Genomic DNA, 82,858 nt, shown 5'->3' with positions numbered 1-82,858 from the left:
CAACTTTGCTTTTCCACTTTTTAAGGCATCACCAGTAACGCTAGTTTCACCCCACATTTCTTCCATTCCTTTTTTATCCTTCTCTTGAGAATTTATGTCTAAAACACTAATTAAGATTAGTAAAACGGAAACTATAAAACATCTATTCTTTAACATATACGTACTATTATTAATTTTAAAACTTTTAGAAGTCTTTTCCATACTTTCAATATTTATGGCATTGATATAGTCTTGAGAGTCATTTAAAGTCATCTACCTAATGATCCTCAAAAATTATTATTAAAACTTATATCTCATCGTTAATTTCCAAATAGGATTTCTACTATAGTAAGCTGAAAAATTTCGAGTATCACCTCCTTGAAACCTGCGAATATCCTCACCTGTAAGGTTAGATACTCCTGCACTAAGTTGTAATTTTTTATTTAACAAACTCTTTCTAAGGGTAATCCCAAGGGTTGTGCTTCCTTCAGTATAGTGTGGTTCATCTGCACGTGTATTTCCACCGATAGCGCCTAAATTACTAAGGTAATCACCTCTATAAGCTGCCGTAAACCTTAAAGAAAAACCAGATCGCTCATAATACAAAGTTCCATTGGCATTATGCTTAGCTGTACCAGGAAAACCATCAGCTTGCTCCCCTAAATCTCCATCAAATTCACTCTCTACGTAAGAATAATTGGCTTTTATACCAAAATCTTTTGCAAAACCAGGTAAAAAAGAAAGGTGTTGATTAAGTCCCACTTCAAAACCATAAATTTGACCATCAGTAATATTTATTGGTGTGGTTATATCAAATAACAAACCAGTTAAATCATCAGTATTACCTGTGCCATCAGGCAATGCTATTCCTAATAATTCTTCTCCTGGATATGTTTGATCTGGTGTTACTGCTTTTACTATGTAATTTTTAAGGTCTTTATAAAAAGCACTAAAAATAAAAGCACCTCCGTTATTGGTATAAACCTCCAAAGTGGTATCATACATCCATGCTGTATACGGTTTTAAGTCAGGGTTACCAGAAACAATAGTTCCTCTTAATCCCGAATTAGCTAAGTCTGCTGCATCTACAGGATTAATATTGGTTAGAAAAGTAATCTCATTGTTTGGAATTAGATCAACAAACTTTGGTCTTGAAACTCCTCTATAAGCACTTAATCTCAACTTCACATTTCTTTTTAATGATAAATTAGCATTAAAGCTAGGTAATACATCCCACCTTGACGTTTCTACTTGATAGTAAAAATTCTCTGTTGAAAACTCATCAAGATCATCACCAGTATCTGCATCTTCAAATTGTACCCCACTAAATCCTCTTGATTTATTTTGTGTTCTTACAGCTCTAACTCCAAAATTAAAACTTACAGGTAGCTTAAAAATCGCTGTTTTAATGTCCATTTGTGTATAAAAATCGGTACTAGATTCATTAGCACCATAAGATCTTCTAGCATCAAAACCTAAATTATTTTCTTCTGCCTCTACGTCTTTTAAATCTATATCAAAATCAAAAATACTTCCTCCATCGATGTCAGCATACCCGGGTAATAAATCTAATACAGCTTGCCCAGGGACTTTAACCCATCCATTTTCCAAACCAGCAACATTGCCTTCATTAAAACCTACGCCTGTAATCTCTCCTAAAAGATCACTGTAAGCACCACTCGCATTTAGTTCCGCTACAATACCACCATATAGACCACTTAATTGATCACTATCAGTATGTGAGGAAGTTGTTTGTCTAGCTTCAAAATCAGTTTCCGCATACCTAGTTCCAAAGGTTATTTTTGCATTTTTATCTAACTCATATTCAAAATCAATTTTTGTAGCATAATTATACCCTTTAGTTTTAATAAGTCTGCGTGAAACTCTATTAAGGTCGAAAGAAGCTGGATCAAAGGCCTCTGCAGGTAATCCATAATCAGGACGTTCCCCTCTTAAATCAATATCTAAACTTGTTTGATCATATCCTCCGTTACGTCCTTCAACTCTGTGAGTTATTTGTGTCAAATTTTGAAAAAAATCTAAATCTGAATACGAAATATCTGAAATGATTTTTAATTTATTTATTGGTTTAAATGTTGTGTTTAAACCAACTATATTATTCGTTGAGTGATTATCGTAAAATTGATTTGCATTCGTAATGGTAGTCCTAGCATTGTCCTCTGAAGAAGGACTAATATACGTTAATATATTTCCATTAAAATCAAGATCTCCTTCATCAAAAATATGGTTTCCTCCCACCAATTGAGTACCTCCTGTACTACCCAAACCTATCTGAAATTGCTGTCTATCCGAGTTAGCTTCTACGGTTGTTCGGGTATAATCTAATACCATATCTATTTCTTTTATTGGTCTCCATTGTATTGCTGCAGATGTTGCAAAACGCACTTCATTTTTTCTTAACAATGAATTATTAATGGTTCTTCCCACAATTACATCAGAATACTCTGTCCCATTTTCATCCGTAAGAGTAATCCCCTGTGTAATTCCTCTTAATGAGGTTTCATCTTTTATATTGTCTTCATCAGCATAAATAACTGAAACAGCAATACCCAGTTTATCATTTATTTTCGTTCCATAAACACCTGAAAACCTTTGACCAAAATCAAGATCTTCAATCGGTGTATTAGATGCACCTCTTACACTTATACTGGCAAAATAATTCTTCTTTCTATATCTTGCGTCTAACGGTCTTATAGTTTGAAAATCTACAGAACCTCCAAGATTCGTTGTAACTTCTTTAGCCTGCGTTGTCTTATGAATTCTTGCTCCCGAAATAATTTCGGTAGGGATAACATTTAAATTAAACTTTCTAAAATCAGACTTACCTTCGTTACCTGCAGATAAAGGTGTACGACCATTCACTGTTACTCCAACAAATTGCGGCCCTATACCTCTAATAGAAACTCTGTCTCCAGACACCCCATCAACATCTCTTTCTATTTGTACTCCTGCAACTCTTTGCAAAGCATCTGCTGCGTTGGTGTCTGAAAAATCCCCAATATCTTCTGGTGTAATAGCTTCTATTACAGTAACAGCATCCCTTTTAGCTCTTACTTCAGCTAAATGCGAAGCACGTATTCCTACATTAATAACAACTTCATCTAATGACTCGGAATCGGTTATCATCTTAACATTGATAAGATTCTTTTCTGTAGTAGAATATTCTACAGTCTTAAAACCTAAATAATAAAATACTAATACAGCATCAGGATTCTTTAGCTCTATAGTATAGTCTCCATCCATATTGGACATCGCACCATTTTTAGTGCCTTTTTCTATAACACTTGCTCCTGGTAATGGGATATTGTTTTCATCTGTAATTTTACCGGTTACAACTTGCTCTTGAGCAAAACCAATAAAGCATTGTAAAAGCAGCAAAAACAGAAGCCCTTTTGAATTATTTTTTTTCATGAATTGATGAGTAATTTCGTAAGATTACAAATATGTATCAAATAAGATCAATCAGCTTGCTCTGTTCGCTTTATAATTTTCTCTTTTCAACCACCCCTCTTTAATACTATACGCTCTCAGGGCATTTGAATTTTTACAGCAACAAAATGACGGAATAGAGAAGCGTTACTTAATAAGTAAATAGTTACTTTGTGTACTTGATAAATAATAACGTATGTTCATAAAGAAACGCTCTACCCTTCTTTTTTTTCTACTAAGTACTTGCTTTGTTTTTAGTCAAACGAAGCAGGCAAAAAAAACAATTGATGCCAACTGGGAGGCAATGGCAGAAAACTACAAAGCGCCAAAATGGTTCCAAGATGGTAAAATTGGTGTTTGGATGCATTGGGGAATTCCGTCTTCAATAGACGAAAACAGAGTTGAAGATGGATCACACTACGGTAGACGCATGTATGGCGATAAAGATTATGATGCTAGGAATGAACCAGACAGACTTAGAACGGTAAAATTAACGCAATGGCATACGGAACACTATGGGCCTCCTTCAGAATTTGGTTACGAAAAATTTATAGCAGACTTTAAAGCTGAAAATTTTGATGCTAATGCCATTGTAAAATTTGTTAAAGAAAATGGGGCGCGTTTTATAATGCCTGTGGCCACACATCACGATAATTTTGACATGTATGATTCCTTCTTTCCTTGGAATTCGGTTAAAATGGGCCCAAAGAAAGATATCCTAAGAGAATGGAAAGATGCCGCTTACAAACATGATTTAAAATTTGGAGTATCTACTCACTTATATTGGTCTCCTCGCTTTTTTAGAACCGCTCGGAAATTTCAGAAAAAAGGCACACCAGAATGGGAATTCTTTAATATGGATTATGACACTAAAGAATTTGCGAGTCAAGATAGTTGGAACGAACATTGGTACAAGCGGTCTTGGGATTTAATAGAGAAATACGATCCAGATATGTTTAATAACGATTCGCCTTATCCAACTATAAAAACAGGAAAAGGATTGGGTGTTAAACTATTTTCAGAGTATTTAAATAAGGATTTAAAAGAGAATAACAGCAAACAAACCACTGTCTTATCCTTTAAAAATGCTAAAGAGAATAAAGCTGCATTTACGTATAACTTAGAACGCGGAATGTTTGGGGAACAACAAGAGCATCCATGGATATGGGCAACCGATTTATCTGGTAGCTGGTTTTACAGAAAAGATGCTTTCACTAAAATGTCATTAGATGTTTTAATTGGTAATGCTATTGATGCCATTAGTAAAAATGGTATTGTAATGATTAATTTGGCGCTAAAAGGCGATGGTACGATTCCTGAAAATCAAATAAAAATGCTTAATGACTTTGGTGCCTTTGTAAAAATGAATCAAGACGGTATTTACAATACCAGACCTTGGAAAACTTTTGGGGAAGGTCCTTTAGAAATTGTGACAAAACGCGCTGGTGAGAATTTAAAGGAATTCTCAGAAAAAGACATTCGTTTTACCACAAAAGATGGAAATCTCTACGCTTTTCTATTAGCACCACCAACAGAAGATATTTTGATTAAGGTGTTAAAGCAAGATGGACTTTTACAAAAAAATATAAAAGAGATACAGTTGTTAGGTAGCGATGAAATCATCAGCTGGAACCGAAACAAAGAGGGTTTGGCTATTACATATGATTTTAAAAACATTCCAAATCAATCTGCTATTTGCTTTAAAATAATTACAGAATAGCTAAAAATACAATTAAATTAACGAGAGGTAACAATGCATTTTAAATCGTCCATAGTATTAGTTTTATTAGCCGTTTCTTTATGTGCGTGTTCAGTACAAAAACAGGAAACAGCTTTGGTCAAACAAAAATTACCAGAGTTTTCATGGGATAAAATGCCTTTATATATGCATCTGCGTAAATCTGAAGCATTTACAAAAGAGGAGCTAACCTACCTTTCAAAATTTCCTCTTACAACCTTTGAAAAAACAACGGGAAGTAAAGCGTATGGATCCACGGAAAAAGGCACAATCAAGGCTGCCAAAGCTGTAAAAAAAATAAATCCTGATGCCAAAATATTATACTACAAAAATGTTATTGTGAACTGGGGAGGTTATAATGAAGATGAAGAATTTTTATATAAACATCCCGAAGCTATATTAGTTAACACTAAAGGACAAAAAGCGTTGATGCCAAACGGTAGAACAGGCTTCTTTGATATCTCTGAAGACTATGTTCGTGAATATTGGTTAAACCATGTAAAAAAAGTTACCGAAAGCCCATTTATTGATGGGGTGTTTTTAGATGCGAATATTAAAGTTTTAGTCCCTATGTTTTTTAACAATCGTGTTGGAGAAGAAAAACGAGAAGCAATTAAAACGGGCTATATATCCATGATGGCAGATTTAGACGCTCAAATAGGAAAAGACAACTTATTAATTGCAAATATTCTTCGTGTGCGACCAGAATTTGAAGATTCAGGTAGAGAATATTTAAAATTCTTTGATGGTTCTTACATAGAAGGCTTTGAACATGAAAGTTTTGGCATGACTTATGAAGATTATCTAGCAAAAGGTATTGAGGCTGTTCAAAAATCAGCAAGAGAAGGCAGTGTTATAGCAATGTCTCTTGGTATTGGTAAAGGATTAGAAAATGCTGAAGCAGGTATTGATGACGCTAGAAAAAAAGTAACCATAAATGAAAATTTTACAAAACGCTTAGATTATCTATTGGCTATTTTTCTAGTCTGTGCTGAAAAACACAGTTATGTTTACCCACATGATGGTTATGATATTCAAAAATCTGCGGTTTGGCTTAAAACGTTTCCGCAGTATGAGAAAAACCTAGGAGCACCAAAAGGCTATGCCGTACGTGAAGGCTACATTTACACAAGGTCTTTTGAATATTTAGACGTTACCTTAGATATACAAAACAAAACAGCCCAATTGGATTGGAAATAAACTAACCCTTAATTTTTTATAAATAAAAAATGAAATCACTTTTAACAGCACTTGCAATTTTATTATTCTTTTCTAATTATGGAATTAGTCAAGAAAAAAAGGATTTAATAAAACCAAATGTCATCATTTTTTATGTTGACGATTTAGGTTGGCAAGATACCGAATTAAACAATTTAGACGAACCAAGTCCATGGGAAACGCCTAACATATCCAAATTAGCAAAAGATGGAATAACCTTTACCAATGCATATTCTCCGGCACCTACTTGTGCACCTTCGAGAGCGGCATTGCTTTCTGGTTTACACCCAACTAAAACAGGAGTTACCCATGTTAGCGGAGGCGCTATACCTGCACCCGCTGGACGTTCAGATTATATGGCACCCTTTTTTCCGAAAGGATTAATGCCTGAAAACTTTACCATTGCAGAAGCTTTAAAAATGAACGGTTATAAAACGGGGCATGTTGGAAAATGGCATGTAGGAACTCTTGATATTCAAGAATCAACAAATCAGGGTTTCGATTTTGCTTACGAATCTAGAGGTGCACACCAAGGGCCTAAAAAACCAGACAACCGCCTCACTGAATTTGCAACGCATCAAAAAAATGATCCATATCAATTGAGTGATGAAAAATATCCGCCTTTCACAAAAGCATCACCTAATGGCATTTCCTATCCAAAAGATATGGTGACAGAAAAAGCATTGGAGTTTATTAAATCTAACAAAGAAGAGCCATTCTTTCTATATTTAGCGCATTGGCTAGTACATGCTCCTATTCATACCAAAAATAAAGAATTACTACAATATTACAGTGATAAATTAGGAATAGACTTCCCTAAGGAAGATATTCCTATAAAAACAGAAGGGCAAACCAACCCGTTTTATGGCGCTATGGTAACGACTTTGGATTGGAGTTTAGGACGTGTGGTCGATTTATTAAAGAAAACAGACGATCCCAGAAATCCTGGTAAAAAATTATATGAAACGACCTATATTATTTTTTCTTCTGATAACGGAGGTGTAGAAAAAGCCAATGGAGATATCGTTACAGACAACTTTCCTTTAGATGAAGGTAAAAAATATGCTCAAGAAGGTGGCATTAGAGTGCCTATGGTTATTTCTGGTCCAGATATTCCAAAAGCAAAGACAAAAGATGTACTGATTAATCAATTGGACTTTTTTCCAACCATTTTAAATCTTACAGAAAGTAAAATACCTGCTAAATACAGTTCAAATTTAGATGGATTAGATATCTCAAATGTGTTGTTAAGCAATGAAAGTGTTGTGAAAAATAACAAAGGAGAAACTAGAGAAGCGTTATGGTGGCATTTCCCACATAATCAAGATCACCAAATGCAATCTGCCATAAGACGTGGAGATTATAAATTATATAAAAACCATATTGAAGGTAATTATGAATTATACCGTTTGTATAACGATGGAAAACGAGCCGATTTAGAAGAAATGCATGATATTGCAGACAAATCACCAGAAGTCGTAAAAGATTTATCTTCAAGATTAGAAAAATATCTAAAAGATTACAATGCGCAATATCCTTACAAAAGCCCTTCAAAATTTAAAAGTGAAGGAAATAATGGTACTGTAGCATCGATTCCAGTAATTGTTAGCGATGCCTTTGACACGAATTCCCGTAAAGTATCTATAACCTTAGAAAAAGGAAAAACTAAGGTGATTGAACCTTATGCCTTGGTAAAAATAGCAACCAAGCTTAAAAAGAAAAAGAACGGAAAGACAGGCAAATATGGAAAACATGATACGACCTACATAAAAATACCTTTAGAATCAGGTAAAAACAATTTAGAATACACGTTTACTGTTCCTGAAGGCGTCATAGAATATGGGGTTATTTTAATAGATGAAAATCGATTTATGGTACAAGGTGAATTTCATAAAATCAACTAAAAACTCAAGCTTTAAATAAATAATGAAAACTAACAACACATTCATAATCCTAGTATTACTAGCTTTTTTTTCTTCGAACGATGTAACTAGTCAGGAAAAAGACAAATTAATAAAACCTAATGTTATCATATTTTATGCTGATGATTTGGGTTGGCAAGATGTACAATTAAACGATTTAGATGAACCTTGTGCTTGGGATACACCAAACATTACAGCGTTAGCAAAAGATGCCATCAACTTTACCAATGGGTATTCGCCAGCACCAACTTGTGCGCCTTCGCGATCTGCACTCTTAAGTGGATTACATCCTGCTAAAACAGGAATCACTAATGTGAGCGGAGGAGGCATTCCTAAGGCTCAGAGAAATGAAAAATATATGAATCCCTATTTTCCTGAAGGATTAATGCCTGAAAACTTTACCATCGCCGAAGCTTTAAAAATGAATGGTTACAAAACAGGACATGTAGGTAAATGGCATGCAGGAGCGCTTGAAATTCAAAAATCCACCAATCAAGGTTTTGATTTTGCACATGAGTCTAGAGGAGCGCATCAAGGACCAAAAAAACCGAATACGCGCTTAACAGCTTTTGCAACTCATGATAAAAATGATGCTTATCGCTTAAGTGAAGAAAAGTATTTCCCTTTCACTAAGGAATCGCCTAAAGGCATTTCATATCCAACAGATCCGGTGACTGAAAATGCCTTAGAATTCATACAAAATAACAAAGAAGAACCCTTCTTTTTATATTTAGCACATTGGATGGTACACTACCCAATTCATACAAAAAATCGTGAATTACTAGACTATTATGTTGATAAATTAGGCGTAAAGCTTCCAGAAGTAGATACTGAATGGACTAAAGAAGGTCAGAATAACCCTTATTTTGGGGCTATGGTCACGACCTTAGATTGGAGTTTAGGTCGTGTGATAGATTTATTAAAGAAGACAGATGACCCTAGAAATCCAGGTAAAAAATTATACGAGACCACTTATATCATTTTTTCTTCAGATAATGGTGGAGCGGAAACTCGTAAAGCAGAGATAATGTCTGACAATGCTCCTTTAGACAAGGGAAAAAAATATTCAGAAGAAGGCGGTATTAGAGTACCGATGCTCATTTCTGGACCAAACATTCCAAAAGGAAAAACACACGATGTTTTAATTAATCAGTTAGATTATTTCCCAACCATTTTAAACCTTACCAATAGTAAAATTCCTGCTGACTATCGTTCAGATTTAGATGGTTTGGATGTTTCAGGTGTCTTATTAAATAATGAAAGTGAGGTTAAAGATAGTAATGGAAAACCTCGAGAAGATTTATGGTGGCATTACCCTTACGGCGACGAGACAAAAAATCAATCTGCTATACGATCTGGCGACTATAAGTTATATAAAAACTTTATCACTGGTAATTATGTATTGCATCGTTTGTATAAAGATGGGAAGCGCTATGATTTAGAAGAACAGAATGATATTGCCAAAGAAGAGCCAGAAATCACGAAAGCCTTAGCTTCAAAATTAGAAAACTATCTGAAAGACTATGATGCCAAATTGCCTTATAAAGCCCCTTCTAAATTTAAAACCGAAGATGGAGTATCAGCTATTCCGGTTATTGTGAATGATGTTTTTGATGCAAAATCTCGTCAAGTTGCTATTCAATTAGAAAAAGGAAAATCGAATGTGATTGAAAGCTATGCGCTTGTAAAAATCTCAGACAAGGCTAAGGCTAATAAAAAAGGTAAGAAAAGTAAAGTAAAATCTACCTATATCAAAGTCCCTGTTGCAGTTGGAAGCAACAATTTAGAATACACCTTTACAGTTCCAAAGGAAGCAAAAGAATACGGTATTATTTTAATCGATGAGAATCGATTTATGGTAAAAGGCGAATTTCATAAAGTTAAGTAATAAAATGTTGATGATGAAAATAGGAATCATGAAAAATACAGTTACCAACTTTTGTTTGTGTTTCCTATTTTTTTTACAAATGGGCTATGCTCAAGAAAATACTAATACGTTAAAAAATAGTAGGCCCAATATCATCTTTGTAATGACAGATGATCAAGGCATGGGCGATTTGTCGTGCATGGGAAATGAGGTTGTAAAGACTCCAAATATTGATGCTTTCTATGAAAAATCAATACGATTTACAGAATACCATGTAAGTCCTACTTGCGCTCCAACACGCGCTGCTATACTAAGTGGTCGTCATGAATTTAGAGTTGGGGTTACCCATACGATTCTAGAGCGCGAACGCATGGCTTTGGATGTGTACACGCTGCCTCAAGCCTTGCAATCTGCAGGCTACAAAACCGGACTTTTTGGGAAATGGCATTTAGGAGATGCTGAAGACTATCTACCACAAAACAGAGGGTTTAACGAAGTTTTAATGCATGGAGGTGGTGGTATTGGCCAAGTAAGTTTAGGAGATTTCCCACCGAATAAAGACAATGTTTATTTTGATAATGTTTTACTTCACAATAAAACCATTGTAAAAACCAAAGGCTTTTGTACGGATGTGTTTTTCGATGCTGCTCTGGCTTGGACAAAAGAACAGATTATTACAGAAACACCTTTCTTTACGTATCTCTCATTAAATGCGCCACATGCTCCTTTGGTAGCTCCTGAAAACTATAAAAAACGTTTTTTAGAATTAGGCTATGATGAAGGCACTGCCAGTAGATATGGCATGATTGAAAACATCGATGACAACTTCGGAAGATTGATGAACAAACTTGACGAATGGGATGCCTTAGACAATACGCTAGTCATTTTTACCACAGATAATGGGGCCACACATTTAAGAGGCACTTTAAATGGAGAAAAGGTAAAACATTTTAATGCTAATCTTAAAGGTGGAAAAAACTCACCGAACGAAGGTGGCGATCATGTGCCGCTTTTCTTGTATTGGAAAGGTGTTTTAACCGAAGGAAAAGACATTAATCAACTTACCGCACACTTAGATTTATACCCGACCTTTGCGGAATTAACTGGAGCTAAGCTACCAGAAACAATGCAGCCTTTAGAAGGCTTGTCATTAATCCCTTTATTAGAAAATACAGCGACAAATTGGGAAGACCGTTTGCTATTTGTGCATTGCGGGCGCTGGAAAACCGGAATGGTCAACGAAGCCAAATACACTAAAATGGCGGTTAGAAGTCAACAATGGCGTTTTGTAAATAATGAAGAGTTATACGATATTAGTAATGATCCTGAAGAGCGCGAAAATGTGGCTTCAAAACATCCTGATGTGATAGCCAAATTTCAACAACCTTATAACAACTGGTGGTCGGCCTCTACTCCACTTATGATAAACGAAAACAGAAAGCGCGTAAAACAACAACCATTACATACCAAATATTATGAGCAACTAGAAGCCCAAGGGATTCCGAATTGGAGTCCGAATAATGGGATTGCCGAAAAAAAATAAAAAGCTGAAATGTCATGATTTCTAGCGCATCTAAAATGATCTATTTATTTAAAAGAGATATCTTTTAGGTTGAATTAGATATGAGGTTAATCTAAAAGAAATTGCAAATTAGTAACCTTGAAAATTTTTATCTCGTAGCAAAACGATTTGAGATTCTAATGAATTTATCAGGACACAACCATTCTAAAACTATGATTGATACTATGAAAAAAGACCACGGTTTTTCTAAAGACCTCACCTTTCTAAAAAAACATACCGATATTATTGTTTTGCAAGAAGGACAGAGTGCTGTAGTTATTGCACCTCAATTTCAAGGACGTGTTATGACGAGCACTACAAATGTAACTGAAGGCGAAGGTTTTGGGTGGATTAACAAAAAAGTTATTGAAGCTGGTTTTCTTTCAGAAGAAGAACGTGAGGGTCGCTTAGAAAATCAGATTTATGTATTCGGAGGTGAAGAACGTTTTTGGTTAGGTCCTGAAGGAGGTCAGTTTTCGCTCTTTTTTAAACCAGAAGACGATTTTGAATTTTCAAACTGGAAAACTCCTGCAGTAATAGATACAGAGGCTTTTACCTTGGTTTCTCATACTGATCATTCGGCGACGTTTGAACACCATTGTGAACTCATAAATAAAAGTGGAACAATTTTTAAAATGGGTATTGGACGTTCCATTTCTATTTTAAATAAAGCATCCATTGAAAATACCCTGAGAACACCGTTTTCCGAAAACATTGAGTTTGTAGGCTACCAAACCAATAATCAACTTACAAATATTGGTGATCAACCATGGCTACCAGAAACGGGTTTACCCTCTATATGGATTTTAGGAATGTATAACCCCTCACCAGAAACGACTATGATTATTCCTTTTAAAGAGGGAAAAGGAACTGTGTTAGGACAAAAAGTAAATGACACCTATTTTGGTAAGGTGCCTAAAGACTATTTAGAAATAAAAGAGGATGTATTGTATTTTAAGGGAGATGGGACCAAACGGAGTAAAATTGGTGTCAACTCAAAACGCTCAAAAGGAATTGCTGGAAGCTATGATGCATTAGGTAAAGTTTTGACTTTGGTGACTTATAATACACAAGAAGCGCCTCATGGCTATGTGAATTCAGCATGGGAGCACCAAGAAGAACCTTTTGCAGGAGATGTCATAAATGCTTATAATGATGGTTCTCCAGAACCAGGTGTTCCGCCAATGGGACCATTTTATGAGTTAGAAACCTCATCACCAGCGGCAGCATTACAACCAAATGAAACCATGGTTCATATCCAAACTACGATGCATTTAAAAGGCGATGAACACGAATTAAATACCATTGCAAAAGCCACTTTAGGTGTAAGCTTAGATGTTATTATAAAATCGTTATAATCATGAAGGGATTAAAAATCAACACAGTACTTATATGTTCGCTCTTTATAGCCTTAATCGTACAATATAGCTGTACAACAAAAGAAAAAGCTAATGTATCTGAAAACAAGCGTTTCAATCAAACTGATAATTGGATCGTATTAGACAAAACAGATGCAACTAAAGAAGGACATACATTTTCTTGGACTTTTGAGGTAAAAACCCCTTCAGATTATGTACTTCAAATGGTTTCAACTGAAGCATCCTTTAAAAATAATGAATCTGTAAAAATAAAAATAGGTGAACAAGAATTTGAAGCATCCTTATTGAAAAACTACGTTATTAATTCGAATGACATAGTTTCAGAATTCAAAAACATATTCTCAATAAAAAACACAGAAAAACAGACACTTTCTATAACGACTGAAGCCGATTTTAAAAGCTTAAGAATAATTCCACATTATAAAAAACCTATTGGTTCTGGTAAGTATCATCAAGAATGGTTAGCCATGCACCAATCCAAGGAAAAACAAGAAGCATTAAAACGGTTTAAAGAAGCCAAACTCGGCATGTTTATTCATTGGGGATTATATTCACAAGCTGGAGGCCTATGGAAAGGCACTAAAATTAACGATGCTCCATATCCAGGACCAAAAGTAGCAGAATGGTTAATGCATGCGTTTCAAATTCCTAGAGAAGACTACAGAGCATTAGCCAAAAACTTTAACCCAGATAAATCCTTTGCTCAAAATGTAGTAAAATTAGCTAAGGATGTTGGTATGAAATACATCGTCATCACTTCAAAACATCATGATGGCTTTGCCTTGTTTAATTCTAAACATTCTGAATTTGATATGGTTGACGCCACGCCTTACAAAGCAGACATCATAAAAGAACTTTATAACGCTTGTTTAGAAGAAGGTATAGATTTCGGAGTCTACTATTCTCATGGTAATGATTGGATGGATGGCACCGATGGGAATTACAAGAACGTCAAAAAAGTAAACGATTCTTTAGGGATTTATACACACCCAAATGGTAAAAATTTATGGGATCCAAGTGAAAACACACATGAATCATATCTGGAAAACAAAGCCTATCCACAAATAAAAGAATTACTAACCATGTTACCTGAACTGCGTTTAATTTGGTTTGATGGCACAGGTTTTACTACAGAAGCACAAGCCTTTCAGTTTTATAAACTCGTTTATGATAACAATCCGAACGTTTTAGTTAACCGAAGAGTGGGTTATGCATTTGGTGATTATTTAGATGCAGGAGATAATAAGATTCCTTCGGCTTCAGAAACCCTAGAAAAGTATTGGGAAACTTGTGGTACTACGAATAATTCTTGGGGTTATAAATCCTATGATGAAGACTGGAAAAGTCCAAAAGAACTACTCTACTACTTTGTCGATATTCTATCTAAAGGTGGAAACTACCTATTAAATATAGGTCCTGATGGAAAAGGACACGTACCAGAAACTAGTGCAGAAAACCTACGTGAGATGGGAAAATGGATTCATAAAAATGCAGATGCTGTTTACGGAACAACCCGTTGGAAAACACCAAACGAAGGCCAAGAAGAAACATTATTAGATGGCACAGGTCATAGAGCTGCCAAAGGTTTCAAAAGAGATTTTACATCTAAAGATTTTTGGTTTACTGCTAAAGGAAACAAGGTTTACGCTATTTCACTCACCAATACAGAAGGAGAGATTCTAATAAAATCATTAAAAGAAAGTGAAGGAGATATTGAACAAGTAAAACTATTAGGAAGCGAAAAAGCTCTTAGTTGGGATCAAAATGAAAACGGCTTACAAACTACAGTAACAGATATACCTACAGATGCCTTAGGTTATGTTATTGAAGTAACTTTAAAAAACAATTAGAATAATTATGAAAACTAAAACAACTCAAATACTTATAATTAGTAGCTTATTATTAGCTTCACTTTTTATGCTTACCAGTTTTGATAATAACGATACTACAGAAGAACCAAAACCCCAAAAGCCAAATATCATATACATTTTGGCCGATGATTTGGGTATTGGAGATTTAAGTATTTATAACGAAAACAGTAAAATACAAACACCTCATTTAGATCAAATGGGTAAAGAAGGTATGCAGTTTACAGATGCACATACCTCTTCTTCTGTGTGTACACCAACACGATACGGCATCTTAACTGGAAGATACAATTGGCGTACGCCATTAAAAGAATTTGTGACTTGGGGAAATTCACCTAGTTTAATTCAGAAAAACAGATTAACAGTGGCACAGATGCTAAAAAATAAGGGCTATAAAACAGCAAGTATTGGAAAATGGCATTTGGGTTTAAACTGGACAATGAAAAACAACAGCAAAGAGTTTGATCATTTTTCAGAGACATCAGATCGTTTAAATTTTAAGGCTATTGATTATAGTCAACCTTTAAAGTTTGGACCTAATGATATGGGCTTCGATTATTCATATATGATTTCAGCATCCCTAAACATGCCACCTTTTGTGTATATAGAAAATAATAAGGCCACTATGGTACCAACAGGAATTTCGGCTCAAACCAAAAAACAATCACCATATGCCACTTGGATTAGAGGAGATATTGCGGATGATTTTAAACATGAAGACGTACTACCAAATGTTGTAGATAAATCTATTGCTTTCATTAAGGAAAATGCCAATAGAGACCAACCTTTTTTTATGTACATTCCTTTGCCTTCTCCACATAATCCTGTGTTACCAATTGCACCATGGAAAGGTCAAAGCGACATTAAAAGTCCTTATGCCGATTTTGTAATCATGATAGATGATTTAATGGGTCGTATTTTTGAAACATTAAAAGCACAAGGCATTGACGAAAACACATTGGTCATCTTTACTAGCGATAACGGTTTTGCTACTACTAACGATTTAAAAACTTTAAAAAAGGAAAAACACAGTCCAAGTTATATATATAGTGGTTATAAAGGAAGTTATTTAGAAGGAGGTCACAGAGTCCCATTTTTAGTAAAATGGCCAGGAAAAATAAAACCAAATTCGGTTTCAGAGGCCACCATATGTACTACAGATTTTATGGCAACATGTGCAGACATTATCGATTATGATTTTAAGGATAATGAGGCCGAAGATAGTTTTAGCATGATGCCTTTATTAACCAATGAAGGAGATTATTTAAGAGATGCCACTATTCATCATGACAAGTATGGTGTTTTTGCGATTAGAAAAGGAGATTGGAAATTAATTGTATCTCCAAACTCAGGTATTATGGCCTCTGGCGAAACAAAAATACATAAAGATGTTACTGCGGAAGAAATTCTGTACAATTTAAAAAAGGACGTCAAAGAGAGAAATAACGTTGCCGATCAATTTCCTGAAAAAGTTAAGGAATTAAAAGACATACTGATCCAACACATACAAAACGGCAGAAGTACACCTGGAAAAGTTCAAAAAAACGATCCTATTTCAGGAGAATGGCCTCAAGCAAAGTTTGCTTTAAAAAAATAATTTAAGCAACAATAATTATATTAAAAGAACGAATGAACATATTACGATTCCTTTTCATCTTAGCTTTTATAACCTCTTGTAAGGCTCAAACCACTAGCGAAAAACAAGATGTTACGACTAAAAATACAACGCCAAATATTGTATATATTTTGGCCGATGATATGGGATATGGAGACCTGTCGTCATTAAATCCAGAATCCAGAATTCAAACTCCACACATGGATAAAATGTTATCAGAAGGAGTTCATTTTACAGATGCACACACAAATTCTTCTGTCTGTACACCTACACGATATGGTATCATTACAGGACGTTATGCCTGGAGAAGTTCCTTAAAAAAAGGGGTTTTAAACGGTTACAAACCTGCTTTAATAGAAGAAAACAGGCCAACAGTAGCTTCTTATCTTAAAAGTAATGGCTATACCACAGCATGTATTGGAAAATGGCACATAGGTTTAGATATGCAACCAAAAGATGGAGATAAGATTATAAAAGCAAAAGACGGAGTTAGCAATGTCGATTTTAGTAAACCCATAAAAGACCCTAGTTATTTAGGCTTTGACTATTCATATATCATTCCTGCATCATTAGACATCCCTCCTTATTTATATATCGAAAATGGAAAAGCTGTAGAATTACCTACGGAATATACAAACGTAAAAAGAAAGGGTCGCGGTCTTAGTTGGAGGCCAGGGGAAAAAGCACCTAATTTTGTTTTTGATCAAGTCTTAGACAATTTCACAAAAAAATCGATTTCTTTTATTGATGATCAAAAAAATAAAGACCAACCTTTCTTCCTTTATTTTGCATTAACAGCACCTCATACACCTTGGTTACCAATAGGTGATGCTGTTGGTAAATCTGAAGCAGGCGATTATGGTGATTTTGTAACCATGGTAGATGATGCTGTAGGCGCCGTGGTTACTGCATTGGAAGAATCGGGACAACTAGATAACACCTTAATTATTGTGACTTCTGATAACGGCTCTAATTGGACCGAAAGAGATAAAGAAAAATTTGCGCATCGTGCCAATTATATATACCAAGGTCAAAAAGCCGATATTTACGAAGGAGGTCATCGCGTGCCATACATTGCACAGTGGCCAGGTGTCATTCCTGCAGGATTGGAATCGAATCAACTCATGTGTACAACAGATTTGTTTGCGACCTTATCTGGTATATTAAATCAACCTAACGTGGAAAAAGGTGCTGAAGATAGTTATAATCTTTGGCCGGCTTATACCTCTAATATAGAGACATCAATTAGAGAAGCCGTTGTGCATCATTCAATGTTTGGTGTGTTCTCCATTAGAAAAGGCAAGTGGAAATACACTCCCGAATTAGGTTCAGGTGGTTTTACAAAGCCAAGGTCTATAGAACCAAAACCAAACGAAGCTCCCGGGACGTTATATGATATGAGAAACGATCCTGAAGAAAAGAATAATCTCTATAACAAACATCCTGAAGTTGTAGCAGAATTAGAACAACTTTTAGAGACTTATAAAAGCCAAGGGTATAGTAATAAATAAGAATACAGCAGAGTTATGACAAGATTTAGAAAATTTAATTTTAATGTTTCATTAGTAATTCTAGGTATCACATTTCCTTTTTTTAAAGGAATTGCGCAATCAGAAGACCAATCCAACGGAGCGTATCGCGATGTTTACATTAACAAAACTTGGGAAAGATTAGATGAAAACAAAGACGGTCAATTTACAGAGGAGGACAACAAACGCCTATGGAAAAATTTAAATAAATTATTGGACAGTAACGGAGATGCCCTAGTTAGCTTTGAAGAATTTTCGGCTAAAAAGCATATTCCGTATCTAAAGACAGAAGGAAAAAGAAAGTTAAATGTGCTTTATAAAGTTACTGAAGAAGAGGATTTATACTTAGATATTTATTATCCTAAAACGTTAAAGGACGGTGAAAAATTACCCGTAGTGATATACACACATGGAGGTGGCTGGGCAGCAGGTAGCCGACATGGAGCTGCCAATGCTTCTTTTAAAACTGTGCATACAGCACTTTTAGAAAAAGGATTTTGTGTGGTATCCGTGAGTTATAGACTTTGGAAAAAAGACGGAACTACAACCATGCGAGATTGCGTAATAGACAGTAAAGATGCTATGCGTTATTTGTCTAAATACAGTGAAACATTAGGCATTAATGCCAATCGGTTTTTCTCTTTTGGAGATTCTGCTGGTGGTCATATTTCCCAAATGCTATTATTAAGTGCACCAGAAACTTTAAAAGGCGATCCTGATTTGGCTTCTTACAATTATAACATGGTCGCTGGAGTATCTTGGTATGGTCCTTGCGATTTTGAAGATATCAGTTTATTCAATCATGATGATAGCCCCAATTTTAAAGATCGATTTGGTGCTAGAATAACAAAACCAGATACCAAACCTAAAGATAAATTAGCGCTGTATAAGGAAATGAGTCCGATTAATTATTTAGATAAAAATAGCGCTCCGTTATTAATGATCCAAGGCGATAAGGACACCACTATCCCAGTAAAACACGCTTATTATATGGCAGAAAAAGCGAATACAGTTGGCGCACCTGTAACCACATTAATTGTAAAAAACGCAGGTCATAATTGGCGAAAAGTTGGAGCCGACATTAATCCAACACGAGAATCGATAATCAAAACAACAATAGACTATTTTAATTCATATTTAAAATAAACGGAATACAATAAAGATTCCTTTAAAAAATTTTATTTCACAACAATACTAAATTAATATAACCATGAAAAAGCAAAAACTTAATACCCTAAGCTTAATTGTAATACTATTCGGCACCTTTACTTGGTTTGCAAACGCACAAGAAAATGCAAAGAAACCTAATATTGTTCTAATAGTCTGTGATGATTTAGGCTATGGTGATGTACAAAGTTTAGCTCCAGAAACTAGTAAAATTAAAACCCCTCAAATAGATCAATTAAACCAAGAAGGGATGACATTTACCGATGCGCATTCTGGATCATCTGTTTGTACACCTACGCGTTATGGGATTATGACAGGACGTTATAGCTGGCGTACAAAATTACAAAGTGGCGTCGTATCTGGTTTTGCTCCAGATTTAATTAAAGAAGACCGACCAACAATTGGAAATTTTCTTAAAGACCAAGGGTATCATACAGCTATCATTGGAAAATGGCATTTGAATTTTCAATATATAGATCCTGTTTCACAAACAACCATTCGTAAAAAAGGGAGAAACTTACCTCCTGTAGGTGCAACGATACCAGATGGGCCAATTCATAGAGGATTTGATTATTATCATGGTTTTCACCACGCGGGTAGTATGAAAGCAGTTATAGAAAATGACAAAGTAATTAGTCATGATGAAGTAATTAATATGTTACCGCGTTTAACAACTAAATCGGTAGAGTATATTAACCAACAAGCAAAAAACAAAGACGAAAAACCTTTTTTCTTATATGTGCCTTTAGGATCTCCACATACACCAATTGTACCTTCTAAAGAATGGCAAGGAAAAAGTGGACTTGGTAATTATGCTGATTTTGTAATGCAAACAGATGCCACTGTGGGAGCTATAACTGATGCGCTAAAAGCAAACGGATTATCAGACAACACATTGGTGATTTTTACTAGTGACAATGGTGCCTCTAAAGCTGCAAATATCAAAGGGCTTGCAAATAAAGGACATATTGTAAGTGCAGGCTATCGTGGTTCAAAATCCGATTTATGGGACGGCGGCCATCGCATACCATTTATTGTAAAATGGCCGAATAACATAGAACCTAACACCACAAACAATGATTTAATTTGCTTAACCGATATTTTCGCTACGTTTTCCGAAATAACAGATGTTGCTATGCCAAGCAAAAGTGGAGAAGATAGTGTGAGTTTTTTACCAGCATTACATGGGGAAGCTATCAATAGTACTAGAGCTGGCGTTATTCATCATTCCATAAGTGGCCATTTTGGGTATAGATTAGGAAAATGGAAATTGTTATTATCTAAGGGATCAGGAGGTTGGAGTTTCCCAAAAGAAGATGATCCAACATTAGACACTATGCCTGTTGCGCAATTATATGATATGGAAAATGATCCTGCCGAGACTACAAACTTATATACAACACGTCCTGAAGTTGCGGAACAACTTTTAAAGCAATTGGAATTAGATATAAAAACAGGAAGAAGTACTAAAGGAGAATTTTCTGAAAATGATATGGATGATATTATTTTATGGAAAAAAACAGCTGTTAATGGAAGTAAGAAAGCAAAAAATAAAAAGAAAGCAAAAGATTAATAATCTAATTTATTCACCTTAAATATTATATAAAGAAAAAATATCTATTTTTAATGAAAAGCAATTTTGTTATCAACAGCGTATTATCATTTTTTTTATTGTTTTGTTCATGTGCAACAGTTCAACCCCCTTATAAAATAAGTGATGGTAGTACTTTTGAAACGAAACCATTTTATCCCAAATTTAATTGGAAAACAACCCCAATGTATTATATGTTTGGTGACCCAATAAGAGTGTTACACTCAGAAGAAGTCAACCATATTGCAGAACGCACAGATTTTATTTGTATTGAAAAATCGCATGGACAAGGACAATTAGGTGCTGCAGAATTAGGTGCAAAGCATGAGGTAGCAGCTTTTAAAAAGTTAAAGCCAGATATGAAAGTGCTTTTCTATTTTAATTCAGCTTATGCATGGCCATTTACATCTTATAATGAGAATTTTACGCATCAAAACATTAATAATCATCCAAAGCTTAAGGCGTTTTTAATAGAAAACCCTGAAACCAAAGCATTAGAGGAGCGAAAAAACGTTTTTTATTTTGATGTTTTAAATCCTAATTTTCAAGAATGGTGGGTAAATACGGTAGCAGAAGGCGTTGAGTTTTCTGGTGCCGATGGTGCTTTTATAGATCAAATGCATGGTTTTTCATGGTTACGCCAAGATAAAGCCCAAGACGTTCAAGTAGCCATGGGAACTATGATGAAAGCATTAAAAGAAAAATTAGGTCCTGATAAAATATTGCTTGGTAACAATGCAAATGCTAAGCTTGCACAACATGTTTTCCCTTTTATAGATGCCAATATGTTTGAACATTATGGAAATGACTTACTAAGTAAAGAAAAACTATTGAAGGATTGGGAAGATATGCTTAGAATTTCTAAAGCAGGAAAAATGTCTATATTTAGAATTGGTGTAGAGTATGACAGCCTAGCTGTTTCAGACCCTTCATTTTACAAAGGAAAATTTAGAAATGAACGTTTTGCAAAACTTTCTAAAGAGAAATTAGAGTTTTATCACGCTTGCTACTTAATTGGGGCTCAGCCATATTCTTATTTTCAATATGGTTGGGGATGGCAATTGGCTCATGGTTCTTTAATGGATTATCTAGAATTGCAAAAACCATTAGGCGCACCTAAAGGTGCATACCATAGAACCTCAACGACAGGTTGGGAGTTTACGCGCGAATTTGAACATGCTTCCGTTTGGGTTGATACTGAAACTAGACAAGCTAAGATAACTTGGCATTAAAAAAATTATAGTAATAGAATTTCAATTTTAGAAGTAAGTATCTATTTTTATAAAAAAGTAATTTGGTCAAAATTATTTACAAAACTTCTTTTCTACGAATATTAACGCGCATAGTACCTTCTATTGGCTTTTCAGAGACCAATATTAAATAGCCACCTCCGCCAGCACCAGCTAATTTCCATCCCAGTGCTTTGTCTTTATATTTATCAATCTCTGCCTTTATTTTCGGGTCAACCATTGCAGGAAACATTTTAGTTTGTGCTTCAAATGATTCTAAAAATCCTTCAGCAAATTTTTCCAAATCTTCACTTTTAATGGCGTCCCATACCTTATCTGCAGAATCAGAAAGCGATTTTACATTAGTTTCATTTATGTCGGTTTCTTTTAACAGGTCTAGCTCTTGTGCTCTTGGCCAAAGCAGCACCATACAAAGATGATCTTCTAACCATGAAAGCGTAGATTCAGAATGAATGGATTCGAATTTTGTTGGCCAATACCCATTATCATAATGATGCCTAACTACTCCTGGCATACATATGCCTATAGCATCTTGTGCGCCTGAAATTAATGCTGAACCAGGAGTATTTTCAAATTTAAAAAGTATTTCAGCTAATTTTTCTGGTTTATCAAAAGGCAAGTAATGTGGCCATATTTTTTTTGCCGCATTTCTTGTTGATGTTGACATACCACAACGTTCATTATACTCTATGATTGGCTCTAAAGATAAGGTTATAGCCCATCCTGGATGATACTTGGAAACGTATGGCTGGTCTATCCATGTACCTGCTAAGTCTATTCTATATGGTAATGAACAATTCCCTGTCGTTCTAATAGCTGTGGTTGAGCGGGGAGGTAGATCTGCATCAGGAACCCGTTTTAAAATTTTTAATTCAATACCCAAAGAATTACAAAACTCTTCTTTCATAGATGAAAAACCATCTTCATTCACCACAAAGAGATCTGGATTTAATTGTTTCAATTCCTCCTTAAAATCTAAAATTCCTGAGCTACTATTAACGAAAACCTCTTTTACATACTTTATAGAATCAATCATGTAAAGTCTTTCTTGTTCTGACGTAATGGTTTTACGACCCTTTAATTTTTCTATCGTCGCGTCTGAACCTATTCCTACATATAAATCGCCATACGTTGCCGCTTCTTTAAAAAAGGCAACATGCCCACTATGTAGCATATCAAAACATCCTGAAACAAATACTTTTTTAGTCATTCTTTTAATCTATATTATGAGATGTGAATCTAGAAAATAATAGGGTTTTAAAGCACCTAACTATACTAGTCTCCAAATTTCATACATTTTTTGATAAATAAAGATTAATCCTTAAAAAATCTGATTATTGAATTCTGATACACCTTTTAGCAGTCTTCTTATTACATATTATTTGTAATAATACATATACACTTAAGGAATGCTTACCTCAAATACCTTAGTACCATAATCTCTCACCGCAGTAATCTTTACGATTTGGCCAGAATATGTTTTAAGGAACTTCTGTAAATGTGCAATATTTGAAATCTTATGCTTGTTTAATTTTTGAATCACCCAATCCTTATCGAGTCCACCATCTAACCACATTTGTCCTTTTTTAGGATCCAAAGACTTAATATAACAGCCAAAATTATAGCCCCCAGTCGCATCTATTAAATCTGGATCGTCTGCAATATTAATCAACAAAGCGCCATGTATTTCTTTTTCAAGTGCTTTTCTAGATTTGGTAATTTTATCCTGATTGCTACTATCTGCCTTAAATTCACCAGCAATTAAGGTGCTTAACCAACTTGGATATGTAACTGTTTTTACGTTATTAAAGACGGCTTCTGCAGTAAATCCTATTGCAATGCCGTTAGTATTAAAAGTTCTTGCCTTTATTACGGTAGAGTTCTTTATTTTAAATGGTGAAGAATATACTGTTGAATTCCTATTGGGTTCTGAACCATCTGTGGTGAAATAAACCTTTGAACCCTTTTCGGCTCTAATATCTGCTTCTAAACTAACTTCAAGCTCATTTTCAAAATCACCTCCAAAAGGCAAAATACGTGTCATTTGATGACCAAATTCATCCATTGGGAAATTCTTAAAACCTAATTTTAAAGCTGGTGAGTTCTCTTGAATTTGATAATTACCGTTTACTGGATCCACAAAATTAGGATTAGCCACAATAGAACTTAGGTCATACCCTCTCCTATTCCATTCCTCCATATTCATATCTTGTGTCATATTAAAACCTTCAGGATTATTAACATTCCAATACAGGTTTTTATCGTAATTGGTACTCCATTTAACATCGGTTGGTAAAGCAACTTCACGTATAAAGTTATTTGTAGGCGTCGTTTTTCCAGGTAAAGTTCCAGCGATCACAAAAATATTGTTATAAATTTCATCTTCGGAATTTTTTGGCCATACATGCCAACCTAAAGGAACCGCACTTACGGTTATGTTGTTAAAAACCTTTCGTCCCATACCATCTCTTAGTTTAATGGTAGACCCTAAATTTAAATTATTATAAATCTCATAGTAACTAGAGCCATCATCTAAATCAATCGTCCAATTTCCTGCACTAATAGATTTGCGGTAATTAGCGATTCGGTTATTTCGAATAACCACATTGTCAATAGCATCCAGTCGTGTCAATTCCTTTATAAAATGCTCATCCGTTCCTCTACCTCCTTTCCATTGTCGCTCTCGTCCCCAAGAATTAAAAGGCCCATGTTCTCCGGTCTCTCTTACGGTTTCCCATATATCATTAAATTCGATAAGGTGTCCGCCCCAAGTACCATCATTAATACATATGCCTGCACGTGGACAATTATAAATGGTATTGTGAGACGCTGTTATTTTATGACTCATAGAAATGTAAACGCCTGCCACTTGTTTACCAACATCACCAAAATCGTGCATAATGCTATTTTCAACAACGCAATTCTTTGGATAATCTGGGGTTTTAGGACCGGCTTCTAAGTCCATATTTTCACGCATTTCATTCCAATTCTTACCATCCATTAATCTGTCATCCCAAGTTTGATAAAACCGAACAGCTTCCGGCGAACCGACAAAACAAACCGCACTTTCTCCGGTGTGCACAAACCGACAACCCGTTACTTTATTATTACGATTGTAGGCACTCATAAAAACACCATTTCCACCTACATATTCAAAATTACAATCAGCAATCAACAGGTTTTCTGTACCTTCCATAAAAATGGCACCACCTCTATGAATAGCCCAATCTCCGCGGGCAACTGGCTCATAAGACTCCATAAACGTGTAGTTGGTTTGTGTAAAATTGAATCCTTTAAACTGAATATGTTTTACAGGAGCTTCTTTAGTGCCCTTCAACTGAATCATATCTTTTATAACAGGAACTTCAATTTTAACGTTACTTAATTTTACGCCTTGCATCGGATAATAGTAAAGCGTATGGGTTTCTGTATTTAAGAACCATTCCCCAGGAACATCTAGTTCTTCAAAAATATTTTCAACAAAATAGTAAGACGCATGGCTTTTTTTCCCTCCAATACCATGTGTTCTTTGAAGTTGCCAACCACCTTCGTTAAGAAAAATTTTATTTTGTTCTCTATTAATTGATTTAAGTCTGTACTGCATATTTCCCCAGTTATGACTTTGGAAACCATGCACAATTCCTGTTTCTGGATGGCTCCAATTCTTATCTGAAAAAGTTTCAGGATCATAGGAAAACCATGTATCATAACGCTTATCTGTACCACCTGTGACTTGAAGGTATCCTTTCCCGTCTCGAAGTGGATTCTCATAATCATAATTAGGGAATCGTGCTCTAACTTGGCGTTCTTCATTAACAAATAATTGATCCATAGACAATCCTTCAGGAACTTGCGTTTGATAAATACCATTTTTATAGGCTTTCCATTCTAGATGCGCTAAGCGCTGAGAGCCTTTGATAATTACTTTTGCTCCAGGTATAGCTGAAAATATAACGGGATATTTTTCCGTTCCAGAATAATCACTGCCTATTTCAATAGTCTTATTAAGATAATATGCTCCAGAAGAAAACCAGACCGTAACGGCTTCTTTGCCAGCATATTTTTTCACCTCTTGTAAGGCTTTTTCAAAACTTAAATAAGGACTGTTTTTTGTTCCGGAATTAGTGTCTTTTCCTGTAGGAGACACATAAATATCTTTCGCAAAAGCGTTTCCTGTTATAAACAATACGGCAAGAACTATTAAAATATTTTTTATCATCTTATGAAACTTATATTCGGTTTTGATTTTTTATTCCTTAAACGAAACAATTACCTTATCCAGAATAGGTTTAGATTCATTTTCTGTAGTATCCGTCATTTTAACCTCAAATTGAAAACCATATCCTTTAGGTAAGTCAGAAAAATTCAACTGTGCTGGTGTTTTTTCAACTTGTTTAGAAAAACCTTTTATATAATCATACTCTTCCTTTACAACTTGCCAGTTACTCCACGCATTAATTTGTCCGTCATTGGTAGTGTCCACTCCCATGCGCACTTCTACGGTTTCTACCCAAGGACCAGTACTTACATAATCGTTTCTAGTTTGCGTAAGCAAGTAATATTTACCTTCTGCAAACATGATATCTGGATCTGGATGGCCTTGACCTATATTTCCACAAAATTCAAATTGTTTATTAATATCATCAGACGTAAACCAAGCAACACTCATATGTTTACCACCAGTCTTACCTGCTGGATCATAATCTGCGAATAAATAATATTGACCACCAATAGAAATAGAAGCCCAATCTCCAAAAGAATTCTGTTCTGGCTCATGGATTTCGTATTTACCAAAAGCAACGACGTCTCCTTTTTTGATTTTTTGTCTCGGAATATCAACAGGTGACGGTTTTCCAGGATAGTTATCAGGGTCTTCCTTAAACCAATGCGGATGTGCATATTCAGCAAATTTACCAGTTGGTTTGGTACGTTCATCTACAGGAGGGTTTAAAATTTTAAAATCATTAAAACCGTCTTTACTAACTGCATGCGTTGCTAAGGGCGAATCCCAAGCATGCGTAGAAGCATCAATAGGCGACCAATCTTCAGCTATAATATGAAAATTACCATCTAAATCTCTAATGACTGCACAATCAGAACCATCTGAGGGATCTTTAAAAGCCATGCCCATCTTTTTCCCAACAAGACCATCAGTTAAGTTGTCATCAATAAGTAAATGCGGATCTTGATCGTTTGGAAAATCGTAATAAAAATAAAATTTTCCATCAATATATTCTGCAGAAGTTACCCAACGTGAAGACATGTCTGATATAGGTCCATAATGCACCCAGTTTTTCATATCGATACTATGCCAAGCATGATAGCCCTTTAGCGATTTTTTTAATCCTGATGGAGCATCAAATTGATTTTTAAGATGTGTGGTTTTTAGTACCACATCATAACCTTTTAAGATGGTATCCTTACTTTTAAAATCATTCGGTCGTTTATTATTCTTTCGAGTATCATATTTACCAAACATCCAGTAATTTCCATCTCCTAACTGTAATGCGACAGGAGCATCACCTAAGTTTGCTGGTGCTGCAGTAGGGATTTGTTCCCAATTTAACCATTCTGTTGATTGAGAAAACGTAATGGATTTTGCAGCTCTTTTTTTTGTAAACTTTTTCATGGCGCTTTGGAATACAGCTTCCTTTTCAGTAGGAATTACTTTTCCATTGGTGATTTCCAAATTTGATTTTGTAGCTATATTCGCTTGCCAGTCTTCTTGAGACTCAAGGGTCCAAGTATCTTGTGCGTGTAGCATTCCACTTGCTGTCAATAATAAAAATGTAAGTGACAGAAATAAGCCTTTATTTACTTGTGTTCTATGGTTTGTTTTCATGATTTTTTTAGATGAATTATATGATTTATTTTTCAAAAGAAAATGTTTTTGATTCTTGATGTCTCCATACTTTCACGGTATGTTCATGGTTCGCTAATTGCTTCATTTTTTTAATAAAATCTTGTTCATTTGCTATTTTTTCCGAATTTAATTCAAATACGACATCATCCACTTTAAATCCCATTTTAGCCAATTTACTATCCTTAGGAACAGAAACCAATAAAACGCCATAGGTGTCAAACATTCCCGTTGCTGTAAGTTCGGCTTCTGTTTCTAGCGTTTTAAACTTAGCTCCAAATAATCCTTTCATCTTTTGCTCCACATACACATTGGATGCTACCTCTTTTGGTGCATGTATTTGAGGTTTCATCGCTAAACGCTTCAATTTATCTGAAGTAACACCAAAACCAGACATTGGAAAGTTTTTAAATCCAAGTTGTAATGCTGCTGATTTGTTTGAAACTGTAAAATCGCCATGTTGAGGCGCTGTAAAAAGAACATTTCCATAGAGACTTTCTGCATCATCTAATGTTTGCTGCTGTACTCCATAAGCAGGAACAACGTCTTTAGCATCTGGATTGTGAATGAAATTTTTATTACGTATACCTCCCCAAAGCGTTGGATTACTAGATTTGTATACTGTTCCGCCCCATAAAATGTTACTTTCAAAAATATCATGCGTTGGTTTAGGGTATGGTACATTACAGGTGTATCCTCTACCTAAGATTACATTATTAGTAACATTACGATGATAGCCTTCACGTGTTTTAATACCACCTGAAAGACTGATATTATTATAGATTTCATAATTAGTGGAACCATCATCTAAATCGATATCCCAACCATGATCGCATTGCATTCTGTTATTTCTAATTGTAGTTGTTTGATACGCATCCCATAAAGGCATATTCGGATACTTTTCTATATAATTACTAATCATAGGCTTTCCATTTTCATCCATTAAATCTGGTCCTGATGGGCCAGCTCTAAACCAAAAACGATCTCTTCCCCAAGAATTAAATGCGCCATGATCGTGCGTTTCTAGTACAGTTTCAAAACAATCGTTCCATTCTATAATATGACCTCCCCAAGTACCATCACAAATATTTATGGCGGCTCTTGGTGTATGACTAATAGTATTGTGGGCAATTGTAATTCTTGATGACATAGAAATATTGATTCCTGAGGCTTGCTTTTCAAAACGACCACAACGCATCATTAAATTATTTTCAACTATACAATCTGCTGGATATTCTTCAGATTTTGGACCAATTGTAGTGTCTATTTCATCTATTGGTGGTGGAAGATGTTGAAAACTAAATGAAGGATCACGAACCGCAGCAAAGGAACCAACCAAGTTCACATCCGTAGAACCATTATTCTGAAAAAAGTTGCTTTTAATTTCTATATGACGATTATAACTATCAATAAATACAGCGTTTCCTCCCAATTCTTCGAATGAACAATTTTCAACAATAATATTCTCCGTGCCACGTATATGAATAGCACCTCCACGATATACACACCAATCGCTTCTGAGTAAAGGCTCAATGGTTTCTTTTAAGGTTCTTTTTGTTCCCGTAAAGTGAATACCAGAAATCTGAATATGTTTTACCGCCTTAGTTGTTTCGTAGTTTTTAACAATGGTTTCTTTTTGTGCATTACCACTTTTGTGAATAACCATTTCTGCAACAGGTAGTTTATGCTCTCCATAAATCTCAATAAGGTGTTTAATTTGAAGAACGGCTTCAATTTTTGTGTCGTCAAGATTTACATGGGCTTCTGGCATATAATATAACCAACCGTCCTTGGTATTATGATACCATTCTCCCGGAACATCTAATTCTTCAAAAACGTTTTCAATCATGCGATACCCTTTGTGAGGCGGAGCAGATCGGTTGTTTTGCCAACCACCTTCGTAAACCAATTCTCCTTTATCGTTTTTACCCGTCACAAAATAATGCTGACTTCCCCAAAGCCCTCTGTGCATTCCATTTAAGATGGCTCCTTCTGGATTTTCCCATTCTGCGGCCTTTTTAGCATCCCAAGCGTCTGGCGTCGCTCCTGAAAAAGGAACTGTGCCTGCTTTTTTACCACGTACAGAATCATCACCACCTGTAGGTATAAATCCAGCGTTAAAATTTGGATACCTAGCCATATGTTGTCTGGTATGATCTACAAAAAGTTGATCTATAGCATTTAAATCACCAACGTTAGTTCTATAGATGCCATCCTTAAATAATTCCCATTTAGAGGAAATTAATTGCGCTCCAGTAATAACGACCTCTTCATTTTTAGCTGCAGCATACATAACAGGGAATTGCTCACTACCACTATCTTCTGTCGTAATCCTTAGAGGCGTGTTTAATCTATAAGTGCCTTGATGCATGATGATTTGACAGGGTTCTTTTCCTAAACGTCCACTAGCTCTTAATTTTTTCTGAGCAGCTTCAATAGTTAACAAAGGCTTAGATGCCGTTCCTTCATTAGAATCTGAACCATTTGTAGCGACATGGATATCTAGTGCATACATTGGTACAATAGATAAGAATAATAATAAGGTAATTAAGTTTTTCATTCGTTTAGATATTTTTTTATTCCTATTTAAGCTGTAATTTATTTTGCTTTATCTTCTGCATAAATATTGACATCTCTATCATTTTTTTGAATTTCCCCAGGTGTACTTCTTCCTTTGTCAACATAAGATTGAAGTAGTTGGGTTAATTCTTCTACTTTTTCAGGGTATTTATCCTGCAGATTTGTTGTCTCAGCAATATCGTCTGATAGGTTGAATAACTGCACACTAGGTGATCCTTCTGGTGTTTGCCCTGCTCTTGGCGTACTCCAACCACCAGACCCTGGACAAAGTGCTAGTTTCCAATCTCCTTTTCTGATAGAAAAAGAACCATTAATACTATGGCTAATAATGTCTTCTCTATTTGTTTTCTTTGGATCTTTTAACGTTGGTAAAAAAGAAATGGCATCGACACCTGATGTATCATCTAATTTTACACCAGTAATTTCAGAACAAGTAGCAATAAAGTCAGTCATACATGTTAATCTATCTGTTTGTGTTCCTGCTGTTATAACTTCTGGCCAACGAACAATAAGAGGAACGCGATGGCCACCTTCGTAAATATCGGCTTTATTTCCTCTTAGATTTCCACTAGGTGAGTGTCCTTTCTTTTTTAAAGCAGGAATTTTTGCAGCAGGCGAACACCCATTGTCCGTAGAAAATATAACAATGGTGTTTTCGGATAAATTATGTTTATCCAAAGCTTTTAAAACTTCTCCTACAACCCAATCTGTTTCCATTAAAAAATCACCATAAGGTCCTAATTCAGACTTTCCTCTCCATTTTTCACTAGGAACAATAGGCGTATGTGGTGAGGTTAATGGCAAGTATAAAAAGAACGGTTCTTTTTCTTCAGCTCTCTCGTTTATATAATCCACTGATTTTTCTGCAAAAACTTGTAAACATTCACCTGATTTAAAACTTGGAGCAGAAGGCCCTTTTCTAGAACGTATCTTTGGGTCATTCATAACAGAAGGGATTTCTGTCACTTTTTCATTTTCAATATATACATAAGGAGGCATATCTAAAGAAGCTGCAATGCCATAAAAGTAATCAAAGCCATTACTTGTTGGCGTTATAGCAGGTTTAGTATAATCGATATTCCATCCTCCACCTATTTGCCATTTTTCCTTCTTATAATTAGGTAACAGTTCCCAACCGATACCTAAATGCCATTTACCAATCATTGCCGTATGATAATCTGCTTGCTTTAACAAACTTGCTACGGTTGTTTCATCTTTTTTAAGCAACGGTTTTGCAGTCGGTTTATGGATGACCCCTTTAGATAAACTTGTTCTCCAATTATAACGACCGGTTAAAAGTGAATAGCGAGACGGTGTGCAAACGGAAGATGAGGTATGTGCATCTGTAAAACGAATCCCTTCTTCTGCCAAACGATCTAAGTGTGGTGTCGCCGCTTTTCCTGTGGTATGAGAAACATCACCTATTCCCATATCATCGGCAAAAATAAATATGATATTTGGACGACTAGTATCTACTTGTTCTTGTGCTCGTATATGTTGGCTAAAACATAATACAAAAATTGCAATTATAGATTTATACATTTTGATCTGGATTGGATATTGGAATTAATAATGTAAAACTATGCATTAATGCTACAATGTGTTTTCTGTTATCGACCATTTTCTTACTCAATTTAAACTTGAGCAAATCATCGCGCGTCATCATGGACGTTCTTAGGGTCAATTCATTTTTTTTTCCTATACGGATTAGTAACCAAAAGGGTGTCATATTTCATATTTAAAATTTGGTTTACGCACTATATATTTACTGAATGCTGAAATAAAGAAAGTAATTGCAAGATTAGAGAACAACTTTCTTTAGTTAATAAAATATATTTGTTATTCATTATCTAAACAAATATTAGTCCATGTTTCGATTAAAATTAGAAATACGTATTCTTTATCTTTTTATTCTTGTTTCGAGCACCTTATTTTCTCAGAATAATCAGGTCGATTTTAAAGTGGATTATGAATCCTTTTTATCCAAACACGACCTGCTTTGGGATCTTGTTCCAGACAAATGGCAAACCGCGCCTTATTCAGGAAATGGTAATGTTGGCTTTTTATTGTATCAAAGTCCAGAGGAAAACGACAATGTCATCTCATTACATATTGGTAGACATGATTATTACGATCATAGAGAAGCTGAAACAAAGGCGGATGAAATGCTTTGGATTAAACGAAGCCGTTTACCATTAGGTCATTTTAAACTGAGATCTAAAGGAAAGATTACTGGTATTGATATGCGTTTAGATTTATGGGACGCAGAATTAATAGGTACTATCACAACGACTAAAGGAAGTTATAACATTAAAGGGTTTACACATAGCACCACTGATATCATTTATTTTGAAACAGATACAAAAGATGAAGACGTAGAAATCACATGGCATGCTGAAGATCCTATTCCTCCTGTATACGAAGTTTTAAAGAGTGGTGGAGGACCAAAAGGAGGTACATGGGATAAAATGAGGGCTGTAACTTTAGAAATGGCACCCAAACCGACGTTCAGTGAGAAAAACGGTTACAAATTCTGTTACCAACCCTTGTATGATAATAGAGGAGAAACTACTACAGGTTATAAAATAACAGGTAATCCTTCCGGAAAACAACAATTAATAGCGAGTGTACACCATTGTTTTCCTGATCATAACTCACTAGAAATTGTTAATGAAAATTTAGAAACTGCAGAAGTACTTATCCAAAAAGACAACTTTGTATCTACCCATCAAAAATGGTGGCACGACTATTATCCATTAAGTTTTTTAACCATCAATGATGCGGAAAAAGAATCGTTCTATTGGATACAAATGTATAAACTAGGCTCTGCTTCTAGAGGAAACGGACCCATTTTAGATTTAATGGGACCTTGGTATAACCGAACGTTTTGGCCAATGGTTTGGGGCGATTTAAATGTGCAACTCATCTATTGGACGCATTTAACAGCCAATAGAATGTCTATTGGAGAATCTCTACCAAACAACATTGATAAATATGCTAAAAACCTAGAAAACAATGTGCCTGGAAGTTGGAAAAATAGTGCTGCCGTTGCTGCTTTAATGCCGCAAGACCTCATCGCTTTCAACGGAGCAAAAGTGCCAGATATGTTAGCATGGATGTTAAACGATTATTGGTTGCATTGTCAATTTGCAGGCGATGATATTCGTATGCGAGATAAATTGTTTCCTATCTTAAAAAAGACGGTAAATAGTTATTTAAATTATATAAAAGACAATCCTGTAGAAGCCGAAGACGGCAAAATTCATATTAAATACAGTTGGTCGCCAGAATACAAACCTGGTCGTGGTCAAGATATTAACTTTACGCTAGCCCTCATCCGTTGGAGCTGTCAAACCCTAATTGATATTGATGAAAAGCATGAATTAAATGACCCGCTTAAAAAAGAATGGAAACATCTGTTGGATAATTTAGTGGATTTTCAAATCGATGAAAATGGTCTTATGGTTGGAAAAGATAGACCTTTTGCCAATCCGCACAGACACTATTCGCATCTATTAGCCTTTTATCCTTTGATGGTAATCACACCAGAAAAAGAAGAAGATAAAAAACTACTGCGCACGTCTTTAGACCATTGGTTAGATGTGACGTTTAATAGTGGTAAGAAAATCAAAGCCATGCCAGTTACAGGTTATACAGCAACTGGAGCATCTTCTATGTATGCCAATTTAGGCGATGCTGAAAAAGCGTATTATTATTTAGATTTTCTAATTAAGCATAAAAATATTTCGTCTACTACGATGTATTCCGAAGGAAAAATTAATCCGGTTATTGAAAGTCCGCTGTCTTTTGCCACAAGTTTACACGATATGATGTTGCAAAGTTGGGGCGGAAAAATACGCGTATTTCCGGCAAGTCCGAAAAAATGGAAAGATGTTGCTTTTCATGATTTAAGAACACAAGGTGCCTTTTTGATCAGTGCTAAAAAAGTAGAAGGAGTTACCGAATTTGTATCTATAAAAAGTTTAAAAGGAAATGCATGTGTCGTTCATGTAGATTTTGAAAATCCTAAATTTTATATCGATGGGAAGTCCGTTTCTATAAATCAATCTGAAGATGGTTCTTACAAAATTGATTTAAAGCAAAATGAATCGGTTATTATTACTTCCAAAGAAATAAACAAAACAGATTTAAGCATAAAAGAGTTACCTAAATCGGAAGCAGAGCAAAATCTATTCGGCTATGGTGAAAAAACAAAACGACTACCAGGTCATAAATACTACAGTTCTTATTAAATATAAACTCATGAAAAAATCTATTCTATACTGCATTTTTATATGCGCTTCGTTTATAGCATGCAAAGCACAAGAACAACAAAAGAAACCGAATGTCATTTTTATTTTTTCAGATGACCAACGGTATAATTCTCTGAGCATGACAGGCGACCCAATAGCGGAAACACCAAATATCGATCAGTTAGCAAAAGAAGGTGTCTTTTTTAACAACGCCTACATTACAAGTCCTATTTGCGGTCCAAGTAGAGCCAATATCTTTACAGCACAATGGGAACGAAAAAATAAAATTGGGTTTACCTCTGTTTCTAATAATGTGATTTCAGAAAAGTCATATCAAGACAGTTGGCAGTCGCAATTAAAACAAGCTGGATATTCAACTGCTTTTATTGGAAAACACCATACCAAAATTGGAGATAAAAGAAATACACCTTTAAATAAAGATACTGACTTTGCTTATTATGGTAATGGTCATTTGGGGTTTTATCCTGCAAAAAGACACAAACAGTTTGCTAACCTTAAAAACAAAACACAAATAGAAGGGTTCTTAGAAGCGACCAAAGCTTATTTGTCACAAGATGAAACCTATGATTACTTTTATAAAAACGCAGACCCATCTATTAAAAATCAATTGAAGAAAAGAGATCCTAACAAACCCTTTTCGGCATGGATTAATTTAAATCTTCCGCATGCGTCTAGCATTGGTGGTATGGGATCGGAAAACACAGATCCAGAATATTATAAAACAAAATACGATGATGTAAAGCATAAAATGGAATTACCAGATGACTATCCTCAAGATATTAGTTTGCCTAAAGAAGTGTATGCAACATCCGATTTAATGAAATATTATGTCACGTCTAATAAAGGCAAATTATTAAATGAAAAGCTAAAAATGGATCGCGCTAATTATGCTATCGATTTAATGGTAGGGAATTTACGTGCCTTTTTACAAGAAATTGGTGAAGCGGATAATACCATTATTATATTTTGCTCCGACAATGGTCTGTTTTTAGGCGAACATGGATTAGGCGGAAAAACCATTTTGTATGATGAATCTGTACATGTGCCAATGATTGTGTATTCCCCATTTTTCAACGATAAAACAAAAAGCAAAGTAGTTGATGAATTAGTGGTTGGTCAAGATATTCCTGCAACTATTTTAGAAATGTGTGGTGTAGAAACACCGGAATCCTATCAAGGTAAAAGTATGCTTCCACTAATTGCCGGTGAAAATACAGATTGGAGAGAAGACATCTTTTTAGAAAACTTATTTACAGATCAAGGTTACCCTAGACAGGAAGGAGTGCGTAGTAAACAGTTTAAATACATTCGCTCTTTTAGTAAAGAAAATGACCGAAATAAATATGTTCCAAATCAATCTATTGAAACGGATGAACAACCGATTTACGAAGAATTATTTGATATTATCAACGACCCAAAAGAACAGAATAACTTGGTTGGGAATAAAGACTATTTAGAGATTTTAAACGTGTACAGACAAAGATGTAAAACCCTTGTGTCTGAACTAAATTAGTTTTACAATTAAGTAATAATCATCATGAAAAAAGTATTTCTATTAGGAATGGCTTGTTTAGTTATGTCAAGCAGTTTTGCACAAGAAAGACCAAAAAAGCCAAATGTAGTATTAATTTTAACCGATGATTTAGGTTGGCAAGACGTAAAATGCTATGATATTGACGAGCCTTCTCCATTCGAAACTCCAAACATAGACAAATTAGCTAAAGAGGGAGTTTTATTCTGGCAAGCGTATTCTCCTGCAACGACGTGTTCTCCGTCTAGAGGTGCAATCTTATCTGGCCAACATCCAGTGCGTTTAGAAAGAACTAGTGTAAGAGGTGGACATCCACCATTGCCTTTTAATCATGCATCTACCTTAATTAGTCCTTGGATGAGAGGTGCATTAAATATTTCTAAAGTAACGATTGCCGAATCACTTAAATCTAATGGCTATAAAACAGGACATTCAGGAAAATGGCACGTTGGTATTGCTGTAACAGACTATCCTGAACCTAAAGATCAAGGATTCGATTTCTCAAAACATGGTTTTGGCGCTCATAAAAGAATGACCGATCGTACAAAAGGATTTGCAACGACGGATTCTTCAGATCCATTTACACTAGACGAAGATGGTTTTCCTTTTGATGATATCACTCAAGACGGTATTGATTTTATGGACCAAAATAAAAAAGATCCATTTTTTCTTTACTATTGCTCTCGATTAGTACACACGCCTATTCAGACACGAAGTGAAGATTTATTGCGTAAATACTATGAGAAATTAGGTTTAGAGTACCCAAAAAAGAATGATATGTGGGACGAAAAGGGTCAAAAAAATGCCTATTATGCTGCCATGGTAGAAATGATAGATCATTACACTGGTCAACTGATTACATATCTTGAAGAAACAGAAGATCCAAGATGGCCAGGACATATGTTAATCGAAAATACCTATGTTATTTTTACTTCAGATAATGGTGGTATGGAACAACATACAAAAGAAATTATTACAGACAACTATCCTTTAGACAAAGGAAAGATAAATGCAAAAGAAGGTGGTGTAAGAGTACCACTAATCATAACAGGACCAAATATTGCTGCAAATACAGAATCTAATGTTATGGTAAATGGTGTGGATTTCTATCCTACGATATTAAGTTGGACAAACACTCCAAAAGATGCAAATCAAATATTCGATGGTGCTGATTTATCTACATTACTAGATAAAGACCCAACAGATGCTAAATTAGTTTTAGATCCTAAAACCGGAAAACCAAGAAATACGATGATGTGGCACTTTCCAAACAGCGCTATGCAATCTACATTACGAATTGGAGACTTTAAACTTGTACGTGAATATACGGCTACTGAAGAAAAAACAGATTTAGCCTTATATCAATTGTACGAAAATGGTTCTAAACGTGTGGATATTGAAGAATCTCAAAATCTAGCAGAAAAAATGCCAGAGAAAACAAATGAGATGAATCGTCTTTTAACAGAACGATTAGAAAAACTAAATGCAAGATATCCTTATTTAAATCCAACTGGTAAATCTGCGTTACCTAATAAATCTAAAATACCTACTGTTGTTGAGCATGGCATAGATGGTAAAAATGTTTGGTTAAAATATCAAAACAATGGAGCTAAGGTGGTAAAAGCAGAATTAATTTATACAACTAATGGTGGTGTACGTGGTGAAATTTGGTTTCCTGTTTCTATGAATCTTAGAGATGATAATGTTTCTGTAACTTTACCAAAAGGCACAACGCACTATGTTTTTAATTTAATTGACGAAAACAATTACTTAATAGGTTATCCTGATGGTGGCTACCAAAAAACTACTAAAGTATTTGCAACTAAAGCAATTGCCGTTAAATAATTAAAATTATTTCATATTTAAAGAAGCACAATAGGATTTAATTCTATAGTGCTTCTTTTGTTATTTATTCATATTACCTCAACTATATCATTACTAAAACGCAATTCAGAGGCTATTGAAACCACTATGCAAATCTGCTTAATTTAAATAAATGGTCGATTTAAGTCTCGCTTTGGTTAAAGGGTTGAATTAAAATACTATATATAAATAATAGCACTATTCCACTGTATAACGTGAAATTGGTAGTATAGAGCAATGATTTAGTGAATGAGAGAAAATGTAGTTAAGTCTCTAATCTTATTTTTACATGGTCTTCAAACTATGAAAATGATGATTTATTTGGAGGCTATTAAATAAATTAAGCAATTACCGTTATGTCAAAGTTTTTATATATTTTTTTATTTTCAATATCATTTGTACAGATTTCTAATGCACAATTTTTGTGGTTAGAAGATCAAACGAATACGCGTAAAATTGAGTTTACAGCCGAAGAAGATGTACCTACAAATTTAACAGGAAACATTCCAAACCCTAATACTTCAGGAATTAATACACACACTATTGTCTCTAAATTTAATAGAGTTGAAGGTACACAAGATTTTTTGGAATTTAATTTATTCAATTACGTAACAGATTTAACCGATTATACAGTTACGTTTAAAGCCTATATTGATATACCTACTGATGAGCTAACTACAAACAATTCAAAATTAAGAGTGTTTTTTGATAGTTCTGATGAAGGACAACGTGTTTATGAACAATTGAATTTTACAGTTGGACAAGAATGGGAAACGTTTACGTTTCATTTTGAAAATATTGTGGTTCCACATGTTGATGGCTATGACCTTATGACAATAGGTTTTGCTAATGGTAGTATAGAAGAACCAGCCATGACTTATTATATAGATGAGATATACGGATCAACAGATCAAACCGCTACCGTAGGAAATCATCCAGCTGCTTGGTTACAGGGTTCATGGGGAGTTACATTTCCTGTTTTTGGTGGTGAAAGGTTAGATGCAGAAGTTGCTACAGGCCATGACCCATTAGGAGGTGCGCAAGAGGTTGTTGCTGAACTTCCAGCTGCAGGGCACGTTATTACAAACCTTAGTTATTTTGCACACTCTCATTATTTTACAATGAGAGATAATACTAATGTAGATGTAGCTACAGAGATACACGAAAGTTTAGTTCCTACTGCAGAGAATCAACAAATCATGCTGGACGTCTTGCAAACATTTAAAGATGCAGATAAGAAGATTATTTTGTACATATCTTCTAACTATTTAGATAGAGCAAGTGATGAAACGAAAGCGGCTTGGGTAGATTATTATACAGCTAATTTTAATGGAGATGAATATTTAGCTTACAGAGATTTAGTTCAAGGATTTATTCCTGCGATAGCAGAGTATGCTGATGGATATTGGTTTGATACAACAGGAGTACTTCTTGACGATGGAAATTTAGAAGATTTTGTTCAAATGTTTAAAGATGCCGATCCTGGAGCTGCTATGTCAGTGTCTGAGTTTGGTCATAAACATTATATAGATGGCGTATTAGTTGCCGTTGATTCTGATGGAGTTGATGATGAAGATGATAGAGACTATGATGTATCAAACTTTAGAGGAAACAATACTTCTCAAGATTTTACAAGAGGACATGTCTCTGCGTTAGCTGGTGGTGCTCCACCAAATTCTTGGGGATACGAAGAGTTTACATTACCTGCTATGGTTGGTAATCCTTGGTCAATGTATGAAAAAAAACAAGTATTAAAACATGCATGGTTTCCTATTAGAGATAAATGGCATGTTAGTTCCGCAAATTTAATATTTGGAATAGAAGATGCTTACAGATTTACTAAAATTCTAATAGATGCCAATGCTGGTGTTACCTTTGCAACTACAATATCTAATGCTAATGCTGATGAAGGCCATATGATGGCTGATGAAATGCTTATTATGAAAGCAATTAACGATAGACTTCTTTCTAGTCCTGTACCCGATTTTGAACCATATGTAAGACCAGATGGGGCTTATCTAGTCGGTGAAACGCTAAGTACAAATTCATATGAATTTACTAATCAATCAGATGTTAAGTTGTATCCCAACCCAGTAGCTGATCGACTCACAATTTCTAGAACAACTACAGATATAAATAACATAACGGTCCTAAACGTACTAGGAACTAAAGTACTGAATAAAACATGGACTAATGGCACGACGACCACACAATTAGATGTGTCTACTTTAAAATCAGGAATTTACCTTATTAAGCTTTCGAATGGAAATAATTATAGCATCACTCGAAAAATAATAGTATCCAAGTAAAATAAGTATTTGTAACTAATGTAATTTTTGATAAAACTTTTTTAAATAAACTAATTTTATGATGAGAAACACAACACTACTTTTATTATTCAGCATTCTTTTTTTACCACAAATAAATGGTCAAGAGATAATTAAACCAAATATTGTTTTTATTTATGCAGATGATCTAGGCTGGCAGGACACTCAGTTAAATGATGTTGGAGATGTTGTTCCTTGGGAAACACCTAATATGTTAGCATTGGCTGAGGATGGAGCTAATTTTTCACAAGCCTATGCTTCAGCACCAACTTGTGCACCGTCAAGAGGAGGTACAATGAGTGGTAGAATGCCTCTTAAAACCAAAATGACTCATGTCGCAGGAGGGCAAATACCTAAAGTTAAACTTTCAAATAAAACTATAGAGTCATATTATCCTGGTAGATTACAACTAGACGAAGTGACCATAGCTGAAGCATTAAATCCTTTAGGATATGTATCTGGTCATGTTGGTAAATGGCATATGGCAGCTAATCACAATATTTATCCGGAAGCTGTAGACCAAGGGTTTGATTATCAGGACACCGATAGAGGAATTACGAGAAGTATGGGAGACCGATCTGTTGACTTTGCTACAGATGCAGAAGATGATCCTTATCGATTAGACGCAGATGGAAGACCTTATGATGCTGTAACAGAACTAGCATTGGATTTTATGGATGATAACAAAGAGGAACCCTTTTTTCTATACATGGCTCACTGGTTAGTTCACTCACCAATACAAACAAGAGATTTAGCATTACTAGAATATTATTGTGATAAATTAGGAATTCCTGTGCCTACAACAGATGCAAATATTACCACTCCAGGCCAAACAAATCCCTATTATGGAGCGATGATTGCGAGTTTAGATTGGAGTTTAGGGAGAGTAGTAGATTATTTAAAAGAGACTGATGACCCAAGAAATCCAGGGATGAAATTATTTGATACAACGTATATCATATTTGCTTCAGATAATGGAGGTGCAGAAAATCATGGGTCAGAAATTATTACAGATAACTTTCCTTTAGATTTAGGGAAAACACACACCAAAGAAGGCGGTTTGCGTACGCCATTTGTTATAACTGGACCTGGTATTGTGGAAAATCAAGTATATGATAACATAGTTTCTCATTTAGATTTTTATCCTACAATTATGGAGGTTACTGGAGCAGATGCCGTTCTTGATGCAAATGTTCTGAACAATTTAGATGGTGTAAGTTTATTTCCTTTTTTAAGTGGCACTGAAACAGAAATAAAAAATAGTGACAATACTGAAAGAACAGACCTTTTTTGGCATTACCCACATGGACAAGACGAAAGAGCATCTTCAGCTATTAGAAGTGGAAATTATAAATTGTATAAAATCTATGATAACGGAGATTATTATAAAGCCTACCAATTATATAATGACGATGGATCTGACAGTGATATCGAAGAGATGGTGGATGTTATAGATACCATGCCTGTATCGCTTAAAAATGAAATGATCTTAAACCTAGAGACGCTTTTAGCTGAAAACGATACAAGAACACCACATTTTAATCCAGATTATAATGGTGATCCTTTAGTTAATCAAGATATTGTTCCTTCTATAACTTCAACAGTTTATGATGAAAATACAGGTGTAGCCACAGCAACGCTAACTACTAATCCTGGAGATGCAATTATTGAAACGGCTTATTTGCTTTATAGGATAGAAGAAGTAGACACACCAGAAGAAGAGTGGTTTGAACTTCCTGCAACCATAGATGGTAACGTGATTACAGCCGATGTGCCAGAAGTAGCTACAGGAGTTGTGTTTACGTTAATAGATGAAAATAATTTTGTAGTCATATCGGATGCCATATCAATATTTAACCCTTATAAGATAATACTTGCTAACGCTGTTGGAGAACAAGCTTTTAAAGTAGTAGATGAATATGCTGAGTTAATTGGGAATACAACTATAGGTGGTACAGCTTATTTACAAGCAAGGACTGAAGAAGGCGGAGATGGAGCAAAATTTTATGTAAAAGCTCCTGCAGATGTTGAAACTATAACTTGTGATAAAATTACATTAGGAATTATATCTCAATCAGCAGATACTGTAAATGTTGATATTATTATTGATGGAGAAACACAAAGTTTTACATATACAAGTACAAATAATAATACTCCAGAATTATTTGAATTTGATACTCCAGTGACATTTACACAGTCATCTAAAGAAATACAGGTCATCACAACCTCACTTTCTAATTCGGGTGGGTTAACACCAAGAGTAAGATTTGTAGATCTCTTCTTTAATGTTTTAGGAGCTACACAACCACTTAGTGAAATAACGCTTAATACAACGGAAGAAGAACAACAATTTGAACCAGAAAGTACAGATGTATATGCAGAATTGATAGGAAATACCACTACTGGTGGTGCATTTGTACAAATGAGAACAGAAGGCGGAGGCGATGGTTTTAATATCAATGTAAAAGCTACTGAATCTGTATTATGTGAAAAGATAGTATTTAGAGTGCGGTCACTTGCAGGTGATACGGCAAACTTTGATGTTACTATTGGCGGCGAAACTCAAAGTTTTGAATACACAAGTACGAACAGTACAGCTGATTTAAATTATGAATTTGATACGCCAACAACAATAACTGAAGCGGCGCAAACTATGGAGTTTTTAGTAACTAACCTTTCCAATGCTACTATAGATACTACACCAAGATTTAGAGTTTACGCTGTTACATATCATTTAGACTTAAGTAGCTTAGGAGTTGATGAGGTGCTAGATAATAGAGAAGCACTTAAATTATTTCCTAATCCGGTTAAAGGCACTTTTAGTCTTTCAAAATCCGTAGCATCAGGTGTATTGTATAGTGTACATGGCGCTAAAGCATACGAATTTAATAATCAGTATCAAGACATCGATATCTCAGAGCTCAAAACAGGCTTATACTTTTTGCAAGTCATACATGAAGATGGTAGTAAATCGACTTTAAAATTATTGAAGGAATAAGTTCAATTTTATAGAATTAAAAATTGCCCTTTTGCATCGAAGAGATACGTTATCTGATGCGAAAGGGCATTTTTTTTTAGTGTCAATTAACGATTCTAAAGTTGACGAAATAAAATGATAATATGCAATGTATGAATAAAACCAAATATTTAGTGGCAGATAACTTGGATTAAAAACGGTTCAATCGCAACATACATAAATATGCCTTTTTTTTCGCCATAATTACAAGATGAAGACACTATAATTACTGAGGTTTTGAGTTCTCCAGGATCTATTTTACTTCTATTGGTAAACGGCAAATTTAGACAGCACAAAGAATTAGCAACTCGTGTTTTGCGTAATTTACCTAATGCAAAAACATTCGAATTCGACAATTAGTATTAAGACATCGATATCTCAAACCGCAACAACCGACCTATCCTTTTCGCACGTTTTATATGAAGGCGATAGTAAATCGACTTTAAAATTATTGAAGGAATAAGACTGCTTTCTATTGTTTTCTTAGAATTCTAATCGTTTTGTTGCTTTCGGTTACCTAATCGGTAAGTGTAGCTCAAGATCATATAGCGTCCTAAACTTTCTGAGGTGGTTTCTTCAAAAAAGTTAGTCGTGCTTCGTCTTTCGAAATCAACGTTTTTATCAAGAAGATCTATAAAAACCAGTTTAAGACTATTAGGGCCATTTCCAATACTATAGGAAATAGCCATATTCCATATAGGAAGTTGCAAATCTGTAGCAAACTGATTATCTGAAAATACGAAATAATCAAATTGGGTATTAAAATTTAGTTTCTCTGTAAAATCATAATCCATAGCGGAATAGTAATGTTGCTTTCTATAGGTTCTATTGAGGTCTTGCTCTATAGAAAATGACGTATTATTAACGCTATAATTAGTCCCTAGTTTTAAGTCTACAACATTCTTATTCGCGTTTTCTAAAGAGAACCCCATTGAGATATCTTTTGAAACCACATCGTTAAGTTGTAAGTTAATTAATGACGTTGACGTATTATAAAAACTGCTATTGGTTATAGCATAGCGAATTCCTAAGCCTTTTATTTTTTTACTAAAATTAAAATAAGCGGACAATCGTTGTCGCTCTCCACTATTGATATAGCTTCTCGTTTTAACAAAGTCATCGTCTATAGCAATGTTTTGAATAATAGCATCCTTTGAAAACTGGTACTTAATCCTACTTGTAAAGTTTAATGATGATTTGTAATTGAAGATATTAGCAATTAAAGAAATATCGTCCGTCTTTTCTGTTTTTAACTGAGGATTTCCTTTTCTTATGTAAAAAGGATTGAGATCATTGATAACTGTTGAGCTTTCTGAAGTTCGTGGGCTGCGTATTTTTCTATTATAGACCAAACGGTATTTTACACCATTTTGAGGTCTGTATTGCACTATGGAAAACGGATTAACATAAAATTGGTTACTAGTAAAACGATCTTCTGTAATGACACCAAACGATCGATCGAGCTCTTGAAGCTCAATACCAGAAAATATATTCAATTTTTTAGTGCTATAACTATAGCCAAATCGATTTTGCAAACTACTTTCTCTATGATTGTATTTATAGCTAAGGAGTTCATCCTCATCGTCATCAGATGCAAAGGTTTTAAATTGATAAATATCTTCATTTTGATTTAAGACTCTTAAAAAGAATTGAAACTTTAGGTAATGATTTCCGACTATGGGTTCTGTAAATTTAAAATTGAAATTATACAAACCGTTATTAAACGCTTCATCTCTAAGTGCAAAAATGTCTCTATTTGAAGGATTATCGGTGTTAATATTCCTAATTATAAAAGTGGCCTGCTCATTGTCCTTACTTTGCTCGTATATTTTGGTTTTAAACCCAACACTAAAACTACGCCCTATTTTAGCTAATTTTTGAAAGAAATTGATGTCAAAGTCGAGTGACTTTTTAATGGTGGTATTACTATAATTTTGTTTGTTTGAAGTTACTAAATCACCATCTACTGTATAATAAAATCCATCTCTCATTGAATACTGTGTTAGTGCATCCGAATTTAAACGCCCTTTAATAGTAAGGCTGTTACTCCTATTCGATTTGTTTTTATAATTAAAATTAAAATTGTGATTATTTGACTCTTTATTAAACCTATTATCAGCTTCATAATCATAGTTATTAGTATTGGCAAAAGAAATTCTTTTGGAAAAGGATGTGCCACGATTATCCGAAAGATTATAAAAATAGTCCGCATTTAGAGACTCTTTCTCTTTAAACTCATGACCTATATTAATGCCAACAACACCTGTTTTTAAATACCCACTTAAACTTTTTGATTGAGCAGCAGTACTGTTATCATCATCAGACTCATCAGCAATACCATCAGCATTTTCTAAAAATCCCTGAATATTAGAGCCTGTAATATTGATATTATTGTATTTACTAATAACTGCCAACTGTGTTTTTGGCGAAAATTTATTATAGTTAGCATTGCCAAAATAGCGGCTATCTAATCCCATACCTGCGGATACCTTTCCGAAACCTTGATTCTTTTTCGTCTTTTTCAATGTGAAATTAATCACAACCTGTTTGTTACCGTCATCGACTCCTGTCAGTTCTGCCTCATCACTTTTTTTATCAATAATTTCAACTTTTGCAATGGCATCTGCCGATAAATTTTTTAATACAATAGCCGGGTCTCCGCCAAAAAATTCCTTACCATCGACAAATATTTTGGTCACTTCTTCACCTTTTGCAACGACTTTCCCATTAGATTCAACCTCTATACCTGGTAATTTTTTTAAAAGCGTTTCTAGATTATCACTTGGGTTCACTTTAAAAGAATTGGCATTAAAAGCAATTGTGTCTTCTTTAATTTGAATAGGAATTACTGCAGATAGCGTTACGGCATCTAATTCATAAGTATCTTCTTTAAGAATGACATTACCAATATCTATAGGTTGGTTTTTATAATGAATAGTCTCAAAATGCGTTATATACCCTAAATATGAAAATTGTAGTAACAGTGAGTCCTTTGGAGTATCAAAAATTGCAAATTCACCTTTAACATCAGTAAGCGCATAATTGATAAATGTAGAATCCTTTTGTTTTAGAAGCGCTACGGAAACCAGGTCTAAAGGCGCTTTATCTTCATCTAAAACGATCCCTTTAATTGGTGGTTCAGACTGAGCAAATAAACTAATAGACAAGGTCAGAAAAAGTAGTATTAAAAGTTTTGATGTGTTCATTACTAATTAAATCTCTTAGATCTCAAATTAGAGTGCTTATTATGTTTTTTTAAAGCCCTACCTTCGAGATGTGTTTTTATAAAACAAGTAGTATAAATATGCTTTGCAGAGGTTGTAGAAAAGTAAAAAAGTTCCATAGTTAATATAACTAAGGAACTCTTTTTTGATTTAATTTGCTATTTAATCAAATACTTTAATTTTTCACAACTCTTATTGTTTTAGAGCCAAATTGCGTTTTAATGTTAGCAATATAAATTCCTGTTGCTAAATCACTAATATCATAATTAGTTACTTCACTAAACGTCTTTATTAACTGGCCTGTAATATTATAAAGTTCTACGTTATCGATGCGATTATTAGAATCTATTTGAAAACTGTTTTTTGTAGGGTTAGGATAAACATTAATAGAAGCACTATTTAATTCAAATTCATTTGTAGATAATGTAACTCCAGCTGGTCCTTGAAAAGCATCTAAATAATATACATTTCCTGTAGCGAGAAATTCAGCATCTGGTTGATCTATTAATAGGTTTACAGTACTATAAGATACACCTTCTACAAGTGTAACTTCTGTAAAATCAAAGGTGTATTCTTGCCATTGATCATAAACAGTAACATCAATTGTTACGTTCTTTTGGCCTACTGTTTCAATTCCATCTCTCAAAAACAATCTTAACCTTCTACCAGAACTGCCATCTACATTGGTTGATGGTGCATAAGCTCTTATTTTAAAAATAGCAGCTGATTGATTTGCTGAAGTAATTACAGCCGGTAATTGAAACTTTAATTGTGAGTGTACTTCTTCTCCTTTTGTAAATTTGGCAACTAATGGACTGCTGTTCCCTGTAGTAGTTGGTGTCGCTACTGCTGATCCTTGTTCTAAAAACTCACCGCCTAGTACCTCATTAAGTGTTACGCTAAATGTATCTGGGCTATAGTTATGGTACCATTCATTTCCAGCTTCTAAAACAGCTTCTGCATCCAAAGGTGGTTCAGGTACATTCTTATCAGTAACGTTAAATTTATATAATCTGGCTGCAGTAACTGATGGTGCAGTTCCTAAATCTAAATCTGTAATTTCAAATGTAATAGGCGTTGGTGTAGTTGAAAATGTAACAACTCCAGCATAAGTAGCAGATAATACTTGATATGTACCAGTACCACCATCAGTTTCACTATATGTGAATGTTTGTGGTGTTTCAGACCCAACCGTAATTTTTATAGCCAATGTATTTCCTTCTTTTTTTCTAAAATCAAATGAAATAGTACCGTCAATAGTACCTGATGACGTTTGAGCAACAAGGTCAAACGTACCAGCAACATCGTTAGAACCAGCTTCATCAGCCACTATTTGAGTACGATTTGCTGTAGCAGGTGCTTCTGAAATAGTTGCAGCCGTACCAGTAGAAACTGAAGTTACTAAAGGTGAAATCATAGTGAAATCTTGATCTGCTGCATCCACTGTTATAATAGCTTGTGCAAATGCCATAGTGCTGGCAAAAATAAAGGACATGATAAAAAGTAATTGTTTTTTCATAATATGTAGTTTTAATCAGTTCATCAAAGTTAGTTCTGCAAGGTGGTTTTGCTTTGCTTATTTCAATCAAAAACTTTTCTTTCAAAACTATTATAGTTAAATAATGATTTCATTGTATAATCTGTCGGGATATTCACAAAATGAATCTTCAAAAACATAAGCGTTTGACAAATTAATTAGTGATTAAAACTGAGATAACAATATTTTGTGACGTTGCGGGAAAACAAAAAAGTTCCTTCGTTAAATTTAACGAAGGAACTCTTTTTAATCAATTTATAACAACAACGTTTGTTGCTTTAAAAACTTGAATACGAAATTCTTATTCTTTTACAATTCTCATTGTTTTAGAACCTAATTCCGTCTTAATATTTGCAATATAAATACCTGTTGCTAAATCACTAATATCATAATTAGCTTCTTCGCTATATGTTTTTAATAATTGGCCCGCAATATTATAAAGTTCTACACTCTCAATACTGTTATTAGCATCTATTTGAAAGCTGTTTTTTACAGGGTTGGGATAAACTTTAACGCTTGTCTCTTGTGTTTCAAAATCATCTACACTTAAAGATTCATTAGAAAATCTAAGCCAATAGAATCTAATTCTAGCGCTATTAGAAAGGTCTTGTAAAATATTAATATCCAATGTTATCGTTTTAGGAACAGATGTAACAGTAACATTTTGGGAAAATGTTAACGTATCAAATGTCTCAAAGCCATTAATGTTGCTTGCACTAGCGTCAGCAGCTAAAGTAATTGGTGCGTCAGTTGTGCCATCAACAGTCATAGTTACACTCCCAGAGTTACCAAATAATTTTCTTACGTGAAAAACAATTGATGTTTCGAAATCTGCTCCAGAAGAAACTACATCAAAACTAATAGATCCATCAAGAACTTCTGGTATAGTTGCATTAAGATGGGCACCATTTCCGTTTGGTGCAAAAGGTCCTCCAGTTTGAGAATAATCTGTACTTGCTATATTGATCTGCTGTGTTTCAGGATCCAATGGATCAAGCACTGTTGCTTGCCCAAATGTAAGACCTGTAGCCAAAAGCAAAATTGCTGTAAAAAGTAATTGTTTTTTCATAATATATATGGTTTTAAAATTAGTTAGTCAAAATTAGTTATATTATTTTATTTTTCTTTGCTAAATTAACCCAAAAGTATGCTCATTTCCTGCGTAAAAATTAAAAACACCTAAAAAACAATGGTTTATATTTTTTTTCTAGTTAAAGATAACTGTTACCAACTTAATAGCAAACTTAATTATTTGCTACTTAAAGCATAGTTCGAATATTTCTTTTTCTCCTCTTTTAGAGATTTAATCGTAGGCATTTCAGGATAACTAACTAAGAAATTATTCGCATCAATTACATTAATAATATAATGTGTAGTGCCCTTAGGTAGATTAGCTGTTATGGTACCATCCGTATTTATTTTAGCATCGGTTTTAAACCACTCTTCGTAACTATGTCCTCCATTGGTGGTATAAATTAAATCAGCCTTTACCACCTTTGCACCATTGTCTTTGTATTTAAAAGTGACTTGATTATGGTCTTTTGACGTAAATAACACCGTAGGAACAGTTTCTTTATGCTCCATTTCACTTTTGTAAAGTGGATTATAAGACGGATAACTGGCGTTCATTTCTGTTAAAACAGAAGTCAATTGCGCATTCATTTCCTTTGCTTTCTCAGGATTAGACATCGCTAAATTATTTACCTCCTCAATATCTACACGTTCTGCGACTCCATTGTTGGTGGTATATAATTTGTATAACTCAAATTCTGGTGTTCTAGGATTGTTTTTGTAATCATAATTTCTAATGAATTTATAATCACCGACTCGCAACGTACTTTGGTATGAAGCATGTGGGAAATGCCACATCATCGTCGTTCTTTCATTGCCGTTTTTATCAAGTACCAATTTAGAATCGGTAGGATCTTTTAATAACAACGTCGATAAATCTGCACCATCCAAATGTTTGTCTTTTGGTTTCTCAATTCCTAATAAGGATAGGATTGTTGGGTAAAAATCAAGTCCGTTTACAACAACATCAGATTCTACTCCTTTTTTAATGCCTGGACCCGAAATCAATAAAGGGACTCTTGTTCCCCCTTCTTTAGCGTTTATTTTTCCTTTGTCTAATGGATAATTATCGGTCACTATATCCCCGTGAGCATTTTCCATACCCCCATTATCTGAAGTAAAAATGATATAAGTGTTTTCACTTAGTTTATGACCTGGCCAGCGTGGATCATCGGTAGTTTCTAAATAATCAAAAACTTGTCCTACATAATAATCTAACATTTCTACCATGGCCGCATAATAAGGATTGTTCTGCCCTTCTACCTCCCAATGATTGGGGTCTGTTGGAAAAGGCACCCCTAATTTTTCACAATACTTCTCTAAAAGTGCTTTACTTCTCGTGTGAATTGGAGCATGCACAAGAAACGTAGCATAATATAAGAAAAAAGGATCTTGTTTATTTTCTTTTAAGAAATTTAAGGCATCCTGACTGTTTTGATGGTAAGGAAACCCATTCTCATCTAATCGGTAAGGATCGGAAGCATCAGTCGTTGCAAAGTCGGTTAATCGGTGTGGTTTTTGCGGAACTGTTGCACCACGATCGGCGGTAGAAACATCAAAGCCTTGATCTGTAGGTTGCGGAAATGCAAAGTGGTTAATAGCCATATGCCATTTCCCTGTATGGCCTGTAGTATAACCTTTTTCTTGCAATACTCTCGCTAATGTCATTTCGTTTTCTGGCATACGTCCGCTATACCAAGGATCCATAATACGCTGCGTCTCTTTACTAGCATAAACCGTAGGAGGTGCTCCACCAACCACATGTGTCTTTTGAGCTCTTGCCGGATGGTTTCCACTCATTATGGCACATCGACTGGGTGCACAAGTAGGCGCTGGAGAATACGCCTGCCAAAACTGAACTCCTTTTTTTGCTAAGGCATCTAAGTTTGGTGTTTCGTATGGAGATGGTTCATCTATATCGTACACCTTTACGTCTTGCCATCCTAAATCATCCGTAAGTAAGAGTAGAACATTGGGTTCTGGTCTATCGGTGCTCTGAGTATTTTGATGAGTTACTTTTGAATTTTGTGCATTACAGCTAAAACATAAAATTCCAACAATAATACATTTGATATAAGCTTTATATTTCATCTCAGGGTTATTGAATTATTTCTTTGCTCTTAAAAGCGTTATTGACATTTTATTGACTTCAGCGAAATAACAAAATGATACCGTAATAGTGTTACTTATATTACTTAAAACCTTGCTTTAATCCACCAATTTATCATTTTTATTACAATTGGATGTACAGATTACTAACAACATCTTTCCAAACCAACAAAACAATAAAGCTATAACAATCTTATTCCCAGATATTTCTAAATAAATTATTGTGAAGGATTACAGTAAGAAGCTGACTGATTAGAGAAACCACATTAATAGCCTGTCCATTACCTTTATAAAAAATTAAAAAGCATGATTAACAAAATTAAAATAATAATTTTATTTATATTTTTCAGCTTAACTCCAGTTGCAGCACAGCAAGTTTGGTACGAAAATTCAAGTCAAACAAATAACATCCAGTTTTCTAACACGCAACAAGGACTTTTTACTATAGATGAAACAAACCCTGAGACCAATGGCATAAACTCAAATGCAACTGTTTCTAAATTCGAAAGAAATGGGCAAGAAAATTCAAGAATTATTTTTGATTTATCAGTACCTATAACAAATTTGTCCTCATATACGATAGCGTTAAAAGCATACACATCCATACAAACTTCTGATTTGAACACCACAAATAGTAGAATCCGATTGTTTTTAAAAAACTCAACTATTGGAGGTTCAAGCAATCTATACATACAAGCAAATTTTTCTGTAGGGGGAGCTTGGGAGTCTTTTTCTTACGATTTTGATCAAGAAACAATTCCTTCCGATGTTTTAACTGCTGGAGGTTACGATCAAATAATGATTGTATTTGCTTCTGCAGATACTAGCGGATTAACATCAACCTATTATATTGATACTATCTCTGGATATTCTGAACAAACAATACCCCTTGCTACATTTTTATCTGGTTCGTGGGGGGTAAGATTTAATGTTCACGGTGGTATTCGATTAGATAATGATAGTGGAGATGATTGGGTTGCTGGCGCACAAGAAATTGTAGACAATTTACCTGCCGTTGGGCATGTCATTACAAACTTTACGCACCCAGCACATGGCTATTTTTATACGTTAAGAGACAACCCTTATGTAGATATTGCTAATGAAATTCATCCAGGAATGGTGCCGTCTATAGAAAATGAGCAGATTATTCTCGATGTTATTGACGTTTTTAGAAATGCTGGAAAAAAAGTCATTTTATATGTTAATGGAGCAGGACCTGCAGTTATTCAAGGGAATGTTGATGCCACCGAAGCTGGAATTATTACAGGATGGGAAAACTATTACAATACTAGTTTTGGTGGAGATGAAGGTTTGGCTTGGAGAACTTTAGCTAGAGGTTTTTTTGAACGATTTAACGATTTAGTTGATGGCTATTGGGTAGATAATGTATCTAATTTACCGGGAGACTTAAATGCTTTTATCTCCATGATTAGAGAAGTAGACCCAAATGCGGCTATCGCCACCAATATTACCAAGTCTTATGTATTGGATGAGGATGGAGCTCAGATCTACGTAGATTCAGACGCAATTGATGATGAGGACCCTAGAAATTATAGAGTATTCTTCTTAGAAGCTAACGACCCTTATATGGATTTTACAGCTGGCCACCCTACTCCTTTAGCTCAAGGTGCACCACCCAACTCTTGGGCTTATGAAGAGTTTTCTTTTCCTTTAATTACTGAAAATCCTTGGTCTTCTTATGATGGTCGTAAGTTAGCATTAAAACACTATTTTACACCTATCAGACAGCAATGGAGTGTATCTAGCGCCGATTTAGTTTTTGGAACTGAACAAGCCTACCGCTTTGTGAGAACCTTTACGGATGCTGGTGCAACTATGACATGGAGTACCACTATTGCAGATGGTTTTATTTCTGACGATGAAATGGCTATAATGCAAACCATAAACGACAGAATGTTACTGTCACCAAAACCAGACTACGAACCCTATGTTAGACCTGAAGGGGCTTATTTAGTCGGTGAGACCTTAAGTATCGATTCTAATGAGGACTTTAATACACTTGTTTTATTTCCTAATCCTGTACAGCAAAACTTTAGATTATCAAAAGAAATTGGTTCTGCAATTATTTACAATATTACCGGTGAAAAAGTTTTAGAATTTCATAAAAATCAAGCGACCTTTAACGTTTCAAAATTAATAGAAGGAGTCTATTTTCTAAAAGCCTACTCAGAAACTAATGAGATTCAAGTATTTAAATTCATAAAACAATAAAAAATCATTTCTGCTATTGCCTAATCTAAAAGAACATTAATTTTAAAAAAGTATAAACCTCCCTCATATTATGAAAAATAAATTAGTTACAGTTAGAGACGTACGTCGTAAAAAAATCATATTCTATACTATCTTATTCATGTTCTCTTTTTCTTACGCACAAGTTGGTATTGGAAACACAGATCCGAAAGCCACGTTAGATATTACAGCATCTAGTCAAGCAACACCTTCAAATGAAGATGGCATCTTAATTCCTAGAATAGATACCTTCCCTGCAACAGATCCTACTGCTGCGCAAGATGCAATGCTTGTTTACCTAACCACTACGGTTGGTTTAAATTCTAAAGGTTTTTATTACTGGGATCAAGCAACAACAAGTTGGATTCGTTTTTCGAGTATTGAAAAACTAAACGATCTTTCTGATGCAAAATCTGATGTAGATGGCACTAATGATGGTTCTTCTATTTTTATTGGTATAGATGCAGGATTAAATGATGATGCTGATAACAATCAAAATGTTGGCGTTGGTTTTAACGCATTAATGACAAATGTAGATGGTGATGCTAATTCTGCGTTTGGATATGAAGCTTTGAAATTAAGTACAGGTATAAATAACTCTGCTTTCGGATTTAAAGCCCTAACAACAAATTCCACAGGACGAAGAAATTCTGCTTTTGGAAGGGGAGCTTTAGAAGGAAATACGACTGCATTTTTTAATACTGCAATGGGAACACAAGCATTAACTACCAATACAACTGGAGCTAGCAATGTGGCCGTAGGTGAATCCTCTTTGTTTTCTAATGACTCAGGAAATAATAATACGGCAGTTGGCACGCAGGCTTTGTATACTAATACCGGTAACGATAATGTTGCGATAGGTAATTTAGCTTTACGCGATAACACAACTGGAGCTGGAAATACCGCAGTTGGTACAGAAGCTTTAACTAAAGCCACAGTAGATTCTCTGACTGCTGTTGGTTATCATGCTTTATTTAAAAATGAAGCTGGAACATCTAATACAGCAGTTGGTTACGAGGCGCTTAATGAGAACGTTAGTGGAAGTAGAAATTCTGCATTTGGTCATGGTGCGCTTAGATCTAATACAGCAGATTCTTTGACTGCAGTTGGTTATCATGCTTTACACAAAAATACAAGTGGTGTACGTAACACAGCTGTGGGATACAAGGCACTCAATAATGTTGTTACTTCTAATAACAGTTCCGCGTTTGGTCATAATGCACTTAGTGCTAACACATCTGGTAATAATACTGCCTTCGGTTCATTTGCAGGAGATTCGTCTTCAGGAGCGGGTAATGTTATTATCGGTCAAAGAGCTGGTAGCGCATTAGCCGGAACAGAGAATGTACTTATTGGTCGGTTTGCTGGCTATGAATTAGATGGAAATAATAATGTGTTTATCGGAAAAGACACTGGTCGTTTTACATCTGGAAATTCTAACGTTTTTATTGGTGATTCAGCAGGACATGATGCCGCTTTTGCTTCGGTTAGTAATACATTATTAATTCAAAATGAAGATAGTGCAATTCCATTGATTTATGGAGATTTTACCAATGATAGAGTGGGTATTGCCAAAATAGCAACAACACATGCTCTTGAGGTTGAAGGTACAACTGAGGCTACTCAATATAAGCTATCTGCATTAAATACAGCACCTGCTAGTGCTAATGATACTGGAGTTGAAGGTGAAATAAGAGTGACTGCGACACATATTTACGTATGTACAGCTACTGATACTTGGGTAAGAACTGCTTTAGCAACGTGGTAGACACAGGTTTACGTAGCTTTCTAAGTTATAAAACAGATTGTAATGAAATGCCTAAAATCACCTCCCGTAAAGAGATTTTAAAATGCGAATAGGGGTTACACCTTAATTAATTTTTCAGCCTAAAGTGATACAATAAAATTTGAAATGCACACGCCTAAAATAGCGTATAACCACACTACTTTCATTTAGTGGGTTATATATTACCATTAGTTGATGCTTCTATAGTAAATGGATTAAATTAAACATCAGAAAAAAGTAATTACTAATTCAAAATATTATAAATCTAACATTTAAATTATCATTTATAACGACATTCTATATGTCATTAATCCTACAAAAAATACTGTAACGCTTTTATCTAAAAGAAATATTTAGCGTAGTTATTAACCTTTATAATAAGACTATGCTACCAAAAAATATCCTTTAAAAGTATTCATTATCTGAATACTTTTAAAGGATATTAAACTTTTCAATTTCAATAAGAGAGTACTCTTCTATAAACTTGAATGCTTTTAATCTATTGCAAGTGTTGCACCTATTTTATAAATAGGTATGTAGAGTTACCACTTATAAAAGAATTTACTTTTTCTTCTTATTCTTTCTTGATGCCGCCTTTATTTCTTTAGCTCTGTCTTTTCCAAATGCTGTATTAAGAGACTTAGAAAATTCTTTATTACTTTCTTTTCTTTTTTCTTTTATCTCTTCAGAACCTTTTTCATACTTAGCATTAATTTCAAAAGTAGCCTTCACCTGTGCCTCTTTTAATGCTATTAATGTTTCCTTTTCTTCGCTTGTTAGTGTTAACTTACTTTCTACAGCTTCTACATATGCACTAACTTTTTGGTCTATTTTTTTATCTGCATTTTTTTGAGCAAATAATGAACCGCACATTACGATACTAAATACAAGCAATACTATTGTTTTTTTCATAATTTTAAAATTGTTAAGGTTAATTAATTATTATTTACAACAAACTTAATTGATATCTACTTTTACGGCATTCGATGATTCATCATTTTATTGCTGAAAACTATCATTTCTGCCTTTTTGAGTACTCTGAAGGAGATAAACCGTGTAGTTTTTTAAATGAGGTAGAAAAGTAAGAATTAGATTCTATACCGATTTGATACATCACTTCCGCTACATTAAAACCACTATTACTATCTAATAATTCCGCTGCTCTTTGTAATCTAAAATTACGTAAATAGGCGTTTGGAACTTGCCCCGTCAATTGCTTCAACTTTCTATAGAAATGAGAGGAACTTAAACCTGCTTCTGTAGATAACTCTTCAACTCCAAAATTTGAATTAGATAAGTTCTTCTCGATGATCTCGGTGATGTTCTCTAAGAATTCGAGATCCCTTTTAGAGAATCCTAATTCCTTTTTGTCTTTTGGAGGTAAACTATTCTTTGAAAAATAATCCTTAATCTTAACATTATTCTCTATTAGTTTTTTCAGTCGAAGCTCAAGATGCTTTAAAGAAAATGGCTTACTAATATATTCATCAGCCCCAAACTCTAAACCTTTAATTAAATCCACATTATCACCTAAAGCAGTTAATAATAGAACGGGGAGTTGGCAAGTCTCGGGATTAGCTTTGATGCGTTTACATAATTCAAATCCATCCATCTCTGGCATCATCACATCACTTATAATAGTACTAAACTCTGTTTTTTTTATTTCTTCTAACGCTTCTACACCATTATTTGCTATGGTGATGTTATATCTATCCGACAATGCATTATTAAGAAAATCTTGGATATCTAATTCATTTTCAACAACTAGAACATTATGCTGTTTTTCACTTTTCTTAGCAGCATTAGGCTGCTCAATAGTATTAACTTGTAAAGGCACCCAATTCTTTATGAATGATTTTTTTATACCGTTGTCTTCAATATTAACCTCTTCAATAGTTGAAGATGGAATAATAACCGTAAAACGGGTTTCTTTATTCAGTTTACTTTTAACGGAAATACGACCGTTAAATAATTCGACTAAAGATTTACAAAAAGACAAACCAATTCCTCCTCCGCTGACATTTCCATCTTGGTTTCCTAATTGATAAAATCGTTCAAAAATATTATTTAGACTTTCTTTAGGGATACCTTTCCCTGTGTCAACAACATCAATTTTAATATTCTTAATATCATCTTCAAACACAATGGATGCTTCTATACTAATAGTCCCTTGGACCGGTGTATTTTTAAATGCATTAGACAATAAATTAAAAAGTATTCTTTCTAGTTTTTCTACATCAATAACAATCTCTTCATTTGGAGAATTTATTTTGTAATAAAAATTAATGTTCTTTTCTAAGGCATAATTTTCAAAAGCTTCTGTTGTTGGGTATAAGAAGTCCCCTAAAGTAGATTTAGTAAAGTTTAAATTTAAATACCCTTGTTCCGCTTGTCTAAACGTGATTAATTGATCTATTAAACTTAGAAGTCGATGTGTATTCCTCTTAATAATGGCTAAGAATTTTTCACTCTCTGGATTTGTATTATTGTCTATAACTCTATCTAAGGGGCCAGAAATTAAAGTTAAAGGTGTTCTAAACTCATGAGATAAGTTAGTAAAATACTTGAACTTACCTTGGTTAACAACTTCCATTCTGTCTTTATCCAATTGCTCATAGATTAGTTTTTGTTTTAATTTTTCATGTTGAACAAAATAGAAAACAATCCCAACACCAATACCTAAAAATACAAGAACCAATAATGTATAACTCCACCAAGTTTGATACCAAAGGGGTAAAACAACTAATGTTAATGTTTTTGCAGAACCACTCCAAACACCATCTCCATTAGCCGACTTTACTTTTAATGTGTAAGTTCCATCTGACAAATTAGTATAGGTGATACTCGATTTTCCTTCATCTGTTTCTACCCAATCTTTATTAAAGCCATCTAATTTATACGCTATTTTATTTTTTGCAGGAGCAGATGTATGCTCAGCAACCAAATTAAAGGAAATGATACGTTGACTTTTAGAAACTGTTACAGTATCCGTTTCCGAAATGGCTTTTTCAAGAATCGTAATATTATTTAATTTTTCACCAATCTTTATCGGTTTGTTATTTATAAGTAATGACGTTATTAAAACTCTTGGAGGTTGCCTGTTTAAGGCTATTTTTTGTGGATCGAAAATAGTTAAGCCATTTAAGCCCCCAAAATACATATAGCCAGATGCGCCTAACGTATATGCAGATTGTCTAAAATTGTTTTGAATTAGGCCATCACTAACATCAAAGACATTTACTTTGGTTGTATCTGTATTAAACCGCACCAATCCCATATCGGTACTCACCCATAAATTAGCACTGTTCTTCTGTGGTAAAATTCCATAAATAACATCATCCGGTAAGATATTGTTTTTTCTAAAATACTCTATTCTCAATGGGTTACTGTCACTATCTAACACCAATTTATTTAAGCCTCCACCAAATGTACCGATCCAAATATTTTTTTTATCATCTTCATGAAGCGTGAACACACTATTGTAACTTAGTTTACTACTTCCTGTTTTATTAACGTTATACTCTCTTATAACTTTAATATTTCCACCTTCATATTTACATTGCAATAACCCGCTATCAGTACCAAACCATAATTGGCGATTACTATCGTGCAAAAAACTCTGTACCTTACTACCTGTAATATTTAAGGTAGATTTAATATTCATTTTTGGTTGCCTAGATTCATCAATTGCTTGCCACGGATTTTCTATAACTATAATTCTATTTCCTGCTAAAACAATCTCTGTTTCATTAATTTGCGCAATTTTTCGGGTTAAAAACAGCGGTGTCTTATCCCCTTTTGACAAGAATTCAATTGTTTTAAAATCTTTACGTATTGGGCTATAAACAATGACTTTTTTGTCCGTACCAAACCAAATATAATTTCTTTGATCTTGATATATATATCGTATAACATCAGTATTGCCGATGGGTAATTTAAGTTCTAAATCGTCAAACTTAATATTATCTATATTGCTTTCATTAATGGCTTCTATACTTCTAAACAATTTTTTATTATATCCTGAAACCCAAACCTTACCGTTGTTATCTTCTAAAATTGAAGTGATTAAATTATCACCAATAGAAAACTTATCATAAGGGTTATTGGTATAAGAATAAAATGGTTTTTGATAAAGATCCAATTTATTAATTCCTCCTTGTGCAGTACCTAACCAAAGTACATCAAAACTATCTTGGTAAACCGCATTGATTTGATGACTACTGATGCTGTTTTTATTCTTTGAGTCGTAATTAAAATGCTTAAAAGAATTTAGAATTGGGTTGAATTTGTAAAGTCCGTCGCTAGTTGTCCCTATCCATATGGCATTGTTAATATCCTTAAAAAGGCTATTAACGTAGAACTTAGAATCTTCGTTAGGAACGTCTATTTTCTTGACTAAATAATCTGAGTTGGAATCTAAATTAGAACTGTACAATCCTTCTGTTGTACCAATCCAAAAGATATTATCTACTTTTATGATTTCAGTAATCTCTTTTTCTTTAAAAAAGTCAAAATTATTAAAATCTGGAAGTACCGATTTTAAAATTGAACCGTCTGATTGATACGTCACTCTTGTCAACCCTTCAGTTGTACCTAATATAAGCGATGACTTAAGTCCAAAAGTAAATGTGTTAATCTCTAGAGGTTTTCCTTTTAAATCAAGAAGATTCTCCGAGACCTCAAAAACACCATTGCTAACATCTTTTAACTTGCATCGTATTAGATCCTTTGAAGATGTTATCCAAACATAACCGTCATTCTGAGAGGCAATCGTATTGACATCGATATTATAACTAAGGGGCACTGTGAAAAACCGTTCTAACCAAGGCACATATATATTAAGACCAACATTGGTACCTATCCAAAGTATACCATCTTTATCGTTAAATAAATACGTAACATTATTACTAGAAATGGCTCGCTCACCTTTTGATTGGGTGCTGAATGTCTTAAACTCATAGCCATCATAACGAATTAAGCCGTTGGGGGTGGCATACCATAAAAATCCATATTTATCTTGTTCTATGGAATTAACAGTATTCTGATTAAATCCTTCTTTATTAGAAATTCTTTCAAAATTTTGAGAATAAGCTTGTTTAGTAGAGAGTGTAATTACAACACAAAGAAAGCATATAATTCTAAGCATGTTATATATTTAGTTTGACACAAGAATATACGTATTTTAATCTATTGACGAATAAATTCAAGTAATTTTTTTATCATAGAAGGACTTCCACAATAGAATGGAGCGCGCTCATGAATATGAGTAGGCACAATATCTAATGTACTCTTCTCACCATCAGTAGCAATACCATCTGCTTGCTCTGTTAAAAATGCCATAGGATTACATTCGTAAAGTAATCTTAGTTTTCCATCAGTATTGACGGTACTATTAGGATATAAGTAAATACCACCATTTATCATGTTTCTATGAAAATCAGAAACTAATGACCCAATATAACGCTGTGAGTAAGGTCTATCTCCGTCGACCTCCTGACAGTATTTTATATATTTTTTTACCGCTTCTGGAAAATGACTATAATTTCCTTGATTAACAGAATAAATAGAACCATTTTTAGGAAATTTCATATCAGGGTGTGACAAATAAAAAGATCCAATAGCTGGGTTAAGTGTAAAACCATTAACGCCGTCGCCAGTGGTGTAAACAATCATAGTAGATGTACCATACACAATATAGCCAGCACCAACTTGGTTTCTACCGGGTTGTAAAAAATCTTTTTCTTCTACAGGAGTTCCAGGAGGAGTTAATCGTCTATAAATTGAAAAAATGGTTCCGACCGACACATTTACATCAATATTTGATGAGCCATCTAATGGATCCATAAGTACAACATACTTACCATTCGATTCTTTATCGCGTCCTTCAACAGTTATAAATTCATCATTTTCTTCAGATACAATACCACAAACAATATTTCTATTTTTTAAAGATTGAATAAATGTTTTATTGGCAAAAACATCTAATTTTTGCTGATGCTCACCTTGTACATTAACATCACCAGAATCGCCAAAAAGATCTACTAAACCCGCTTTATTCACCTCATGATTAACCACCTTTGCAGCTAAACGTAAGGCATTTAAAAGACTAGATAATTCTCCACTAGAAAAGGGAAAAGAAGCCTGGTTTTTAATAATAAATTCTCCTAAAGTCGGTTTTTGATGACTCATAATAATCTTTTATTTTTTTTTAGATATATGATTTCATCATCAATGCAGCACCTAAAGCACTTTCATTTTTACAATCAGAAATTTTTATTTCAATATCATTTTTTAATAGCTTTAAGAAGGCTATAAATATGAGGTTTTTATTAAATCCTCCAGAAATGTATACATCTTTAATATCTGAATCTTTATCAGAAATTAAATTAATACCTTGAATAACTTTTTTACTAATTTCAAAAACCAATTGGTAATAGGCAGCTTCGTAATTACTGTAATTAGTTAATAAATAAGGATGTGCTTCAAAGTCACTATCAATACCTTCCGCTAAAAATACGCGTGCATTTGTATCCATAAGCTCACTGCACAACGTTTCATTTAATTCTAACTGTAAATGAGTGTCGATGTCCACTTTAAAATAGGTGCTTAAAGCAGCGATATACACTTCATGAATTTTTCCAAGAAACTGCATAGACGATTTTACTTGCTGTTTCTGAGGAGTCATAAAACACAAGCAATTATTTTTTAACTGGTGTTGTGTTAAGGTTTCCTTACTAAAAGGATTCATGGCTATAATCCAAGTGCCTGTAGACAGTAATATAAATTCGTTATCTTTTTCTGTTTCTAACAATGGAATAATAGACGCTGAACTATCATGCAGCCCCGTACCTATCGCTATTTCTTCTCCATTAAAAGTGCTAACTATAGCTTTTTTACCATTTTGTGGTGTAGGCAAATTTAATTTATAATCAGACACCCATTGATGATATTGCATCGCATCAAAATCCCAAGTTGCTGTGTGTGCACCTACAGACGTAAAGTCTGCGGTAATTTGTTTGGTGAAAAGATAACTTAAGTATTGAGGGTAATGTAAAATCGTCTCTACCTTATTCCAAAATTCTGGTTTTTCTTTTTGTAATTTTAATATTTGAAGTCCGGTATTTAGCATACCATAAGCCGGAGATGCCGTCTTTCTAGAAAATTCTTCCTGACCTCCATTAGCATCATAAAACTCATGATACGTGTCTAAGCTTAATGGTTTTAAATAATTATATAACGGTGTAATTCTTTGGCCTTGTGCATCCAAGTAAATAAGACTAGCTCCATGCGTAGAGAAGTTAATCGCTTTTATAGCATAGTCTCCTTCAGCTTGTATGCTTTTTATTTCATTTTGAATCCAATTTTCAATCGATTCTATATCATCACAAGGATAGTCATCTTCATCAACAACCTCATCAAATCGGGTTGAGTTTCGGTATACAACGTCAAACTCTTCATTAAATAAGAGTATTTTTTTATTCGTTTTCCCTATATCTATTACAGCAATTACATTCACCATCACAGTTCAAAAATTAAAAAAAGGGTGTTTAGTTATTAAGCCAAGCACCCTTTTGAGTTATTCTAATTAGTTTTTAAATCCGTACAACGGACCGTAATTTTCACAAGCTCTATAATCAGCTCCTTCTAAGCCTTCTCCAAAAGCAGACCATGCACTTGGTCTAAAGACGTCGTCTTCATTAACATTATGCATATTAATAGGAATACGTAACATAGCCGCTAAAGAAATTAAATCGGCACCAATATGTCCATGTGAAATCGCTCCGTGGTTGGCTCCCCATTTTGCCATTACAGTATAGACATCTTTAAAGAAACCTGTACCTGTTGTTCTTGGCACAAACCAAGTTGTTGGCCAAGTTGGATTCGTTCGCTCATTCAAAATTTCGTGAACATCCTCTGGTAACTCAACACTCCAGCCTTCTACAATTTGTAAAACTGGCCCAATCCCTTTTACCAAGTTTAATCTACACATTGTCATTGGTAATTCACCTCTAGTTTTAAATTGTGATGAAAAACCACCACCTCTAAAATATTCTGCAATTGCAGCAGGCCACTTTGTATTATCTAAACATTTTTGAACTTCCTCTTCTGTAATATCCCAAAATGGTTTCATTGTAGGATTTCCTTCAGCATCTTCTTGCTGTGCAGTAGCATCTAACGTTGTAGAACCAGAATTGATTAAGTGAATAATGCCATTCTCTGCAATTCCTGTTAATTTCTTACCAGTTACACGCTCTACAGACTCAGGACTCCAGTACGTACGTACATCAGAGAATAACTGAGCTTTGTTAGTTAACAAGTGTCCAAACAACATAGAAATAGCGTTTAAACAATCGTTTTCCGTAGCGAATGTGTACGCTTGACGTATACCATTCCAATCAAAAGATGAGTTTAAAATAGACTCGGTATAATCAGCATTGGGTTGGTAATCTGTCCACTGACGTTGCCCTTGAAAGCCTCCCATAATGGCATTTCTACCTTTAGATTCTTCACCGAATCCCATGTCTTTCAACTTAGGATTTCCGTTCATTAAATCTTTACAGATTAATGTCATTTTCACAACCTTTTCCCATTCAGCATCTTTTACTTCTGCTGATTTTTGAGCTTCAGGACTGTTATAATCTTTTCCTTCTTTACAGTTTTCTTTGGTCCAAGCTAAAGCTTTTTCAAATTCGTCATGGTCATAAATACCTTCATCAATACGTCTTAAAAGCTCTACCGATTCTACAAATTCTGCTCTTACTCCTAAGTAATCTTGTAAAAAGTTAACATCTACCATAGATCCTGCAATACCCATAGAACTGTACCCTATAGACAAATAAGATTTACCTTTCATTTGGGCAACGGCTAAACCTCCTTTTACAAAACGCAATATTTTTTCAGATACATCTTGAGGAATGCTTTGATCTCCTTCATCTTGAACTTCCTTACCATAAATTCCAAAAGCTGGTAATCCTTTTTGAGAATACCCTGCTAATGCCGCTGCTAAATACACAGCACCTGGACGTTCTGTTCCGTTAAACCCCCAAACGGCTTTAGGTGTTAAAGGGTCAGTGTCCATAACTTCAGTTCCATAACACCAGCATGGCGTTACAGTTAATGATACTTCAACTCCTTCTCTTTTAAATTTATCGGCACAAGCTGCTGCATCTGCAACACCACCAATAGTTGTATCTGCAATTACAATTTCTATTTTTTCACCACTAGGAAAACGTAAGGTGTCTTGTATTAATTTGGCTGCTGCTTTAGCCATGTCCATAGTTTGAACTTCTAAAGACTCTCTTACTCCTAATTCACGTCCATCAATCACCGGACGAATGCCTACTTTTGGTAGTCTACCTATTAATCTACTCATGATTATATTTTTTATTATGTGAATTGTTCTAATTCTGTTAATTGATCATTTGAAAGTCCTGCGGGTTGAAAACCTGCTGCCCAACACATCATTAACATTTTAGCTCCTTTATTGGCAACATCTAAAAAGTCCCATGCTTTCATTACATCTGGTGCTGTTGCTGTTGCTCCATGCTTTTCCCATAAGGATACGTTCCTTGTTTTAAACGCTTCCATAGTGACTTCTGCTAAAGCTGCGGTGCTAGATAAAGCATAAGGTGTACAGTGAATTCCTTTAGGAACAAATACTTTTACCTCAGGACACATCATCCAGATTTGTCTGTTTAATTCTTCTTCATTATCAAATAACTCATGATGACTCATACAGATTAACTCTAATGGGTGTGTATGCACAACCGCTAAGTTTTCTGGATGATGAATAGAGTTAAATAAATGGATACTTGCATGAGAAATTAACTCACACGTTGGTCCAAAGTTTTCACGCTTACCTCCCCAAATAACGGAATAGGCTGTAGCGTCTTCATTGATATAAAGAATACAAGATGCTTCTTCAAGCTTATCTACTAAATCTCTTAAATAACAACCCGTACCCGTAATGTAGATTACAAATCCTGCAGCTCCTTTTGGAAATTCAAATGGCACTTCTGTCCCAATGCCTTGCACTTCATCTTTTGTAAAGTAAGATGTTAAGTTCATTGAAATATTTCCTGCGTTTCGCTCTGCCCATTCACGTTGCCATAAATAACCCGCGACTTCGGATACTTTTTTTAATTCTGCTTCTACCTGTACTGGAAGTTTTATCGTTTTCATTTGTTTATGTTTATTATTTTTATTTGTAAAATGCTGCATCCATATTAATCATAACATTTAATATTAATTTTTTAGTTATGGATGGTTCATATCGTTTTAAATAAAATTATTGTAACAAAAATAGAGACAGAATCAACCTTATTAAATATTCAAAATCCGTATTTTTGTATCTAATTCAAACATTAGTGTTTCATGAAGTTTGTCAAAGAAATTGAATTAGGCGATCCATCTGCAAATCATCAAAATTTTATTGACCTGAAATTAAAGATGTTATGCTGCAGATATTGGTTGTTGGATTTATGGGATTGTCATGAAATGGTATTTCCGTTTTGGAGACTATATTGGAATAAAAATACAGGTGGTCAATTAATTCATCAGGATACTATTTTTGAAATGGATCCGAATTATATCTACATTATTCCTCCGTTTACTTCATTTTCATCACTATACACTAAAAACCACATTCACACTGAAGGTATTCATGTTTCAGGAAAACAGTTAAATATTAATCATAACGAAGCGGAATTAGAAAACATGTTCTTAATTCATTTCTTCGCTCACTTTAATTTAGGAGTGCCCTTTGATAGTGTTTATCCTGGCATTTTAAAAATTGAACTTACTGATTATTTAAAGGATCGATTAAACTATTTAACTGGTCGCTTGAAAGTTGAAAACAAAGATTTCAAACTCACCTTTAACTTAAAGTTACAAGCTTTCATTAAAGAAGCACTTACCAATATTGGTCCCGAACTATGGAAAACCATTAATATAGACGAACGTGTACTAAAAGTCATCCGTTACATTGAAGTTAATATTGATAAAAAATTAAGTAACACTAATATGTCATCGCTGGTTAATATGGCACCAAATTCTTTTGCCAGATTATTTAAAGACGAAATGAACGTGACATTGCATCAATTTGTTCAAAACAGAAAAATCGCAAAATCTTGCGAGTTATTTGAACACACCAACAAATCCATCGAAGATGTCGCTTTTAATTTAGGTTTTTCGGATCGTTATCATTTTTCTCGGGTTTTTAAATCGGTTACAGGGTTAACTCCGGCATCATACAAATCCGGTAAATACACCTAAACTTTCAGTTCTATATAATTAAGTCTTCAGTCTTATTATGTGTGTTTTTAGGCTTATGAGGATTTTGAGCAAGCAATTGACAGATTTGAGAAACGCACTCTCCCTTTTTATATCATTCTTTGTAGATATCAATACCAGTCGGTTGTAGGAAAGCAAATTTAAATGGAAATTCATAGAATTTTCAACACCAAAAACTGTTGAAAATATGAACACAGAAACTCTTCTATGTTTAAATTATACATATTATTGATTAATATGGATAAATACTAAATTTACATTATTACATAAGTTTGTTAACCACATTGGTAAATAAGAATTCGGACTATTGTTTATTTATAATAAAAACCTCGAATTTATTAAACATATTACAACATAAACTAAACGTAAACACTCATGAAAGAATTTAATCAATTTATAAACGGAAAGTTTGTAAAATCTACTTCTTCAGAAGTAACTAAAGTACTTAACCCATGTACAGAAGAAGTATTGTCAGAGATACCACATGGTTCTATTGAAGATGCAAATAAAGCTTTAGATGCAGCCAAAGAATCACAATACGCTTGGAAATCTCTAACAGCAATTGAACGTGCTGGCTATTTAAATAAAATGGCTAATGTCATTCGTGAAAATCGTGTGTTTCTAGCTAAGACCTTAGCTGCAGAACAAGCAAAAGTGATAGGTTTAGCCCAAGTAGAAATTGATGTTACAGCCGATTATTTTGATTATTACGCAGGATTTGCAAGACGAATAGAAGGAGAAATTATACAAAGTGATCGTAAAAAAGAACACATCTTTTTACACAAGGCACCTATCGGAGTGGCTGTTGGTATCTTACCTTGGAATTTCCCATTCTTTGTAATGGCAAGAAAAGTGGCAGGATCATTAATTACAGGAAATACGTGTGTCATTAAACCGAGTTGTATTGCACCAAATACGATTATGGAATGGGTAGATTTAATACAAAAAATTGAATTACCTGCTGGAGTATTAAACTTTGTGTGTGGTTCTGGACCAATAGTTGGAAATGCTTTATCTAAAAGCCCAATTACAGGTATTATCAGTTTAACTGGTAGTGTTTTTGCCGGTCAAAAAGTTATGGAAGCTGCTTCTGAAAATATCACGAAAGTATCTTTAGAGTTAGGAGGTAAAGCTCCGGCAATTGTTTGTGCCGATGCAAATTTAGAATTAGCGGTTAATGCCGTCGTCGGTTCTAGAATTATTTATAGTGGACAAGTATGTAATTGTGCAGAACGTGTATATGTTGAAGAATCGATTCACGATCAATTTTTAGACATGGTTACTGCTAAAATGAACGCTTTAAAGGTAGAAGATGCTTTTTCTGAAAACAATCCTGACATGAGTGCATTGGTTTCTAAAGCGCAGCTAGATAAAGTTGCCGAAATGGTTGAATATGCAAAAAAAGAAGGTGCAGAAGTTTTAGTTGGAGGACAAAAATCTAGTCAGTTTGATAAAGGTTATTTCTACCAACCGACATTGTTAACTAATGTAAGACAGGATATGCAAATTATACAAGACGAAGTTTTTGGACCTGTATTACCAGTAATGAAATTTAGTACTTTAGATGAAGCAATTGCACTAGCAAATGATTCTGAATATGGTTTAACGTCTTCTATTTTCTCTGAAAACTTCAATAAAGTAATGCACGCAGCAGAAGAGTTACAATATGGAGAAACTTATATAAACAGAGAGCATTTTGAAGCGATTCAAGGGTTCCACGCAGGATGGAAAAAGTCTGGAATTGGTGGAGCTGATGGAAAGCACGGTATGGAAGAATACCTTCAAACGAAGGTGATCTATGCACAATACAGATAGAAATTAAGATTAGATTATCAAAGCACTATTCATTTTTAGATATTAATTTGAATGGTGCTTTTTTTTCATTGTAACTAAAATACTAAGACTAAATGACGAATTCAACAAAAATACCAGTAGTATCTAAAGAGGTCATAGTACCATTTGTACTTATAACATCTTTGTTTGCTCTTTGGGGTTTTGCTAACGATATTACAAACCCTATGGTAGCAGCATTCGGAACTGTAATGGAAATATCAACGGCAAAAGCCGCTTTAGTCCAATTAGCGTTTTATGGTGGTTACGCTACTATGGCTATTCCTGCTGCACTTTTCGTTAGAAAATACAGTTATAAAAAAGGAATTCTTTTAGGTTTAACGCTTTATGCAATTGGGGCTTTATTATTTTATCCTGCTGCTAAATTTGAAGTTTTCGGATTCTTTTTAGGGTCTTTATATATTTTAACATTCGGATTAGCTTTTTTAGAAACCACTGCAAACCCGTTTATATTATCTATGGGAGATGAACGTACGGCAACGCAACGTTTAAACTTAGCACAGGCTTTCAATCCTATAGGGTCATTATTTGGCATGTTTGTAGCTTCAAAATTTATCTTAATCGCCTTAGATTCTGACATACGAAATGAAGCAGGTGAACTTGTTTTCAACACCTTAAACGAAGCTCAAAAAGCGGTTATTAGAACACACGATTTAGAAATTATTAGAAATCCGTATGTCATTCTTGGCTTTGTTGTTATCGCCATGTTAGTGGTAATATCTATTACTAAAATGCCTAAAAGAGCAGTGAGTGATAATCCAACGAGTGCAGCATCTTCATTTAAAAGACTATTTAAAAACGGAAAATATAAAGAAGGTGTTTTAGCGCAATTGTTTTATGTGGCAGCACAAATTATGTGTTGGACATTTATTATTCAATACGCAGGCCACTTAGGTATACCCAAAGCAGAGGCACAAAACTATAACATCATAGCAATGGCCATCTTTTTATGTAGCCGATTTATTAGCACCTTTTTAATGAAATACGTTAACTCTAGAAAATTACTAATGATTTTTGCGTTATGCGCTATGGGAACGATGTCTGGCGTTATCTTAATCGAAGGTATTGCAGGACTTTATTTACTAGTGGCGACTTCAGCATTTATGTCTTTAATGTTCCCTACCATTTACGGTATTGCATTAGATGGTTTAAGAGCAGACGATACTGCTATTGGTGCAGCTGGTTTAGTAATGGCGATTGTTGGAGGTGCTTTAATGCCAATTTTACAAGGATTAATGATAGATACTGAAAAAATAGGACCTTTTTCTGGTGTTAACTTCTCATTTATTTTGCCTTTTATATGTTTTTGCTTTATCGCAATTTATGGTTATCGAACTTTAAAGATTTATAAATAAGAAAGCGCAATTAAAACTTTAGAAATTTTAATATGGAAATAAAAATAAATCCCAAATATCCTTCAGTAACAGATTTAAGAAAAAGAGCGATGGTTAAAATGCCAAAATTCGCTTTTGAATACTTAGATGGTGGATGTAATGAAGATATCAATTTAGATAAAAACCGTACTGATCTTCAGAAAATTGAATTGATGCCACAATATTTATCAAAATTTGACAGATCTAATTTAAAAACAGAATTGTTTGGTCATACTTACGATGCTCCTTTTGGAATTGCGCCAGTTGGTTTACAAGGGTTAATGTGGCCAAATTCGCCAGAGATTTTAGCGAAATCAGCTTTTAATCATAACATCCCTTTTATATTAAGTACAGTAACCACTTCTAGTATTGAACGTGTTGCAGAATTAACAGAAGGAAAATCTTGGTTTCAACTATATCATCCTGCTGAAGAAAAAGTAAAAAGAGATTTATTAGATAGAGCTGCACATGCAGGAACTGATGTTTTAGTCATTCTAGCAGATGTACCAACATTTGGTTACAGACCTAGAGATGTTAGAAATGGCTTAGCAATGCCACCATCTATGAGTCTAAAAAATATTATTGAAGTTTTTAGAAAACCAGATTGGGCTATTCAAACTTTAATACACGGACAACCTGCTTTTAAAACCATGGAAAAATATATGCCTAAAGGACTCAATTTGAAAAAATTAGGTGAATTTATGGATGTTACTTTTTCTGGTCGTCTAAATGAAGACAGAATAGCTTCTATAAGAGATCAATGGAAAGGGAAATTAGTTATAAAAGGTGTTGTAAATGAAATAGATGCTCAAAAAGCGATTAATTTAGGTGTTGATGGATTAATTGTATCTAATCATGGTGGGAGACAGTTAGATGCTGGTCAATCTTCAATTGTACCCATGACGCATTTGGCAAAAAAGTATAAGAATGAGATCAAAATCATGGTGGATTCTGGTTTACGTGGTGGTCCAGATATTGCAAGAGCAATGGCAAATGGAGCAGAATTTACATTTATGGGACGTAGTTTTATGTATGGTGTTGGAGCATTGGGAAAAGAAGGAGGAGACCATACCATTTCTTTAATGAAACGTGAATTTCAACAAGTCATGGAACAGCTATGTTGTGAAAATGTAGCGGATCTACCAAAACATTTAATTGTAAAGTAATCTTAGCATTAATCGCAATAGATAAGGGCAATATAGAGCACTTTACTACATTAATTATAACAAACAAAGCCTTTCAATAACTTGAAAGGCTTTGTTTGTTTAGTGGGTCATACTGGATTCGAACCAGTGACTTCCACGTTGTCGACGTGACACTCTGAACCAACTGAGTTAATGACCCATAATTTTGTTTTCAAAAACCATTTCGAGCCTTTTGTAAATTAAAATAGGATTACATATCCCTTTACGAAACCACTCCTTCAAACACAATTCCGAATCGCTTGAGCTATTTTAGGAAATTTAACTCCAAAAAAGCAACTCAAACCGTTGCCTTGGTACTTTTTTGGAGCTAAAATCCCGATTTACAAAAGTAAATCGGGATTCTTTTTGATGTGGGCGACAAGGGATTCGAACCCCTGACCCCTTGGGTGTAAACCAAGTGCTCTGAACCAACTGAGCTAGTCGCCCTAATAAATGAAGTAACGTATAAAAAAAGTTCACATTTCTGTGAACTTTGTGGGCGACAAGGGATTCGAACCCCTGACCCCTTGGGTGTAAACCAAGTGCTCTGAACCAACTGAGCTAGTCGCCCTATTTATTAGGACTGCAAATATAGTCTAGTTTTTAATATCTCAAAACATTTTTTAAAAAAAATTTAAATAATTTCTGCAACCACGAAAGTACTTCCCCCTACATAAATCAAATCGGTTACTTTAGCGTTTGATTTAGCGACACTTAAAGCAATTTTAACACTATTATAAACTTCACCTTTTAAACCATTCTTTGCGAAAGTTTTTTTCAAAATTTCAGCATCTAGCCCTCTTTGTACGTTTGGTTTGCAGAAATAATACGTAGCTAGCTCTGGTAATAAAGGAATTATACCTTCTAGATCTTTATCATTAACAACCCCAAAGACAATATGAAGATGATTAAATGACTCTTCTTTTAATTGTTTCATTACAGATGTTAAGCCCTCTTTATTATGAGCGGTATCACAAATAATCTTTGGTTCTGTACCTAAAACTTGCCAACGACCTTGCAAACCCGTATTAGTAGTGACGTTTAAAAGCCCTTTTTGTAAATCCTTTTCAGAAACATTAAATCCGTTACTCTTTAAAACCTTAACAGATTGTAAAACCGTCTTTATATTGTGAACTTGATACGCTCCTTTTAAATCACATTCAATAATTGTATCAACCAATTGATCCGCAAAATAAATATTTGATTGCTTTTCTTCCGCTTTAGTCCTAAAAACACTTTCAGTTTCAGCATGTGTTTCCCCAATAACAATCGGAATACCGTGCTTAATAATGCCTGCTTTCTCAGCTGCAATTTCTTGAAGTGTGTTTCCTAAAAACTGAATATGATCAAAACCAATATTAGTAATTACAGATACTTCGGGCGTAATAATATTTGTAGAATCTAAGCGTCCACCTAATCCTACTTCAATAATGGCAATATCCACTTCTTGATCGGCAAAATAGGCAAATGCCATACCCACAGTCATTTCAAAAAAAGATAGCTGATTTGCCTCTAGAAAGGCTTTATTCTGTTCTATAAACGCAATAACGGATTTTTTAGTAATGACCTTACCATTAATACGGATACGTTCTCTAAAATCCTTTAAATGCGGAGACGTATATAGCCCCACCTTATAACCTGATTCTTGTAAAATTGACGCAAGCATATGGGATGTTGACCCTTTACCATTGGTACCACCAACGTGTATTGATCTAAAACAATCCTCAGGATGGTTTAAATGTTTTGCTAAATTAATGGTGTTTGTTAAATCCTTTTTAAAAGCTGAATTGCCTTTATTTTGATACATTGGAAGTTGTTGAAACATCCAATTCACAGTATCTTGATAATTCATTCTATTGGCCTACATCAAAATTAATACTTACAAAACCAACTTGAGTTGCTGGTGCTTCAGGATCTGCTGGCCACTTATGGGACATCGCTATTTTCTTTGCTGGTTCTAATAAACATGGGTGTGTATTGGTTGTACCTCTAATACCAGGCTCTGCTTTTATCACTTCTCCTTGCTGATTGACTTCAATTCTAACAACCACTAAACCATATTCATTACAATCTTGTTTGAAAATTTGTTTTGATGGCCGTCCTCGACCTCCTAATCCATAACCAATGCCACCTTTTCCCGGTCCTGAGCCACCGAAATAACTTGCTGCATAAGGATCACCATCTAACTGCCCTTTATTTCCGCCTTGCTTATCTGGCCCTTCACCTCCATCGGTATTACCTGAAGCGTTCTTAACTCCACCAATAAGATTGTCTAACTGTTTCTTTTTCTCTGCTTCTTCTGCTCGTTTTTTTGCTTCAGCTTCACGTTTCTCACGTTCTACCTTTTCTATAGCAGCTTTAGCCTCTGCTTTTGCCTTGGCCTCTGCTGCTTTCGCCTTAGCCTCCGCCTCTTTTTGCTTTTTTATGGCAATCGCTTCAGCATTATCTTGTGTCATTACGTCTTCCGCTTTTGACGCAGCTTCTGCTGGTGCAGCTTGTGCTTCTTCTGGTTGAACTTCTTCAACCATATCTTCTTCTACTACTTTTTCTTCAACAGCTTTCTTCGGTTCGCTTAAGGGTTTATTTCCGCTACCAAAATCTGTAGTTCCAAAATTTACTGCCACACCATACTCTTCCGGCGGATCCATATATTGAGGGCCAACAACAAACAATAACAAGAGTAGTATCAAAGCTATAAGTGCCGTGATACTTGCAGAATTACGTTCGTGTTTGGTCTCTAAATATTTCACTTTTATAGTATTACTTTAAACTTTTTAGGTCGTTAAATGGATTTCAAAAAGAAGAGCTCTTAATTCGGTTGAACAGCTAATATGACTTTAAATTTGTTTCGGTTTGCGATATCCATAACCTTTACTACATTTTCTACAGGAACAGATTTTTCTGCTCTTAAGACAATTGTTGGGGCGTCTTGTGAACCTAATATGGATATTAATTGAGTTTCTAAGACACTTTCGCCCACTCGTTTCTGATCAATATAAAAGGTCAAATCTTTTTTAATACTTACTGCTGTAGATTTTTTATTCTCAGTCTTACCACTTGCTTTGGGCAACACAATATCAATAGCATTAGTACTTACCAACGTTGACGCTATCATAAAAAATATTAATAACAGAAATACAATATCGGTCATAGACGCGAAATTGAATTCTGGTGTAACTTTATTTCGTCCTCTAATATTCATAATTAGATTGGTTCGTTTAAGTGATCTAAAAATTCAATCGAATTAGCCTCCATTTGGTAAACAACTTTGTTAGTTCGTCCAACAACGTGATTAAATGCAACATAAGCCACAATACCAACAATAAGTCCACCTACGGTTGTAGTCATAGCCGTATACAATCCACTCGCTAAAACATCCATTTGAATAGTACCTCCAGCGTTTGCTAATTCAAAAATTGAAATAATCATACCAATTACAGTTCCTAAGAAACCAATCATTGGTCCAACACCAGAAATGGTTGCTAATACGCTAACGTTTTTTTCTAGATTATATATTTCTAATCGACCAGCATTTTCGATAGCAGTATTAATATCTTCTAACGGTTTCCCTATTCGAGACAATCCTTTAGCGATTAAACGAGATACAGGTGAATTTTGCTGTGCACATAACATTTGTGCGGAATCAATTTTACCATTACTCACATGATCTTTAATTTGATTCATAAAGTTTGAATCGACTTTTGAAGCTGCTTTTATCGCGAAGATGCGTTCAAAGTAAATATATACAGATACAATTAACAGTAGGAATAAAATGAAAATAATCACCATTCCTGATGTCCCTCCACTTGTAATTAATTCTATTATGGACAAAGTCTTTTCTACTGATTCTCCATCAGTTAAAACTTCTACTTCATCTTGAATAGTACTGAATGCTATCATATTCTAAAAATTGAAATTATTTTTAACTATTTGTATAACGTCTGTTTTGAAACAAAAGTATATGAATTAAAATATAGTTCTAGTAAACATAAACACAATTGCTCCTGCTAAAAAACCTAATAATGCTAACCATGATATTTTTTTAATATACCAAAAGAAATCTATTTTTTCCATTCCCATAGCAACAACTCCGGCTGCAGAGCCTATAATCAACATACTTCCTCCTGTTCCTGCTGAATACGCTATAAAATGCCATAATTCGTTATCGATTGGCTCCGTAAACATCCCTAAACTTGCTGCAACAAGTGGTACGTTATCAATTACCGCAGAACCAACTCCTAATAATAGAACCACTAAATCAGAAACACCACCATGATGTAATTCAGTTCCTAACATTGGCATTGTGTCTTGAAGTGTTCCTGCAAAACCAAACAAAATACCTAAAGACTCTAACGCTGCTACCGCCATTAAAATTCCCAAGAAGAATAATATACTTGGTAATTCAATTTTAGATAGTGAATAATGCACAGGACTGTGGTGCGAATGTGCATCACTTTCAACTGAATCGTGACTAGACATACTAAATTTAGTATTACTATAAATTTCAGCAAAAATAGCAACCACACCAAGTGCCAACATCATACCAACATAAGGTGGTAAATGTGTTACGGTTTTAAAAATTGGAACAGATACAATACCACCAAGTCCTAAATACAACATTATAGCGCTATACTTACTTTTCGGTTTATCATTACCATCTTCTTCTGATTCAATTTTCCCTTTAAAGGCAGGTAATAAGGAAGCAATAAATGTAGGTACTAACATACAAACTAATGATGGTAAAAATAAATACACAAACAAATGTCCTGTTGTCACTTTCTTACCAATCCAAAGCATTGTTGTCGTTACATCACCAATAGGTGACCAAGCCCCACCAGCATTGGCAGCAATGATTATTAAACCAGCGTACCAAATACGAACATCTCTATCGTGAATTAATTTCTGTAAAATTGAGATTAATACAATAGTTGCTGTAAGGTTGTCTATAATAGCAGAAAGGAAGAATGCTAAAAATCCAAATATCCAAAGAATTTTTCGCTTGCTTTTTGTCTTTATAAAGCTTTTAATCGTTGAAAAGCCATCAAAATAATCGATGATCTCAACTATGGTCATTGCCCCTAATAAAAAGACTAGTATTTCTGATGTTTTGCCTAAATGATGAAGTAGGGTTTCTTCCATCATATGCATTTTTTCTTCATGCCCAAGCAAGCCAAAATTATCCATTAAGTTATGCGTAGCAGAATCAAACCATTGTGTAAAATTGTCAATGCCAAGCGAAATTAAAGCCCAACTTATAGCCATCATGACTAAAGCCGGAATTAATTTGTCTATTTTAATATTGTGTTCTAAAGTTATCGCTAAATAGCCAAGAACGAATACAAGTATTATTACTGTTTCCATAGTGTTAATTATAAAAGTAATTAATTATATTAATTGTCTGAGAGCAATCTCAAAAGCAGTTTCGCTAATACCTGTTTTTGTCGGATTATTTTTATGTACTTCTTTTAATGCTTTTCTTATTACGTTAGAGGTGTCTTTAAAAATAGCTTCATCAGTCATTTGCACTTTACGCTCCATAAAGTAGGCAAAAACTCTAGCCATCCCACAGTTTGAAATAAAGTCTGGTATCAGACTGATTTTTTGATCTGTGTATTCCATAATTGAACCAAAGAAAATTTCTTTATCAGCAAAAGGAACATTTGCACCACAGGTTATTACTTCTAAACCTGTATTTATCATTTGATCTATTTGATCTTGAGTCACCAATCTTGAAGCTGCGCAAGGGGCAAAAACCTCTGCTTGTAACGACCAAATTTGTTGATTGATTTCTTCGAACGGAATTAGGTCATCAGCCATAAGAGTGTTGCCATTTTTTGCAAGGTATAAATCGGTGATTTCTTCAAACGAGAAACTATCTTTATTAATTACCCCACCATCTCTATCTATAATACCTACAATTTTAGCTCCCATTTGAGCAAAATAAAATGCTGCTGCTGCCCCAACATTTCCAAAACCTTGCACAATGACACGTTTTCCTTTAATGGAATCTCCATTAATATCATAAAAGTGCTCAGCTGCTGTAGCAACGCCATAGCCTGTAATCATATCAGCCACCGTGTACTTTTTATTAACACTAGGAGAATAACTAGGATTTTCAATCACTTTAATTACTCCATGTCTTAACTGGCCAATTCTATTAATTTTATCCGCTATTGTCGGTTTAAAGTGACCTTCAAAAACACCTTCTTGAGGGTGCCAAACACCACTTTGTTCGGTTATTGGAATCACTTCATGAATTTCATCCACATTTAAATCCCCACCTGTACCGTAATAACTTTTAAGTAACGGTGAAACGGCAGCATACCAGCGTTGTAAAACTCCTTTTTTCCTTGGATCTTGAGGATCAAAGTTAATTCCAGATTTTGCACCACCAATTGCTGGACCAGAGACTGTGAACTTAACCTCCATTGTTTTTGCTAAGGAAAGCACTTCGTTTTTATCCAATCCTTTTCGCATTCGCGTTCCTCCACCAGCTGCACCACCTCTTAATGAGTTAATTACAGTCCAACCTTCAGCTTCTGTTTCTGCGTCATTCCAATGGAACACAATTTCAGGCTCCTTATTTTCGTATGTATGAAGTAAATCTTTTATCAATTTTGATGCATTTATTATCTAATAACAAATATAAAAAACAATCCAAGTGAAAGGTTAATTAAATTCTGTTTTTCGGAATTAAAATTTTTCCTGAAGAATGATTTCGTTTTGCCCCCGTCACGCTTTTTAAGCAATTGATTTCATCCCTCTCTTTGAGAACCCCCAATAATCCAAAAATTAAAGCTTCTTTAAATTCTATAATATCGTTCTGAGGAATTACAATCTCAACTATTGATAAATGGCGTAACCGATCGATTAAAAATCTATTATAGACACCTCCCCCTGTAACTAAAACTTTAGATTTGCTTTCCGATAGAACATCTGAAATTTGAATTGCCACATGTTCTACATAAGTGCTTAATATATCTTCTATTTTAAGTTGATAGGATGCTATCAATGGGAATATATTTAAATTTACCCACTCCAAACCTAAAGATTTTGGTGGTTTCTCTATATAATAAGAAAGGTTATTTAGTCGTAATAATAAGTCTATATTAATTTTCCCTGCAGAAGCCAGTTGTCCTTTATCATCATATTCTAAATTTAGTTTAGCAACATAATGATTCAATACAATATTTACTGGGCAGATATCATATGCAATTCTCACATCTTTGAAGTCATATGATACATTAGCAAAACCACCTAAATTTAGGCAATAATCAAAATCTTTAAACAGTAAACGATCACCAATTGGCACCAAAGGAGCTCCTTGCCCACCTAAAGCTACATCTTCAACTCTATAATCACAAATTATTTTTTCATTTAAAATATCTGCTAATATTTGCTGATTACCTATTTGATACGTCAGTCCTTGCTCTGGTTGATGCAAAGCTGTATGACCATGTGATGCAATAAAATCTATAGTTTCAATTTTATGTTTTTTAATAAACGTTGAAATTACAGTCGCCAAATACTCTGAATATTCCAAGTCAATAGCCTGTAATTGCTCCATAGATTGATTTACGAGTTTAGCCAATAGTATTTTCCATTGTGGTGAATACTTAATAGTTTCGGCATAATGAATTTTAAATCTCCAATGGTGATCTACATTATAAGTTACATAAACTAGATCAATACCATCTAACGAGGTTCCGGACATTACACCAATAACGTTATAATTATATTTTGTCATATGAGTAAAAATAATATTCCTTATTGAAAATACCGCAATAATAAATTATCTTTGCTTCAAATTTTTAAGAAATCAATAATATTTAGTTTATGGACTTTAGCTTAACAGAAGAACATTTAATGATTCGTGATGCAGCACGAGATTTTGCACAAACAGAATTACTTCCTGGTGTTATAGAACGCGATAATGCACAAACTTTTCCTGAAAGCCTAGTGCGCAAGATGGGAGAATTAGGGTTTTTAGGCATTATGGTTGACCCTAAATATGGAGGAAGTGGCATGGATGCTATTTCGTATGTCCTAATTATGGAAGAATTATCTAAAATTGACGCGTCTGCTTCTGTAATGGTTTCTGTAAATAATTCTTTGGTTTGTTATGGATTAGAAGCTTATGGGAATGAAGCTCAAAAAGAAAAATATTTAACAAGATTGGCTACTGGTGAATGTATTGGTGCATTTTGTTTAAGCGAACCTGAAGCTGGTAGTGACGCTACATCTCAAAAAACATCAGCAATTGATAAGGGCGACCATTATGTTTTGAATGGTACAAAAAACTGGATTACTAATGGCGGACGGGCAGAAGTTTACATCGTTATTGCGCAAACAGATAAACATAAAGGGTCTCATGGTATTAATGCCTTTATTTTAGAAAAAGGCATGCCTGGTTTTGATATAGGGCCGAAAGAAGATAAATTAGGAATTAGAGGAAGTGACACCCATACGTTACAGTTTAATGACGTAAAAGTACCTTTAGAAAATAGAATCGGTGAAGATGGTTTCGGGTTTAGATTTGCTATGAAAACATTATCTGGTGGACGAATTGGTATTGCTGCACAGGCTTTAGGAATTGCTGCGGGCGCCTATGAATTAGCTTTAAAATACTCTAAAGAACGTAAAGCGTTTGGTACCGAAATTTGTAACCATCAAGCAATCGCGTTTAAATTAGCAGATATGCACACCGAAATTGAAGCTGCTAGAATGTTGGTAATGCGAGCAGCTTGGGATAAAGATCAAGGTAACAATTACGATATGTCTAGTGCGATGGCAAAACTTTATGCTAGTAAAGTGGCTATGGAACATACGGTGGAAGCTGTTCAAATTCATGGTGGAAATGGGTTTGTAAAAGACTACCATGTAGAACGCTTAATGCGCGATGCAAAAATTACTCAGATTTATGAAGGTACTTCCGAAATTCAGAAGATTGTAATTTCTAGAGGAATTATTAAGGAATAAACTAAAAATAAAATTTACGAAAGGCTTCAAAATACTATTTTGAAGCCTTTTGTATTTTAGCTTAATTCATCTAATACTAAGCGGATTTCACCGTACGAATATTTGTTATCAATTTGATGCTTCAAATCTGAAAGATTTTCAAAGGTCTTTGTCGGAATAATTGTCTTTAATTCCTTATAATGACTCAAAGACATTAAATCCGTAACCTTAATGTCACCTGAAGATATAAAGTTTGCTAAATGTCCAAAAATAGTATTAGAATTCAATTCACGCTCTAACGCTATCTGATCTATTGATTTTCCTGATTTATATAAATCTAAAGATATTTTTTTAGTATCTACTTTTTCTTTTTTAGGTTTTAATTCTTCAAAAACAGTATTATCATTAGAGGTTTCAATATCATTTTCATCACAATACTCTAAGATTACTTTTAAAATATCAGTACCGTATTTATCCACTCTGGTCTTACCCATACCATGAATTTGTCCAAGCTCTGTCTTACTTGTTGGTAGGGTTTCGCACATGGCATAAAGTGATTTCTGTGTAAATATTTGATAATGTATCAAATCTTCTCTATCCGCTATGTTGTTTCTAAGTTCTCGTAATAACTCAAAGAGCTCTACATTGGTTGTACCGTCTATAACAGACTCACGTGTTTTCTTTGGCTTATCCTTAGTTAAGAATACAGACTTTGCTCTTAAAGTTAAAAATTCTTTTGCCTTAAACCCTTCCTGTAATCCTGCGAAATAAGAAAGTTTAACCACTAATAATTCTTCTAAAACATCTAATTGTTTTTCAATATCCTTTTGAATGGCTTTATTATCGGTGGTAAATTTTAATTGTTTTAACGGCACTTGAATCTTAGATTCAGTTTGTTCTTCAAAATAAGCCAATGCTTTTTTAAAACGTTCTTGAGTTACTGAATTAGACTCAGGTATTTCGTTAATTCCAACTAAGGTTTTTAATTGTGATTTAAATCCATTACTAATTTTAAGCAAATGAGTAACACTATCCTTAATAGTAATTAATGGAGCTTCTACCGCACCTTCAACACTCCCTCTATTTTTATAATAAATATCTAATATACGATTGGCAGGATAAATAAATTTGTAAAAATCGAAAATCTCTGAAATCAACTCCAGCTGAAAATTGCGTTTTGATTCTGATAAATCAACATCATTTGGTTGGTTGGATTCTGCATTTTTGTTAAATTCAATAACATTATAATCACTAATTATTTGATTGGATTCTATCTTACTTTTAAGAACTAAACCCTCCAACGATTTACAGCGACTTAATGCTACATAAGTTTGTCCATGTGCAAAAGCACCCTGCGCGTCAATAATTGCCTTTTCAAAGGTTAAACCTTGACTTTTATGAATGGTTATAGACCACGCTAAACGTAATGGAATTTGCGTATAACTACCTATTTTATCTTCTGTTATTGCTTTAGTGTTAGCATCTACAGTATATTTTATGTTTTCCCATGTTTCTAACTTAGTATTAATATTGAAATCATCATCAGGACAATGAACTACGACTTCATCTTTTTCTAATAAGATAACCTTCCCAATTTTCCCATTAAAATAGCGCTTCTCAGGAGAGCTATCGTTTTTGATAAACATTACTTGCGCACCAACTTTAAGGTCTAAGGTTTCCTTATTGGGGAAAGAGTGTTCAGGAAAATTTCCTTCCACTATAGCTTTATAAGAAGTTATCTTCCCTTTTAACTTTTCTAATTCTAATAAATTAGTTTGCCTTGCTTTATTATTATGTGTTGTTAAAGAAATATAACCGTCTTCTTCTTTCGGCTCAAAATTTGGTAAAAATCGCTTATTTAATTCATCTGCAAGAACCGAGCTTAAGTTGTTATTCCTAATTTCGTTTAATATATTAATAAATAAAGGGTTCTCTTGCCTGTAAATATGCTTTAGTTCTATAGTAATGGGATTACAATTTTGATAAGATATGCTACTAAAGAAAAAAGCATTATTATAAAATGGTTGTAACAACCTCCACTCATGATCTTTAATTACTGGAGATAATTGTTGTAGATCACCAATCATTAATAATTGAACGCCACCGAATACCTCATTTCTATTCTTGTATCGTCTTAATGTTTTGTCAATGCCATCGAGTAAATCAGCCCTAACCATACTAATCTCATCAATGACTAATAGGTCTAGAGATTTAATTATATTGATTTTTGTTTTGCTGAACTTTCTTTTGAAACCTGAACTTGTTAAGTCATCATTAGGTAAAATAGGACCAAATGGCATTTGGAAAAAAGAATGAATGGTAACCCCTTTTGCATTAATCGCTGCAACACCAGTTGGAGCTACAATTACCATTCGTTTATTAGATTGCATTTTTAGTTTATGCAAGAACGTAGTTTTACCAGTACCTGCTTTACCTGTTAAAAATATATTCCTATTGGTATTAATAACAAAGTTCCAAGCTAAATCTAATTCTATATTTTCTTTAATCATATTTAATTAAAATGAGAGTGAAGTTACTAAAAAACGATTAAAGTTAAGTCCCCTTATAAATCAAAAGCAAAAAACCCTTACTAAATTAATAGTAAGGGTTTTCAAAAAAGGCGGCGACCTACTCTTCC

The 82,858-nt window shown here is 34.3% G+C and carries 50 protein-coding genes and 3 tRNA genes; 24 read left to right on the top strand and 29 right to left on the bottom strand.

What is annotated here, in order from left to right; all coding sequences use genetic code 11:
• Together HM986_RS16775 and HM986_RS16770 are read right to left on the bottom strand one after the other, a co-directional pair.
• The coding region (locus HM986_RS16775) for a hypothetical protein (protein ID WP_179336197.1) at positions 1-252 on the bottom strand (252 nt) is incomplete at its 3' end.
• Positions 253-279: 27 nt separating this feature from the next.
• The gene (locus HM986_RS16770) at positions 280-3,411 is read right to left on the bottom strand and encodes a TonB-dependent receptor (RefSeq protein ID WP_179336196.1); all 3,132 of its coding nucleotides are present in this window, start codon (positions 3,409-3,411) and stop codon (positions 280-282) included.
• Positions 3,412-3,625: 214 nt separating this feature from the next.
• Here HM986_RS16770 and HM986_RS16765 point away from each other — a divergent pair, with 214 nt between their 5' ends.
• The 12 genes from HM986_RS16765 to HM986_RS16710 all read left to right on the top strand — a co-directional run bounded on the left by HM986_RS16765 (position 3,626) and on the right by HM986_RS16710 (position 22,116).
• Complete coding sequence (locus tag HM986_RS16765; protein WP_179336195.1) at positions 3,626-5,149, top strand: alpha-L-fucosidase; 1,524 nt, start codon at positions 3,626-3,628, stop codon at positions 5,147-5,149.
• A gap of 33 nt (positions 5,150-5,182) precedes the next feature.
• Positions 5,183-6,367 carry a putative glycoside hydrolase gene (locus HM986_RS16760; RefSeq protein ID WP_179336194.1) on the top strand — a complete coding sequence of 395 codons (1,185 nt, stop codon included), beginning with the start codon at positions 5,183-5,185 and terminating at the stop codon, positions 6,365-6,367.
• Between the two features lie 29 nt (positions 6,368-6,396).
• On the top strand, positions 6,397-8,289 hold the full coding sequence (locus HM986_RS16755) for a sulfatase (RefSeq protein WP_179336193.1): 1,893 nt from the start codon (positions 6,397-6,399) through the stop codon (positions 8,287-8,289).
• 22 nt (positions 8,290-8,311) lie between these two features.
• A complete protein-coding gene (locus HM986_RS16750) occupies positions 8,312-10,195 on the top strand; it encodes a sulfatase (protein WP_179336192.1) in 1,884 nt (627 codons plus the stop codon).
• 28 nt (positions 10,196-10,223) lie between these two features.
• Positions 10,224-11,717, top strand: a complete 1,494-nt coding sequence (locus HM986_RS16745; protein WP_179336191.1) for an arylsulfatase — start codon at positions 10,224-10,226, stop codon at positions 11,715-11,717.
• 158 nt (positions 11,718-11,875) lie between these two features.
• A complete protein-coding gene (locus tag HM986_RS16740) occupies positions 11,876-13,093 on the top strand; it encodes a DUF6786 family protein (RefSeq protein WP_218841460.1) in 1,218 nt (405 codons plus the stop codon).
• A 2-nt stretch (positions 13,094-13,095) separates the two neighbouring features.
• The gene (locus tag HM986_RS16735; protein ID WP_179336190.1) at positions 13,096-14,964 is read left to right on the top strand and encodes an alpha-L-fucosidase; all 1,869 of its coding nucleotides are present in this window, start codon (positions 13,096-13,098) and stop codon (positions 14,962-14,964) included.
• Positions 14,965-14,971: 7 nt separating this feature from the next.
• The gene (locus HM986_RS16730) at positions 14,972-16,579 is read left to right on the top strand and encodes a sulfatase family protein (RefSeq protein ID WP_218841459.1); all 1,608 of its coding nucleotides are present in this window, start codon (positions 14,972-14,974) and stop codon (positions 16,577-16,579) included.
• A gap of 32 nt (positions 16,580-16,611) precedes the next feature.
• Positions 16,612-18,108, top strand: coding sequence for a sulfatase family protein (locus HM986_RS16725; RefSeq protein WP_179336189.1), 1,497 nt, complete (start codon positions 16,612-16,614; stop codon positions 18,106-18,108).
• A 15-nt stretch (positions 18,109-18,123) separates the two neighbouring features.
• The gene (locus HM986_RS16720; RefSeq protein ID WP_179336188.1) at positions 18,124-19,272 is read left to right on the top strand and encodes an alpha/beta hydrolase; all 1,149 of its coding nucleotides are present in this window, start codon (positions 18,124-18,126) and stop codon (positions 19,270-19,272) included.
• Between the two features lie 64 nt (positions 19,273-19,336).
• Positions 19,337-20,866: a sulfatase family protein gene (locus HM986_RS16715; RefSeq protein ID WP_179336187.1), complete on the top strand. Its 1,530-nt coding sequence runs from the start codon at positions 19,337-19,339 to the stop codon at positions 20,864-20,866.
• Between the two features lie 53 nt (positions 20,867-20,919).
• Positions 20,920-22,116, top strand: a complete 1,197-nt coding sequence (locus HM986_RS16710) for a putative glycoside hydrolase (RefSeq protein ID WP_179336186.1) — start codon at positions 20,920-20,922, stop codon at positions 22,114-22,116.
• A 76-nt stretch (positions 22,117-22,192) separates the two neighbouring features.
• On the opposite strand, the gene HM986_RS16705 is transcribed toward HM986_RS16710, so the two are convergent.
• From HM986_RS16705 to HM986_RS16680, 6 genes are all read right to left on the bottom strand, one after another.
• The gene (locus HM986_RS16705; protein WP_179336185.1) at positions 22,193-23,344 is read right to left on the bottom strand and encodes an adenylyltransferase/cytidyltransferase family protein; all 1,152 of its coding nucleotides are present in this window, start codon (positions 23,342-23,344) and stop codon (positions 22,193-22,195) included.
• 192 nt (positions 23,345-23,536) lie between these two features.
• Entirely contained in the window at positions 23,537-26,353 is a 2,817-nt protein-coding gene (locus HM986_RS16700; RefSeq protein WP_179336184.1) for a chitobiase/beta-hexosaminidase C-terminal domain-containing protein, read from the bottom strand.
• 30 nt (positions 26,354-26,383) lie between these two features.
• Positions 26,384-27,976 carry a glycoside hydrolase family protein gene (locus tag HM986_RS16695; protein WP_218841458.1) on the bottom strand — a complete coding sequence of 531 codons (1,593 nt, stop codon included), beginning with the start codon at positions 27,974-27,976 and terminating at the stop codon, positions 26,384-26,386.
• Between the two features lie 25 nt (positions 27,977-28,001).
• Positions 28,002-30,554, bottom strand: a complete 2,553-nt coding sequence (locus HM986_RS16690) for a right-handed parallel beta-helix repeat-containing protein (protein ID WP_179336183.1) — start codon at positions 30,552-30,554, stop codon at positions 28,002-28,004.
• A gap of 38 nt (positions 30,555-30,592) precedes the next feature.
• Entirely contained in the window at positions 30,593-32,116 is a 1,524-nt protein-coding gene (locus tag HM986_RS16685) for a sulfatase family protein (RefSeq protein WP_218841457.1), read from the bottom strand.
• On the bottom strand, positions 32,109-32,303 hold the full coding sequence (locus tag HM986_RS16680) for a hypothetical protein (RefSeq protein WP_179336182.1): 195 nt from the start codon (positions 32,301-32,303) through the stop codon (positions 32,109-32,111). The genes HM986_RS16685 and HM986_RS16680 overlap by 8 nt, the downstream gene beginning before the upstream one ends.
• Positions 32,304-32,442: 139 nt before the next feature.
• Here HM986_RS16680 and HM986_RS16675 point away from each other — a divergent pair, with 139 nt between their 5' ends.
• The 5 genes from HM986_RS16675 to HM986_RS16655 all read left to right on the top strand — a co-directional run bounded on the left by HM986_RS16675 (position 32,443) and on the right by HM986_RS16655 (position 43,567).
• On the top strand, positions 32,443-34,827 hold the full coding sequence (locus HM986_RS16675; protein WP_179336181.1) for a glycosyl hydrolase family 95 catalytic domain-containing protein: 2,385 nt from the start codon (positions 32,443-32,445) through the stop codon (positions 34,825-34,827).
• A 10-nt stretch (positions 34,828-34,837) separates the two neighbouring features.
• Positions 34,838-36,361 carry a sulfatase-like hydrolase/transferase gene (locus HM986_RS16670; protein ID WP_218841456.1) on the top strand — a complete coding sequence of 508 codons (1,524 nt, stop codon included), beginning with the start codon at positions 34,838-34,840 and terminating at the stop codon, positions 36,359-36,361.
• 24 nt (positions 36,362-36,385) lie between these two features.
• Positions 36,386-38,224 carry a sulfatase gene (locus tag HM986_RS16665; RefSeq protein WP_218841455.1) on the top strand — a complete coding sequence of 613 codons (1,839 nt, stop codon included), beginning with the start codon at positions 36,386-36,388 and terminating at the stop codon, positions 38,222-38,224.
• A 374-nt stretch (positions 38,225-38,598) separates the two neighbouring features.
• Positions 38,599-40,551, top strand: a complete 1,953-nt coding sequence (locus tag HM986_RS16660; protein ID WP_179336179.1) for a T9SS type A sorting domain-containing protein — start codon at positions 38,599-38,601, stop codon at positions 40,549-40,551.
• 58 nt (positions 40,552-40,609) lie between these two features.
• Positions 40,610-43,567 (top strand): sulfatase-like hydrolase/transferase, encoded by a 2,958-nt coding sequence (locus tag HM986_RS16655; protein WP_179336178.1) that lies wholly within the window; start codon positions 40,610-40,612, stop codon positions 43,565-43,567.
• Between the two features lie 509 nt (positions 43,568-44,076).
• Here HM986_RS16655 and HM986_RS16650 read toward each other — a convergent pair.
• From HM986_RS16650 to HM986_RS16635, 4 genes are all read right to left on the bottom strand, one after another.
• Positions 44,077-46,791: an outer membrane beta-barrel protein gene (locus HM986_RS16650; RefSeq protein ID WP_179336177.1), complete on the bottom strand. Its 2,715-nt coding sequence runs from the start codon at positions 46,789-46,791 to the stop codon at positions 44,077-44,079.
• A gap of 193 nt (positions 46,792-46,984) precedes the next feature.
• Complete coding sequence (locus HM986_RS16645) at positions 46,985-48,328, bottom strand: T9SS type A sorting domain-containing protein (RefSeq protein WP_179336176.1); 1,344 nt, start codon at positions 48,326-48,328, stop codon at positions 46,985-46,987.
• Between the two features lie 319 nt (positions 48,329-48,647).
• Positions 48,648-49,415: a T9SS type A sorting domain-containing protein gene (locus HM986_RS16640; RefSeq protein ID WP_179336175.1), complete on the bottom strand. Its 768-nt coding sequence runs from the start codon at positions 49,413-49,415 to the stop codon at positions 48,648-48,650.
• A 179-nt stretch (positions 49,416-49,594) separates the two neighbouring features.
• Positions 49,595-51,508 carry a sulfatase gene (locus HM986_RS16635; RefSeq protein ID WP_179336174.1) on the bottom strand — a complete coding sequence of 638 codons (1,914 nt, stop codon included), beginning with the start codon at positions 51,506-51,508 and terminating at the stop codon, positions 49,595-49,597.
• Between the two features lie 324 nt (positions 51,509-51,832).
• Here HM986_RS16635 and HM986_RS16630 point away from each other — a divergent pair, with 324 nt between their 5' ends.
• Positions 51,833-53,758, top strand: a complete 1,926-nt coding sequence (locus HM986_RS16630) for a T9SS type A sorting domain-containing protein (protein ID WP_179336173.1) — start codon at positions 51,833-51,835, stop codon at positions 53,756-53,758.
• Positions 53,759-53,828: 70 nt separating this feature from the next.
• Positions 53,829-55,544 carry an autotransporter outer membrane beta-barrel domain-containing protein gene (locus HM986_RS16625; RefSeq protein ID WP_179336172.1) on the top strand — a complete coding sequence of 572 codons (1,716 nt, stop codon included), beginning with the start codon at positions 53,829-53,831 and terminating at the stop codon, positions 55,542-55,544.
• A 579-nt stretch (positions 55,545-56,123) separates the two neighbouring features.
• Here HM986_RS16625 and HM986_RS16620 read toward each other — a convergent pair.
• From HM986_RS16620 to rhaD, 6 genes are all read right to left on the bottom strand, one after another.
• A complete protein-coding gene (locus HM986_RS16620) occupies positions 56,124-56,474 on the bottom strand; it encodes a DUF4047 domain-containing protein (protein WP_179336171.1) in 351 nt (116 codons plus the stop codon).
• Between the two features lie 103 nt (positions 56,475-56,577).
• Positions 56,578-60,708 (bottom strand): hybrid sensor histidine kinase/response regulator transcription factor, encoded by a 4,131-nt coding sequence (locus HM986_RS16615; RefSeq protein ID WP_179336170.1) that lies wholly within the window; start codon positions 60,706-60,708, stop codon positions 56,578-56,580.
• 41 nt (positions 60,709-60,749) lie between these two features.
• Positions 60,750-61,751, bottom strand: a complete 1,002-nt coding sequence (gene fbp / locus HM986_RS16610; RefSeq protein WP_179336169.1) for a class 1 fructose-bisphosphatase — start codon at positions 61,749-61,751, stop codon at positions 60,750-60,752.
• A gap of 19 nt (positions 61,752-61,770) precedes the next feature.
• Complete coding sequence (locus HM986_RS16605; RefSeq protein WP_179336168.1) at positions 61,771-63,081, bottom strand: FGGY family carbohydrate kinase; 1,311 nt, start codon at positions 63,079-63,081, stop codon at positions 61,771-61,773.
• 66 nt (positions 63,082-63,147) lie between these two features.
• On the bottom strand, positions 63,148-64,935 hold the full coding sequence (locus tag HM986_RS16600) for an L-fucose isomerase (RefSeq protein WP_179336167.1): 1,788 nt from the start codon (positions 64,933-64,935) through the stop codon (positions 63,148-63,150).
• Between the two features lie 14 nt (positions 64,936-64,949).
• Positions 64,950-65,744, bottom strand: coding sequence for a rhamnulose-1-phosphate aldolase (gene rhaD / locus HM986_RS16595; RefSeq protein WP_179336166.1), 795 nt, complete (start codon positions 65,742-65,744; stop codon positions 64,950-64,952).
• A 192-nt stretch (positions 65,745-65,936) separates the two neighbouring features.
• On the opposite strand from rhaD, the gene HM986_RS16590 reads away from it, so the two are divergent.
• The 4 genes from HM986_RS16590 (at position 65,937) to HM986_RS16575 (ending at position 71,244) form a co-directional block, all read left to right on the top strand.
• Positions 65,937-66,836, top strand: coding sequence for an AraC family transcriptional regulator (locus HM986_RS16590; protein ID WP_179336165.1), 900 nt, complete (start codon positions 65,937-65,939; stop codon positions 66,834-66,836).
• Positions 66,837-67,229: 393 nt separating this feature from the next.
• A complete protein-coding gene (gene aldA, locus HM986_RS16585; RefSeq protein WP_179336164.1) occupies positions 67,230-68,669 on the top strand; it encodes an aldehyde dehydrogenase in 1,440 nt (479 codons plus the stop codon).
• A gap of 92 nt (positions 68,670-68,761) precedes the next feature.
• On the top strand, positions 68,762-70,060 hold the full coding sequence (fucP, locus tag HM986_RS16580) for an L-fucose:H+ symporter permease (RefSeq protein ID WP_179336163.1): 1,299 nt from the start codon (positions 68,762-68,764) through the stop codon (positions 70,058-70,060).
• A gap of 32 nt (positions 70,061-70,092) precedes the next feature.
• On the top strand, positions 70,093-71,244 hold the full coding sequence (locus HM986_RS16575; RefSeq protein ID WP_179336162.1) for an alpha-hydroxy acid oxidase: 1,152 nt from the start codon (positions 70,093-70,095) through the stop codon (positions 71,242-71,244).
• Between the two features lie 103 nt (positions 71,245-71,347).
• Here the strand turns inward: HM986_RS16575 and HM986_RS16570 are convergent.
• The 10 genes from HM986_RS16570 to HM986_RS16525 form a co-directional block, all read right to left on the bottom strand.
• A tRNA-Val gene (locus HM986_RS16570) sits at positions 71,348-71,422 on the bottom strand.
• Positions 71,423-71,634: 212 nt separating this feature from the next.
• A tRNA-Val gene (locus HM986_RS16565) sits at positions 71,635-71,709 on the bottom strand.
• Positions 71,710-71,758: 49 nt separating this feature from the next.
• Positions 71,759-71,833: transfer RNA gene (locus HM986_RS16560), tRNA-Val, on the bottom strand.
• Between the two features lie 63 nt (positions 71,834-71,896).
• Positions 71,897-73,114, bottom strand: coding sequence for a bifunctional folylpolyglutamate synthase/dihydrofolate synthase (locus HM986_RS16555; RefSeq protein WP_179336161.1), 1,218 nt, complete (start codon positions 73,112-73,114; stop codon positions 71,897-71,899).
• Between the two features lies 1 nt (position 73,115).
• Positions 73,116-74,012: an energy transducer TonB gene (locus tag HM986_RS16550; protein WP_179336160.1), complete on the bottom strand. Its 897-nt coding sequence runs from the start codon at positions 74,010-74,012 to the stop codon at positions 73,116-73,118.
• Positions 74,013-74,071: 59 nt separating this feature from the next.
• On the bottom strand, positions 74,072-74,464 hold the full coding sequence (locus HM986_RS16545; RefSeq protein WP_179336159.1) for an ExbD/TolR family protein: 393 nt from the start codon (positions 74,462-74,464) through the stop codon (positions 74,072-74,074).
• Positions 74,465-74,466: 2 nt separating this feature from the next.
• Positions 74,467-75,162 (bottom strand): MotA/TolQ/ExbB proton channel family protein, encoded by a 696-nt coding sequence (locus HM986_RS16540; RefSeq protein ID WP_179336158.1) that lies wholly within the window; start codon positions 75,160-75,162, stop codon positions 74,467-74,469.
• A 66-nt stretch (positions 75,163-75,228) separates the two neighbouring features.
• Positions 75,229-76,623: a sodium:proton antiporter NhaD gene (gene nhaD, locus HM986_RS16535; RefSeq protein ID WP_179336157.1), complete on the bottom strand. Its 1,395-nt coding sequence runs from the start codon at positions 76,621-76,623 to the stop codon at positions 75,229-75,231.
• A gap of 24 nt (positions 76,624-76,647) precedes the next feature.
• The gene (locus tag HM986_RS16530; protein ID WP_179336199.1) at positions 76,648-77,874 is read right to left on the bottom strand and encodes a Glu/Leu/Phe/Val dehydrogenase dimerization domain-containing protein; all 1,227 of its coding nucleotides are present in this window, start codon (positions 77,872-77,874) and stop codon (positions 76,648-76,650) included.
• A gap of 61 nt (positions 77,875-77,935) precedes the next feature.
• Positions 77,936-79,009: an anhydro-N-acetylmuramic acid kinase gene (locus HM986_RS16525; RefSeq protein WP_179336156.1), complete on the bottom strand. Its 1,074-nt coding sequence runs from the start codon at positions 79,007-79,009 to the stop codon at positions 77,936-77,938.
• A gap of 89 nt (positions 79,010-79,098) precedes the next feature.
• Here HM986_RS16525 and HM986_RS16520 point away from each other — a divergent pair, with 89 nt between their 5' ends.
• Complete coding sequence (locus HM986_RS16520) at positions 79,099-80,241, top strand: acyl-CoA dehydrogenase (RefSeq protein WP_179336155.1); 1,143 nt, start codon at positions 79,099-79,101, stop codon at positions 80,239-80,241.
• Between the two features lie 56 nt (positions 80,242-80,297).
• On the opposite strand, the gene HM986_RS16515 is transcribed toward HM986_RS16520, so the two are convergent.
• Positions 80,298-82,730, bottom strand: coding sequence for a helix-turn-helix domain-containing protein (locus tag HM986_RS16515; protein WP_218841453.1), 2,433 nt, complete (start codon positions 82,728-82,730; stop codon positions 80,298-80,300).
• Between the last annotated feature and the right edge of the window lie 128 nt (positions 82,731-82,858).

The sequence above is a fragment of the Winogradskyella costae genome (assembly GCF_013403865.1).
Classification (GTDB): Bacteria; Bacteroidota; Bacteroidia; order Flavobacteriales; family Flavobacteriaceae; genus Winogradskyella; species Winogradskyella costae.
This window is presented reverse-complemented; position numbering and strand designations above follow the sequence as displayed.

Excerpts from the sequence above, each read along its gene's own strand:
- HM986_RS16765 (WP_179336195.1), top strand. The coding sequence starts at position 3,626 with ATGTTCATAAAGAAACGCTCTACCCTTCTTTTTTTTCTACTAAGTACT.
- HM986_RS16600 (WP_179336167.1), bottom strand. The coding sequence starts at position 64,935 with ATGAGTAGATTAATAGGTAGACTACCAAAAGTAGGCATTCGTCCGGTG.
- HM986_RS16590 (WP_179336165.1), top strand. The coding sequence starts at position 65,937 with ATGAAGTTTGTCAAAGAAATTGAATTAGGCGATCCATCTGCAAATCAT.
- HM986_RS16650 (WP_179336177.1), bottom strand. The coding sequence starts at position 46,791 with ATGAACACATCAAAACTTTTAATACTACTTTTTCTGACCTTGTCTATT.
- nhaD (WP_179336157.1), bottom strand. The coding sequence starts at position 76,623 with ATGGAAACAGTAATAATACTTGTATTCGTTCTTGGCTATTTAGCGATA.
- HM986_RS16740 (WP_218841460.1), top strand. The coding sequence starts at position 11,876 with ATGAATTTATCAGGACACAACCATTCTAAAACTATGATTGATACTATG.
- HM986_RS16670 (WP_218841456.1), top strand. The coding sequence starts at position 34,838 with ATGAAAAAATCTATTCTATACTGCATTTTTATATGCGCTTCGTTTATA.
- HM986_RS16770 (WP_179336196.1), bottom strand. The coding sequence starts at position 3,411 with ATGAAAAAAAATAATTCAAAAGGGCTTCTGTTTTTGCTGCTTTTACAA.
- HM986_RS16655 (WP_179336178.1), top strand. The coding sequence starts at position 40,610 with ATGATGAGAAACACAACACTACTTTTATTATTCAGCATTCTTTTTTTA.
- HM986_RS16690 (WP_179336183.1), bottom strand. The coding sequence starts at position 30,554 with ATGAAAAACTTAATTACCTTATTATTATTCTTATCTATTGTACCAATG.
- HM986_RS16755 (WP_179336193.1), top strand. The coding sequence starts at position 6,397 with ATGAAATCACTTTTAACAGCACTTGCAATTTTATTATTCTTTTCTAAT.
- HM986_RS16575 (WP_179336162.1), top strand. The coding sequence starts at position 70,093 with ATGGAAATAAAAATAAATCCCAAATATCCTTCAGTAACAGATTTAAGA.
- fucP (WP_179336163.1), top strand. The coding sequence starts at position 68,762 with ATGACGAATTCAACAAAAATACCAGTAGTATCTAAAGAGGTCATAGTA.
- HM986_RS16525 (WP_179336156.1), bottom strand. The coding sequence starts at position 79,009 with ATGACAAAATATAATTATAACGTTATTGGTGTAATGTCCGGAACCTCG.
- HM986_RS16745 (WP_179336191.1), top strand. The coding sequence starts at position 10,224 with ATGAAAAATACAGTTACCAACTTTTGTTTGTGTTTCCTATTTTTTTTA.
- HM986_RS16715 (WP_179336187.1), top strand. The coding sequence starts at position 19,337 with ATGAAAAAGCAAAAACTTAATACCCTAAGCTTAATTGTAATACTATTC.
- HM986_RS16675 (WP_179336181.1), top strand. The coding sequence starts at position 32,443 with ATGTTTCGATTAAAATTAGAAATACGTATTCTTTATCTTTTTATTCTT.
- HM986_RS16545 (WP_179336159.1), bottom strand. The coding sequence starts at position 74,464 with ATGAATATTAGAGGACGAAATAAAGTTACACCAGAATTCAATTTCGCG.
- HM986_RS16620 (WP_179336171.1), bottom strand. The coding sequence starts at position 56,474 with ATGAAAAAAACAATAGTATTGCTTGTATTTAGTATCGTAATGTGCGGT.
- HM986_RS16685 (WP_218841457.1), bottom strand. The coding sequence starts at position 32,116 with ATGTATAAATCTATAATTGCAATTTTTGTATTATGTTTTAGCCAACAT.
- HM986_RS16725 (WP_179336189.1), top strand. The coding sequence starts at position 16,612 with ATGAACATATTACGATTCCTTTTCATCTTAGCTTTTATAACCTCTTGT.
- HM986_RS16645 (WP_179336176.1), bottom strand. The coding sequence starts at position 48,328 with ATGAAAAAACAATTACTTTTTATCATGTCCTTTATTTTTGCCAGCACT.
- HM986_RS16665 (WP_218841455.1), top strand. The coding sequence starts at position 36,386 with ATGAAAAAAGTATTTCTATTAGGAATGGCTTGTTTAGTTATGTCAAGC.
- rhaD (WP_179336166.1), bottom strand. The coding sequence starts at position 65,744 with ATGAAAACGATAAAACTTCCAGTACAGGTAGAAGCAGAATTAAAAAAA.
- HM986_RS16750 (WP_179336192.1), top strand. The coding sequence starts at position 8,312 with ATGAAAACTAACAACACATTCATAATCCTAGTATTACTAGCTTTTTTT.
- fbp (WP_179336169.1), bottom strand. The coding sequence starts at position 61,751 with ATGAGTCATCAAAAACCGACTTTAGGAGAATTTATTATTAAAAACCAG.
- HM986_RS16630 (WP_179336173.1), top strand. The coding sequence starts at position 51,833 with ATGATTAACAAAATTAAAATAATAATTTTATTTATATTTTTCAGCTTA.
- HM986_RS16695 (WP_218841458.1), bottom strand. The coding sequence starts at position 27,976 with ATGAAAACAAACCATAGAACACAAGTAAATAAAGGCTTATTTCTGTCA.
- HM986_RS16555 (WP_179336161.1), bottom strand. The coding sequence starts at position 73,114 with ATGAATTATCAAGATACTGTGAATTGGATGTTTCAACAACTTCCAATG.
- HM986_RS16515 (WP_218841453.1), bottom strand. The coding sequence starts at position 82,730 with ATGATTAAAGAAAATATAGAATTAGATTTAGCTTGGAACTTTGTTATT.
- HM986_RS16680 (WP_179336182.1), bottom strand. The coding sequence starts at position 32,303 with ATGACACCCTTTTGGTTACTAATCCGTATAGGAAAAAAAAATGAATTG.
- HM986_RS16640 (WP_179336175.1), bottom strand. The coding sequence starts at position 49,415 with ATGAAAAAACAATTACTTTTTACAGCAATTTTGCTTTTGGCTACAGGT.
- HM986_RS16710 (WP_179336186.1), top strand. The coding sequence starts at position 20,920 with ATGAAAAGCAATTTTGTTATCAACAGCGTATTATCATTTTTTTTATTG.
- HM986_RS16730 (WP_218841459.1), top strand. The coding sequence starts at position 14,972 with ATGAAAACTAAAACAACTCAAATACTTATAATTAGTAGCTTATTATTA.
- HM986_RS16735 (WP_179336190.1), top strand. The coding sequence starts at position 13,096 with ATGAAGGGATTAAAAATCAACACAGTACTTATATGTTCGCTCTTTATA.
- HM986_RS16660 (WP_179336179.1), top strand. The coding sequence starts at position 38,599 with ATGTCAAAGTTTTTATATATTTTTTTATTTTCAATATCATTTGTACAG.
- HM986_RS16625 (WP_179336172.1), top strand. The coding sequence starts at position 53,829 with ATGAAAAATAAATTAGTTACAGTTAGAGACGTACGTCGTAAAAAAATC.
- HM986_RS16615 (WP_179336170.1), bottom strand. The coding sequence starts at position 60,708 with ATGCTTAGAATTATATGCTTTCTTTGTGTTGTAATTACACTCTCTACT.
- HM986_RS16705 (WP_179336185.1), bottom strand. The coding sequence starts at position 23,344 with ATGACTAAAAAAGTATTTGTTTCAGGATGTTTTGATATGCTACATAGT.
- aldA (WP_179336164.1), top strand. The coding sequence starts at position 67,230 with ATGAAAGAATTTAATCAATTTATAAACGGAAAGTTTGTAAAATCTACT.
- HM986_RS16700 (WP_179336184.1), bottom strand. The coding sequence starts at position 26,353 with ATGATAAAAAATATTTTAATAGTTCTTGCCGTATTGTTTATAACAGGA.
- HM986_RS16520 (WP_179336155.1), top strand. The coding sequence starts at position 79,099 with ATGGACTTTAGCTTAACAGAAGAACATTTAATGATTCGTGATGCAGCA.
- HM986_RS16635 (WP_179336174.1), bottom strand. The coding sequence starts at position 51,508 with ATGAAATATAAAGCTTATATCAAATGTATTATTGTTGGAATTTTATGT.
- HM986_RS16540 (WP_179336158.1), bottom strand. The coding sequence starts at position 75,162 with ATGATAGCATTCAGTACTATTCAAGATGAAGTAGAAGTTTTAACTGAT.
- HM986_RS16605 (WP_179336168.1), bottom strand. The coding sequence starts at position 63,081 with ATGGTGAATGTAATTGCTGTAATAGATATAGGGAAAACGAATAAAAAA.
- HM986_RS16760 (WP_179336194.1), top strand. The coding sequence starts at position 5,183 with ATGCATTTTAAATCGTCCATAGTATTAGTTTTATTAGCCGTTTCTTTA.
- HM986_RS16720 (WP_179336188.1), top strand. The coding sequence starts at position 18,124 with ATGACAAGATTTAGAAAATTTAATTTTAATGTTTCATTAGTAATTCTA.